Annotated in this window: 104 protein-coding genes and 4 tRNA genes (2 of these 108 cut by a window edge); 65 read left to right on the top strand and 43 right to left on the bottom strand. The window is 63.5% G+C overall.

Annotated elements, in window-relative coordinates:
- The 3 genes from FJ988_RS05855 to FJ988_RS05845 form a co-directional block, all read right to left on the bottom strand.
- Positions 1-118: the 5' portion of a hypothetical protein gene (locus FJ988_RS05855; RefSeq protein ID WP_140815805.1), read on the bottom strand. The gene continues 161 nt to the left of window position 1, outside the view; only the first 118 of its 279 coding nucleotides appear in the window; the start codon lies at positions 116-118; its stop codon lies beyond the left edge, outside the window.
- 928 nt (positions 119-1,046) lie between these two features.
- Positions 1,047-1,244: a hypothetical protein gene (locus tag FJ988_RS05850; RefSeq protein ID WP_140815804.1), complete on the bottom strand. Its 198-nt coding sequence runs from the start codon at positions 1,242-1,244 to the stop codon at positions 1,047-1,049.
- Positions 1,245-1,959: 715 nt separating this feature from the next.
- Positions 1,960-2,034: transfer RNA gene (locus tag FJ988_RS05845), tRNA-Asn, on the bottom strand.
- A gap of 220 nt (positions 2,035-2,254) precedes the next feature.
- Between FJ988_RS05845 and FJ988_RS05840 the strand changes: the two genes are divergently transcribed.
- The 9 genes from FJ988_RS05840 (at position 2,255) to FJ988_RS05800 (ending at position 13,710) form a co-directional block, all read left to right on the top strand.
- Entirely contained in the window at positions 2,255-2,515 is a 261-nt protein-coding gene (locus FJ988_RS05840; protein WP_140815803.1) for a hypothetical protein, read from the top strand.
- Between the two features lie 183 nt (positions 2,516-2,698).
- Positions 2,699-2,772 (top strand) — tRNA-Cys (locus tag FJ988_RS05835).
- Between the two features lie 107 nt (positions 2,773-2,879).
- Positions 2,880-3,554 carry a protein-L-isoaspartate O-methyltransferase gene (locus FJ988_RS05830; protein ID WP_140815802.1) on the top strand — a complete coding sequence of 225 codons (675 nt, stop codon included), beginning with the start codon at positions 2,880-2,882 and terminating at the stop codon, positions 3,552-3,554.
- Positions 3,555-3,742: 188 nt separating this feature from the next.
- Complete coding sequence (locus FJ988_RS05825) at positions 3,743-5,125, top strand: TolC family outer membrane protein (protein WP_140815801.1); 1,383 nt, start codon at positions 3,743-3,745, stop codon at positions 5,123-5,125.
- Positions 5,126-5,454: 329 nt separating this feature from the next.
- On the top strand, positions 5,455-6,261 hold the full coding sequence (locus tag FJ988_RS05820) for a PopZ family protein (protein ID WP_140815800.1): 807 nt from the start codon (positions 5,455-5,457) through the stop codon (positions 6,259-6,261).
- 258 nt (positions 6,262-6,519) lie between these two features.
- Positions 6,520-9,303: a valine--tRNA ligase gene (locus FJ988_RS05815; RefSeq protein ID WP_140815799.1), complete on the top strand. Its 2,784-nt coding sequence runs from the start codon at positions 6,520-6,522 to the stop codon at positions 9,301-9,303.
- A gap of 361 nt (positions 9,304-9,664) precedes the next feature.
- Positions 9,665-10,879 (top strand): OmpP1/FadL family transporter, encoded by a 1,215-nt coding sequence (locus FJ988_RS05810; protein ID WP_140815798.1) that lies wholly within the window; start codon positions 9,665-9,667, stop codon positions 10,877-10,879.
- Positions 10,880-11,168: 289 nt separating this feature from the next.
- Positions 11,169-12,893: a dihydroxy-acid dehydratase gene (gene ilvD / locus FJ988_RS05805; RefSeq protein WP_140815864.1), complete on the top strand. Its 1,725-nt coding sequence runs from the start codon at positions 11,169-11,171 to the stop codon at positions 12,891-12,893.
- Positions 12,880-13,710 carry a tetratricopeptide repeat protein gene (locus FJ988_RS05800; protein ID WP_140815797.1) on the top strand — a complete coding sequence of 277 codons (831 nt, stop codon included), beginning with the start codon at positions 12,880-12,882 and terminating at the stop codon, positions 13,708-13,710. The genes ilvD and FJ988_RS05800 overlap by 14 nt, the downstream gene beginning before the upstream one ends.
- A 391-nt stretch (positions 13,711-14,101) precedes the next feature.
- Here the strand turns inward: FJ988_RS05800 and xth are convergent, their stop codons facing one another.
- Genes xth through erpA form a run of 3 tightly spaced genes read right to left on the bottom strand, consistent with a single transcriptional unit; the run spans position 14,102 to position 15,652 of the window.
- Positions 14,102-14,899 (bottom strand): exodeoxyribonuclease III, encoded by a 798-nt coding sequence (xth, locus tag FJ988_RS05790; RefSeq protein ID WP_140815795.1) that lies wholly within the window; start codon positions 14,897-14,899, stop codon positions 14,102-14,104.
- Between the two features lie 8 nt (positions 14,900-14,907).
- A complete protein-coding gene (locus FJ988_RS05785) occupies positions 14,908-15,300 on the bottom strand; it encodes a VOC family protein (protein ID WP_140815794.1) in 393 nt (130 codons plus the stop codon).
- Between the two features lie 4 nt (positions 15,301-15,304).
- Positions 15,305-15,652, bottom strand: a complete 348-nt coding sequence (gene erpA / locus FJ988_RS05780; RefSeq protein ID WP_140815793.1) for an iron-sulfur cluster insertion protein ErpA — start codon at positions 15,650-15,652, stop codon at positions 15,305-15,307.
- Between the two features lie 70 nt (positions 15,653-15,722).
- Between erpA and FJ988_RS05775 the strand changes: the two genes are divergently transcribed.
- From FJ988_RS05775 to FJ988_RS05715, 13 genes are all read left to right on the top strand, one after another.
- Positions 15,723-16,952 (top strand): deoxyguanosinetriphosphate triphosphohydrolase, encoded by a 1,230-nt coding sequence (locus FJ988_RS05775; RefSeq protein WP_140815792.1) that lies wholly within the window; start codon positions 15,723-15,725, stop codon positions 16,950-16,952.
- Positions 16,953-17,011: 59 nt separating this feature from the next.
- Positions 17,012-18,769: an arginine--tRNA ligase gene (argS, locus tag FJ988_RS05770; RefSeq protein ID WP_140815791.1), complete on the top strand. Its 1,758-nt coding sequence runs from the start codon at positions 17,012-17,014 to the stop codon at positions 18,767-18,769.
- A gap of 103 nt (positions 18,770-18,872) precedes the next feature.
- The gene (locus tag FJ988_RS05765; protein ID WP_140815790.1) at positions 18,873-22,283 is read left to right on the top strand and encodes an SPOR domain-containing protein; all 3,411 of its coding nucleotides are present in this window, start codon (positions 18,873-18,875) and stop codon (positions 22,281-22,283) included.
- Between the two features lie 132 nt (positions 22,284-22,415).
- Complete coding sequence (gene nagZ / locus FJ988_RS05760; RefSeq protein ID WP_140815789.1) at positions 22,416-23,435, top strand: beta-N-acetylhexosaminidase; 1,020 nt, start codon at positions 22,416-22,418, stop codon at positions 23,433-23,435.
- Positions 23,436-23,497: 62 nt separating this feature from the next.
- Positions 23,498-24,298, top strand: coding sequence for a ScpA family protein (locus FJ988_RS05755; protein ID WP_140815863.1), 801 nt, complete (start codon positions 23,498-23,500; stop codon positions 24,296-24,298).
- Positions 24,295-25,050 (top strand): SMC-Scp complex subunit ScpB, encoded by a 756-nt coding sequence (scpB, locus tag FJ988_RS05750; protein WP_140815788.1) that lies wholly within the window; start codon positions 24,295-24,297, stop codon positions 25,048-25,050. Before FJ988_RS05755 ends, scpB begins: the two co-directional genes overlap by 4 nt.
- Before the next feature lie 179 nt (positions 25,051-25,229).
- Positions 25,230-25,451 carry a twin-arginine translocase TatA/TatE family subunit gene (locus FJ988_RS05745; protein ID WP_140815787.1) on the top strand — a complete coding sequence of 74 codons (222 nt, stop codon included), beginning with the start codon at positions 25,230-25,232 and terminating at the stop codon, positions 25,449-25,451.
- Between the two features lie 44 nt (positions 25,452-25,495).
- Complete coding sequence (gene tatB / locus FJ988_RS05740; RefSeq protein WP_140815786.1) at positions 25,496-26,224, top strand: Sec-independent protein translocase protein TatB; 729 nt, start codon at positions 25,496-25,498, stop codon at positions 26,222-26,224.
- Positions 26,221-27,081 (top strand): twin-arginine translocase subunit TatC, encoded by an 861-nt coding sequence (tatC, locus tag FJ988_RS05735; protein ID WP_140815785.1) that lies wholly within the window; start codon positions 26,221-26,223, stop codon positions 27,079-27,081. The genes tatB and tatC overlap by 4 nt, the downstream gene beginning before the upstream one ends.
- Positions 27,082-27,183: 102 nt before the next feature.
- Positions 27,184-28,488, top strand: a complete 1,305-nt coding sequence (gene serS, locus FJ988_RS05730; RefSeq protein WP_140815784.1) for a serine--tRNA ligase — start codon at positions 27,184-27,186, stop codon at positions 28,486-28,488.
- The gene (gene surE, locus FJ988_RS05725; RefSeq protein WP_140815783.1) at positions 28,488-29,246 is read left to right on the top strand and encodes a 5'/3'-nucleotidase SurE; all 759 of its coding nucleotides are present in this window, start codon (positions 28,488-28,490) and stop codon (positions 29,244-29,246) included. Before serS ends, surE begins: the two co-directional genes overlap by 1 nt.
- A gap of 13 nt (positions 29,247-29,259) precedes the next feature.
- The gene (locus FJ988_RS05720; RefSeq protein ID WP_140815782.1) at positions 29,260-29,910 is read left to right on the top strand and encodes a protein-L-isoaspartate(D-aspartate) O-methyltransferase; all 651 of its coding nucleotides are present in this window, start codon (positions 29,260-29,262) and stop codon (positions 29,908-29,910) included.
- Positions 29,911-30,170: 260 nt separating this feature from the next.
- Positions 30,171-31,694 carry a peptidoglycan DD-metalloendopeptidase family protein gene (locus FJ988_RS05715; RefSeq protein WP_140815781.1) on the top strand — a complete coding sequence of 508 codons (1,524 nt, stop codon included), beginning with the start codon at positions 30,171-30,173 and terminating at the stop codon, positions 31,692-31,694.
- Between the two features lie 204 nt (positions 31,695-31,898).
- Here FJ988_RS05715 and FJ988_RS05710 read toward each other — a convergent pair whose 3' ends face one another.
- On the bottom strand, positions 31,899-32,774 hold the full coding sequence (locus FJ988_RS05710) for an ATP-binding protein (protein WP_140815780.1): 876 nt from the start codon (positions 32,772-32,774) through the stop codon (positions 31,899-31,901).
- A 266-nt stretch (positions 32,775-33,040) separates the two neighbouring features.
- On the opposite strand from FJ988_RS05710, the gene yajC reads away from it, so the two are divergent.
- The 7 genes from yajC (at position 33,041) to FJ988_RS05675 (ending at position 39,810) form a co-directional block, all read left to right on the top strand.
- Positions 33,041-33,382 carry a preprotein translocase subunit YajC gene (gene yajC / locus FJ988_RS05705; RefSeq protein ID WP_140815779.1) on the top strand — a complete coding sequence of 114 codons (342 nt, stop codon included), beginning with the start codon at positions 33,041-33,043 and terminating at the stop codon, positions 33,380-33,382.
- Positions 33,383-33,434: 52 nt separating this feature from the next.
- Positions 33,435-34,433, top strand: a complete 999-nt coding sequence (locus tag FJ988_RS05700; protein ID WP_140815778.1) for a SecDF P1 head subdomain-containing protein — start codon at positions 33,435-33,437, stop codon at positions 34,431-34,433.
- An 89-nt stretch (positions 34,434-34,522) separates the two neighbouring features.
- Positions 34,523-37,084, top strand: coding sequence for a protein translocase subunit SecDF (gene secDF / locus FJ988_RS05695; RefSeq protein WP_140815777.1), 2,562 nt, complete (start codon positions 34,523-34,525; stop codon positions 37,082-37,084).
- 13 nt (positions 37,085-37,097) lie between these two features.
- On the top strand, positions 37,098-37,487 hold the full coding sequence (locus FJ988_RS05690; RefSeq protein WP_140815776.1) for an Mth938-like domain-containing protein: 390 nt from the start codon (positions 37,098-37,100) through the stop codon (positions 37,485-37,487).
- A complete protein-coding gene (locus FJ988_RS05685; protein WP_246688439.1) occupies positions 37,488-38,354 on the top strand; it encodes a phytoene/squalene synthase family protein in 867 nt (288 codons plus the stop codon).
- An 80-nt stretch (positions 38,355-38,434) separates the two neighbouring features.
- Positions 38,435-38,860 carry a hypothetical protein gene (locus FJ988_RS05680; RefSeq protein ID WP_140815775.1) on the top strand — a complete coding sequence of 142 codons (426 nt, stop codon included), beginning with the start codon at positions 38,435-38,437 and terminating at the stop codon, positions 38,858-38,860.
- The gene (locus FJ988_RS05675) at positions 38,860-39,810 is read left to right on the top strand and encodes a sterol desaturase family protein (RefSeq protein WP_181183427.1); all 951 of its coding nucleotides are present in this window, start codon (positions 38,860-38,862) and stop codon (positions 39,808-39,810) included. Before FJ988_RS05680 ends, FJ988_RS05675 begins: the two co-directional genes overlap by 1 nt.
- 9 nt (positions 39,811-39,819) lie before the next feature.
- Here FJ988_RS05675 and FJ988_RS05670 read toward each other — a convergent pair whose 3' ends face one another.
- From FJ988_RS05670 to FJ988_RS05650, 5 genes are all read right to left on the bottom strand, one after another.
- Positions 39,820-40,131 (bottom strand): type II toxin-antitoxin system ParD family antitoxin, encoded by a 312-nt coding sequence (locus FJ988_RS05670; protein ID WP_140815773.1) that lies wholly within the window; start codon positions 40,129-40,131, stop codon positions 39,820-39,822.
- Between the two features lie 74 nt (positions 40,132-40,205).
- The gene (locus FJ988_RS05665) at positions 40,206-40,757 is read right to left on the bottom strand and encodes a hypothetical protein (protein ID WP_140815772.1); all 552 of its coding nucleotides are present in this window, start codon (positions 40,755-40,757) and stop codon (positions 40,206-40,208) included.
- A 3-nt stretch (positions 40,758-40,760) separates the two neighbouring features.
- Positions 40,761-42,170, bottom strand: coding sequence for a methylenetetrahydrofolate--tRNA-(uracil(54)-C(5))-methyltransferase (FADH(2)-oxidizing) TrmFO (gene trmFO / locus FJ988_RS05660; RefSeq protein WP_140815771.1), 1,410 nt, complete (start codon positions 42,168-42,170; stop codon positions 40,761-40,763).
- 475 nt (positions 42,171-42,645) lie between these two features.
- The gene (locus FJ988_RS05655; protein WP_084508100.1) at positions 42,646-42,786 is read right to left on the bottom strand and encodes a DUF1127 domain-containing protein; all 141 of its coding nucleotides are present in this window, start codon (positions 42,784-42,786) and stop codon (positions 42,646-42,648) included.
- 53 nt (positions 42,787-42,839) lie between these two features.
- Positions 42,840-42,980, bottom strand: a complete 141-nt coding sequence (locus tag FJ988_RS05650; RefSeq protein WP_140815770.1) for a DUF1127 domain-containing protein — start codon at positions 42,978-42,980, stop codon at positions 42,840-42,842.
- Positions 42,981-43,213: 233 nt separating this feature from the next.
- Between FJ988_RS05650 and FJ988_RS05645 the strand changes: the two genes are divergently transcribed.
- A complete protein-coding gene (locus FJ988_RS05645) occupies positions 43,214-44,332 on the top strand; it encodes a DUF2157 domain-containing protein (RefSeq protein WP_140815769.1) in 1,119 nt (372 codons plus the stop codon).
- Positions 44,329-44,910, top strand: a complete 582-nt coding sequence (locus FJ988_RS05640; protein WP_140815768.1) for a GDYXXLXY domain-containing protein — start codon at positions 44,329-44,331, stop codon at positions 44,908-44,910. The genes FJ988_RS05645 and FJ988_RS05640 overlap by 4 nt, the downstream gene beginning before the upstream one ends.
- An 87-nt stretch (positions 44,911-44,997) precedes the next feature.
- On the opposite strand, the gene FJ988_RS05635 is transcribed toward FJ988_RS05640, so the two are convergent.
- Positions 44,998-45,082 (bottom strand) — tRNA-Leu (locus FJ988_RS05635).
- Between the two features lie 343 nt (positions 45,083-45,425).
- Here FJ988_RS05635 and tig point away from each other — a divergent pair.
- Both tig and FJ988_RS05625 read left to right on the top strand, forming a co-directional pair.
- Positions 45,426-46,928: a trigger factor gene (gene tig / locus FJ988_RS05630; RefSeq protein WP_140815767.1), complete on the top strand. Its 1,503-nt coding sequence runs from the start codon at positions 45,426-45,428 to the stop codon at positions 46,926-46,928.
- 199 nt (positions 46,929-47,127) lie between these two features.
- Positions 47,128-47,637 carry a type VI secretion protein gene (locus FJ988_RS05625; RefSeq protein WP_246688438.1) on the top strand — a complete coding sequence of 170 codons (510 nt, stop codon included), beginning with the start codon at positions 47,128-47,130 and terminating at the stop codon, positions 47,635-47,637.
- 11 nt (positions 47,638-47,648) lie between these two features.
- Here the strand turns inward: FJ988_RS05625 and FJ988_RS05620 are convergent, their stop codons facing one another.
- Genes FJ988_RS05620 through FJ988_RS05610 form a run of 3 tightly spaced genes read right to left on the bottom strand, consistent with a single transcriptional unit; the run spans position 47,649 to position 50,177 of the window.
- Positions 47,649-48,263 (bottom strand): isochorismatase family protein, encoded by a 615-nt coding sequence (locus FJ988_RS05620; protein WP_140815765.1) that lies wholly within the window; start codon positions 48,261-48,263, stop codon positions 47,649-47,651.
- Positions 48,264-48,291: 28 nt separating this feature from the next.
- A complete protein-coding gene (gene radC, locus FJ988_RS05615) occupies positions 48,292-49,053 on the bottom strand; it encodes a DNA repair protein RadC (RefSeq protein WP_140815764.1) in 762 nt (253 codons plus the stop codon).
- Between the two features lie 59 nt (positions 49,054-49,112).
- Entirely contained in the window at positions 49,113-50,177 is a 1,065-nt protein-coding gene (locus FJ988_RS05610; protein ID WP_246688437.1) for a bile acid:sodium symporter family protein, read from the bottom strand.
- Between the two features lie 86 nt (positions 50,178-50,263).
- Here FJ988_RS05610 and FJ988_RS05605 point away from each other — a divergent pair, with 86 nt between their 5' ends.
- A complete protein-coding gene (locus tag FJ988_RS05605) occupies positions 50,264-51,112 on the top strand; it encodes a LysR family transcriptional regulator (protein WP_140815763.1) in 849 nt (282 codons plus the stop codon).
- Between the two features lie 36 nt (positions 51,113-51,148).
- On the opposite strand, the gene map is transcribed toward FJ988_RS05605, so the two are convergent.
- The gene (gene map / locus FJ988_RS05600; protein ID WP_140815762.1) at positions 51,149-51,976 is read right to left on the bottom strand and encodes a type I methionyl aminopeptidase; all 828 of its coding nucleotides are present in this window, start codon (positions 51,974-51,976) and stop codon (positions 51,149-51,151) included.
- 241 nt (positions 51,977-52,217) lie between these two features.
- Between map and FJ988_RS05595 the strand changes: the two genes are divergently transcribed.
- From FJ988_RS05595 to FJ988_RS05580, 4 genes are all read left to right on the top strand, one after another.
- Complete coding sequence (locus FJ988_RS05595; protein ID WP_246688436.1) at positions 52,218-52,580, top strand: hypothetical protein; 363 nt, start codon at positions 52,218-52,220, stop codon at positions 52,578-52,580.
- A gap of 111 nt (positions 52,581-52,691) precedes the next feature.
- On the top strand, positions 52,692-52,928 hold the full coding sequence (locus FJ988_RS05590) for a hypothetical protein (RefSeq protein WP_140815760.1): 237 nt from the start codon (positions 52,692-52,694) through the stop codon (positions 52,926-52,928).
- 142 nt (positions 52,929-53,070) lie between these two features.
- The gene (locus FJ988_RS05585) at positions 53,071-54,045 is read left to right on the top strand and encodes an ABC transporter substrate-binding protein (protein ID WP_140815759.1); all 975 of its coding nucleotides are present in this window, start codon (positions 53,071-53,073) and stop codon (positions 54,043-54,045) included.
- A gap of 86 nt (positions 54,046-54,131) precedes the next feature.
- Positions 54,132-55,799, top strand: coding sequence for an iron ABC transporter permease (locus FJ988_RS05580; protein WP_140815861.1), 1,668 nt, complete (start codon positions 54,132-54,134; stop codon positions 55,797-55,799).
- A 14-nt stretch (positions 55,800-55,813) separates the two neighbouring features.
- Here FJ988_RS05580 and FJ988_RS05575 read toward each other — a convergent pair whose 3' ends face one another.
- Positions 55,814-56,857, bottom strand: a complete 1,044-nt coding sequence (locus FJ988_RS05575) for an ABC transporter ATP-binding protein (protein WP_140815758.1) — start codon at positions 56,855-56,857, stop codon at positions 55,814-55,816.
- Between the two features lie 214 nt (positions 56,858-57,071).
- On the opposite strand from FJ988_RS05575, the gene FJ988_RS05570 reads away from it, so the two are divergent.
- Positions 57,072-57,377, top strand: coding sequence for a DUF982 domain-containing protein (locus FJ988_RS05570; RefSeq protein ID WP_140815757.1), 306 nt, complete (start codon positions 57,072-57,074; stop codon positions 57,375-57,377).
- Positions 57,378-57,395: 18 nt separating this feature from the next.
- Here the strand turns inward: FJ988_RS05570 and FJ988_RS05565 are convergent, their stop codons facing one another.
- From FJ988_RS05565 to FJ988_RS05530, 8 genes are all read right to left on the bottom strand, one after another.
- Positions 57,396-58,082, bottom strand: coding sequence for an aspartyl/asparaginyl beta-hydroxylase domain-containing protein (locus FJ988_RS05565; RefSeq protein ID WP_140815756.1), 687 nt, complete (start codon positions 58,080-58,082; stop codon positions 57,396-57,398).
- Between the two features lie 106 nt (positions 58,083-58,188).
- Entirely contained in the window at positions 58,189-59,682 is a 1,494-nt protein-coding gene (locus tag FJ988_RS05560; RefSeq protein ID WP_140815755.1) for an efflux transporter outer membrane subunit, read from the bottom strand.
- An 11-nt stretch (positions 59,683-59,693) separates the two neighbouring features.
- Positions 59,694-62,867, bottom strand: a complete 3,174-nt coding sequence (locus FJ988_RS05555; RefSeq protein WP_140815754.1) for an efflux RND transporter permease subunit — start codon at positions 62,865-62,867, stop codon at positions 59,694-59,696.
- Between the two features lie 3 nt (positions 62,868-62,870).
- Positions 62,871-64,148: an efflux RND transporter periplasmic adaptor subunit gene (locus FJ988_RS05550; RefSeq protein WP_140815753.1), complete on the bottom strand. Its 1,278-nt coding sequence runs from the start codon at positions 64,146-64,148 to the stop codon at positions 62,871-62,873.
- On the bottom strand, positions 64,132-67,275 hold the full coding sequence (locus FJ988_RS05545) for an efflux RND transporter permease subunit (protein ID WP_140815752.1): 3,144 nt from the start codon (positions 67,273-67,275) through the stop codon (positions 64,132-64,134). The genes FJ988_RS05550 and FJ988_RS05545 overlap by 17 nt, the downstream gene beginning before the upstream one ends.
- Positions 67,272-68,417, bottom strand: coding sequence for an efflux RND transporter periplasmic adaptor subunit (locus FJ988_RS05540; RefSeq protein WP_140815751.1), 1,146 nt, complete (start codon positions 68,415-68,417; stop codon positions 67,272-67,274). Before FJ988_RS05540 ends, FJ988_RS05545 begins: the two co-directional genes overlap by 4 nt.
- Entirely contained in the window at positions 68,398-68,577 is a 180-nt protein-coding gene (locus FJ988_RS05535) for a hypothetical protein (protein WP_246688435.1), read from the bottom strand. The genes FJ988_RS05540 and FJ988_RS05535 overlap by 20 nt, the downstream gene beginning before the upstream one ends.
- Positions 68,578-68,704: 127 nt before the next feature.
- Positions 68,705-69,379, bottom strand: coding sequence for a hypothetical protein (locus FJ988_RS05530; protein WP_140815749.1), 675 nt, complete (start codon positions 69,377-69,379; stop codon positions 68,705-68,707).
- A 215-nt stretch (positions 69,380-69,594) separates the two neighbouring features.
- On the opposite strand from FJ988_RS05530, the gene FJ988_RS05525 reads away from it, so the two are divergent.
- The 3 genes from FJ988_RS05525 to FJ988_RS05515 all read left to right on the top strand — a co-directional run bounded on the left by FJ988_RS05525 (position 69,595) and on the right by FJ988_RS05515 (position 71,946).
- Entirely contained in the window at positions 69,595-70,320 is a 726-nt protein-coding gene (locus tag FJ988_RS05525; protein WP_140815748.1) for a response regulator, read from the top strand.
- Positions 70,317-71,561, top strand: a complete 1,245-nt coding sequence (locus tag FJ988_RS05520; protein WP_140815747.1) for an ATP-binding protein — start codon at positions 70,317-70,319, stop codon at positions 71,559-71,561. The genes FJ988_RS05525 and FJ988_RS05520 overlap by 4 nt, the downstream gene beginning before the upstream one ends.
- Before the next feature lie 61 nt (positions 71,562-71,622).
- Positions 71,623-71,946 (top strand): antibiotic biosynthesis monooxygenase, encoded by a 324-nt coding sequence (locus tag FJ988_RS05515; protein ID WP_140815746.1) that lies wholly within the window; start codon positions 71,623-71,625, stop codon positions 71,944-71,946.
- Positions 71,947-72,012: 66 nt separating this feature from the next.
- Here FJ988_RS05515 and FJ988_RS05510 read toward each other — a convergent pair whose 3' ends face one another.
- The 4 genes from FJ988_RS05510 to FJ988_RS05495 all read right to left on the bottom strand — a co-directional run bounded on the left by FJ988_RS05510 (position 72,013) and on the right by FJ988_RS05495 (position 76,170).
- A complete protein-coding gene (locus tag FJ988_RS05510; protein ID WP_181183426.1) occupies positions 72,013-73,098 on the bottom strand; it encodes an extracellular solute-binding protein in 1,086 nt (361 codons plus the stop codon).
- Positions 73,099-73,140: 42 nt separating this feature from the next.
- Positions 73,141-74,031, bottom strand: a complete 891-nt coding sequence (gene aguB / locus FJ988_RS05505) for an N-carbamoylputrescine amidase (protein ID WP_140815744.1) — start codon at positions 74,029-74,031, stop codon at positions 73,141-73,143.
- A gap of 8 nt (positions 74,032-74,039) precedes the next feature.
- Positions 74,040-75,080 (bottom strand): agmatine/peptidylarginine deiminase, encoded by a 1,041-nt coding sequence (locus FJ988_RS05500; protein WP_140815743.1) that lies wholly within the window; start codon positions 75,078-75,080, stop codon positions 74,040-74,042.
- A gap of 67 nt (positions 75,081-75,147) precedes the next feature.
- Positions 75,148-76,170: an agmatine/peptidylarginine deiminase gene (locus tag FJ988_RS05495; protein ID WP_181183425.1), complete on the bottom strand. Its 1,023-nt coding sequence runs from the start codon at positions 76,168-76,170 to the stop codon at positions 75,148-75,150.
- 95 nt (positions 76,171-76,265) lie between these two features.
- Between FJ988_RS05495 and FJ988_RS05490 the strand changes: the two genes are divergently transcribed.
- Positions 76,266-77,153: a LysR substrate-binding domain-containing protein gene (locus FJ988_RS05490; protein ID WP_140815741.1), complete on the top strand. Its 888-nt coding sequence runs from the start codon at positions 76,266-76,268 to the stop codon at positions 77,151-77,153.
- A gap of 115 nt (positions 77,154-77,268) precedes the next feature.
- Positions 77,269-77,556, top strand: a complete 288-nt coding sequence (locus FJ988_RS05485) for a hypothetical protein (protein WP_140815740.1) — start codon at positions 77,269-77,271, stop codon at positions 77,554-77,556.
- A gap of 54 nt (positions 77,557-77,610) precedes the next feature.
- Here FJ988_RS05485 and FJ988_RS05480 read toward each other — a convergent pair whose 3' ends face one another.
- Positions 77,611-77,865, bottom strand: coding sequence for a hypothetical protein (locus FJ988_RS05480; RefSeq protein ID WP_140815739.1), 255 nt, complete (start codon positions 77,863-77,865; stop codon positions 77,611-77,613).
- Between the two features lie 528 nt (positions 77,866-78,393).
- Between FJ988_RS05480 and FJ988_RS05475 the strand changes: the two genes are divergently transcribed.
- Both FJ988_RS05475 and FJ988_RS05470 read left to right on the top strand, forming a co-directional pair.
- Positions 78,394-79,656 carry an FAD-dependent oxidoreductase gene (locus FJ988_RS05475; RefSeq protein ID WP_140815738.1) on the top strand — a complete coding sequence of 421 codons (1,263 nt, stop codon included), beginning with the start codon at positions 78,394-78,396 and terminating at the stop codon, positions 79,654-79,656.
- Entirely contained in the window at positions 79,653-81,494 is a 1,842-nt protein-coding gene (locus FJ988_RS05470) for a thioesterase domain-containing protein (RefSeq protein ID WP_140815737.1), read from the top strand. The genes FJ988_RS05475 and FJ988_RS05470 overlap by 4 nt, the downstream gene beginning before the upstream one ends.
- Positions 81,495-81,663: 169 nt before the next feature.
- Here FJ988_RS05470 and FJ988_RS05465 read toward each other — a convergent pair whose 3' ends face one another.
- Positions 81,664-82,488, bottom strand: coding sequence for a right-handed parallel beta-helix repeat-containing protein (locus tag FJ988_RS05465; protein ID WP_181183424.1), 825 nt, complete (start codon positions 82,486-82,488; stop codon positions 81,664-81,666).
- 593 nt (positions 82,489-83,081) lie between these two features.
- Here FJ988_RS05465 and FJ988_RS05460 point away from each other — a divergent pair.
- Complete coding sequence (locus tag FJ988_RS05460) at positions 83,082-84,626, top strand: hypothetical protein (RefSeq protein ID WP_140815735.1); 1,545 nt, start codon at positions 83,082-83,084, stop codon at positions 84,624-84,626.
- A gap of 233 nt (positions 84,627-84,859) precedes the next feature.
- On the opposite strand, the gene FJ988_RS05455 is transcribed toward FJ988_RS05460, so the two are convergent.
- The 3 genes from FJ988_RS05455 to phaC form a co-directional block, all read right to left on the bottom strand.
- Positions 84,860-84,934, bottom strand: a tRNA-Glu gene (locus tag FJ988_RS05455).
- Between the two features lie 466 nt (positions 84,935-85,400).
- On the bottom strand, positions 85,401-86,561 hold the full coding sequence (locus tag FJ988_RS05450; protein WP_181183437.1) for a YcbK family protein: 1,161 nt from the start codon (positions 86,559-86,561) through the stop codon (positions 85,401-85,403).
- Between the two features lie 326 nt (positions 86,562-86,887).
- Positions 86,888-88,723 (bottom strand): class I poly(R)-hydroxyalkanoic acid synthase, encoded by a 1,836-nt coding sequence (gene phaC / locus FJ988_RS05445; RefSeq protein WP_140815733.1) that lies wholly within the window; start codon positions 88,721-88,723, stop codon positions 86,888-86,890.
- A 151-nt stretch (positions 88,724-88,874) separates the two neighbouring features.
- On the opposite strand from phaC, the gene FJ988_RS05440 reads away from it, so the two are divergent.
- From FJ988_RS05440 to recJ, 6 genes are all read left to right on the top strand, one after another.
- Entirely contained in the window at positions 88,875-89,228 is a 354-nt protein-coding gene (locus tag FJ988_RS05440) for a hypothetical protein (RefSeq protein ID WP_246688434.1), read from the top strand.
- 50 nt (positions 89,229-89,278) lie between these two features.
- On the top strand, positions 89,279-90,496 hold the full coding sequence (locus FJ988_RS05435) for an LL-diaminopimelate aminotransferase (protein WP_140815732.1): 1,218 nt from the start codon (positions 89,279-89,281) through the stop codon (positions 90,494-90,496).
- Between the two features lie 49 nt (positions 90,497-90,545).
- Complete coding sequence (locus FJ988_RS05430; protein ID WP_140815731.1) at positions 90,546-91,859, top strand: homoserine dehydrogenase; 1,314 nt, start codon at positions 90,546-90,548, stop codon at positions 91,857-91,859.
- 209 nt (positions 91,860-92,068) lie between these two features.
- Positions 92,069-93,052, top strand: a complete 984-nt coding sequence (gene glpX, locus FJ988_RS05425) for a class II fructose-bisphosphatase (protein ID WP_140815730.1) — start codon at positions 92,069-92,071, stop codon at positions 93,050-93,052.
- Between the two features lie 70 nt (positions 93,053-93,122).
- Positions 93,123-93,347 (top strand): DUF6434 domain-containing protein, encoded by a 225-nt coding sequence (locus FJ988_RS05420; protein ID WP_140815729.1) that lies wholly within the window; start codon positions 93,123-93,125, stop codon positions 93,345-93,347.
- A complete protein-coding gene (gene recJ, locus FJ988_RS05415) occupies positions 93,348-95,132 on the top strand; it encodes a single-stranded-DNA-specific exonuclease RecJ (RefSeq protein WP_140815728.1) in 1,785 nt (594 codons plus the stop codon). It begins immediately after the preceding gene.
- Between the two features lie 17 nt (positions 95,133-95,149).
- Here recJ and FJ988_RS05410 read toward each other — a convergent pair whose 3' ends face one another.
- Positions 95,150-95,449, bottom strand: coding sequence for a hypothetical protein (locus tag FJ988_RS05410; protein WP_140815727.1), 300 nt, complete (start codon positions 95,447-95,449; stop codon positions 95,150-95,152).
- Between FJ988_RS05410 and FJ988_RS05405 the strand changes: the two genes are divergently transcribed.
- Together FJ988_RS05405 and FJ988_RS05400 are read left to right on the top strand one after the other, a co-directional pair.
- Positions 95,342-97,090 (top strand): S53 family peptidase, encoded by a 1,749-nt coding sequence (locus tag FJ988_RS05405; protein ID WP_348644473.1) that lies wholly within the window; start codon positions 95,342-95,344, stop codon positions 97,088-97,090. The two genes, FJ988_RS05410 and FJ988_RS05405, sit on opposite strands and share 108 nt — an antisense overlap.
- A gap of 393 nt (positions 97,091-97,483) precedes the next feature.
- Entirely contained in the window at positions 97,484-98,290 is an 807-nt protein-coding gene (locus tag FJ988_RS05400) for a hypothetical protein (RefSeq protein WP_140825017.1), read from the top strand.
- A gap of 255 nt (positions 98,291-98,545) precedes the next feature.
- Here FJ988_RS05400 and FJ988_RS05395 read toward each other — a convergent pair whose 3' ends face one another.
- The 3 genes from FJ988_RS05395 to folE form a co-directional block, all read right to left on the bottom strand.
- Positions 98,546-99,511, bottom strand: coding sequence for a patatin family protein (locus FJ988_RS05395; RefSeq protein WP_140815724.1), 966 nt, complete (start codon positions 99,509-99,511; stop codon positions 98,546-98,548).
- Between the two features lie 84 nt (positions 99,512-99,595).
- Positions 99,596-100,054, bottom strand: coding sequence for a phosphoribosyl-AMP cyclohydrolase (gene hisI / locus FJ988_RS05390; RefSeq protein ID WP_140815723.1), 459 nt, complete (start codon positions 100,052-100,054; stop codon positions 99,596-99,598).
- A gap of 37 nt (positions 100,055-100,091) precedes the next feature.
- Positions 100,092-100,724, bottom strand: a complete 633-nt coding sequence (gene folE / locus FJ988_RS05385) for a GTP cyclohydrolase I FolE (protein WP_140815722.1) — start codon at positions 100,722-100,724, stop codon at positions 100,092-100,094.
- A gap of 236 nt (positions 100,725-100,960) precedes the next feature.
- On the opposite strand from folE, the gene FJ988_RS05380 reads away from it, so the two are divergent.
- The gene (locus FJ988_RS05380; RefSeq protein WP_140815721.1) at positions 100,961-101,407 is read left to right on the top strand and encodes an iron-sulfur cluster assembly scaffold protein; all 447 of its coding nucleotides are present in this window, start codon (positions 100,961-100,963) and stop codon (positions 101,405-101,407) included.
- On the opposite strand, the gene FJ988_RS05375 is transcribed toward FJ988_RS05380, so the two are convergent.
- A complete protein-coding gene (locus FJ988_RS05375; RefSeq protein ID WP_140815720.1) occupies positions 101,404-102,318 on the bottom strand; it encodes a LysR substrate-binding domain-containing protein in 915 nt (304 codons plus the stop codon). The two genes, FJ988_RS05380 and FJ988_RS05375, sit on opposite strands and share 4 nt — an antisense overlap.
- Positions 102,319-102,411: 93 nt before the next feature.
- Between FJ988_RS05375 and FJ988_RS30750 the strand changes: the two genes are divergently transcribed.
- From FJ988_RS30750 to FJ988_RS05355, 5 genes are all read left to right on the top strand, one after another.
- Positions 102,412-102,573: a hypothetical protein gene (locus FJ988_RS30750; protein WP_181183421.1), complete on the top strand. Its 162-nt coding sequence runs from the start codon at positions 102,412-102,414 to the stop codon at positions 102,571-102,573.
- A 74-nt stretch (positions 102,574-102,647) separates the two neighbouring features.
- On the top strand, positions 102,648-103,022 hold the full coding sequence (gene yidD, locus FJ988_RS05370) for a membrane protein insertion efficiency factor YidD (RefSeq protein WP_246688447.1): 375 nt from the start codon (positions 102,648-102,650) through the stop codon (positions 103,020-103,022).
- Between the two features lie 135 nt (positions 103,023-103,157).
- Positions 103,158-103,970, top strand: a complete 813-nt coding sequence (gene blaOXA, locus FJ988_RS05365; RefSeq protein ID WP_140815718.1) for a class D beta-lactamase — start codon at positions 103,158-103,160, stop codon at positions 103,968-103,970.
- Positions 103,971-104,162: 192 nt separating this feature from the next.
- Positions 104,163-106,136 carry a threonine--tRNA ligase gene (gene thrS / locus FJ988_RS05360; protein ID WP_140815717.1) on the top strand — a complete coding sequence of 658 codons (1,974 nt, stop codon included), beginning with the start codon at positions 104,163-104,165 and terminating at the stop codon, positions 106,134-106,136.
- Between the two features lie 84 nt (positions 106,137-106,220).
- A complete protein-coding gene (locus tag FJ988_RS05355) occupies positions 106,221-107,162 on the top strand; it encodes a lysophospholipid acyltransferase family protein (protein ID WP_140815716.1) in 942 nt (313 codons plus the stop codon).
- A gap of 14 nt (positions 107,163-107,176) precedes the next feature.
- Here FJ988_RS05355 and FJ988_RS05350 read toward each other — a convergent pair whose 3' ends face one another.
- Positions 107,177-108,142, bottom strand: a complete 966-nt coding sequence (locus FJ988_RS05350; protein WP_140815715.1) for a hypothetical protein — start codon at positions 108,140-108,142, stop codon at positions 107,177-107,179.
- Between the two features lie 227 nt (positions 108,143-108,369).
- On the opposite strand from FJ988_RS05350, the gene FJ988_RS05345 reads away from it, so the two are divergent.
- The 3 genes from FJ988_RS05345 to FJ988_RS05335 are packed head-to-tail and all read left to right on the top strand — an operon-like array spanning position 108,370 to position 110,263.
- Positions 108,370-108,954 (top strand): nitroreductase, encoded by a 585-nt coding sequence (locus tag FJ988_RS05345; RefSeq protein WP_140815714.1) that lies wholly within the window; start codon positions 108,370-108,372, stop codon positions 108,952-108,954.
- Positions 108,955-108,958: 4 nt separating this feature from the next.
- The gene (locus tag FJ988_RS05340) at positions 108,959-109,567 is read left to right on the top strand and encodes a flavin reductase family protein (protein WP_140815713.1); all 609 of its coding nucleotides are present in this window, start codon (positions 108,959-108,961) and stop codon (positions 109,565-109,567) included.
- A gap of 21 nt (positions 109,568-109,588) precedes the next feature.
- Positions 109,589-110,263 (top strand): isoprenylcysteine carboxylmethyltransferase family protein, encoded by a 675-nt coding sequence (locus FJ988_RS05335; protein WP_140815712.1) that lies wholly within the window; start codon positions 109,589-109,591, stop codon positions 110,261-110,263.
- Positions 110,264-110,275: 12 nt separating this feature from the next.
- Here FJ988_RS05335 and FJ988_RS05330 read toward each other — a convergent pair whose 3' ends face one another.
- Together FJ988_RS05330 and FJ988_RS05325 are read right to left on the bottom strand one after the other, a co-directional pair.
- Positions 110,276-111,157: a CoA ester lyase gene (locus tag FJ988_RS05330; protein ID WP_140815711.1), complete on the bottom strand. Its 882-nt coding sequence runs from the start codon at positions 111,155-111,157 to the stop codon at positions 110,276-110,278.
- On the bottom strand, positions 111,157-111,609 hold the full coding sequence (locus tag FJ988_RS05325) for a MaoC family dehydratase (protein ID WP_140815710.1): 453 nt from the start codon (positions 111,607-111,609) through the stop codon (positions 111,157-111,159). Before FJ988_RS05325 ends, FJ988_RS05330 begins: the two co-directional genes overlap by 1 nt.
- A 149-nt stretch (positions 111,610-111,758) precedes the next feature.
- On the opposite strand from FJ988_RS05325, the gene FJ988_RS05320 reads away from it, so the two are divergent.
- Positions 111,759-112,031: the beginning of a DUF2336 domain-containing protein gene (locus FJ988_RS05320; protein WP_140815709.1), read on the top strand. It continues 849 nt past the right edge of the window; the window shows 273 of its 1,122 coding nt (coding positions 1-273); its start codon is at positions 111,759-111,761; the stop codon falls past the right edge of the window.

Raw genomic sequence — 112,031 nt, 5'->3', positions numbered from 1 at the left:
CCGTCGTTGTCGTGGAGGCAGCGGGCGTGGTCGTCGTGGTCGCCGTTGCTGCGAGAGCCCCGGTGGTGACAAATCCGACGATAGCGAAAGAGGCAAGAAGGCGTGCTGCGGCTTTCATTGCGAACTCCGTTGTTTCGAGTTTCCCCCGAGCCGGAAGCTAGCATCGGACTGGAGTTCCACCACGGTGAGCGGCATCGCCGCCGGACACATTGTCGTGACCGCAGGAATTCGACGCATGGTCAAGGCCAGAAACGACTTCGAGGCCTTGATCCCGTCCTTGAAGTGAGAGGTGCCCGACGGACCGTCCGGGAGCATTGCAGAGCCGGTGCCAATCGGCCGCTCTATCTGTTTTCTACGCAATTCGGGATCGAAAGCCACGGCGAAGTCGCCGAGCCTAACCGCTCACACTTTTCCTGGAATGCTCCAGGCCTTGGTAAGCTGTGATTGAAAGAACTCGCCGGGCGAAGATCATCCCCAATCCTCAAGCCCGGCGAAAGTTCTGCCTGATCCCCGCGATCAGGACCAGTGGGAGGAACACCGGCAATCCCTTCGGTGCAAAACAGATGCCAGCCTCTTAGTCCCGAAACGGGACAGGCTATCGTGAGCGCATAGGCTTCGTCCCGGCAGGCCGGCGACGTTTGCGGACAAACTCCGCCCGCATCGGCGTTCACGGTAATGGCGATGTCGCCCCGTAGCGTCAGCCGGCCGTTTTCGTCATCGACGCCTGATTGCCACCACCTCGCCGATCCTGCAGCGAATGCCGTGGCGCTGCACCGTGACGGCAGCTTCATCGGCCACGCGGTGAGCCTGGGCGCACGCGGTGAGCCTGGGCGGAGGAGGCCTTGTCCGAATTGCAGCGGCCCGGCTGGCGGGCGGGGGAAGCTCACTAGCCGGGCCTGACCGGCGAGGGCACGGACAAGATACAGGGCGCCGGCTAACCGCGGTCATACGCCAAGTCCGCCATCCGAGGCGCTTGTTTAAGGAGGTATGCCGGACAAGCAATGCGTGTATCGGTACGCCCTAGTGAGTACCCTGGGATGAGCCTCCTAGTCGCCCAAATACGCTTTCACCTCAGCGCTTCTGAGGTCGTTCGGCTGCCATCCGACCGACCAAAGGCCGCTGTCGTCAAGCATCTCCAAAATCCGCAATCGCTCGGCGTCGTTGGGATATTGTCTCTTCAAAAGATCGTTGACCGCATCCACGTTGCCGCTTCGAAAGGCCTGAATGTAGATATCGTTACTCATTTTCACGTCCCCCGTTTCCCTTCCCCGCGAGCTAAATACTGTGCTCTACCCAAGCGAACGCGAACTGCTCCTTTCGGCGGAGCCGGCTATGCGAAAGAAGAATGGCCTATTCGTTCCGAGCACCCAGGCGAGCAGGCTGGACGCCTTACGATAGCGGCCCGACAGTCTCGCCATGTTTGGGATGTGCGTGTAACTGCCGGGCCTTAGCCGAGCGTTGTGAGCCAGTCGGCCGGGCCGGATATATCAGTGACCGCTAAATCGCAAAAATAGCCCATATGATTAGGGGGGACTACTCCTTGTGTGATAGCAAACCCACCGAACGATCCGGCAATCGCCCGACCTGCCTGGCGCATGCAAGCAGGTCGGGTGGGCGCTCTTGGCGATATCTGCCGTTGCATCAAATCGGGAATTTTTCGATGGCACACGAATTGCAACTTCACCGGAATAGCCAGGGGCGGCCGCACCTCCCCCGGCTATGTCCCTACACCAGGGGCGCCCGCCGCTGCCGTGAATGGGGCGGCGGGCACCCGGTATCACCTTGGGCGCGACACGCCGCGGGCCACTGGCGAATGCAAGAAAACACCAGGGGCGCGCATCGGCGGTGTAGGCGACCGGAGAGATGGCGAGCCGATCCGCAAGCCCGCGCCAGTACCATTCCTGCTGGCTGCGCCTGAAAACTCAGCATGCCTTGAAAACTTTGATGCCTTGGAAAACTTGGCTCCCCGGGCCGGATTCGAACCAGCGACCAACCGGTTAACAGCCGGTTGCTCTACCACTGAGCTACCGGGGAACAGGTGCTCTCATGTGAGTGGCGGTGGCTATAGCAAACCCGTTTCGGCTTTGTAAACGAAGCATTTCACATTCCATGGAGTTTTTTCGGTCGGCGATTTGTAGCAATCTGCGGCGGGCATTCTCATATCAGCCCTTTCTCATCCGATCGGGAACAAGGGGCATGATGCCGCTTTCCCTTCAAGACGGCGATGCGCGGGGAACAGGGACAAGGTTTCAGGATGACGGCAGCGGACGACGATAGCGCCCCGGCTCGGAAAATTTCGATCTTCGGCCGCGAGTTCAGCATGCCGCGCTCGCGCGGTTTGCGAATCGTCATCGGCGTGCTTCTCACCATCGGCGGCATCCTCGGCTTTCTGCCAATTCTCGGTTTCTGGATGATTCCGCTCGGCCTCCTGGTGCTGTCATACGAGTTCGCGCTGGTGCGCCGGCACCGGCGGCGCTTCGTCATCTGGTGGGAGCGCCGGCGCCGGCCGGACTGAGACGCCCGTGGCCGCGAGCCCGATAAGCCCGCGCCTCATCAAAACCTCCAAAGCGTTTGGAAACCAATCTGGAACGGACGTTCTAAACGGAGCACAGGAAAGCGTTCAGAATGGCTCTCATCCGGCTTGACGGCTTTTGGCTGCCAACCTAATGAGTTGCCTCGGAACGCCGGGAGCATACGAGGCCTCGTGGCGGAGTGGTTACGCAGAGGACTGCAAATCCTTGCACCCCGGTTCGATTCCGGGCGAGGCCTCCAGATGCCCGGGCTCCGGCGCCGACGCGCCGGGGCGGAAGTTCCAGTCGAATTGAACCGCGCACCGATTTGGTCGGCAGATAGGGCGCGGCAAGCGGATTGGTTGGGACATGAGCGCTGATTTCTCCGAACGCCGCCTGAAAATGGTCGATGGCCAGGTCCGCACCACGGACGTCACCAATGCGCCGCTCATCGAAGCCATGCTGGAAGTGCCGCGTGAGGTGTTCGTCGACGCCGGCCAGCGCGATCTCGCCTATATCGACGAGGACATCCGCATTTCCGGCGGCGGCAATGGTGGCGGCGCGCGCTATCTGATGGAGCCGTCGCCGCTGGCCAAACTTTTGCAACTGGCCGAGATCGATGCCGGCGATTCGGTTCTCGATGTCGGCTGCGGCACCGGCTATTCGGCAGCGCTTCTTTCGCGACTGGCGCGTTCCGTGGTGGCGCTGGAAAGCGATGCGGCGCTGGCCGATGCCGCAAAATCAACGCTTTCCGGCCTAGGCTGCCAGAATGTCACGGTGGTCACCGGGCCGTTGAGCCAGGGGCAGGCGGCCAAAGGCCCTTACAACGTCATCTTCATTGGCGGCAGCGTCGAGGAGGTGCCGGCGGCGCTGCTCGATCAATTGGCCGAGGAGGGACGCCTGGTCGCAGTCGAAGGCCAGGGCAACTCCGGCGTGGCCCGTCTGTTTTTCAAGGCAGGAGGGGTTGTAACCGGTAGACGCGCCTTTAATGCGGCAATTAAGCCACTACCGGGCTTCGAACGCACCCACGCGTTTGAATTCTGAGCGTTTTTGCCTTGCAGCGAAGGCGTTGTCGTGTTCGCTTGCGTCTCAACAGTCGTTGCTGATGACGCGATCGGGCATTTTCCGGAGCGGCGTCAGCGGGGGAACGATCAAACAACGCGGCGCCGGTCGATCCCTCGGGGTGGGCTTGCGTGGCGTGGTTCCCATGCAAAACGAATGAGGGATACAACGTGCCGTCTGTATACAAGAGTATTCTAGCAGCTACGCTGGTTTCAGCGACCGCGCTTTCGCCGCTGGCCGCCTCCGCCGAAACCATCACCGGCGCGCTTGCCAAGGCCTACCAGTATAATTCGCAACTGAATGCCGCCCGCGCCGGCGTGCGCGTCACAGACGAGGGCGTGGCCATCGCCAAGTCGGGCTGGCGCCCGACGATCGCCGGTTCAGGCACCATCGACTACACGAACACGCATGCGGCCGGCGCCACCAGGCGTATCACGACGGGCAGCTTCGGCGTGCAGATCAACCAGACGCTTTTCGACGGCTTTCAGACCAAGAACAACGTGGCTGCGGCCGAAGCGCAGGTGAAGGCTTCGGTGGAAAGCCTGCGTAACACCGAAGAGAACATCCTGTTCAACGCGGCAAGCGCCTATATGGACGTGATTCGCGATCGGCAAATCGCTGTGCTGACCCAGCAGAACCTGCAGTTCCTGACCGAGCAGGCGCGCGCCGCAAGGTCGCGCTTCGAAGTCGGCGAAGGCACCCGCACCGATGTCGCCCAGGCAGACGCTTCGCGCGCCACCGCAGTAGCGCAACTCGCCGCAGCCCGTGCGACCGCGCTGGCAAGTGCCGCGACCTATCACCAGATCGTCGGCGATGAGCCGGGCAAGCTGAAAGCGGCATCGCCGGTGGCCAAGCTGCTGCCGTCGAGCGTGGATTCAGCTCTGACGATCGCTTCAGCCGAGCATCCGGCCATCCTCGCTACCCAGCATCTCGTCGATGCCGCGGCGTTCACCGTGAAGTCGGCGGAGGGCGCGTTGCTGCCGCAGCTTACGGCTTCCGCCGGCGTTTCGGACAATTACAGCAACACCGTTCCCGGCGCGGCAACCACCTTCAACGGCAATTCGACGTCGGCCGATATCGGTGCAACGCTCACCATCCCGATCTATTCGGGCGGCCGCACCGACGCGCTGGTGCGGCAGAGCAAGGAATCGCTCGGCCAGGCCCGCATCCAGATCGATGTCAGCCGCGACCAGGTGCGCCAGGCCCTGGTTACGGCCTGGACGCAATACACCTCCGCGCGTGAAAGCGTGGATGCCAACGCCCAGGTGATCGCGGCGGCGCAATTGGCGCTGAACGGTGTCATCGAGGAGCGCAATGTCGGCCAGCGCACCACGCTCGACGTGTTGAACGCGCAGAACGCCGTGATCACGGCCAAGATCAACCAGGCCGGTTCCGAGCATGACGTGGTGGTGGCGAGTTACGCCATCCTCTCGGCCATGGGGCGGCTTTCGGTCGATCGTCTCGGCTTGGCGGTCACGAAATACAAGCCGGAAGAGCATTACAACGCCGTCAAGGACAAGTGGATCGGGTTGCGCACGCCGGACGGCCGCTGATTACCGATTTCGGTCTTCCCGCCGACGCCGCGCCTCCGATGGATGCGCGGCGTTTGTCTTTTCAAGCAGGATTGCTCGTCGGCTGCCTGGCTGGTTTTGATGCGGGTCCGGGCGCAGGGCAGGGCGAAGTCGCTGCCCCCAACCGTCGCACGCTTTTCGCGAAACTGCTCTAATCTGTTGAAATCCAACACGTCTCCATATTGGGGATTCTCGGATCGCGATCGGTCGGCTACGCTGACTGCATTGATTCGAATTCCGGTCCTGGTTGGAACGGAATTCTGGTAAGGGGTCAATTTCTTGACCTGGTCACAAAGGCGGCGGATGTGACGATGGCGACGGCAAACAGCGCGCAGCGCGAACCTTCAATGGAAGAGATACTGGCTTCCATCCGGAGGATTATCGAAGACAGCGACACCGGTCGCAAGCCGACCGATGGCGGCGAGTTGCGTCAGGACTTGGAGCCGAGCCCTGCGCCCGCGCTCGAGGTCGATGCCTTCCGCTCCGAACTGCAGGTCGAGACACGCAAGCCGGTGACGCTGGCTGACGTCCAGGCCCAGCTTGCTGCGACCGATCCGGCGCCGATGCGTGCCGAGATTCGCCCCGAGCCGGTTAAGCCTGCGCCGGCGCCGGCGGCGGAAGTTTCCGTCAGAAGCGTCGCTGCGCCGAGCGTGACCATAGACGCCGGCAAGCCTGCCTCGGCCCCGCAAAACGCCGAGACCATCGTCGCCGACTGGCGGCGCGAAATCGCTGCCGCCGGCGGCAACACCGTTACGGCGAAGCCGGCCGTCCAGGCGGCGGTAGCCGCGCCGCCTGCCGAGATGCACAAAGAAGCAGAGATCCACAAAGAGGAAGCGGAGCCGGCGGCCAAGGTCACGACGCTTGCGTCCGTTCGCGCATCCGCGTCCGAAGCGACCGCCCGACCGGCGATCGTGTCGGAACATACCGGTCGCCAGGTCGCCGCGGCCTTTGGCGAGTTGTCCGATGTCTTTGCCAGCCGCAGCAAGAAGACATTCGACGAGATGGCCGAGGAGATGCTGCGGCCGATGCTGCAGGACTGGCTGGACAACAATCTGCCGACGCTCGTCGAGCGGTTGGTGCGCGAAGAGATCGAGCGCGTCGCGCGCGGCGCGCAGTAAGGTATCCGAACAATCGGATCGTGGCGCCGCCTTCAGGGCGGCGCTTTTGTTTTGAGACCGGCGAAGCCCGCACCACCGGCATTGTCGCCGGCCGTGGCACGCCTATCTGTGAGGCTCTCAAGTTTGCTGCGTGTCGTCCCAGAACAGCCGCGCACTTCTGACCGACATGCATGGGCCGCAGCCGCTCGTGGTTGACTTGGCCAAGACCTTCCGATTTACACCGAACCAGCAAAAATCCCGACAGTCCGGACTTCCTCCATGCTTGAAAAAAACTACGACGCCAAAGCCGTCGAGCCGAAGATCGCCAAAATCTGGGAAGAGGCGGATGCTTTTCGCGCCGGCGCAGGCGCCGAGGAAGGGGCCGAGGCCTTCACGGTCGTGATCCCGCCGCCGAACGTCACCGGCTCGCTGCATATGGGCCATGCGCTCAACAACACGCTGCAGGACATTCTCGTGCGCTTCGAGCGCATGCGCGGCAAGAACGTGCTGTGGCAGCCCGGCATGGACCATGCAGGCATCGCCACGCAGATGGTGGTTGAGCGCCAACTGATGGAGCGGCAGATTCACCGCCGCGACCTGACGCGCGAAGAGTTCGTCGAGAAGGTGTGGCAATGGAAAGCCGAATCCGGCGGCTCGATCCTCAATCAGCTGAAGCGCCTGGGCGCATCGGCCGACTGGTCGCGCGAGCGCTTCACCATGGACGAGGGGCTGTCCAAGGCGGTGCTGGAAGTCTTCGTCACGCTCTACAAGGAGGGCCTGATCTACAAGGACAAGCGCCTTGTGAACTGGGATCCGAAGCTGCTTACCGCCATCTCCGACCTCGAGGTCGAGCAGCACGAGGTCAACGGCAATCTCTGGCATTTTCGCTACCCGATCGAGGGCGCGGCGTTCGATCCGGAAAACCCGAAGACTTTTATCGCCGTCGCAACGACGCGTCCCGAGACGATGCTGGGCGACACTGCGGTGGCCGTGCACCCCGACGATGAGCGCTACCGGCATCTGGTCGGGAAAAATGTTTTGCTGCCCATCGTCGGCCGCAAAATCCCAATCGTCGCCGACGAATATTCCGATCCGGAAAAAGGGTCGGGCGCGGTCAAGATCACGCCGGCGCACGACTTCAATGATTTCGAAGTCGGCAAGCGGCACAAGCTGCCGGCGATCAACATCCTGACGATCGAGGCGGCGATAAAGCTGAGAGACAACGAGGACTTCCTCGCCGGCCTTGATGTCACGCCGCAGCGCCAGGCGGTGTGGGACGAGCTTGACGGGCTCGACCGTTTCGAAGCGCGCAAGAAGATCGTCGAACTGATGGAGACCGGCGGCTTCCTCGACAAGATCGAGCCGCATCGCCATGCCGTCCCGCATGGCGACCGAGGCGGCGTGCCGATCGAGCCGTTCCTGACCGACCAGTGGTATGTCAACGCTGCCGAGCTCGCCAAGCCGGCGATCGCCTCGGTGCGCGAAGGCCGCACCAACTTTGTGCCCAAGAACTGGGAAAAGACCTATTTCGACTGGATGGAGAACATCCAGCCCTGGTGCATTTCGCGCCAGCTGTGGTGGGGTCACCAAATCCCGGCCTGGTATGGCCCGGATGGCCGCGTGTTCGTCGAGAAGACCGAGGAAGAGGCGCTGAGCGCGGCAATCGAATACTATCTGGCGCTGGAAGGGCCGTGGAAGGCCTGGGTCGAGGACAAGCTCGAGAATTTCAAGCCCGGCGAGATACTGACGCGCGACGAGGACGTGCTCGACACCTGGTTCTCGTCGGCGCTGTGGCCGTTCTCGACGCTCGGCTGGCCGGATCAGACGCCGGAGCTCAAGACCTATTACCCGACCGACGTGCTGGTGACCGGCTTCGACATCATCTTCTTCTGGGTCGCCCGCATGATGATGATGGGCCTGCATTTCATGCCGCAGGAGCCGTTCCACACCGTCTATGTGCATGCGCTGGTGCGCGACAAGAACGGGCAGAAGATGTCGAAGTCGAAAGGCAACGTCATCGATCCGCTCGACCTGATCGACGAATATGGCGCGGACGCGCTGCGCTTCACCTTGACGGTGATGGCGGCGCAGGGGCGCGACGTGAAGCTCGACCCGGCGCGCATCGCCGGCTACCGCAATTTCGGCACCAAGCTGTGGAACGCGACCCGCTTCGCGGAAATGAACGAGGTCGCCAGGAACGACGATTTCTGGCTGAACGACGCCAAGCTCGCCGTCAACCGCTGGATCCTGACCGAGCTGACCCGCGCGGCGCGTGCGATCACCGAGGGCATCACCACCTACCGTTTCAACGAGGCGGCGGGCGCGGCCTATCGTTTCGTCTGGAACCTGGTCTGCGACTGGTATCTGGAGCTGTTGAAGCCGGTGTTCATGGGCACGGACGAGGCCGCCAAGGCCGAGAGCCGGGCCTGCGTCGCCTTCGTGCTCGACGAGATCTACAAGCTGCTGCATCCGATGATGCCGTTCATGACCGAGGAGTTGTGGGCCGAGACCGCGGGCGAGGGCAGGCAGCGCGAAACGCTGCTTTGCCATGCCGCCTGGCCGTCGCCGGACTTCGAGGACGACGAGGCCGCCGCCGACATCAACTGGCTGGTCGAACTTGTCTCGGGCATCAGGTCGGTGCGCTCGGAGATGAACGTGCCGCCGGCGGCGATCGCGCCGCTGATGGTGATCGGCGCCAACACGCTCACGCATGAGCGGCTGGAGCGCCACGCTCAGGCCATCAAGCGACTGGCGCGCGTCGGCGACATCGCGCTGGTCGACGCGCCGCCGAAAGGCTCGGCCCAGATCGTCGTCAACGAAGCGACGGTGAGCCTGCCGCTCGGCGACCTGATCGACCTCAAGGCCGAGGCGGCGCGGCTGCAGAAGGAACTGGCCAAGGTCACCGAGGAAATCGCCCGCCTGCACAAGAAGCTCTCGAACGAGAAGTTCGTCGCCAACGCGCCCGAAGAGGTGGTCGAGGCCGAACGCGAAAAGTTAGCCGAATACCGCGAGGCGCAGGAGAAGCTTTCGGTGGCTTTGACCAGGGTTCGCGACGCCGGGTGAAGGGCTAAGATTCGCCCCGTCCGGGAGGTGCTTTCCTTAGCGTTAACGGCCTCTAAAACAGGCATGCCGTTGCGTTAATTTTGACGTAAACGGAAACTTTGCGCCCCATTGTTGCCGTAATGTAACAATGGGGCGTTCAGGCCCCAAAAGCGGCTGTTTCTGGGCTGTTTTGGCCGCCTTTTCCGATTTTTTTGGCCACGCGATGCCCGATTGGGGAGATTTGGACGCGATTGCAGCGTCGGTCACCGTGGCGAAAATGCGCGCTGTCAAGGTGTACGCGTACGACTTTTGAAATCGTTGTTGCGTCGTTAACCCGAATTGGTTCTAGCTTGATCCACGTGTACTTCGGGGAGGAAATTCCATGAATATTCTGCGTCTCAAAGCACTGCTGGGGGCGGGGTGCTTTTCGATGGCCCTCGTCGGCGCCGCGATGCATCCGGCGCATGCCGGCGGTCTCGAGCGCGGCGGCTACGACATTGACCTGCTTTTCGATCCGGCGCCGTTCGCGACGGAAGCCGAGGCAACCTATGTGATGCCGGATCGCAAGCTCAAGAACGCTGTCGACACCAGCGGCGGCGGCCTCACGGTTAGCAGCACGGCGAAAGATAGCGAGAGCTATTGGGTGCCGCGTATCGGCGCCAAAGCTCAAGTCGTTCCGGGCGTTGATTGTATGGTCGACTATTCGCAGCCTTGGGGTGCGCACACCGCGCCTGGCATCTGGAACGGCTCCTATTCGAACATAGAAACCGACATCAAGAGCAACAACTACGCCGCGACCTGCTCTTATAAGTTCGATGCAGGCAAGGGTCAGCTTCGCTTCATTGGCGGTGTCTTCTATCAAGAGGTGTATGGCTTCAAGGAAAGCTATGCCAATCCGTTCTTGGGTACGACACTTGGCCGGGTGGATTTGGATAGTAGCGGATGGGGATGGCGCGCGGGCGTCGCATACGAGATCCCGGACATCGCATTGCGCGCCAGCCTCGTTTACAATTCTCAGGTGAAGCTTGACAACATTTCCGGCACATTGACCATCGGTGGGTTTCCACAACCGATCTATGCTCCGACGCAAAGCATGCCTGACTCGCTGGAATTGAAGTTGCAGTCCGGTATCGCGCCAGGCTGGCTTGCTTTCGGTTCAATCAAGTGGGTGAACTGGAGTGTACTGCAGAGCGTGCCGATTTGCCCGACGATTGCTCCGGCGGCGGCATGCTTCACGAACGGACCCGGTCAGGTGACTTCACTTGATCTGATGTATCGTGACGGTTGGACCGTTTCCGGCGGCATCGGCCACAAGTTCAACGATCAGTGGAGCGCTGCCGGCCAGCTTAGCTGGGACCGTGGCACGTCGCACGGTTACGGTTCGCAGACCGATACTTGGACGCTGGGTGGCGGTGTGGCCTACACCCCGAGCCCCAATGTTGAAATTCGGTTGGCTGGCGCGATTGGTGTCATGACCAGCGGCCATTCGGGGGTAGTGAACGGTGAAAATGGTTATCAGGCCGGCACTGACGTCAGCTACGACTTCGGCAACGATCTGGTCACCGCGATCTCGGGCGGAATCAAGATCAAGTTCTAAGTTTCTGAAAATTCGAGAAAAAGGCCGGGCATTGCCCGGCCTTTTTTGTTGTCAGGCCGGTGGTTGAAAGGATCCGAAGGCGCGAGGTTGCGGATTCACTGCACGGCCGGCGCCTCGTACGATTGTGACGTTTCGGCAACAGTTTATGAACAACCCCCGCGCTAAAAGACTTGCCGAGGGAACTGCCCATTTCCCGCCATAAACCCGGAGCACCCGAGTTATGTCTCGGGACACGTGCCAGGTTGGCGCGGCGATGGGACCGGCCGCGGGGTGTGCGGCAAGGACGATGATGGACGCCAAGGCAATTTCCAAGGCCAAGCTTCCCAGCCGCTACGTGACCGTCGGTCCGGCGCGCGCGCCGCATCGTTCCTACCTATACGCCATGGGACTTTCGGCGGCCGAGATCGCGCAGCCGCTGGTCGGCGTCGCCAGTTGCTGGAACGAGGCCGCGCCCTGCAACATCTCGCTGATGCGCCAGGCGCAGGTGGTGAAGAAGGGCGTCGCCGCCGCCAACGGCACGCCGCGCGAATTCTGCACCATTACGGTCACCGACGGCATCGCCATGGGCCACCAGGGCATGAAGTCGTCGCTGGTTTCGCGCGAGGTGATTGCCGACTCCGTCGAACTCACCATGCGCGGCCATTGTTATGACGCGCTGGTCGGGCTTGCCGGCTGCGACAAGTCGCTTCCCGGCATGATGATGGCGATGGTGCGGCTCAACGTGCCGTCGATCTTCATCTATGGCGGTTCGATCCTGCCCGGCTCCTATCGCGGCCGGCAGATCACCGTGCAGGACGTTTTCGAGGCGGTCGGCCAGCATTCGGTCGGCACCATAACCGACGCCGACCTGCTTGAGATCGAGCAGGCGGCCTGTCCGTCGGCCGGCTCTTGCGGCGCCCAGTTCACCGCCAACACCATGGCGACGGTTGCCGAGGCGATTGGTCTCGCGCTGCCCTATTCCTGCGGCGCGCCGGCGCCCTACGAGATGCGCGACCGTTTCAATTTCGCCTCCGGCGAAAAGGTCATGGAGCTGATCGCAAAAAACATCCGCCCGCGCGACATCGTCACGTTGAAGGCGCTGGAGAATGCGGCAACCGTCGTCTCCGCCACCGGCGGCTCGACCAACGCGGCGCTGCATCTGCCGGCGATCGCGCATGAGGCGGGCATCAAGTTCGACCTCTTCGACGTCGCAGCGATCTTCGAGAAGACGCCCTACATCGCCGATCTCAAGCCCGGCGGCAAATATGTCGCCAAGGACATGTTCGAGGCCGGCGGCATTCCGCTGTTGATGAAGACGCTGCTCGACCACGGCTATCTGCATGGCGATTGCTTGACGGTTACTGGCCGTACTTTGGCCGAAAACATGGAACATGTTGCCTGGAATGACAGCCAGGATGTTGTGCGTCCCGCCAATCGGCCAATCACCAAGACAGGCGGCGTTGTGGGCTTGAGGGGGAACCTTGCCCCCGAAGGCGCGATCGTGAAGGTCGCAGGCATGTCGGACCTTCAATTCTCAGGCCCGGCGCGCTGCTTCGATTCGGAAGAGGAGTGCTTCGAAGCGGTCACGCAGCGCAACTACCAGGAGGGCGAGGTTCTCGTCATCCGGTATGAGGGCCCCCGCGGCGGCCCCGGCATGCGCGAGATGCTGTCGACGACGGCCGCACTTTACGGCCAGGGCATGGGTGGCAAGGTGGCGCTGATCACGGACGGGCGTTTTTCCGGTGCTACACGTGGCTTCTGCATCGGCCATGTCGGGCCGGAAGCGGCAGTCGGCGGGCCGATCGGGCTGCTCACGAATGGCGATTTGATTTCGATCGACGCGGTGAACGGCACGATCGAGGTGGCGCTGTCGGATGCCGAGCTGGAGGCCCGGGCCAAGAGTTGGAAGGCGCGCAAGACCGACTATCGGTCCGGCGCGATCTGGAAATATGCGCAAACGGTAGGGTCGGCCCGCGACGGCGCGGTGACTCATCCGGGCGCGGCCAAAGAAACGCACTGCTATGCGGACATCTGAGGTGTTGAGGTCAACTGTCTTTTCGGCACTGGTCGTGTTCGCGACCTTGGGCGCCGTCGGGCAGGCCATGGCCTTCGACGACAAGGTGTTCGACGACAAGACCGGCGTGAAGCCGAAGTCGAGCCCGTGGGCGGTGTTCCAGTTCGGCTTCTCCGCCTATAAGAACGGCCACAAGGACCAGGCGGTCGAAGCCTATAAATACGCCGCCGAGAACGGCCAGATCGGCGCCACCTGGAAGCTTGCGCGCATGTATGCCGAAGGCGACGGCGTGGCGCGCGACGACTATGCGGCCTTCAAGTTCTTCTCCGAGATCGTCGACCAGGATGTCGAGCCGGGCTCGCCGGAAGAGAGCTATGTTTCGGACGCGCTGGTGGCGCTCGGCGACTATCTGCGCAAGGGCATTCCCGGCAGCCCAGTCGAGGAAAACGAGGTCGCCGCGCAGGAATATTACATGCGCGCGGCCGCCAACTACCGCAATCCGAACGCCCAGTTCGAGATCGGCCGCATGTTCCTCAAGGGCGAGGGCGGCGTGAAGGCCAGTGTCAAGCAGGCCGGGCGCTGGCTGCAACTGGCCGCCGAAAAGGGCCATGCCGGCGCCCAGGCGACGCTCGGCAACCTGCTGTTTCAGAGCGGCAAGGTGGTGCGCGGCCTGGCGATGATGACCGCAGCGCTCGAGCGGGCTCCGCCGGCCGACCAGCCCTGGATCCGCAACATGCAGGAAGAGGCATTCGCCGCCGCCGGCGAGGCAGATCGCCGGACCGCGATCTCGCTTGCCGACGATATCCTGACCAAGGGCAACAACGGCGACGATCAGTAGCGCCGTCGATCAGCCCCGCAAAGGTACGACCAGCACCGCCGGTATCAGTTCTCGTTCGGTTCCGTAGGCGCCGGACTGGGCGCCGGGGTCGTAGAAGTCGGATGCTGCTTTGGCGCCTCTCCCGGGCACTCGTCCTTGACCTTTGTCCAGGACGTGTTGTTGAGCACCATTTCGCAGCGGGCGAAGTGGCTCTCTTCGGCAACTGTCAGACAGGCCGTGTCCCCGACATTGAAGGATTTGCCATTGGCAAGGCAGGTCGGCGCCGCAAGCGCCGTTAGGGGAGCTGCAAACGCCAACAGAACGCCGATTGGCCAGATAGATCGGTTCGCCATGAAATCCCCCACCATGCGCATGGAACGCGTGATTTGTGGCGATATCAGGTCCGAGAAGGCTATCCGGCCGGTTGCAGGTTGAGCTCGATCGCCACCGGCACATGGTCGGAAGGCTTTTCCCAGGCGCGCACGTGCTTTTCGACCGACGCCGAGGAGAAGCGGTTCGCCGCTTCCGGCGACAAAAGCAGATGGTCTATGCGGATGCCGTTGTTCTTCTGCCAGGCGCCGGCCTGGTAGTCCCAGAAAGTGTAGACATCGGGCGAATCGGTCACGGCGCGCACCGCTTCGGTGAAGCCGAGGTTCTTCAGCCGGCGGAAGGCCTGCCTTGTCTGCGGCTGGAACAATGCGTCGCCCAGCCAATTATCGGGGAAGCGCGCATCGGCGCGTTCGGGGATGACATTGTAGTCGCCGGCCAGCACCAGCGCCTCCTCCAGGCGCAACCGCTGCTCAGCCCAGCGCTCCAGCCGCGCCATCCATGACAGCTTGTAGGCGAACTTCCTCTCATCATCGACCGGATTGCCGTTGGGCAGATAGAGCGAGACCACGCGCAGCGCGCCCTTGTCGGTCGAAAAGACGCCTTCGATGAAGCGGGCGTGGTCGTCCTCGTCATCGCCGGGCAGGCCGCGATTGACCTCGTCGAAAGGCAGCTTCGACAGGATGGCGACGCCGTTGAAGCTCTTCTGGCCGTTGGTCTCGACATTGTAGCCCAGCGCCTCGATCTCGGCGCGCGGGAACAACTCGTCGACCGACTTGATCTCCTGCAGGCAAACGATGTCCGGCGCGCTTTCGGTCAGCCAGTGGGTGAGATTGCCGATGCGGGCGCGAACGCCGTTGATGTTCCAGGTGACGATCTTCATGGGCAGCCTCAATGCGGTTCGGACGGAAGGCGTTCGACGAGGCCGATCGTATTGCCTGCCGGGTCCTTTAGAAAGGCCATCCATTCGCTTTCCCCCGCAGGACCGAACGTGCCCTCGATGTCGCGATGGACGAGCGTCGGCGGGGCGGTGAAGGGAATGCCTGATGCCTTGGCCGCGGCGTGGAAGGCTTCGAGGCCGGCAATGTCGAGATAGACGGTGCCGGCCGGCACGCCGTCGGTGAAGAGCAGCCGCACGTCGCCGGCCATGATGAAGGCCATGCCCGGCGGATCGTATCGGGCGTGCACATTCAGACCGAGCACGTCGCGCCAGAAGGCGAGCGTCGCGTCAAGATCGCGGCCGGCCGATAGCGCGACCTGACGGACCGCGCCGATGGCAGGCATCGAGCTAAATGGAGAAACTGGTGCCGCAGCCGCAGGAGGCGACGGCGTTCGGGTTTTTGATCTGGAAGGATTGGCCCATCAGATCGTCGACGAAGTCGATCACCGAGCCGCCCATATAGACCAGCGACAGATCGTCGATCAGGACGGTCGCGCCATCCTTCTCGATGGCGACATCGTCGTCGTTGCGCGCCTCGACCAGATCGAATTTATAGGAGAAGCCGGAGCAGCCGCCGCCCTCGACGGAAACGCGCAACGCCGTCTTGCCCGGTTCGCCGGCGACGATCCTGGCGATCCGCTTGGCAGCGGCGTCGGTCATCTCGACCTTCATGGCAGTCTTGGCATCCGCGCCCATCGGCGTCACCTTGCTTTCGGTTTCACATGATAGGTATGAAGCGGGCGGGCTTGAGTCAACCGGTGGAACAATGGACGAGCGGCAGGGCAAAGAGGCTCTCGGCGACATCGGATTCGGCTATCGGCCACGCGCGGCCTATGCCAGCGATCCGGCGCAGTCGCGCGGCCGGCTTTTTCCCGAGGCCGAAAGCCCGACGCGCACGCCCTTTCAGCGCGATCGTGACCGCATCATCCACTCCACCGCCTTTCGCCGGCTGAAGCACAAGACGCAGGTGTTCGTCGCGCATGAGGGCGACCATTACCGCACGCGGCTGACGCATTCGATCGAGGTGGCGCAGATCGCCCGCGCTTTGGCGCGAGCCTTGCGCGGCGACGAGGACCTCGCCGAGGCCGTGGCGCTCGTCCACGATTTCGGTCACACACCGTTCGGCCATACCGGCGAGGACGCGCTCAACGACAAGATGGCGGCCTGGGGCGGCTTCGACCACAACGCGCAGTCGCTGCGTGTGGTCACCCGGCTGGAGCGGCGCTATGCCGAATTCGACGGGCTGAACCTCACCTGGGAGACGCTGGAAGGGCTGGTCAAGCATAACGGCCCGCTGATCGATGCGACCGGCAAGGGGCTCAAGGGCCCGGTGCCGCAGGCGATCCGCGACTATTCCGAGCTGCACGACCTCGAGCTCGACCGCTTCGCCGGCATCGAGGCGCAGTGTGCTGCGATCGCCGATGACATCGCCTACAACACCCACGACATCGACGACGGCCTGCGCGCCGGCCTGCTGACGCTGGAGATGCTGGAAGGCGTCAGCCTGCCGGGCTCGATCCTGAAAGGCGTGCGCGAGCGCTACCCGCAGCTTGACGACGTCCGCACCGGCCACGAACTGATGCGCCGGCAGATCACGCTGATGGTAGAGGATGTCATTGCCTCAACCACCGCCAATATCGAGCGCCTGAAGCCGGACAGCGCCGATGCGGTGCGGATGTCAGGCGAAACCCTGGTGACGTTCTCGGCCGGCATGGCCGCGGCCGAGAAACAGCTGAAGGCGTTTCTCTACAAGCATCTTTATCGGCACGCCGAGGTAATGCGGGTGCGCGCCGAGGCCGAACAGATCGTGCGCGACCTGTTCGATGTCTATTTCGCCGATCCGCGCGCCATGCCGGATGGTTGGCGCGAAGGTCTCGATCGCGCCGAGGATCGCATCAAGGCGCGCAGCGTGGCCGACTTCCTGGCCGGCATGACCGATACCTACGCGCTCAAGGAACACCGGCGTCTGTTTGACCATACGCCCGATTTGAGCTAGGGCGGGCCACGATTTGCCGGCCAAACGGCCGGTCGCCCTTAAAGCCCAGAGCATATCCCATGAATATCTTCGCCGATTTCAACGCGCGGATCGTAAAGGCTGTCGAGGCCCTCGATCTCAAGGACAAGGATGGAGCCGCGCTTGACCTGTCGCGCATCACCGTCGAGCCGCCGCGCGACGCCAGCCATGGCGATCTCGCCACCAACGCCGCCATGGTGCTGGCCAAGCCGACCGGGCAGAACCCGCGCGCTCTCGCGGAAAAGCTTGTCGAGGTGCTGCGCGCCGATGCCGATATCGCCGCCGCCGATGTCGCCGGGCCGGGCTTCGTCAATCTCAGGCTGAAGGACGGTTTCTGGCACGCGCATTTGACGGCACTTCTTCGCGAGGGGCGGGACTATGGCCGTACCAAGATTGGCGGCGGCCGCAAGGCGAACGTCGAATATGTTTCGGCCAATCCGACCGGACCGATGCATGTCGGCCATTGCCGCGGCGCCGTGGTCGGCGACACGCTGGCCAATCTGATGGCCTTCGCCGGTTACGACGTCACCAAGGAATATGTCATCAACGACGCCGGCTCGCAGATCGACGTGCTCGGCCGCTCGGCCTTCCTGCGCTATCGCGAGGCGTTGGGCGATGACGTCGGCGAGATCCCGTCCGGGCTCTATCCGGGCGACTATCTGGTTCCGGTCGGAAAGGCGCTGGCCAAGGAGTTCGGCCGCGGCCTGCTGCAGATGCCTGAGGACGAGGCGCTGGCGATCGTCAAGGACCGCACGGTCGATGCGATGATGGCGATGATCCGCGAGGATCTGGCATTGCTCAACGTGCATCACGACGTGTTCTTCTCCGAGCGAACGCTGCATGCCGACAACGCCAAGAAGATCCGCGCTGCCATCGCCGACCTGACGCTGAAGGGCCATATCTACAAGGGCAAGCTGCCGCCGCCCAAGGGCGAGAAGCCGGACGACTGGGAAGACCGCGAGCAGACGCTGTTCCGCTCGACCGCGGTCGGCGACGACATGGACCGGGCGCTGGTCAAGTCGGACGGCTCCTTCACCTATTTCGCCGCCGACGTCGCCTATCTAAAGGACAAGGTCGAGCGCGGCTTCGTCGACCTGATCTATGTGCTCGGCGCCGACCATGGCGGCTACGTCAAGCGGCTGGAGGCGCTGGCGCGCGCGGTTGCCGGCGACAAGGTCGTGCTGACGGTTCTGCTTTGCAATCTGGTCAAGCTGTTCCGCGACGGCGAGCCGGCGCGGATGTCGAAGCGTTCCGGCGATTTCGTCACCTTGCGCGAGGTGGTGGAAGAGGTCGGCCGCGATCCGGTCCGCTTCATGATGCTCTACCGCAAGAGCGATGCGCCGCTCGATTTCGACTTCGCCAAGGTGACCGAACAGTCGAAGGACAATCCGGTGTTCTACGTGCAGTACGCTTCGGCGCGCTGCCATTCGGTGTTCCGTCAGGCGAGCGAGCAGCTCGGCGAGGCGAATTTCGACCGAAGCCGGCTCACGGCTTCGGTAGCGGCGCTCAGCGACGAGGGCGAAATCGCGCTGATCCGGAAGCTCGCCGAGTATCCCAGATTGATCGAATCCGCCGCGCTGGCGCAGGAGCCGCACCGGCTCGCTTTCTACCTCTACGACCTCGCTTCCAGCTTCCATGCGCAGTGGAATCGGGGGAACGACAATCCGGACTTACGTTTTGTTAAGGTTAACGAACGAGAATCAACCTATGCCAGACTAGGGCTGGTGCAGGCTGTTTCGGATGTTTTGACGTCCGGCCTGACGCTGATCGGGGCAGACGCGCCGACCGAAATGCGTTAGGTTTAACTAAAAAACCTGTCACCTTTTGCCCACATTGCGCTGGTAAGGGCCAACCCTGCGCGACGTCCATGGCGTCCGACTGTGTGCGAGTTCGGGAACAATAATGGCAGACAGAACCCCGCTGAAAGTAGCCGACCGTAACGACATCGCCGCCGACGATCCGTTTGCGGAACTGACCCGGATCATGGGCTTCGACCCGCGCCAGCCGGTGAGGCAGCCGACTGCCGAAAGAGGCGCGCCGGCAAATCAGCCCGCGGACGAGGGCGATTTCGACATCGACCTCGAAAAAGAGTTGATGGGCGAGTTCGACGCGGTCGAGGAGTATGCGTCTCCCGCACAGCAGTCCAACCTCTATCAGATCGCGCGGGAGCCGGCTTATGAGCCTGCCGGCGCGCCCGTGGAGCCGGCCAGTCCGTCCGCCAATGACGACGAACTGATGGCGTCCTTCGAGCAGGATTTCGTCTTCGACGATGCGGCCGACCATGCCCACTTTGTCGCGACTCCGGAACCGGGGCTTGCTCCGGAGGTAGAAGTCGCACCTGAGCCTGAAGTCGCTTTCGACGATGATTTCGAAAAGGCGGTCACCGGCTCTTTCGATGCGCTTCGGTTCGAGGACGAGCCCGCAATCGACCAGGAGATGGCCGCTTCGCTGGATCAGGATTTCCAGGTCGAACATCACGAGGCCGCCGACGTTCACCAGGATGCCGTCGAGGCCGTGCAATCGGCTGCTGAAACGGCGTTCGATGCCGATTTCGACAATGCGGTGCAGATGTCGCTCGAAGACGAGATGGCTTTCGACAGCCGCGAGCCCGAGCAGTATTCTGAGCCTGAGCAGCACCCCTTGCTTGCGCATCAGCCTGTGGCTGCGGAGCCGGCCGAGGCTTACGCGGCCGGTCCGACGATTTCAGAGGACGACTTCACCGGTCATTTCGACCAGGCGATCGCCGATGTCGATCTCGACCTCGGCGATCACGAGGATTTCCAAGAGCCGGAACTGCTGGCCGCCGACGAGCCGGAACCGACCGTTGCCGATGAGCCGGCGCCGGTTGTCGAGGCGCCGACCGAGGCGGCGCATTTTGCAGCAGAACCCGACCATGTCGCTGCCGAGCCTCTCTATGCCCAGTCCCTCCACGACGATTTCGAACTGAGCTTCCGCGACGCACTGGACGAACACGACGCTCCGGCCGTCGAACCGGTTGCCGTCGCGCCGCAGCCCGTTGCCCAGCCGGCTTCGGCTGTCGCCGCTCCGATTGCGCCGGTCGAGGCTGTCGAGCCGCCCAAGCCGGCCGCCGGCGAACGCAGCCTCGAAGACGAACTCAACGCGCTGCTCGGCGCCATGACCGCGCGGCCGATGCCAGCGCTCAAGGACATTGCCCCGACGCCGTCGCCTGTTGTCCAGGCGGTCAGCCATGCCAGCCCGAAAGCGGCCGAAGATCTCCGTTGGGACGCGGACAGGCGCCAGGCCGCGCAGAGTCCTGCGGCAGAGCCAGTCGTCGACGATCTCGACGATCTGCTGGCCAGCGAGCTCGATCGCGAAGACATTGCCGCTGCCAAGGCCGAGCCGAGCATCGATTTCGATGACGACGCCTTCGATGCGGCTTTCGCCAAGGGCATCGAGGCCGATCAGGCGGCGACCGTGAGCGCTCAGCCTTCAGCCAAAAACGCTGGCGCCCCGTTCGGCTGGTCGGCGTCGGCCGAGCCGGCCAAGTGGAGCCGTTCAACCCCGACCACCGCTTACGCGACGCAGGCTTCCTTCGCCGCGCAGCCGGCGCCCGTCGCGCCTGCGATGGCGGCGCCAGTGGCGGCCCCGCAGGCGGCAGCGCCTGCCTATCGCAACGAGCCGACGCCGGATTACGTCGCGCCGGATTTCGCCGTCCAGGCCACGCCAGCCGCGGCGCCGCAGGCCCGCCAGCATGACGAGATGCCTGATGTCGAGACAGTCGATGTGCCGGAACGCGTGGTCGCGCTCGCGGACGACCTCGACATTCCGGAGCTGAGCTTCGAGGAAGACCAGCCGGCATCGCCCGCCTATGACGATCTCGACGCCGAGTTCGCCAGCCTGCTCACCGACATGAACTCGACCGAGATCGCGGCTGCGCCTGCGCCGAAGCGCGGTTATGAGGACGATTCCTACAATGCCGGATTCAAAGGCTACGACCGTCGCGATCTGCGCGACGAGACGCCGGCCGCGCCCGCGGCCCAGGCTTCGTTTGCTGCCACGAACGACTACGACGATGCCGACCTGCCGGGCAGCCGGCCGGTTTCGCAGGCCGACGATCTCGCCGCCAACGAGCTCGACTACGATCCCGAACTCGAGGAAGCAATGGCGATCCCGGGTCTTGCCGAACGTCAGGCAGCCAGGCCGCGCCGTCGCGGCATGATGATCGCAGGTCTGGTCGGCGCGGTGGTGATCGCCGGCGGCCTCGGCGCGCTTGCCTTCTCCTTCGGAGGCAAGGGTGGCAGCGAAGCGCCCGTGATCGTCAAGGCCGACAATGCGCCGATCAAGGTCAAGCCGGAGAATCCGGGCGGCACGGTGGTGCCGAACCAGGACAACAAGGTCTATGACGCCGTCGTCAAGGGCGGCACGGCCAAGCCGGCCGAGCCGGTGCAGCAGAAGCTGGTGAATACCACCGAGCAGCCGGTCGATCTGGCATCCAAGGAGCCGGCGCCAAGCCGCGTCGTCGATCTTACACCCAACGATACGGACGCTTCGGCCGGCACTGACGCCAGCAATGCCGACACGGCTTTGCCCGGCGTCGCGCCCGCTGCGATCCCTGAAAACGCGCAAGCTGCAGCGCCGCAGAGCGCCCAGCCGGCCGCGCCGATGCCGAAGTCGGAAGACCGTATCGCCCAGGTGCTGCAGCAAGACGCGAACAGCGACGCCAGCAACAATGGTGTCGTCGCCGTCGCGCCGCGCAAGGTGAAGACGATGATGGTGAAGCCTGACGGCTCGCTGGTTCCGCGCGAGGATCCAGCGCCGGCGGCTCCGAAGGTCGCGGCCGCCGAGCCGACCGATCCGGCGCCGCAGCATGTCGCCCCGGCGGCGGACGCTCAAGCGACCGGCACCGTCGACAGCGATCAGGCCGCCGTCGACCAGTCCGAGACCAAGCCGCTGAAGCCGGCAAAGCCGGCGGCCAAGGCCCAGTCGAGCAACACGCCGGCGGTTGTGCCGGTGGCGCCGCCGCGCCCGTCCGACCAGCCGGTCGATATCGTCGGCGAGGTCAAGCCCGACCAGGTCGCCTCCATCGATCCGGCTTCGTCTGCCGGCGGCGGCTCGTGGTCGATGCAGATCGCCTCGCAGCCGACGGTGGAAAGCGCGCAGTCGACCTATCAGGACCTGCAGCGCCGCTATGGCAGCGTGCTGTCCGGCCGCACGGCCAGCATCGTCAAGGCGGAAGTCGCGGGCAAGGGCACGTTCTACCGTGTTCGCGTCCCGGCCAAGTCGCGCAACGACGCGATCGCGCTCTGCACCAGCTACAAGGCGGCCGGCGGCAACTGCTTCGTGTCGCGCTGATCCGTTTCAACCATTCAAGCCGGCGCCGCCGCAAGGCTGCGCCGGCTTTTCGTTGTGGACGGTTGCGGGCTTTGGCGGCTCGCAGGGCAGGGGTGATTCCCTTTGCCCGGCCAAAGCCTTAAGCTTGCGTACATGAGCGAATCAAAATCCATGATCCTCGGCTGCGCCGGGAAATCCCTCAGCGATGACGAAATCCGGTTCTATCGCGACGAACGTCCGTGGGGCTTCATCCTGTTTGCCCGCAACATCGGCGAGGCCGGGCAGATCCGCGACTTGGTTGCTTCGATGCGCGACAGCGTCGGGCGGCCGGACGCGCCTGTCTTCATCGACCAGGAAGGCGGCCGGGTGCAGCGCCTGCGACCGCCGCTGGCGCCGAACTATCCGGCGGGCGGCGCGCTCGGCGCTTTGTGGCGTGAGGACAAGGATGCCGGCAGCCGCGCCGCCTGGCTCATGGCGCGGCTGCATGCCTTCGATCTTTCGCGGTACGGAATTACCGCAGACTGTCTGCCGGTGCTGGACGTTCCGGTCGAGGGCGCCAGCGACGTCATCGGCGCTCGAGCCTATGGCAAGGAGCCCAATGCCGTGATCGAGCTTGGCAAGGCTTCGGCCGAGGGGCTGATGGCGGGCGGCGTGCTGCCGGTGATGAAGCATATTCCGGGTCATGGTCGGGCATCCGCCGACACGCATTTCGCGCTGCCGACGGTCGATACGCCGCTAGCCGAGCTGCGCAAACATGATTTCGCCCCGTTCAAGGCACTCAACCACCTGCCGATGGCGATGACGGCTCATGTGGTCTACAGCGCCGTCGATCCCGACAATCCGGCAACCACTTCGGCCAAGGTCGTCAACGAAATCATCCGCGGCGAGATCGACTTCGACGGCTTGCTGATGAGCGACGACACCTCGATGAAGGCACTTTCTGGGGATTTCCCGACAAAGGCGGCCGCAATCCTTGCGGCCGGCTGCGATCTCGTCCTTCACTGCAACGGCGTTTTCGAGGAAATGTCCGGCATCGCGTCGCGCACGACGGCGCTCACCGGCAAGTCCTTGCAACGCGCGGAGCGGGCGTTGACCTATATAAAGAACCGCGACGTCGCCGACGAAACCGCGATACGTGCTGAATTTGCCACCTATTTCGAAGCGGTGGCCTGAACCGAAGGGACGAAAGGCAAGTGGCGGAGACATTGGAAGTGAAGGCCGCGAAGGCCGCGCCGATGGACCGTCTGTGGGCCGAGAACGACGATGCACGCCTGACCGGCGACCCGTCGCTGGTCGTCGACGTCGCCGGTTTCGAAGGCCCGCTCGACCTTTTGCTGCATCTTGCCCGCAACCAGAAGGTCGATCTGGCCCGCATTTCGATCCTGGCGCTGGCCGAGCAATATCTCGCCTTCATCGAGCGGGTGAGGGCGCTGAGGCTCGAGCTTGCCGCCGACTATCTGGTGATGGCGGCGTGGCTCGCCTTCCTGAAATCCAAGCTCTTGATCCCGAAACAGCCGGGCGAAGAAGGCGAGAGCGGCGAAGAATTGGCGGCGGTGCTGCAGTTCCGGCTGAAGCGCCTGGAGGCGATGCGCGATGCTTCGGCAAGGCTGGTCAACCGCAACCGCCTCGGCCGTGACGTCTTCGCGCGCGGCATGCCGGAAATGGTCATCGTCGAGAAACGCAACAGCTTTTCGGCCTCGCTTTATGATCTTCTGACCGCCTATGCGCAGCAGCGTCAGAAGCAGGCGATCAACAATGTGACGATCGCCCGGCGCGCCGTCTGGTCGCTGAAGGACGCGCGCGAAGTGCTGGCAAGGCTGATCGGTGAGATCGGCGATTGGACCGCGCTCGACAGTTTCCTCATCGAATATCTGGCGGCGCCGGAAGAAAAGCGCACCGCGATGGCCAGTTCCTTCGCGGCAACGCTCGAAATGGTGCGCGAAGGCAAGCTGGACATGCGGCAGGAGCAGGTGTTCGCGCCGATCTATCTGCGCGGCCGCACGCAAGGGGTAAGGGCAGTCGAGGTGGCATCATGAGCGAACGCGCCAACGCTTCGGTCATTCCGTTCAAGGTCGATAACGAACCGGACGATGAAATGGCCGAGGAGGGCTCTCTGGAAAACCCTGCCGAGCGGCTGCAACTGTCGGAAGCCGTGCGCATGGCCGAGGCGATCGTCTTCGCCAGCGCCGAGCCGGTGAGCGAGAAGCAACTGGCCGCGCGCCTGCCGGAAGGCGTCAACATCGCAGCCGCGATGGCCGATCTGCAGGAAATCTATGCCAAGCGCGGCGTCAACCTGGTGCGGGTCGGCGACGCCTGGGCGTTCCGCACCGCGGGCGACCTGGCCTTCCTGATGAGCCGGGACTCCGTCCAGCAGCGGAAACTTTCCCGCGCGGCGCTCGAAGTGCTGGCGATCATCGCCTATCACCAGCCGGTGACGCGGGCCGAGATCGAGGACATCAGGGGCGTCGAGACCTCGAAGGGCACGCTCGACACGCTTTTGGAGACCGAATGGGTGCGCATGCGCGGCCGCCGGCGCACGCCCGGGCGCCCCGTAACCTATGGCACGACGGACGCCTTCCTCGACCATTTCGCGCTGGAGGAGATCCGCGACCTGCCGGGCATGGAAGAGCTGAAGGGCGCCGGTTTGCTGTCGACCCGCATGCCGTCGAACTTCTCGATGCCGGTGCCGCCGGCCGATCCCGACGCGCTGGCCGAGGACGAGGATGCGCTGACCGATATCGACCTCGAGGAGCTCGGATTGCTCACGCCGCGCGTCACGGAAGAGTGACGGCGGGCATCGCTCTAATGGTCTATTAGCAGGCCCTGCGCGGATTCGTAGCAAGCGGCTCGCACCGAAAGTGCGTGACATCCGCCAGCCATTTTATCAACTTCGTTGCGGTTGTGTTTGAATCCCCGAGCGAAAACGCATAGATCATCGCCGAGGGAAAACATTCGAGAGAGATTGTTATGGGTTCATTTTCGATTTGGCACTGGATGATCGTGCTGGTCATCGTGCTCCTGGTGTTCGGCCGCGGCAAGATCCCCGAACTGATGGGCGACATGGCCAAGGGCATCAAGAGCTTCAAGAAGGGCATGGCTGACGACGACACCGCCGACGACAAGCGCACCGTCGAGCACCGTGCCGACGAAACCGTTTCGTCGGTCAAGGAAAAGGCCAGCAAGAGCTGAGCCGAGCGCTCTGCTTGGAACAGCTCTCGTTGGAATAGATTGCCATGTTCGAAGTCGGTTGGAGCGAACTGCTGGTGATTGCGGTCGTCATGATCGTGGTCGTCGGGCCGAAGGATTTGCCCAACATGCTGCGCACTTTCGGCCGCACCGCGGCGAAGCTGCGGGCGATGGCCGGCGACTTCCAGAAGCAGTTCAACGAAGCCTTGAAGGAAGCCGAGCTCGACGACGTGAAGAACTCGATCGACAGCCTGCGCGGCCTCAACCCGATGAACGAGGTGCGCAAGCAGCTCAATCCGTTCGAGCAGGCGGCGGCCGATGTGCGCTCCGGCGTCGATACGATGATGAAGCCGAAGCCGGCCGCCGACCCGGCGACGCCTCCGGCATCTACGCCGCAGCCCGCCGAGCCGCTCAAGAACGGCGCAACCGATATGCCCGGCGTCAGCGCGACTGAGACGAGTCCGGCCGCGCCGATCTTCCCGGCCATGACCGACGCCTCGGTGACCGCACCGGCCGCGGAAAGCGCCGCGCCGGCCCAGCCGGCGAAGAAGTTAGCGACTTCGAGGACGAAGGCTACTGGGGCCTCGAAAACGGCTGCTGCGTCGAAGGCACCGGCCGCAAAGGCGCCGAGCAAATCCGCGGCCACTGCGGCCAAGGCAGTTGCCCCCGCTAAAAAAGCAGCGCCCACTGCCGAGGCGAAGCCTGTCGCGGCGAAGAAGCCGGCCGCCAAGAAGGCAGCCGCTGACACCAAGAAGACGGCTGGAGCCGCCAAGTGAGCGTTTCGGACAAGGACAAGGAAGACATCGAGAAATCGTCCGCGCCGCTGATCGAGCATCTCATCGAACTGCGCCGCCGCCTGATCTGGTCGCTGGGCGGCTTCTTCGTCGCCTTCCTCGTCTGCTTCTTCTTCGCCAAGCGCCTGTTCAATCTGCTCGTCATCCCGTTCAAATGGGCGACGCAATGGGCGGGCCTCGATCCGCACAAGGTCGAGCTGATCTACACCGCGCCGCAGGAGTTCTTCTTCACCCAGGTGAAGCTCGCCATGTTCGGCGGCATGGTGATCGCCTTCCCGCTGATCGCCACGCAGATCTACAAATTCATCGCGCCCGGCCTCTACAAGAACGAGCGCAACGCCTTCCTGCCGTTCCTGATCGCCTCGCCCATCCTGTTCCTGATGGGCGCCTCGCTGGTCTATTTCTTCTTCACCCCGATGGTGATGTGGTTCTTCCTGGCCATGCAGCAGACCGGTACCAACGACCAGGTGCAGATCTCGCTGCTGCCGAAGGTGTCGGAATATCTTAGCCTGATCATGACGCTGATCTTCTCCTTCGGCCTGGTGTTCCAGTTGCCGGTGGTGACCAGCCTGTTGACGCGCGTCGGCATGCTGTCGTCGCAGGCGCTGGCGGACAAGCGCAAATGGGCGATCGTGCTGTCCTTCGTCGTCGCCGCGGTGCTGACGCCGCCCGATCCGATGAGCCAGTGCGGCCTCGCCATCCCGACCATCATCCTCTACGAGGTCGCCATCTGGTCGGCGCGCATGATCGAGCGCAGCCAGGCGCGCGAACGCCTGGCGCGGGAGCAGGCGGAAGCGGGCAGCTCGGTCGCCGACGACAAAACTCCCGACGCCACCTAAGGGTCGCGTCAGGCTGGAAATCGCGGCGGCCCTGATATCGGCCGTCTTGCATCCACGGCAGATGCGGTTTACGCCCTCGATCCTTACTTTTGAGGATCGACCATGCTTGACATCAAATGGATTCGCGAAAACCCGAAGGCCCTTGTCGAGGCGCTGGTGAAGCGCTCGTGGGCGGCGGGCGAGGCGCAGTCCACGGTCGACGATTTGATCGCCGGCGATGAGGCGCGGCGTACGCATCTGAGCGAATTGCAGGTCAAGCAGGAGCGGCGCAACGCCGCCTCGAAGGAGATCGGCAACGCCATGCGCACGGGCGATGCGGCGCTTGCCGAGAAGCTCAAGGCCGAAGTCAGCGATATCAAGGCGTTCATCCAGAATGGCGAGGCACGCGAGCGCGAGCTCGACAGGGCGCTGAACGACGCGCTTGCCGTGCTGCCCAACGTGCCGCTGGAAGACGTTCCGGTCGGCAAGGACGAACACGACAATGTCTTGAAGCGCATGGTTGGCGAGGTGCCGACGCGGCCGAACTGGGTCAAGGAGCATTTCGAGATCGGCGAAGCGCTCGGCATGATGGATTTCGAGCGCGCGGCAAAGCTTTCCGGCGCGCGCTTCACAGTGCTGAAGAGCCAGCTGGCGCGGTTGGATCGCGCGCTCGGCCAGTTCATGCTCGACCTGCACACCACCGAGCACGGCTATGAGGAGGTCCAGCCGCCGCTGATGGTACGTGACGAGGTCCTGTTCGGCACCAACCAGCTGCCGAAATTCGAGGAGGACCTGTTCTTCACGCCGCATGGCGACGGGCGGCTCGGCCTGATCCCGACCGCTGAAGTGCCGCTCACCAATCTCGTGCGCGAAGAAATCACCGCCTACGATAAGCTGCCGTTGCGCTATACGGCGCTGACGCCGTGCTTCCGGTCCGAAGCGGGCTCGGCCGGCCGCGACACGCGCGGCATGCTGCGCCAGCATCAGTTCTACAAGGTCGAGCTGGTCTCGATCACCGACCAGGAAAGCTCGATCGCCGAGCATGAGCGCATGACGCAATGCGCCGAGGAAGTGCTGAAGCGGCTCGGCCTGCCGTTCCGCACCGTGACGCTGTGCACCGGCGACATGGGTTTTGGCGCGCGCAAGACCTATGACATCGAGGTCTGGCTGCCGGGACAGAACGCCTATCGCGAAATCTCGTCCTGCTCGGTCTGCGGCGATTTCCAGGCGCGGCGCATGGATGCCCGCTACAAGGACAAGGACGGCAAGGGCAACCGCTTCGTCCACACGCTGAACGGTTCGGGCACCGCTGTCGGCCGCGCGCTCATTGCTGTCATGGAAAACTACCAGAATGAGGATGGCAGCGTAACCATTCCTGAAGTGCTGCGGCCTTACATGGGTGGTCTGGCGAAGATCGAATCGAAATAATGCGCATTCTTCTGACCAATGATGACGGCATCCATGCCGAAGGCCTCGCTTCGCTGGAGCGCATCGCCCGCACGCTGTCGGACGACGTCTGGGTGGTGGCGCCGGAGCAGGACCAGTCCGGCTACGCGCATTCGTTGTCGATCTCGGAGCCGCTTAGGCTGCGCAAGATCGGTGAGAAGCATTATGCCGTGCGCGGCACGCCGACCGACTGCGTCATCATGGGCGCGAAGAAAATACTGCCTGGGCCGCCGGACCTGATCCTGTCGGGTGTCAATTCCGGCGCCAACATCGCCGACGATGTCACCTATTCGGGCACTGTCGCCGGCGCCATGGAAGGCGCGCTGCTCGGCGTGCGCTCGATCGCGGTCAGCCAGGCCTATTCCTATGTCGGCGAGGATCGCGTCGTGCCTTACGAGACGACCGAGGCGCTGGCACCGGCGCTCTTGAAGAAACTGGTGGAAACGCCGCTGCCGGACGGCGTGCTGCTCAACGTGAATTTCCCGAATTGCGCGCCGGACGAGGTCGAAGGCACGGTCGTCACCTCGCAAGGCAAGCTGGTGCACAGCCTGTGGGTCGACGAGCGTCGCGACGGGCGCGGCCTGCCTTATTACTGGCTGCGCTTCGGCCGCGAACCTGTCGAAGGCAAGAAGGGCACCGACCTCCATGCGATGCGCAACCGGCTGGTGTCGGTGACGCCGCTGCAGCTCGACCTCACAGCCCATGAACTGCTCGACCAACTGACCAAGGCGTTGTCATGAACAAGGTTCTGGCATGAACACCATCGACGAACGCGAAGGATTTGCCGCTTTCCTGCTTCGCCTGCGGGGCAGGGGCACGGCGCCGAAGGCGCTGATCGCAGCGTTCGAGGCGACGCCGCGGCGCGGGTTCCTGGCGGCGCAGTTCCACTCGATCGCCTGGTCAGAAGGTATGCTGCCGATCGAATGCGGTGAGGCGATCGAGGGCGCCGACCTGCAGGCTGCGGTGCTCGCGGCACTTCACATCGAGCCGGGCAACCGCGTGCTCGAGATCGGCACCGGCTCGGGCTACACCGCCGCGGTCATGTCGCGGCTTGCCGGGCGCGTCGTCACCATCGACCGTTACAAGACGCTCACCGAACAGGCGAAGCAGCGCTTCGAAGCGCTCGGCATCTCGAACGCCATCGCGCGCCAGGCCGACGGCTCCAACGGCCTGCCCAATGAAGGCCCGTTCGACCGCATCGTCGCCTGGGCGGCCTTCGACAGCCTGCCGCGCTTCCTGCTCGATCAGCTGTCGAGCGGCGGCATCGTCATCGCGCCGATCGGCCCGGAAGAGAGCGAGCAGGTGCTGGCCAAGCTCACCAAGGTCGGCAGCCGCTTCGAGCGCGAGGACATCGGCATGGTCCGGCTGCAGCCGATCCTGCGCAGTGTCGCCGCGGTAATCTAGGTGCATTGATATTCAGGTGAGGCCGGCCTGCAAATGGCGGTTTCCTGCGCTTCCGGTGCTCACGTACTTTAAGTACGCTCCGCTCCGGTTCTCGGAAAATCGCCATTTTCGTCTCGGCCTGACCTGAATCTCAATGCACCTCGGGCGCCTACGAAATGTTTTAAGAAAATTTTCGTCGGATTCTAATGGGTTAACCGCCCAGTAACATTAACGCGCTTTAATCAGGGCCAGTTTGTACCGGGTCTGTGCGGGTTAATGCGATGCAATTCAACGTTTTGAAGGCAAACAGTCGCAATCTGGCGCGTGGCTGCGCCGTCCTGATGATCGCCGGCGCTGCGGCCGGCTGCAGTTCCCAGGCAATGCGATTCAACGGTGTCGACGATGTTTTCACATCATCCACCAACAACCAGCGCGCCATCATCGACAAGCAAAGTGTCGACCAGCCCTATCCGGGCGATACCTCGGTCGCGCCGGCGCCGGTCGACGGCAGCCACACCCAATCGGTGACCCGCTCCAGCCTGGAGCCGGTCACTGCTCAGCAATTGCCGCCTCCGGCCGCACCCGCTGCCGCCAAGCCGATGCGCACTGCGTCTGCCCCGGCGCTTGCGCCGGCTCCCGCCGCGCCGCGTCTCGACAAGACGGCGACCGGCACCGTCGCGCCGGCCAAGCCGTTCAAGACTGCCGAGCCGGATGCCGTGCGTAGCGCAAGCGGCACGCCGCATGCGACAGAGATCGTGGTCCGCGAGGGCGAGACGCTGTCAGGCCTGGCGCAGCACTATCACGTGCCGGCAGACGCCATCGCCAAAGTCAACGGCATCGACCCGAAGAAGGGTCTCCGCAGCGGCCAGAAGATCGTCATCCCGGCCTACGCCTATTCGAGCAAGGCCGAGCCCAAGGTCGCCGACGCCAAGCCGGTGAATGCTCCCAAGGAACCGGCCAAGGGGCCGGAAAAGGTCGCGGTGCTGCCGCAGCAGCCGAAGGTCAAGGACGGCAAGTCGGCCGCGCAGGTCGATGCGTCGGCTGCGGCGGCCGGTTCGAAGACGCCTAAGCCCGCGCCGCAGGTGGCCGAGGCCAAGCCGGCAGGCGCCGGCGGCACCTACACCGTCCAGCAGGGCGACACGCTGTCGTCGATCGCCAGGAAGACCGGCGTCGGCACCACGGCGCTGAAGCAGGCCAACGGCATGAAGGACGGCCTGCTCAAGATCGGCCAGACGCTCAAGGTTCCGGCCGGCGGCACCGTCCAGGTCGCGGCCGCCAAGCCTGCGGCGCCTGCCAAGCCGGCGATCGATCCGGTGACGACGGCAACGACGCCGCCGGCGGCCAAGACCACCGAGACGCTCGCTTCCTACACGCCGCCGAAGAAGGACGCCAAGGTCATCCAGCAGGCCGAGGACGACGATGCGGTGGCGCCGGACGCAACCGGCATCGGCAAGATGCGCTGGCCGGTGCGCGGCCGCGTCATCTCCAGCTTCGGCTCGGGCAAGGACGGCGTCGACATCGCGGTGCCGGAAGGCACGCCGATCAAGGCGGCCGAAAACGGCGTCGTCATCTATGCCGGCGACGGCCTCAAGGAGTTCGGCAACACGGTGCTGGTGCGCCATGAGAACGGCCTGGTCACCGTCTATGGCCATGCCAGCTCGATCGAGGTGCAGCGCGGCCAGAAGGTCAAGCGCGGCCAGGAGATTGCGCTCTCCGGCATGAGCGGCACGACGGACTCGCCCAAGCTGCATTTCGAAGTGCGCAAGAACTCGGCGCCGGTCGATCCTTCCAGCTATCTCGAATAGAACAAGAACCGTTTGCGGGCCGCCTGACCTCCAGTCCGGCCCGCCTTCTTCGGCCCGTTCCGCAAGGAGCGGGCCTTTTCAGTTGCGATAGAGCGCCTCACCGTTTCACGGAAACGGCGAACCGCTCTATCTCTTTGTTTTTACGCAATTCCGGACGGAAAACCGCAAACACTTTTCCTGGAATTGCTTTTAGCGTTGGACGCTTCAGTCCTTCAGCGGCTTGCCGAGGCGGCCGGCGAGGTCCTGTGTGAACTGCCAGGCGACGCGGCCGGAGCGGCTGCCGCGCGTCGTCGCCCATTCCAGCGCCTCGGCACGCAACTGCTCGGGATCGACGGCCAGGCCGTGATAGCGGACATAGCCGTCGATCATGTCGAGATATTCGTCCTGCGAGCATTTGTGGAAGCCGAGCCAGAGGCCGAAGCGGTCGGAGAGCGAGACCTTTTCCTCGACCGCTTCCGACGGGTTGATTGCCGTCGAGCGCTCATTGTCGATCATGTCGCGCGGCAAGAGATGTCGGCGGTTCGACGTGGCGTAGAAGATGACGTTCCCCGGCCGGCCCTCGACGCCGCCCTCGAGCGCCGCTTTCAGCGACTTGTAGGAGGTGTCGTCGTGATCGAAGGACAGGTCGTCGCAAAACAGGATGAAGCGATAGGGGGCGGCCTTCAACAGGCTCATCAGCTTGGGCAGCGTGTCGATGTCCTCGCGATGGATCTCGATCAGCTTGAGCGGCCTGTCGAGCTTTTCCGAGGCGTTGACGCTGGCGTGCACGGCCTTGACCAGCGACGACTTGCCCATGCCGCGCGCGCCCCACAAAAGCACGTTGTTGGCGGCATAGCCGGCGGCGAAGCGCTCGGTGTTGTCGAGCAGGATGTCGCGCACCCGGTCGACGCCGCGGATCAGGCCGATGTCGACGCGGTTGACCTTGCGCACGGGCTCCAGAAAGCCGGGATCGGCCTGCCAGACGAAGCAGTCGGCGACCGACAGGTCGGTCCGAGGAACGGGCGGCGCGGCAAGGCGGGAAACCGCTTCGATCAGGCGGTCCAGCTTCTCGTTCAGGGCATCCAGGCTGGTGTCGGTCATATCGGGTCTTTTCGTTCGGGCATTTCGCAATGCGGAAACAGCTCCCAGGCCGCACTGCAAGAACCAGCCCCAAGCTTTTGTTGGAACATGATCTTTTCGGCGAAGCCCCAGACGCTTCCGGCTGCGACGCTCTAGCACGCGCCAAACGGCTGGAAAAGCAATGGATTTGGCCAGTAGCGGAGTTGCATTGGCAAGTTTAGCGACTATATTCCGGCCAATTTCGCGGGGCCGCCCCGACGGTAATTTCACCATCCAGGAGTTTCTTGATGTTCGTCACCCCGGCTTACGCCCAAACCGCATCAACGCCGTTCGGTGCCATGGACTTGGGCATGATCCTGCCATTTGTCCTGATTTTCGTGATCATGTATTTTATGATAATCCGGCCGCAGCGCGCGCAGCTGAAGAAGCGCCAGGAGATGCTGGCGGCGGTGCGCCGCGGCGACACGGTGGTGACCGGCGGCGGCTTTGTCGGCAAAGTGACCAAGGTGATCGACGACAACGAGCTGGAGATCGACCTTGGCGGCACCAAGGTGACGGCGCTGCGCTCGACGATCGCCGATGTGCGGGTCAAGGGCGAGCCGGTGGCGAACCAGAACGCCAAGAAGTAACCGAGATGCCCTGCGGCATGGGTCGCGGGGAAGGTTCGATGAACGGCAGCATATGGTCTATCTGTTGCGCCTGAAGGTCATTGCGATCGGGCTTGCCCTGGTCTCGGTGATCTTCGGCACGTCGACTGTTCTTGCCGCCGACCCCCACATTCTGCTTCGTGTCGATATGACTGACCTGGTCGGCAGCCGCATGGCCGAGGCACGCGACGAGATCAGGACGCTGCTGCGCGACGCAAAGCCGACGATCCGCTACAGCGGACTTGCCGTGTCGGACAGTGCGGTTCAGGTGCATATCGACGATGCCAGCCAGGTCGAGGCCGCCAAGGCCGCGCTTAAGAGCTTGACCGATCTTGTCGCCGGCATGGAGGAGCTGGCCCTGGACGACGGCCAGCCCGGCCTGCTGAAGTTCACGATGACGGACGCAGGCGTGAAATCCCGAACCACCGCCGCGCTCAAGCAATCGATCGAGGTCGTCAAAAATCGCCTGCAGGATTTTGGCATTGCCGGTGCCGGAATCCGCCAGGCGGACCAGGACGGCATATTGGTTCGGGCGCCGGGCGTCGAGGATTTGCAGAGCCTGGGAAAAACGCTTACCCGGCCCGGCCGGCTGAGTTTTCAACTGGTCGACACATCGATGCCGGTGAACGATGCGCTCAATGGCCGGCCGCCTGTGGGCTCGTCGGTTTTGTATACGATGGACGATCCGCCGATTCCCTACCTTATCGAAAACAGAATACTCGTTTCCGGTAAGAATGTGATTGACGCCAACGCGACGCCCAATGCTCTGACTGGTGAGCCTGTTGTCGCATTCCGGCTCGATTCCAGGGGTACTGAGCGTTTCGAATGGGCGACGAGACAGTATGTCGGCAGGCCATTTGCGGTGATTTTGGACGACAAGGTGATTTCCGCCCCCATCATTCGCGAACCGATCAAGGGCGGTACCGGCCAGATATCGGGGAATTTTACCAGCTCGGAAGCCAAGGCCATTGCCTCGCTGATGCGCACCGGCGCGCTGCCGGTGAGATTGACAATCGTCGAGGAAGCGCGATAGGGCCGGCCGTGGCTGAAATGACGATGATAGACAACAACCCAGCCGACGGCGGAACGCTGCCGCTTGTACGCCTGAACGGATAAGAACGAATGCTCTATTTCTCGCGCCTGAAGATGATCCTGATCTGGCTGGCGGTTGCCGTCACAGTGGTCCTCGCCGCGCCCAATCTTTTCCCGGCGAGCATGCTGGCCGAACTGCCGAGCTGGGTGCCGAAGCGGCAGATGACGCTCGGCCTCGACCTGCAAGGCGGCTCGCACATCCTGCTCGAAATGAATCAGAACGATCTGATCAAGGACAGGATGGAGACGACGCGCGACGAGATCAGGACGCTGCTGCGCGACGCCAATCCGAAGATCAACTACACGGGCCTGTCCGGCTCCGGCCGCACGGTGCAGGTGCGCATCTCGGACCCGACGCAGATCGATCAGGCCAAGAAGGTGTTGAAGCCGCTGACCGATCCGGTGGCGGCCGGCCTGTTCAGCGGTGGCTCCATCCAGGAAATGGCGCTGGATGATTCCGAGCCCGGCCTGCTCAAATTCACGGTTACCGACGCCGGTCTGAAATACCGCACCTCGACGGCGCTGACGCAATCGATCGAAGTGGTCGAGCGGCGCGTCAACGAGCTTGGCACCACCGAGCCGATCGTGCAGCGCCAGGGCGACGACCGTATCCTGGTCCAGGTGCCGGGCCTGCAGGACCCGCAGCGGCTGAAGGAAATCCTCGGCCAGACCGCCAAGCTGACCTTCCAGATGGTCGACCAGTCGATGCCGGTGCAGGACGCGCTGAAGGGCCGGCCTCCGGCAGGCTCCACCGTCCTCTATTCGCAGGACGATCCGCCGGTTCCCTATCTGATCGAGAACCGCGTCATCGTTTCCGGCGAAAACTTGGTCGACGCACAGGCGACCTATAACTCGCAGAACAACGAGCCGGTCGTCTCCTTCCGATTCGATTCCAAGGGCGCGACGCGCTTCGGCCAGGCGACATCGCAGAATGTCGGCAAGCTGTTCGCCATTATCCTCGACAACCAGGTGATCTCGGCGCCGCAGATCCGCGAGCCGATCCTCGGCGGCACCGGCCAGATTTCCGGCAACTTCACCGCGCAGAGCGCCAACGATCTCGCCGTGCTGCTGCGCGCCGGCGCGTTGCCGGCGACGCTGACGGTGATCGAGGAACGCACGGTCGGTCCGGGCCTCGGGCAGGACTCCATCCATGCCGGCAAGGTGGCGGGCGTGATCGGCTCGATCCTCGTCGTCGCCTTCATGTTCGTGGCCTACGGCTTCCTCGGCTTCCTCGCCAACATCGCGCTGGCCGTGCACGTCGCGATGATCGTGGCCGTGTTGTCGCTGCTCGGCGCCACGCTGACCTTACCTGGCATCGCCGGTATCGTGCTCACCATCGGCATGGCCGTGGACTCCAACGTGCTGATCTATGAACGCATACGCGAGGAGCGACGACTTGGGCGATCGGTGATCCAGTCGATCGACACCGGTTTCACCAAGGCGCTGGCGACGATCGTGGACTCCAACGTCACCTCGCTGATCGCGACCGTTGTGCTGTTCTGGCTGGGCACCGGCCCGGTCAAGGGATTTGCCATCACCTATGCGATCGGCATCCTGACCACGGTCTTCACTGCCTTCACCTTCACCCGCATGCTTGTGTCGATCTGGCTGCGCCGCGCCCGCCCGAAGGAATTGCCGCGCGCGCCGGTAACCTTCATCCCGCCGGGCACCAAGATCCCGTTCATGGGCATCCGCCGCTGGACCTTCGCTTTGTCCAGCCTGTTGTCGATCCTGTCGGTCGTCGGCTTCCTGACCATCGACATCAATTACGGCATCGACTTCAAGGGCGGCTCGATGATCGAGGTGCAGTCGAAGCAAGGCGATGCCAATCTCGGCGACATCCGCAACCGGCTGTCAGAGCTCAACATCGGCGAAATCCAGGTGCAGCAGTTCGGCGCGCCGAACGACGTCTTGATCCGCGTCGGCACGCAGGACGCCGGCGAGAATGCCGAGCAGACCGTCATCGACAAGGTCAGGGGCGAACTGCAGGACCAGTATGACTTCCGCCGCGTCGAAGTCGTCGGCCCGACGGTGTCGGGCGAACTCGCCAAGCAGGGCACGATCGCCATGCTGATCGCGCTGGTCGGCATCCTGCTCTATGTCTGGTTCCGCTTCGAATGGCAGTTCGCGGTCGGCGCCATCATCGCCACGGTGCACGATGTGGTGATGACGATCGGCTTCTTCGTCATAACCGGGCTGGAGTTCAACCAGTCTTCGCTGGCGGCGATCCTGACCATCATCGGCTATTCGCTCAACGACACCATCGTCGTCTATGACCGCGTCCGCGAGGATTTACGAAAATACAAGAAGATGCCGCTGCCGCAGCTGTTGAACAACGCCATCAACGAGACGCTGTCGAGAACGACGCTGACCTCGGTGACGACGATCCTGGCGCTGCTGGCGCTGGTGCTGTTCGGCGGCGAGGTGATCCGCTCCTTCACGCTGGCCATGCTGTTTGGCGTCGTGTTCGGCACCTATTCGTCGATCTTCATCGCCGCGCCGCTGCTGATCCTGTTCAAGCTGAGGCCGCAGGCCACGGCGACCGAAGAGGAGAAGAAGCCGGTGAACGGCGGTAAGGCCGTGGCGACCTGAAATCGCGCGGCTTATGGCCAAAGGCATCATCATCCGCGAGGCGCATTTCCCGGGCAGGGCGCCGATCGAGGCCTATGGCAATGGCGGTTTCCGCTTCGCCGACATGTCGCATCGCGGCTCGCTGCTCGTCCTGCCGTCGGGCATCCATGGCTGGGAGCCGGCCGATCCATTGGCGCTGAAGGTCTCGGATTTCGAAAAACTGTTCGGCGAGGCCGGCAAGGTCGAGATCCTGCTGGTCGGCATGGGCAAGGAGTTGCGGCCGCTGCCGGCCGCCTTGCGCGCCGCGTTCAGGGAAGCCGGCATCTCGGCCGACCCGATGTCGACCGGGGCGGCGGTGCGCACCTACAACGTGCTCCTGGCCGAAGACCGCGCCGTGGCGGCGGCGCTGATCGCCGTCGATTGAATGGCCGGCACGCCCAAAATCGTAGCGAATGGCGGCATCGTCATGGATGCGGTGCGCGCCGCCGACCATGACCGGTATCTGTCGGCGCTCTACGCGCCGGCTGACAAGCGCGACGCGCTGTTTTCGCTCTATGCCTTCAATGCCGAGATCGCCGGCGTGCGCGACCGCATCCACGAGCCGCTGCCCGGCGAGGTCAGGCTGCAATGGTGGCGCGACGTCATCGCGGCCGAGGACGATGCCGAAACCGGCAACCCGATCGCCGATGCGCTGCGGGCGACGATTGCTGCAAACCGGCTGCCCAAGACTGCTTTCGACAACATGCTCGAGGCGCGCATCTTCGACCTCTATGACGATCCGATGCCGTCGCGGACCGACCTCGAAGGCTATTGCGGCGAGACGGCCGCGGCATTGATCCAGCTTGCGGCGATGGCGCTCGATCCGATTGCGGCGCCGGGCTTTGCCGAACTGGCGGGCAGGGCGGGTTGCGCGCAGGCGATCACCGGGCTTCTGCTTTTGCTGCCGCTGCACCGCCGTCGCGGCCAGTGTTTCGTTCCGGCCGACATACTGGCGGCGGCCGGCACGTCGCCGGAGGCATTCGTCAAAGGCGAGGATGCGCAGGCTGCCGAGCGCGCCGTGGCGGCGATGATCGCGCTGGCGCGGGAACACCTCAACGCCTTTCAGAAAGGCGCGTCGGCGCTTCCCGTTGCGCTGCGGCCTGCCTTCCTGCCGCTGGCGCTGACGCGAGCCTATCTCGACAAGATGGAGAAGGCAGGGCCGTCACCACTCGTAGCGACGGCAAAGCTCCTGAACATCCGCCGGCACTGGTTGCTCCTGCGTCATGCGATGCGGGGCTGGACAGCCCTTTGACGTAAACGTCAACCATGCTAGGGGTTCTGTCAGGCGGACTCGCGTCACAGAAATGCGGTCGCCGGAGGAGCCGCCTTTCCATGAGCCTGCCAGTCCTGGTCGTCCTAGTCGTGTTCGGCATCGCGCTCTCTGTCGCGGCTGTGCACTTCACCGGTGGTACGACAACCGCGACACTTGCCGGCGCCGAGCAAGCGCTTGCCCGCTTTGCCGAAGACTTTCCCGACGAAAAGCCCGGGAACGTGTGGCTGACCGCGGACCGCCACAGTGCCTTTCTCGATCTTGGCCCACGGCGCTGCGCCATCGTGCACAGCATCGGCGACTGTTTCCTGACGCGCATCGTCACACCGCACGACATCTTGGCGATGGCGAGGGAAGGCAATGTTTTGTCGCTCAGGCTGAACGACTTCACCTGGAAGGGCGGCCGCTTCACTTTTGCAGACGAGGCCGGCGCGCGCGCCATGGCGGCGGCGCTGCAGAACCACGATCAGATCCGAGAGGCGGCGTGATGGACCAGTATGATTTCCCGCAGGTCACCCAGCTTGCCATTCCCTTCTTCGTCGCCGCGATTCTGATCGAGCTCTGGCTGGTGCGCACCGGCCGCGCCAAGGGATCGTTCGAGACGCGCGACACGCTGACCAGCCTGATGATGGGCACCGGCAATGTCGTCGCCGGCATCCTGCTCGGCGTCGTGTCCTACTGGGCGCTGCTGTGGCTCTGGCAGTTCCGCTTCTTCAATCTCGGCCTGTCGGTCTGGGTGTTTGTGACCGCCTTCCTGCTCGACGATTTGCGCTACTATATCTACCACCGCATCGCGCATCGGGTGCGCTGGGTGTGGGCCGAGCACGTCAACCACCATTCCAGCCAGCACTACAATTTGTCGACGGCGCTGCGGCAAAGCTGGACCGGGCTGTTCACCTTCATGTTCGTGCTGCAGGCGCCGCTGGTGCTGCTCGGCTTCCATCCGGCGGTGATTGCCTTCGTCTTCGGCTTCAACCTCGTCTGGCAGTTCTGGATCCACACCGAGGCGATCGGCAAGATGTGGGGCTGGTTCGAATTCATCTTCAACACACCCTCGCATCACCGCGTCCACCACGCCACCAATCCGCGCTATCTCGACGCCAATTATGCCGGCACGCTGATCATCTGGGACCGCATGTTCGGCACCTTCGTCGAGGAACTGGAGGAAGACCGGCCGCGCTACGGCATCGTCAAGAACATCGGCACCTTCAACCCGCTGAAGGTCGCGTTCCACGAGTGGATCGGCATGTTCAAGGACGCGTTTGCGCCGGGCCTGACGCTCGGCCAGCGGATCAATTATCTCATTCAGCCGCCTGGATGGAGCCATGACGGTTCGCGCGACACATCGGAGACGCTGAAGGCGGCCTACGTCAGGCGAAATCCGTCGGAGGCAGGCAAGCCGGGATTGCCGGCGGCGAGTGCTGAGCCTGCGGAGTAGCTCCCGCCTTTAGGATGGGTCGTTCGAATCATCGGTTGGAGACCCGCCTGCGCCTTTTGTTCGTTGGGCGAAGAGCTCTCGCAGTCGAGCATCAACTTCTTCCACCGGGACGCTTGGCCTCGGGTCCTCGAGCGAAGCTTTCACCCGCGCGCGGATCGATGCCATGCGCTCGGCATGCTCTTCCTCCTCGCGCTGGAAGGCGCGGAGCGCTGCGTGAATGACTTCACTGGCCGAGCCGAAGGAGCCGTCCTCTACCTTTTCGCGAATCATGCGCGCCATGGCTGGCGTGACAGTGACGGACAGCTTTTCGGCGGCTTCCATTAAACGGCTCCGTTAGGCAGCAAGTAGGGTTCTACTCTATCCTCGGGACCAGCCAAAGGTGCCCGGATTCGAATCTACCCTGCGGCTGGGCTGTCACCAGGCACGGCAGCGCTGATACGCCGTGTTTTACCGAAACTCCGCCCGAAGGTATGGCCCTGCGCGTCCGTGAAATTTGCTTCCAACTCGACCAGCGCGTCAACGACCGCAGGCGCTTCCGAGCCGGGGTTTTCTCTCTGGAACCGGGCGCTGACGTACACGCCTTGAGGATGTGACGGATTGAGACGGGCCTGGATGGTCCAGAACGATGAGAGCGAGTACAGCGTCTTCATGAAAGCGAGCAGCAGCTGGTCGGTGTAGGGCCCTTTGACACTCTGCACGGCGATTATTCGCTTCAGGCTTCGATCGCGGCTCTCATTGTAATTTTCGTTCTCGTACAACCAGCCTTTGCCGCCATGAGGCTGGCCGATCAACGCTTCGAGCGCCGGTATGTGAACCTCGCGCAGCTTCCGCAGGTTCGTGCATTGGACGTAGATGCTCCAGCAAATCTCGTAGTCGCCAGTGAAAGGCTTGGCACTCGTCGGCAAACCCGGCGGTAAAACCTGGGGCAGCCTGGAGACGTCAGCCATGAACTACTCCGCCGCCTCGGCCCGCGCCGGCAGCCCCAGCCATCCACGGCAATCCGTCAGCGCACGCGAGGTGATCGCGTGCCTTTTGGCGACGGTCTTGTCCTTGCCGCGCAGGCGTTTTCCCTCGGTCTTCGGCGCTTCCACCGGCGGGAACAGGCCGAAATTGACGTTCATCGGCTGGAAGGAGCGCTTGCCCGGCTCGTCGTCGGAAACGATGTGGCCGCCGGTGATGTGGTTGAGCAGCGCGCCGAAGGCGGTCGTCGCTGGCGGCAGCGACGGCGCGTGGCCGAGGCGCTCGGCGGCGGCGAAGCGGCCGGCGAGCAGGCCTATTGCCGCGCTCTCGACATAGCCCTCGCAGCCGGTGATCTGGCCGGCAAAGCGCAGGCCGGGCCGCGATTTCAGCTGCAGCGATTGATCGAGCAGCGTCGGCGAATTGATGTAGGTGTTGCGGTGCAGGCCGCCAAGCCGGGCGAAGTCGGCGTTTTCCAGCCCCGGAATGGTGCGGAAAATGCGCACCTGCTCGGCATGCTTCAGCTTGGTCTGGAAACCGACCATGTTGTAGAGCGTGCCCAGCGCATTGTCCTGGCGCAGTTGCACCACCGCATAGGCCTTGACCGTCGGATTGTGGGCATTGGTCAGCCCCATCGGCTTCATCGGCCCGTAGCGCAAAGTCTCGACGCCGCGCTCGGCCATCACCTCGATCGGCAGGCAGCCGTCGAAATAGGGCGTGCCTTCCCACTGCTTGAATTCCGTCTTCTGGCCGTCGAGCAATGCCTGGATGAAGGCGAAATACTGCTCCTTGTCCATCGGGCAGTTGATGTAGTCCTTTCCGGTGCCGCCCGGCCCGACCTTGTCGTAGCGCGATTGGAACCAGGCGGTGTTCATGTCGATCGTGTCGAAATGCACGATCGGCGCGATCGCATCGAAGAAGGCAAGCGCATCGGCGCCGGTGGCTTCCGCGATCGACTGCGCCAGCGAGGGCGCCGTCAGCGGGCCGGTGGCAACGATCGCCTGGTCCCAGTCCTCGGGCGGCAGCCCAGGCACTTCCTCACGCTCGATAGCGATCAGCGGGTGCGCCTCGATCTTCGCTGTGACAGCATTGGAAAAGCCGTCGCGGTCGACGGCCAGCGCGCCGCCGGCCGGCACCTGGTTGGCATCGCCGGCGCTCATGATGAGCGAACCGGCCAGCCGCATCTCGGCATGCAGCAGGCCGACGGCGTTGTTCTCGGCATCGTCGGAGCGGAAGGAGTTCGAGCAGACGAGCTCGGCCAGCCCATCGGTCTTGTGCGCGTCGGTGCCGCGCACCGGGCGCATCTCATGCAGCACGACGGGGACGCCAGCTTGCGCGATCTGCCATGCGGCTTCCGAACCGGCGAGGCCGCCGCCGATGACGTGTACGGGATTTTTGCTCATGAGCGCCGGAATAATCGCTTGGCGAAGCGATTGCAATTGCCGGCGGCCGAGGGAGGGGGGCACTGATTCCTGCTGGAGCATGATCTTTTCCGAAAACCAGTTCCCACTTTTCGGGATCATGCTCTGAGAACAACAACACCCGCCGGGGGAGGAGGTCCGGCGGGTGTCGTTTTGGGGGTCGATCCTCGGGAGGAGGTGAAGATCGACCGTATTCGCCATCGCCGGGGAGGAGGTCGGCTTTGACGAAATTCCTTTCGCTTTTTAGAGGGGGCGAAACCCCTTGAAGACGAACTTCGTTCGCTTCTGGAAGACGAACTGCGTTTGCTTCTGGAAGACGAACTGCGTTTGCTTCTAAACAACGCCCGCCGGGGGAGGAGGTCCGGCGGGCGCCGTTTCGGTGGTCAACCCTCGGGAGGAGGTGAAGGTTGGCCGTATTCGTCAGGATCGGGGAGGAGGTCGATCCTGGCGAAATTCCTTAGATCGCCTTGCGGGCGACCATCTTGATCTCGTCGCGAACGATACCGAGATCATGGAGCTGGCGGTTCGAAAGCCGACCCAGCTCGGTAACGGTGTCGCGGTAGACGCGCCAGTTACGATAGCTGCGGATCAGGTTCATTGTCGTATACTCTCTTCAAAAACTGGTTCGGACCATTTGCGGTCCGAAGCGAATTAGGCCGCCTTGCGGGCGACGTAGTGGATGTCGCTGCGGCTGATGCCGAGGTCGGTCAGTTCACGGTTCGACAGGCGGCTCAGCTCGGAGACGGTGTCCCGGTAGCGGCGCCAGTTGCGATAGTTGCGGATCAGGTTCATGGTAGTTCTCGTTTCGTCTTTGGTTCGGATCATTCCGTTTGTGTACGAACAGAAAGTAGGCGGGGTCGTATCGATTTAAAAGTGCCGTTGGCGCATGGCAGCAATGCAAATTGTGCAATGCAACATTAACGGCCGTTCACGCCTGCGACACAAAGAAGGCCGAATCGGAAAATGCCACTGCGTCAACGGCTTGGCAGTTCCGGCTAAAGATGTGACCGGGCTGGGGGACTTGCATGGCGGGCTATTCGACACGGGTAAGGGCGGATATCGCGCACTGGCGCGAGGCAGGGCTGGTCGATCCCGCCACGGCGGACGCATTGCTACGCGATGTCGCCGCCAACGAGCGCGCATCGCTGAGTTTCGGCTCGATCCTGGCGATGATGGCGGCACTCCTGTTCGGCGCCGCAATCCTGATCTTCGTTGCCGCCAACTGGGAAGCCATCCCGCGCGTCGTGCGCGTGGCCGCGCTCTTCGCCGTCATCCTGGGCGGCTATGTCGGCGGCGCTTTTTTGAAGACGCGCGACCACGCGGCGATCGGCGAGGCGCTGTGGATCGTCGCCGCGGCAGCCTTCGGCGGTTCGATCGCGTTGATCGGCCAGATGTACCATCTGTCGGGCGACGAGGCCTCGGCGCTGGTGACCTGGTGCGCCGGCACGGCGCTGGCCGCGGTTGCGCTGCGCTCCAACCCGCTGACGGTTGCGGCGGTCGGCATTGCGGACGCCTGGCTGTTCCTCAGGGGCTTCGACTTTTACGGCCGTGGCGAGTTTCCGCATTTCTTCCTGGTCATGGCGGTCGTGCTGTTTGCCATTTCCTTCTGGACGCGCAGCCAGGCCGCCCGTCACCTGATCATCCTGTCCATCCTCTTCTATCTCGTGCTCCTGCTCGGCAATCACGACTCGCTGCGGATCGGCATCCCGTTGGCCGTCGCCTCGGCATTGCTGTTTGCCGCGGCGGTTTTTGGCGGCGATCCGATCGACAAGGTTGTTCAACTTGGCGGCCGGCTGCCGCTGCATGCCCTGCTCGGCTTCCTCACCGGCATTGCGATGGTCCAGTTCGAACTGGCGGATGAGAGCAGCTACAACAGCGGTTTTGCGCTTGCCTCGGTCGTGGCGCTGGCAGGCATCGTCGCGGCGATCATGCTGGCGGGCCGCGAGAGTCGCGGACTGCGCTGGCTGGCCTATGCCGGCTTCGCCTTCGAGCTTGCCATCATCTACGTCGTCACCTTGCAATCGATGCTCGACACAGCCGGCTTCTTCCTGGCGGCGGCGGTGCTGCTCGGCGTTCTGGCGCTGGTCATCATCCGTGTCGAAAAGCGCATGAAAGCGCCAGCCGGGAAGGGAGCAACGGCATGAGCGGGAGAAAACTCATCGTCGCGGCGCTGGTGCTGGCGCTTGTCCAGATCGGCTTCCTCAGCTGGATCATCGCCAGTCGCGCGGCGATCCTGCGCAACGGCAAGGAAGTGCTCGTCAAAGTCCAGCCGGTCGACCCGCGCGACCTTCTGCGCGGCGACTACATCTTCCTCAACAACAGCATTTCGCGGATCCCCGTGAAGCTGATCGCCAATGTCCCGCAAGGGGCGTCTTCCAGCGACGACGGCCCGATCGTGGTGCGGCTGAAGAAGGGCGCCGACGGCTATTGGCAGCCGATGGCCGCCTGGTTCGGCCGGGCGCCGACGCCGCCCGGCGCGGACGAGGCGGATATCGCAGGGCATGTCAACGCTGGCTGGGGGCTGCAAGAGCCCGACGCGACGATCGAGCCGGACTATGGCATCGGACGCTTCTACGTGCCGGAGGGCGAGGGGATGGCGATCCAGAACGACATGCGGGTGCGGCCGTTCAGCATCAAGCTTGCGCTTGCGGCCGACGGCACCGCGCAGATCAAGGCGTTGATGGACGGTGACAAGACGCTGTTCGAGGAGCCGCTTTACTAGTCCTCCCTGGCCAAATCCTCGGAGGACACGTTCGGCTCTTCGAGCCTCAGGTGGGGCTCGCCACCCTAAGCTCGTCAGAGCGAAGAGTGGTGCGGATGAAGGGACTCGAACCCCCACGCCTTTCGGCACTGGAACCTAAATCCAGGGCGTCTACCAATTCCGCCACATCCGCGTTCCCCGGCAATCCCATGTAGCCATCATTCTGTCAATGTCGGGGCTCAGATCGCGTCCATACGGCTAAACGCGAAGATGGTTGAAAATTAGCCTCGCCTGTGACAAAAGGCGTGTCGAATGTGACGGAACGTGAATATCCGCTTCTGCAACATGTGAAAAGTTTTAGGAAAAACAAAGACTTACTCACGGTTCAGAAAGCGCAGTTCAGGAGAGTTTGAACCGCATCAGCGGTCAAATCATCAGGTTCCGTACCAAGAGCCATTTCCGGCAAGATCATACCGGCAGGCTGTGAACGGCTGAAACCGTTTGGCAGTCCCATTGATGAAGACAAAGGTTTTAGGATGCAGGTCACCGAAACGCTCAATTCCGGTCTCAAGCGCGAGATCAAGGTCACCGTGCCGGCGGGTGACATGGAAGCCAAGCTGATGGCGCGGCTGACGGACGCCCGCGACAAAGTCCGGATCAACGGCTTCCGTCCGGGCAAGGTGCCGGTGCAGCACCTGCGCAAGATGTACGGCAAGTCGTTCATGGCCGAGGTGGTCAACGAGATCCTCAACGACTCGACCCGTTCGATCATCACCGGCCGCGGTGAAAAGGCCGCCATGCAGCCCGAAGTGATCATGACCGAAGACGAGAAAGAGGCCGAGAAGATCCTGGCCGGCGGCACCGACTTCGAGTTCAGCCTCAATTACGAGGTCATCCCGGCGATCGAGATCAAGGATTTCTCCGACATCAAGGTGACGCGTCAGGTCTATGACGTGCCGGACACGGAGGTCGAGGATCAGGTCAAGCGCGTTGCCGAATCGGCGCGCAGCTATGAGCCGAAGACCGGCAAGGCCGCCGAGGGCGACCGCGTGAGCATCGACTATGTCGGCAAGATCGGCGGCGAGGCTTTCGCCGGCGGCGCCGGTACCGACCAGCCGCTGGTGCTTGGCTCCAAGGAGTTCATCCCGGGCTTCGAGGACCAGCTGATCGGCACCAAGGCAGGCGACGAGAAGCAGATCACCGTCACCTTCCCGGAAAACTACCAGGCCGCGCATTTGGCCGGCAAGGAAGCCACCTTCGACGTCACCGTCAAGGAAGTGTCGGCCCCTGGCGAGCTCGAGGTCAATGACGAGACTGCCAAGAATCTCGGCCTGGAATCGCTCGATCGCCTGCGCGAGATCGTGCGCGGCCAGATCGAGAACCAGTTCGGCTCGATGACCCGCCAGAAGGTGAAGCGGCAGCTGCTCGACCAGCTCGACGCCGCCTATTCCTTCGAGGCGCCCTCGAAGCTCGTCGAGGCCGAGTTCAACAACATCTGGGCGCAGGTCAACCGCGACCTGGAGGCCGCCGGCCGCACCTTCGCCGATGAAGAGACGACGGAAGAAGAAGCGCGCGCCGAATATATGCGGCTTGCCGAGCGCCGCGTGCGCCTTGGCCTGGTGCTGGCCGAAATCGGCGAGAAGGCCGGTGTCGCCGTGTCGGACGAGGAACTGCAGCGCGGCCTGTTCGAGCAGGTGCGCCGCTTCCCGGCCAACCAGCAGCAGGAAGCCTTCGAGTTCTACCGCAGCAATCCGGAAGCCGTGAACGCGCTGCGCGCTCCGATGTTCGAGGAGAAGGTGGTCGACTATCTGCTCGGCCAGATCTCGGTCAACGACGTCAAGGTCGGCAAGGAAGAGCTGATGGCCGACGACGAGGAGGCCGAGACCACGACCAAGGCGAAGCCGGCGAAGAAGGCTGCCTCGAAGAAGGCTGAGGCCAAGGCAAGTGAATCGAAGGCGGCTGAGGCCGGCGACGAGGCCGAAGAGCCGAAGAAGAAGGCCGCGCCAAAGAAGAAGGCCGTGGCCAAGGAAGCCGAGTAACACGGCGCATCACTACGATTTCGAAAGGCCGCCTCCGGGCGGCCTTTTTAGTTAGGGGCTATCTCATTGTGGCGGCGCAGCAACACACGCAGCTTGTCTTGACGGCCTGCCGCTGGCGATACCAACCGTTGAACATTATCTGCTTTTCATCGCATGCGCAGGGCGTGCTTGGAGGCATTTTGTGAGGCTGGGGTTGATGATGAGAGACGTGGCATTCGCCGCAGCGCTCTTGTTGGCCGCGGCCGGCAGCGCCGCCCGGGCCGAGCCGGCTCTCGGCAACTGGCGCGTCGACACCGGCAGCGACGGCCAGGTCACGGCATCGCTGCATGCCAGCAACAAGCTCATCACCGGTGGCGGGGCCCTGGGCTACAGTCCGGTGCTGACATTGGCGTGCCGGCCGGACGGCGATCCACGCTGGAGCGAATGGCTGCAACTCAACGATGCCGTTTCGGCGAGCCGCAAGATCACCATCTCGGTCGTCGTCGACGGCGGCAGTAAATTCGACGAAAGCTGGTCGGTCGGGTCGCGCGGCAGAATGCTGGTCCGCGACGGAGACGACGGCATCAAGCGGCTGGTTTCGGCCAACCGGCTCACCCTGTCATGGCGCTTCGGCCTGTTGTCCGGGCGCGGCGAGGCCGATTTCGAGCTCGCCGGCCTGTCCGAGGCGATCGGCCAGATCGCTGCAAGCTGTAAGATCGATCCGCCTTGAGCGCTTATCGCTCAAAATAGCCTGGCGAGTTCATCCACCGTCATCACGCGTCCGAACACCTTACCGATGATGCTGAGCGTTGCCCGATGCGAGGCCTCGTCCAGACCGCCATTGGCGTCGCCGACGAAGACGACCTTGTAGTCGCGCATGAAGGCGCTGCGGGCTGTGGATTCGCAGCAGATGCTGGTGACGGTGCCGATGATAATTACCGTATCGACCCGACCGGCGCCGCGAATGTTACGCAGCACCGTCTCCAGCTGCGTGTTGTGGAAGGCGTCATAGCGATGCTTCTTGATGACGACGTCACCCGGCAGTGGCGCCAACTCGGCGACGATCTCCGCGCCGGCGCTGCCTTCGCGCATGCCGGTGGTTTTTAGCCTGGGCTGGTAGGCGGTTTCGAGCGGAGAGATGTCGAAGCGGTCGCTCAGCACATGCTGCGTGTAGATTACGGGGATGTCGGCGCCTCGGCAGAGCTCGACCACCCGCCGCATCACCGGAACGCGCAGCCGCGCCATGGCGACTTCCATGACGGCGCCTTCGTCGACGAAGTCGCTCTGCATGTCGATGACCAGCAGGGCGGCACGCTCCTTGTCGAACGACCATGGCGCGTCGGCTTGTTCAAGCATGTCGGTTTTTGTCCCCTGTTCGTGGAGGCTAGATCAGCAGCAGCCCCTTCATCGACGCATTGCCCTTGCGGCCGATGATGATGTGGTCGTGCACGGCGATGCCGAGCGGCTTAGCCGTTTCGATGACCTGCTTGGTCATCTCGATGTCCGCGCGGGATGGCGTGGGATCGCCTGACGGGTGGTTGTGCACCAGGATGACGGCGCTGGCGGAGAGCTCGAGCGCGCGCTTGACCACTTCGCGCGGATAAACAGGCGTGTGGTCGACGGTGCCGGTCTGCTGCACCTCGTCGGCGATCAGCCCGTTCTTCTTGTCGAGGAAGAGGATGCGGAACTGCTCGCGGGCCTCGAAGGCCATGGCCGAGCGGCAATAGTCGAGCAGTTGCGTCCAGTTCCCCAGCACCTCGCGGCCGCGCACCTCGCCGCGCGCCATGCGCTGGGCGGTGGCGGCGACGATCTTGATATCAATGGCCACCGTGGGTCCGATGCCCTTAACCTCTTCAAGCAACGACGTCGGCGCGCCGAGCACTTCGGCCAGCGAACCGAACCGGGCGATCAGCGCCTTGGCGATTGGCTTGGTGTCGACGCGCGGGATCAGCCGGAAGAGCAGCAATTCGAGCAGTTCGTAGTCGGGCAGGGCGTCCGGTCCGCCCGCCACGAAGCGCTCGCGCAGGCGGTCGCGGTGGCCGTGGTAATGCGGCTTTTCCGCTGCCACGGTCTTTTCCCGAGGCTTTTGCGGCGGCTCGACCCAGGCTTCGGAAAAGAACGCCCGTTCGTCTTCGACTTTTCCCATGGCCCGCCAACTCCCCCTCAGGCTTCGAGGCGAAGACTAAAGCAATCCAAGGCAAAGTGTTAAGCGGTTTCCGCTGGCAGGGGTTCGCCTTTACGTGCAGCGCCGACTTGATCCGCGTCAGCGGGGACGGCCGCGGTGGCGGCCGCGGCCTGCGGCGCAACACGCGAACGCGCTGCCCTGGCATATCTCTGGGCGATCATGGCGCAGACCATGAGCTGCATCTGATGAAACAGCATCAGCGGCAGGACGATCGCGCCGACGCCCTGGCCGGCAAAGATGACATTGGCCATCGGCACGCCGCTCGCCAGGCTCTTCTTCGAGCCGCAGAAGGTTACGGTGATCTGGTCCGCCTTGTCGAATCCAAGCAGCGGGCTGCCAAAGGCCGTGGTCACGAGCACCAGGCCAAGCAGTATCATCTCGGCGACGGCGACCACGGCAATGTCGCGCAGCGAGAACTGGTGCCACAGCCCCTCGACGACGGCGGTGCTGAAAGCGAGATAGACGACCATCAGGATCGAGCCGCGATCGACCGGCATCAGCAGCGTCTTGCGGGCGCGGATCCAGTTGCCGATGCGGGGCTCAAGGAGCTGCCCCAGCGCAAAGGGCAGCAGCAGCTGCACCAGGATCTGGCTCACCGCGTCCCAGGAGAACCCGCCATGTCCGCCGGCCGAAAAGAGCACGCCAACAAGCAGGGGGGTCAGCACCATGCCGAAGATGTTGGAAGCCGATGCCGAACATATGGCCGCGGGAACATTGCCGCCGGCCATCGAAGTGAACGCGATCGACGACTGCACCGTGGACGGCAGGACACAGAGGAACAAGATGCCGAGATAGAGCGGCTTGGGCAGGATGGAGGCAGGCAGAAAGCCGAACGCCAGACCCAGCAGCGGGAACAGGCCGAAGGTCGTCAGCAGGATGACGAGATGCAGGCGCCAGTGCGTCAGGCCGGCGATGACCACGTCGCGCGACAGCCTGGCGCCATGAAGGAAGAACAGAAGCGCGATCGCGAAATCGGTCGCGACCGCGAACCATTTGGCGAAGACGCCGCTTGCCGGCAAGACCGATGCGAGAGCGACGGTGCACAGCAGCAGGATCAGAAAGGTGTCAGGCAGAAAGCGGCGCATGGCGTGTTCCCAAGTCGAATCGCTGCCTTTTCCTGCATTGCGAAACAGGATACAAGCAATAACAGTTATCGTGATTCAGGATATCGATGCTCGATCTCGTCCAATTGCGCAGCTTCGTCACCGTCGAGCAGATGGGAAGTTTCACGCTTGCCGCCGACAGGCTGGGTTTGGGGCAATCAACGGTCAGCCAGCACATCCGCAAGCTGGAGACGGCGGTCGGCAGGCAGTTGCTGGCGCGGGACACGCATAAGGTGGTGCTGACCAGGGACGGCGAGGCCTTGCTCGGCCATGCCCGCACCATTCTGTCGATCGAGGGGCAGGTGAATGCGCTGTTCGCCGTGCAGAGGCTGCGGGGCACGTTGCGGCTCGGCGTCTCCGAGGACTTCGTGACCAGCCGGCTGCCATCGGTGCTGGAGGATTTCGGCCGCTCCCATCCTTCTGTCGATCTTGAGCTGACCGTGGCGCTCAGCGGCACCCTCTACGAGATGCAGGACAAGGGCGAACTCGACCTCGTGCTGGGAAAGCGCCGGCTGGGCGACACACGCGGGCGGCTGGTCTATCGCGAGCCTCTCGTCTGGCTCGCCCGCGATCCCGACCATGTGCTTTCGCTCTCGGCGCTGCCGTTGATTGCCTTTCCGCCGCCGAGCGTCACGCGCAGCATCGCGCTCGAAGTGCTCGAACGGCACCGGATGCCCTGGCGCATCGTATGCACCTGCGGCAGCCTGAGCGGGCTGACCGCAGCCGCTCGCGCCGGCATGGGGGTTCTCGTGCAGCCGCAAAGCATGTCCCCGTCCGGTCTGAAAGAAATCCCGTCCGGACGCCTGCCGCAGTTGGAGGACGTGGAGTTCGTCCTTATCCCCAGCAAAGGCGCCGACAAGGCACTGGTTTCGGCGCTGTCGGAGGACATCCTGGCCAAGGTGAGGGGGCTGCTCTAAGCGCTTCGCCTTGGCGTGGGCCGAATTGCGACAGGCCTAAACAGGCAAACCAGGCCGGTCGAGCTTCTTCGGTGAGAGGGTGAAGATCTCGCAGCCGGTGTCGGTGACGCCGATCGTGTGCTCGTATTGCGCCGAGAGCGACCGGTCGCGGGTCACCGCCGTCCAGCCGTCCGACAGCACCTTCACATGCGGGCGGCCCAGATTGATCATCGGCTCGACGGTAAAAATCATGCCGGGCCGCATTTCGACGCCCTCGTTGGCGGTGCCGTAGTGCAGGATGTTCGGCGCGTCGTGGAAGAGCTGGCCGACGCCGTGGCCGCAGAAGTCGCGCACCACAGAGCAGCGCTCGGCTTCGGCATAGGTCTGGATCGCGGCGCCGATGGCCCCGGTGCGGGCGCCGGGCCTGATCGCGGCGATGCCGCGCATCAGGCATTCATAGGTCACTTCGAGCAGGCGCTCGGCGGCGCGCTTGATGGTGCCGACCGGATACATGCGCGAGGAATCGCCGTGCCAACCGTCGAGGATATAGGTGACGTCGATGTTGACGATGTCGCCATCCTTCAGCGGCTTGTTGTCCGGAATGCCATGGCAGACAACGTGGTTGATCGAGGTGCAGGACGATTTGGTGTAGCCGCGATAGTTGAGCGTCGCCGGCAGCGCGCCATGGTCCATGCCGAATTCGAAGACGAAGCGGTCGATGGCCTCGGTCGTCACGCCGGGCTCAACCATCGGGACGAGCTGGTCGAGGCAGCGCGCGGTGAGATCACAGGCCTTGCGCATGCCGGCAAAGCCTTCCTCGCCATAGAGCCTTATCTGGCCAGTGTTGCGTAACGGGGCTGTCGAGGCGTCGAGATAGGTAACCATTTTGTCCGTTCAGGGTGCCGGCCCATCGTGGGAGCCGATGCAAGGAAAGTTTCCTCAGATTTGGCACTGGAAGCCGCAAGGTTCAAGAACGAACTGCGTTTGCGCGCCTTACCGGGCATGTTTCACCGGAACTGTGAGCGGAGGCGAAGCTTTCCTTTTGCGGCTTCGTGGGGTAGGGCGGATTGGGTATCCGGAGAAAATCTTGCCTCTGATGGCGTCTGAACGCGTGAGATCAAAGCTGTTGGCAGTCAGGACCGCGGGAGCGGGCCTGGTCGCGCTGCTGATGCTTGCGCTGCTTGCTTTGGCCCAGGCGGACATCTCGGCGTCGCAGATCGGCGCGGCGGGCAGCCCCAGCATCAGCAGTGCCCGGCAGGGCGATACGATTGCGCTACCGCGGGGTGCCGGCAAGGCGCAGGGCCTTGAAGTCCGCGTCGGCCGGCCACTGCCCGTCAAGCTGGTCAGCGGCAACCCCGGCGCGCTGCTGCCCGCATCCGAATTCCTAATCCTCTGCAAGGCGTCGCCGGTCAAAACGGCCGTCGTCCTCGCTTTTGCGGCGGCGCCGCAAGCGCGCACCAACCAGCCACGCGCGCCACCCGCAGCATAGGCCTGAGCCGCAAGCGCGGCACCCAAACCAAAGACATTCCTTCGCGTCGCGACCCGGCGACGGCTTGCAGCCGTCCGCCGGTCGCGTGCGCGTCAGTTCGGATATCATTCAATGCAACGCATCAAGACATTCAAGACACTCACCCGGGCGGTATCGGCCGCGTCCTTTCTCACTGTGCAGGCGGTCATCTGCATCGGCACGGTCTATTGGGCCGTTGCGGCGACGCTTCGCATGGAAGGAACATCCGCGATGGTGCTCGGCGCTATCTTCGCCGTGCCTTCGGCCTATTTTCTGATGGTGGTTTGCCGCATGGCCTATGAGGCGGAGACGGATCCCGCGAACCAGTAGGCGCACAAGTGAAGCGACATTGGACAGGGCGATGCCGGTTGCATCGCCCTGTCACATAATGGTTATCCTGCGGCCTTAGTCAGGTTTTCAGCCCCGGCGGTTTGCCGGACTTCCCTCAGCTGTGATCAAGACAGGTATTTCCATGCGCCAGATCGTTTTCGCCGCCCTATTGCTGGCTTCCACCGTGGCCGGCGCCTCCGCCGCCGACGGCACGCTGGTGCTCTACACCAGCCAGCCCAACACCGACGCGCAGCAGACCGTCGATGCCTTCATGGCGAAGAATCCCGTCATCAAGGTCGACTGGGTGCGCGATGGCACGCCGAAGATCCTGGCGAAGCTCCATGCTGAGATCGAGGCCGGCCAGCCGCAGGCCGACGTGCTTCTGATCGCCGATGTGGTGACCATGGAAGGCCTCAAGAAGGAAGGCCGGCTGCTTGCCTATCCTGAGGCGAAGGTCGACGGCTTCGACGCCGCGCTCTACGACAAGGACAAGACCTATTTCTCGACCAAGCTGATCACCACCGGCATCGTCTACAACACCAAGGCGCCTTTCGTGCCGACGAGCTGGGAAGATTTGAAGAAGCCGGAAGCCAAGGGCCTGATCGCGATGCCGAGCCCGCTGACCTCGGGCGCGGCGATGATCCATGCCGTGACGCTTACCGGCAACCTGCCGGAGGGCTGGGACTATTACGGCGCGCTGGCCAAGAACGGTGCGCAGGCGAGCGGCGGCAATGGCGATGTGCTGAAAGCCGTCAGCGGCGGCGACAAGCTGTTCGGCATGATCGTCGACTACATGCCGATCCGCGAGAAGGCCAAGGGCGCGCCGGTCGAATTCGTGTTCCCGAAGGAAGGCGTGTCGGCCGTCACCGAGCCGGTCGCGATCCTGTCCACCGCCAAAAACCAGGAAGCGGCAAAGGCCTTTGTTGATTTCCTGCTGTCGAAGGATGGGCAGGAAGTGGCCGCCAAGATGGGCTATATCCCGGCCCGCGCCGATGTCGCGCTGCCGGCCGGCTATCCGGACCGCTCCGCCATCAAGGTGCTGGACTATGACGCCGCGGCAGCGCTCGCCAACGACGCGCAGAACAAGGAAAAGTTCAGCGAGACGATGAGCCAGTAAGCGGCCAGGAAGCAATTTTGACCACTGCGGAAAATCGGATCGTTGGGCCGGCCTCGCCGCCCGGCGATCTGGCATCCCGGAACGCGATGGTCGGCCAGCGTCTGTCGGCGCTTGCCGTGCTTCTGGTCATCGCCGTGCTCAGCCTGCTGCCGATGGCGCGCCTCGTCCTCGCGGCGATCGCGCCCGGCGGCGCGGTCGATTTCGGCGCCTTTGCCGAGAGGCTGATGAAGCCGGCTGCCTTGCGGGCGATGTGGCACACGCTCGATACCTCCGTCTTCGGCGCGGCGTTGGCGCTGTGCATCGGCATCCCATTCGCCATCGCGGTGACGACGACCGATCTGCCGGGACGCAAGCCACTCGGCTTCCTTTTGCTGTTGCCGCTGATGATCGCGCCGCAGGTCACGGCGCTGGCCTGGCTGCATCTTTTCGGCCCATCGAGCACGCTGCTCGGCATGCTTGGCCTCGCGCCGCCGCCGGGCACCGGCAATCCGATGCTCGGCCGCGGCGGCATCATCCTGCTCTTCGGTGTCCAGCATGCGCCGATCGTCTTCATCACCATGCGGGCAGGGCTGTCGCGGGTGCCGCGCGACCTGGTCGAGGCGGCGCGCGCCTGCGGGGCGCGGCCGCTCGGCGTGTTGCGCACCATCGTGCTGCCGGTGGCGCGGCCCTATGTCGTGGCGGCAGCGGCGCTCGCCTTCGTCTCCGGCGTCGGCAATTTCGGCATCCCTGCGCTGCTCGGCATGCCGCTCAACTACCTGACGCTGCCGACCTTGATCTATCAGGATCTGTCGAGCTTCGGACCGAGCGTGCTGCCGCAGATCGCAGCACTTTCGGTATTGGTCGGCGCGCTGGCGTTGGTAGGCATGGCGTTCCAATCAATGGCGTTGCGCGGCTCGGGCCATCGCATCGCCGCCGGCAAGCCGGCGCAATTCGAGCTCGGACGCTACCGCCTGCCGCTTGCCTGTCTCGGCTGGCTGGTGATCGGCTTGACGCTGGTGCTCCCCGCCTGCGCGCTGCTGGCGACGTCGCTGGTGCCGTCCTTCGGCGTGCCGCTCGGTCCGCAGACGGCGACCATCGCGAATTATACGGAAGTGCTGGTACGGCAAGCGTCGACCGTGCGCGCCTTCCGCAACTCGCTGCTCTTCGCCGGCGGTGCCTCGCTGATCCTCGCCTTGGCGGTCATTCCGATGGCGGCGCGGCTGGAACGCTTCGACCGGCGCTGGCGGCGCATCCTCGGCGGCATCGTGGACCTGCCTTACTCGATCCCCGGCGTGGTGCTGGCGATCGCCTGCATCCTGCTGTTCCTGCGGCCGCTGCCGTTGATCGGCAGCCTTTACGCGACGGCCTCGATCATCCTGATCGCCTATGCGATGCGCTTCCTGACGCTGGCGCTGAAGCCGGTGACGACGGCGGTCGGGCAGATCCCGCGCGATCTCGAAGAGGCCGCGGCCGTTTCCGGCGCCGGTCCCTTCCGGCGGCTGTGGACGATCACCGCGCCGCTTGCCGCGCCTGCGGCGGTGGCGGGCGGACTGCTTGTCTTCATGAGCGCCTTCAACGAATTGACGGTGTCGGCGCTGCTGTGGTCGAGCGGCAAGGAGACGCTGGGTGTGGTGCTGTTCAGCCTGGAAGAGGCGGGGCTCGGCACGCAAGCCGCGGCGATCGCGGTGTCCACAATCGTCGTGGTGGTCGTGCTCCTTTTGACCCTCGATCGATTGGGCAGGCGCCTGCCTGCTGGCGTTCTACCCTGGCGGTAGGCCGATAGCAGCGCTCAGGCGCCCGGCACCACCCAGGCATCGGACACCGCGACATGTACAAGCTGGCCCGCCGTTAGCGGTTCGGTGCTGTCGACCATCAACTGCTGGCCGGGATCTGCAAGCGCCAGCCGCACCTCGTGCACCGGACCGCGATAGACGCTGTTCAGCACCGTGGCGGGCAGCCCTTCCGAGGCGATGCGCAAGGCTTCCGGCCGCAACAGCACCTTGACCGCGCCTTGCGGCTGGCCGTGGCTGCGCGCCGCAAGACGATGGCCGGCGATGTCGATCGTCGCGGTTTGGCCGGAATGGTCGACTGCGTCGCCCGACAGCAGGCTGCCACGGCCGACGAAGCCGGCGACCGCGGCATCGGCCGGCGAGCGATAGATGTCCTGCGGCGTCGCCGCCTGCAGAAGTTTCCCCTTGCTCATCACAGCGACGCGGTCGGCAAGCGCCAGCGCTTCGGCCTGGTCATGCGTGACATAGACGATGGTGGCGCCGGCGCGGCGATGGATCTCGCGAAAGGCGTCGACCATGGCGGAGCGCAGATGCATGTCGAGATTGGCGAGCGGCTCGTCGAACAGGATGATCCTGGCCTCGGCGACCAGGCAGCGGGCCAGCGCCACGCGCTGCCGCTGGCCGCCCGACAATTCGTCGATGCGGCGCTTGGCGAAGCCGCCGAGGCCGACAATGTCGAGCACCGAAGCGACGCGGCCAGGGATGTCGGCGGCAGCGACGTGCCTGGCCTTGAGCGGGTAGGCGACGTTCTCGGCGACATCCATATGCGGCCACAGCGCATAGGACTGGAAGACCACGCCGACATTGCGCGCCTCGGGCGGCAATTGCCGTTTCGGATCGGCGACAAGCGCATCGCCGAAGAACACGCTGCCCTCGCTCGGCGCCTCGAAGCCGGCAATCAGCCTGAGCATCGTCGTCTTGCCGCAGCCGGAAGGGCCGAGCAGCGCCGTGAAGGAGCCTTCCGGAAAGGCCAGCGAGACGCCATCGAGCGCGGCGGTGTCGCCGTAACGCTTGACCAGAGATTCGACCCGGATTTCGCTCATCTTTTTGCGCCCACGGCAGCTGCGACGGCCCGGCAATACGGTGGAAACCCGGCATTGGCAATGCGGCCGGCGCCGATCCACCTGGACGCCGATCTGATGCAACGGTGACGGATTGTTGACCGCACTGAGGTCACATTTGCGAGTCAGAAGGCCGAAAAGCAACTTTTCGGAACGAGCGGCGTTGCTCCGGCTACACCAGTTCGGGAGACAGGGAATGGACAGACTGCAATTCGAGGTGCCGGTGCGCATTACGCCCGCGCCCGGCCTGCCGGTCGAGGAAATCTACAGCGTCGAGCAGGCGCTCGACTTCCTGCAAGACTGGCCGAAGCGCCGCCAGGGCAAGATCTACGAAGCGGCCTTCAATGCCTGCTTCGGCGCCACGGTCGACGTGGCGAGCACCGAGGAAGCCTGCCGCGCCTTCGCAGCCTTCTGCCGCGTCAGCGGATTGCTGGCGCGCGACGCGATGTTTCCCGGCAAGCGCGGCAGCGGGGCAGGGACATATCGCGAGGCGCGAGCCTAACCGTCGGTCGCCCTGCGATCAGCCGCCGAACGACACGCCCCTGTAGCGCATTCCCACCTGCACGCCGCGCACGATGACGCGCGACAGGATTTCCATGTCGAGCGGCATCTTCGGACGCCAGACGTCGAGCAGAAGAGCGACGCGCGGCTGGTCCGAATTGTTCATCACCTCGTGCTCGAACGTGTCGTCCCACAGCATGCATTCGCCGTCGGCGATGCGCCGTTCCTCGTGATTGATCATCATGATGGTCGCCGGCCGTCCGTCCTCCTGCTTCGGGATCATGAGGCCGAGGTGGAAGCGCATGATGCCGCGAAACGGGCCGCGGTGGGCAGGGATGTGCTTGTGAGGGGCGAGGAATGAGACGGCCGCCGATTTGACCTCGGGGCACTCGTTCAGCAGACGGCTCAGCACCGGCATCCGCGCCAGGTTCTCCGGCACCGTCATGTCATAGGCCTTGAGCACGAACATGCGCCAATCGAGGCCGTCATTGGCCGAGATATCGGCCTGCTCCGGCATGATGTCGTGGAAGCGCGGCGCCTTGTTCAGCTTTGCGGCAAGCGCCTCGTCGCGGATCGCCTGCCAGGCGGCGGCGAACTTCGCGGCGTTGGGGAAATGCGTGCCGGCATCGAGAATGGCCGGTGCATCTATGCGCTTTTCGTAGATACGGCGAACCAGATTGGTTCCAAGATCGTAAGCGTTCTGCATGTGATTACCTCGACGACGCAGTTATATAGTGGGCTATTGCTTCCGGCCATGCCTCACGGAGATTTGTATGTGCCGTTAGCAGTGGATGGACATCGCGGTCCGTGCCTCACTCAGTCTTCGACGCCAGCCGTGGGCCGGTGGCGACATCGACGATCTCGGGTTTCGAGCTGTCGATAGTGCCGTCCCAGCCGCCGCCAAGCGCCTTGTTGAGCGCGATGTAATCGGTGGCGACCGACACCCGGCTCTGCAAGAGGGAATCCTCGGCCGAATAGGCCGAGCGCTCGGCGTCGAGCACGTCGAGAAGGCTCGATTCGCCGGCCTTGTAGAGCGTTCTTTCGAGCCGCGCGGCGTCGCCATAGGATTTCGCCGAGGAGGCGAGCTTGCCGGTTCTGATGCGCTCCTGCGACAGCGACACGGAAGCGTTCTCCACATCTTCCAGCGCCGTCAGCACGGCGGCCTTATAGGCGATGAAATACTGATCGCGCTGCGCTCTGGCGACGTCGACGGCAGCCTCGAGCTGGCCGGCATTGAACAGCGGCACGCTGAGCGTCGGGCCGAAGGACCAGCCGATGGTGGAGTTCTTGCCGAGATCGCCGAGTTTCAGCGCCGTGGTGCTGATGTCGCCGGTCAGGCTGACGCTCGGATAGCGCGCCGCCTCGGCCTGGCCGATCTTGGCGGTGTATTGAGCGTACTGCCGCTCGGCCATGCGCACGTCCGGGCGGGTGAGCAGGATATCGGCCGGCACGCCGGTCGGGATCGGCAGGCGCGGCGCCGGGATCGGCGCGACCCGCTTCAGCCGCTCGTTCAACGAAGCCGGCGGCCGCCCGGTTAGCACGGAAAGGCGATGCACCGTCTCGGCATAGGCCGCTTCCAGGCTCGGAACGCTGGCTTCCGTGCTGCTCGCCTGTCCCTCGGCCTTCGCCACATCGGCGGCGGTCGACGTACCGGCCTGCGCCATGGTGCGGGTGAGCTGAGCGGTCTCCCTTTGCGAGGCGGCTGACCGCCTGGCGAGCGCGATGCGCGCCTGGTAGCCGCGCGCCTGAATGTAGTTCGAGGTGACATCGCCGACCAGTGTCAAAAGGGTCGAACGCAATTCCTCCTCGGATGCATCCAGCCCGTAGCGCGCCGCCTCGACGCCCCTGCGGTTGGCGCCGAACAGGTCGATCTCCCAGCTGGCGTCGAGGCCCGCCTGGTATTGGTCGTATGTTTCGCTGGCCACGGTGCCGGCAGAGGTGGCGGAAACCCGGTTGCGGGTGGCCGACCCCGAGCCGTCGGCCGAGGGAAAAAATGTCCCAACGGACTGGCGGTAGCTGGCGCGCGCTTCGCGGATCTTGGCCCTGGCGGTGGCGACATCGAGATTGCCGGCGACCGCCTCCTCGACGAGCGCGTTCAACTCGGGATCGCGCAGCCGCTGCCACCATTTGGACAGTTGCGCCGGCTTTGCCGGTTTTCCCGCCTTCAGCCCGCTCCAGCTCGCCGGCATCGCCAGCAGCGGCTTCTGGTAGTCTGGACCGACGACGCAGCCGGAGAGCAGGGCAGCCGTAAACGCGGGCAAAAAGAGCCCGTTCGCGGTCGCGAGACCGCGTGAAAAACCCGTCATGTGAAAGAACCTTATTCTTGAGTGGCTGTGGCTTGTGTTCCGCCCGAGTTCTGCCCACCCGTATCCTGCCCGCCTGTATTCTGCTTGGCCGCCTTGCCCTTGAAGATGCGCCGCACCGTGACGAACAATAGCGGCACCAGGAAGACACCGATCACCGTCGCCGCGATCATGCCGCCCATCACGCCGATGCCGACCGAGTTCTGCGCGCCCGAGCCGGCGCCGCTGGCGATCGCCAGCGGCGTGACGCCGAGGATGAAAGCGAGCGACGTCATCAGGATCGGTCGCAGGCGTTGTCGCGCCGCTTCAAGCGTCGCCTCGACCAGGCCCATGCCCGCCGCTTGCCGTTCGATGGCGAACTCGACGATCAGGATGGCGTTCTTGGCCGCGAGGCCGATCGTGGTGAGCAGGCCGACCTTGAAATAGACGTCGTTGGTCTGGCCGAACAGCGTTGCGGCCGCCAGCGCGCCGAAGATGCCGATCGGTACCGACAGCATGACGGCGAACGGGATCGACCAGCTCTCGTAGAGCGCCGCCAGGCAGAGGAACACGACAAGCGCCGAGATCGCGTAGAGCGACATCGCCTGGTTGCCGGAGAGCTTTTCCTGATGCGACAGTCCGGTCCATTCATGCGAGTAGCCGGCGGGCAGCTGCGCGACCAGCCGGTCGATCTCGTCCATGGCGGCGCCCGAACTCTGGCCTGCGGCCGCCGCGCCCTGTATCTCGACCGCGGCCGAGCCGTTGTAGCGCTCGAGCCGCGGCGAACCATAGGTCCAGTGGCTGGAGGCGAAGGCCGAGAACGGCACCATCGACCCGCCTGAATTGCGGACCTGCCATTTGTCCAGATCCTCCGGCTGCATGCGGAAATTCGGATCCGACTGCAGATAGACCGGCTTCACCCGGCCGCGGTCGATGAAGTCGTTGACATAGTCGCTGCCCCAGGCTGTCGACAGCGTGTTGTTGATATCGGCCAGGCTGATGCCCAGCGCGCTCGCCTTTTCCTGGTCGATGTCGACCGAGAATTGCGGCTGGTCCTCCTGGCCGTTGGGACGGGTGTTGGCGAGCAACGGGCTCTTGGCAGCGAGACCCAGAAGCTGGTTGCGCGTCTGGATCAGCGCCTGATGCCCGGCGCCGTTGACGTCCTGCAGGTAGAAGTCGAAACCGTTGGTGTTGCCGAAGCCCTGGATGGCCGGAGGTGCGAGCGCGAAGACCTGCGCATCCCTGATCGCCCGGAAGGCGCCCATGGCGCGGCCGGCAACCGCGGGCGCCGCCAGGGCCGGCGACTTGCGCAGGTCGAAATCCTTCAGCCGCACGAAGGCGATGCCGACATTCTGGCCGGCGCCGCCGAAGCCGAAGCCAGAGGCGGTGAACACGCCTTCGACGGCGTCCTTCTCCTGGTTGAGATAATGGTCGGTCACCTGGGCGAGCACGCGCTCGGTGCGGTCCTGCGTCGCGCCGACCGGCAGCGAGGCGCTGGTGATCAGGATGCCCTGGTCCTCATCCGGCAGGAACGAGCTCGGGAGGCGAGCGAACATCCAGCCCATGCCGATGACGATGGCGAGGAACACGGCAAGGAAGCGCCACGACCGGTTGATGATGCCATGCGAGCCGTCGCGATAGGCGGTCGTGCCGCGATCGAAGGCGCGGTTGAACCAGCCGAACGGACCTTTTTGCGTCGCATGGTTCTTGGGCGGCCGCAGGATGGTGGCGCAGAGCGCCGGCGTCAGCACCAACGCCACCAGCACCGAAAGCACCATGGCCGAGACGATGGTGACGGAGAACTGCCGGTAGATGATGCCCGTCGAGCCGCCGAAGAAAGCCATCGGCACGAAGACGGCCGACAACACGGTGGCGATGCCGATCAGCGCGCCGGTGATCTCGTTCATCGATTTTCGCGTCGCCTCTTTCGGCGGCAAGCCTTCCTCTGCCATGACGCGCTCGACATTCTCGACCACGACGATGGCGTCGTCGACGAGCAGGCCGATGGCCAGCACCATGGCGAACATAGTCAGCGTGTTGATGGAATAGCCGAAGAAGGAGAGCACGCCGAAGGTGCCAAGCAGCACGACCGGAACGGCAATGGTCGGGATGATGGTGGCGCGAAGGTTCTGCAGGAACAGGAACATCACCAGGAACACCAGCACGATCGCTTCGGCCAGCGTCTTCACCACTTCCTCGATCGACAGTCGCACGAAGGGCGAGGTGTCGTAAGGATAGACGACCTCGACGCCTTGCGGGAAGGTCGAGCTCAGCCGGTTGATCGTCGCGCGCACCGCTTCCGCCGTGCTGATGGCGTTGGCGCCGGTCGCCAGGTTGACCGCGAGACCGGCCGCCGGCTTGCCGTTGTAGTGAGCCTGCGTGGTGTAGCTCTCAGCGCCGATCTCGACACTGGCGACATCGTTCAGCCGCACCAGCGAGCCGTCGGTGTTGCTCTTCAGGATGATGTTGCGGAACTGCTCGGCGGTCTGCAGCCGGCTCTTGGCCGTCACCGTGGCGTTGAGCTGCTGGCCCTTGCGCGCCGGCAGGCCGCCGAGCTGGCCGGCTGAAACCTGTGTGTTCTGCGCCTCGATGGCGGTCGCGACATCGCTCGGCATCAGCGCGTATTGCGCCAGTTTGTCGGGATCGAGCCAGATGCGCATGGCGTAGCCGGAGCCGAAGAGCTGCGTCGAGCCGACGCCTTCGACGCGCTTCAGCGTGTCGTTGATGGTTGAATCGACATAGTCGGCGAGGTCGGTCGAATTCATCTTGCCATCGCTGGAGACGAAGCCGATGACCATCAGGAAGCCGGTCGAGGATTTGGACACGGTGATGCCGTTGCTCTGCACCACCTGCGGCAGCTGCGACTGCACCAGCTGCAACTTGTTCTGGGTCTGCACCTGGGCGGTGTCGGCGTTGGCGGCGCTGGTGAAGGTCAGCGTGATCGAAGCCTGGCCGGTCGAGGTCGACGTCGCCGTCATATAGTCGAGATTGTCGATGCCGGTCATGCCTTGCTCGATGACCTTGGTCACCGAGTTCTCGACCGTCTGGGCGTCGGCGCCCGGATAGCTGGCGCTGATGTTGACCGTTGTCGGCGCAATCTGCGGATATTGCGAGATCGGCAGCGATTGCAGGGCGAGCAGGCCGCCCAGCATGATCACGATGGCGATCACCCAGGCGAAGATCGGCCGGTTGATGAAGAAACCCGACATCGCTCAGTTCCCGGTTGCGCCAGAGGCGGGCTGTTTTGCGGCACCGCCCGCAGGCGCGGCCGAGGCTGAGCTTTGCTCGCGATCCTTGATCTCGCCGGTCGTCTCGTCGACCGTCACCTCGACCGCCGTCGCGTCGCCGCCGGCGCGCACCAACTGCAGGCCCTCGACGATCACGCGATCGCCGTCGCTGACGCCGGAATCGACCAACCAGTTGTTGCCGACGCTGTTGCGGACGCTCAGCGTCCGCTGCTCGACCTTGCCCTGGGCGTTGACCACCATCGCGGTCGCCTGGCCCTTCGGGTCGCGGGTGACGCCGCGCTGCGGCACCAGAAAACTGTTCTGCGCGACGCCTTCCTCGACGATGGCGCGCACATACATGCCGGGCAGGAGCAGGCGGTCGGGATTGGGGAACTGGGCCCTTAGCGCAAAGGTGCCGGTGGACTGATCGACATTGGCGCCGGCGAATTCCAGCTTGCCGCTCTGCGCATAGATGGTGCCGTTGTCGAGCTTCAGCTTGACGCTGACATTGGGGCCGCTGAACTTGATCCGGCCTTCGTTGATCGCCTGGCGCAAATTGAGCAGGTTGGTGCTGGATTGCGTGACGTCGACATTGATCGGGTCAAGCGCGCGGATGGTGGTCAGCAGCGTATCCTGGTTGGCGGTGACCAGCGCGCCGGGCGTCAGCGACGATTTGTCGATGCGTCCGGCAATCGGCGATGTGATCGAGGTGCGGTCGAGGCTGATCTCCGCCGTCTCGACGCTGGCCTTGGCCGATGCGACATCGGCCTGTGCCTGCGCCAGCGTCGCGGCGGCGTCGTCAAAGTCCTGCTTGGAGACGACTTTCTGCTGCAGCAGGCCGGAATAGCGGTCGAACTTGGCCTGCGCCGTGGGCACCGCCGCTTCCGCCTTCTGCTGCGCGGCGACCGCGCTGTCATAGGCTGCCTTGTAGCTCGCGGGATCGATCAAATAGAGCGGCTGCCCTGCCACCACTTCGGCGCCTTCCAGGAACAGGCGCTGCTGGATGATGCCGTTGACCTGCGGGCGCACTTCGGCGGTGAGCGAAGCCGCCGTGCGTCCAGGCAATTCCGCGGTGATCGCGACCGATTGCGGGTGCAGCGTGACGACGCCGACCTCGGGTCGCCCGGCGCCGCCCATGCCGGCCGGAACCTGGCTCTTCTCCTGCGAGCAGGCCGCCAGAAGAAGCGTGGCGCACAGGATTCCGGCGAAGGGCGCCAGGCGGCGTGAACTCGTCGAAGGAGATTGGCTAGACGGGATAGGCATCTGGATCTTTCCCCGGAATTGCGGTTGCGGGCCGGCCTTCGGCGCCGGACTGTTCGACCAAAAGCTTGCCGAGATGGTGGGCAAGGAAGCGCTGGATGTCGTCCATGAAGGTGTAGACGACCGGCACGTAGACGAGGCTGAGCACGGTGGAGGAGAGCAGCCCGCCGATCACCGCGATCGCCATCGGCGCACGGGTCTCGGCATCGGCGCCGATGCCGAGCGCGATCGGCAGCATGCCGGCGCCCATGGCGATCGAGGTCATGACGATGGGCCGGGCGCGCTTGCGGGCAGCGTCGAGCAGTGCGTCGAAGCGGCTCATGCCATGCTCCTTTTCGGCGACCAGAGCGTACTCGACAAGCAGGATTGAGTTCTTGGCCGCAATGCCCATCAGCATCAATATGCCAATCAGGGGCGTCACGCCAAGCGCCTTGCCGGTGGCGAGCAGCAGGCCGAGCGCGCCGCCGACCGAGAGCGGCAGCGCGACCAGGATGGTCACCGGCTGCACGAAGCTGCGGAAAAGCAGCACCAGCGTCAGATACATCAGGATGATGCCGGCGGCGATCGCGGTGGCGAAGCCCGAGAATAGTTCCTCCATGCGCTGGGCGTCGCCGCGCGCCAGCTCATGCACGCCGGCCGGCAGGTTCCTCATGACCGGCAAAGCGCGGATGGCCTCTGTCGCCTGGCCCAGCGTCAGGCCCGAGAGATCGGCTTCTATTGTCGCGCTGCGGCTTCTGTCGACACGCGTGATGCTGTTCGGGCCGGCGTTGAAGCCGATATCGGCGACGGCGCCGAGCGGAACGATGCCCTTGGAGCCGGTCAGCGGCAGCATGGCGAGCTTGGCCGGATCGTCGATGGCGCCATCCGGCAAGGTCACGACGATCGAGACCTGGCGGTCGCCGAGATTGAACTTCGCCAGGCTGGTGTCGGTGTCGCCGATGGTTGCGATCTTGACCGTCGCGGCGATCTCGGTCGGGGTGACGCCGAGCTCGGCCGCCTTGGCGCTGTCTGGGCGCACGATCAGCTCCGGCTTGGTCGTGGCGGCGGTCGAGGTGGGGTTGATCAATCCGGGAACCGATTTCATCTGGTCGATCAGCGCGTCGCTTGCCTTTTCGAGCGCCGCGCCGTCGTCGCCGACCAGCGTGATCGAGACTTTTGCGCCGGAGAACCCGTCGGCGCCGAATTGTATGCGGGCGCCCGGAATGTCGTTGAGCCTGGGCGAAGCCTCGGCCTCGAACTGCTGCTGGCTCATCGTGCGCTCGGCGCGCGGCTTAAGATTGACCGTGACGGTGGCCGTCCGAACCTCGGCCGAGGACGCGCTTTGGTTCGGTCCTCCACCCGAAGAGGCCGCTGTGCCGATCGTGGCGAAGATGCTGTCGACGGCCGGCTCCTGCTTGAGACGTTTGGTGATGTCCTGCACCACGGCCGCCGTCTGTTCGATCGTCGAGCCCGGCTGCAGCTCAACTGAGATCATCGAGCGGCCGCGATCGGCGGCGGCCATGAATTCGGTCGGCAACTGCGTCGCCAAGAGCATCGAGCCGGCGAAGAAGGCGATGCCGGCGACGAGCGTGATCCAGCGATGGCCGAGCGCCTTGCGCAGCAGCCAGAGATAGGCCGGCACCCAGGCCGGCATATCATCTTCGTCATGGCCGCCGGCGCGCACCAGATAGGCGCCCATCAGCGGGGTCAGCATCCGCGCCACCAAGAGCGAGAACAGCACCGACACGCAGACGACGACGGCAAAGCTCAGGAAGAATTTGCCGGGGATGCCGGACATGAAAGCGACCGGCAGGAAGACCGCGACGATGGTGCCGGTGGTCGCCACCACGGCGAGCCCGATCTCATCGGCAGCCTCGATCGCAGCCTGATAGGCGCTGACGCCGGTCTGGCGCATGTGGCGCACGATGTTCTCGATCTCGACGATGGCGTCGTCGACGAGGATGCCGACCACCAAGGACAGCGCCAGCAAGGTGATGTTGCTCAGGGAAATGTCGAAGGTCGCCATCACCGCGAAGGTCGGGATCAGCGACAGCGGCATGGCGACGGCCGAGACAAGTGTGGCCCTGATATCGCGCAGGAACAGCCAGACCACGCCGACGGCAAGCAGGGCGCCGAGCCACAGCGCTTCGAGCGCGGCGTCATAGCTCTCCTGGACGAAGCCGGACGAGGAGGTGACCTCGGTGAACTTCGCCGCGGTGGTCTTGGCGCCCATGTCGGTAATCGCGGCGCGCGCGGCCTTGACGACGTCGATCTCGCTCGAGCCGACCGAACGGTAGACATTGAAGGCGACGACCTCGCGGCCATCGAGGTAAGCGGCCTGGCGCGGCTTCTCCCAGGAGTCGACCACCTTGCCGAGGTCGGAGAGTTTCACGTCGCCGGCGCCGCTTAGCGCGATGCGGGTGTCGGCCAGCGCCTCGACCGTGGTGGCGCTGGCCAGCGTGCGCACCGACTGCTCCTGGCCGCCGATGGTGGCGCGCCCGCCCGGCTGGTTGACGTTGTTGGAGGCAAGCGTCTGGCTGACGTCGCTGGCGCTGATGCCGAGCGCTGCAAGGCGGTCGGGATCGAGTTCGACGCGGATAACGCGGTCGACGCCGCCGGAGCGCGTGATCTTGGAGACGCCGTCGACGCCAAGCAGGACCTTGGCGACGTCGTTGTCGATGTACCAGCTCAACCGATCGGGCGACATTGCCGGCGCTTCGACGACATAAGTCAGCACCGCATTGCCTGTTGCGTTGACCTTGGCCACCACCGGCGTCTGGGCAGCGGCCGGAAGATTGGCCTGCACGCCCGACACCGCGTTGCGGACATCGTTGGTGGCGGTCTCGGGATCGGTGCCCAGCGTGAATTCGACCGTGGTGACGGACGAGCCTTCGCTGATCGAGGTGGAGACGTCGTCGACGCCTTCGAGCGTCGCCACGGCGTTCTCGATGACCCGCGCGACCTGGACCTCCATCTCGCTCGGCGCCGAGCCCGGCTGCGACACCGTGACGGTCACCGTCGGCAGGTCGATGTCCGGCATGTTGTTGGTGCGCAGATGCGCGAAGCCATAGATGCCGGCGATCGTCAGCGACAGGAAGAGCACGATGGTCGGAACCGGATTGCGGATCGACCAGGAAGAGATGGCGTTCATGGCGTCGCCTCCGCCGAGGCGGACGGTTCGGCCTCAGCCGCCACGACGCGCACGAGATTGCCGTCGCTTAGGAAGCCGGCCCCGGCAACAACGACGCTGTCGCCTTCGGAAAGCCCGCTTTGGATGGCGACGCGGCCATCTTGGCGGGTGCCGGTCACGACCGGCCGCGCATTGGCCTTGCCGGCGCCATCGACGACGAAGACCGCTGGCTTGCCGTCGTGCCAGACGAGGGCGGCTTCGGCGACGCTCAGCAGGCTGGAACTGGCCGTCGCGATCGAGACGCGGGCGAACATGCCGGGCTTCAGGCCCGAGCCTTCGCCGACGCTGACATAGACGGTGGCGAGACGGGTGGTGGAATTGACGGTCTCGGCGATCGAGGAGACGCTGCCTGAGAAATCTCGGCCGGCGGCGTCGGTAATGGTTGCCTGCTGGCCGACCGAGATCGCGGCGAGATCCTTCTCTGGGATGAGCACGCCGACCTCCAGCCTGCCGTCGCGCACGATCTTCATCAATTCAGTGCCGGCCTGGACGATGGAGCCGGCAACGGCCGGCCTAGTGGAAACGATACCGTCGAAAGGCGCGTGGATCGTGGTTCGGTCGAGCTGTGCCTGCAGCATGTCGGCTGCCGCCTCGGCCTGGTCGAGCGCGGCTCTGCCGGTCTTGACGGCGGTGGTCTTATCCTCGGCGGTCTCGGTGCTGATGGCGTTGCTCGCGAGCAGCTTTTGCGCGCGGGCGGCGGCCGATTGCGCGGATTCTAGCGTCGCCTGCGCCTGGGCGACGGCGGCCTTCTGCTCGGCGAGCTGCGCCTTGAGCAGCGTGTCCTCGAGCCGGGCGACGACATCGCCTAGTTTCACATGATCTCCCTCCTGTACCAGGACCTCGGTCAGGCGCAGGCCGTTCTCCTCGGCGCCGATCGTCGCTTCCTGCCAGGCCGCGACTGTGCCGGTCGCGCTGATCGAGGCCGTGACGGTTTGGGGGACGACCTTCTCCACCGCAACGGTGAGCGTCGCCGCCCGCACCGGCGTGGCGGCCGGCGCCGGTTCGGGCGTGGCGCGGCCATAGGCGTTGAGCGCGACGACGACGGCGGCCACGACCAGCAGGGCAAGCAGGAGAAGGTGTTTCTTACGCAATTTTACGGTCATCGGTTTTGATCTTCGGCGAAGCGATCGGAAGCGACAGCCGATATCCTTCGAAGTTCAAGCGGATCGCGTCCTTGATCATGTCGGCCGGAAGGGTCGGTTGCGGAGCGCGGCGGCCGATCGCCAGGCCGGGCGCGACGGATGCGATCTGGCGCAGCAGCATGAACGCTTCCCACATGGTGCTCTCCGTTTCGCGCCGCTCGGGCGGCGGCGCGATGCGATTTCGTTGGAGGTGAAGAACCGGCCGGCCCTAGAACGGGTGGGTCATCGGGCCGGCCGGCGCCACCGGGTCAGAGTTGCTCGCCATTCCGGGGTAGGGGTGGCGGGAGCTGTCCGCCCTCGGCGGGCGGACCTCCGGGTCCGGCTGCATCCGGCGGACCGCCCCAGGGACCGGGGGGCGGGCCGTGCGGTCGATCCGCCGAAGCAAGGATTTGCAGCTGATCGGGCGTCAGCTTGGTGCGGAGCGCGGCGATCGCGTCCTTCAGCTTGGCCGCCGATTGGGCGCGCGCCGTGACATCGTCGGCCAGCTTTTCCTGGAAGGCGAAGGGATCGCGAGCCTTTGGTCCGTCTGCCGGCGGGGGGCCATCGGCGCCCGGAGCCCCGGTGCCGCCCGGGCCGAAATCGGGCCGCGGCGGCGGCGCCAGCACCGCCTGCAGCGCGCTGGTGTAGTCGCGCCAGGCGTCGAGCTGCTCGGAGCGGATGCCGATGCGGGTCTCCAGCAACGACAGATGAGCCGCGAGCATTTCGGGCGGCGGCGGGCCCATATGACGAGGGCCGAAATCCTCCGGTCCGTGCCGCATTGCCCAGCGCGGGCCGTGCCAGGGTGCCCGTCCGGGCCCCGCATCGTCCTGCCTGTCAATGGCGGGCGGCTGGTCGCCTGGCGCGCCGGGCTCCGGCTGCGCGGCGAGCACCGGGTGGATGGCCGTGACCGAGAAGAGGCCGAGCGCCAAAAGTCTGCTTCGCATGACGTTGTTCCTTTCCTGCGTGCTTCGGATGCATGGAGGATAGGAAGCCTCTTTTGCCGCTTTGCGGCTCAGCGTTGCCGAAGGTTTCCGCAAAATGGAGATTTGTTTCCGAATGTTTCCGCATGCCCGGCAGAAACACTCGGTTGCAATTTTCCATGCCGCTGATGCGCGGCTCTTCCTATAATCAGAGACGAACAATACGAGGCGGGCCGGTAATGCAGGCGCAACCCCATATCCTCGTCGTCGACGACGACCGCGAAATCCGCACGCTGCTCGGGCGCTATCTCGACGGCCAAGGGTTTCGCGTCTCGGTGGCGGCGGACCGGCGCGAGTGCGAGCAGAAGCTTGGCGCAGGCCAGTTCGACCTCATCGTGCTCGACGTCATGCTGCCGGACGGCTCGGGGCTCGACATCTGCCGGTCCTTGCGCGACCGCAAGCCGCATATACCGGTGATCCTGTTGACGGCGCTAAAAGAGGATGTCGACCGCATCATCGGGCTGGAGCTTGGCGCCGACGACTATCTCGGCAAGCCGTTCAACCCGCGCGAGCTTTCGGCCCGCATCCGCGCCGTGCTTAGGCGCGCCGCGCCGGAAGAGACGGCACCGCCCAAGGTGCGCGTCTATCATTTCGCCGGCTACCGGCTGGAGCCGGACACGCGCAAGGTGATCGATGCCGAGGGCGCGGCTGTCGACCTGACCGGCGCCGAGTTCGATCTGCTGCAGGTCTTCCTCGACCGTCCCGGCAGGCTGCTCTCGCGAGACCAGCTGCTCGACCTGACGCAAGGGCGCGAGCGCGATCCGCTGGAGCGCTCCGTCGACGTGCTGGTCAGCCGGCTGCGCAAGAAGTTCGCCGAAGCGGGCGAGGCGGCGCTGTTCAAGACGGTGCGCAATGGCGGCTACCAGCTCACCGCGCGCGTCGAGACCGCTGAGGCCGAGACATGACCTCACTGCGCCGCCGGTTGATCATCCTTCTCGTCGTCTCGATCCTCGGCGTGGTTGGGCTTGCGACCTTCGTTGCGGTGAAGGTGCTCGGCGGCCCTTCGCCCGAACTGGTCATGGGGCCGCTGGCGCATCAGATACAATACATGGTGCAACTCGTTCCCGGCCACGCGCAGAGTGCAGGCGATGCGCCGGTGACCGTCAGCGACCGTCCGGCAGCCGGCATCGCAGACCGCAAGCATACGCGGGTGCTGAACGAAATCCTTCGCCATGACGGCCTCGATGTGTCGGCCGTCGTCACCCGCAACGAGGGCAGGCCCGGCATGGTCGCCTCGGTCGCGCTGCCCGACAATCGCTGGATGATCGTCGACGTTCCCGATTTCGGCCCGCCGCGCGATGTCTGGTACGGGTTGGCGGGCTGGATGGCGCTGATCGTGCTCGGCGCAACGCCGGTATCGATCTACTTCACCGGCGTGCTGGTGCGGCCGCTGGAAATGCTTGAAGCCACCGTCAGCAAGATCGGATCGGACGGTGTTTTGGCGGCCGTGCCGGAAAAAGGACCGGCCGAAGTGCGGGCGACAGCGCGCGCGCTGAACGAGCTGTCGGAGCGGTTGAAGACGGCGATGGAAAGCCGCATGCGCCTGGTCGCAGCCGCCGGTCATGACCTCAGGACGCCGATGACTAGAATGCGGCTCAGAGCCGAGTTCCTCGACGAGGACCGCGAAAAATGGCTGAGCGACCTCGACGAGCTCGACCGCATCGCCGACAGCGCCATCCGCCTGGTGCGCGAGGAGGTCAATCAGGACGCGGTCGAGCCGCTGGAACTCGACCGGCTGGTCCGCGACATCGAGGCGGAAATGGTCACGCTCGGCCACGCCGTCTCGGTCGACCATCTCGACAAGGTCTCGGTGAAGGCCGGCGCGCTCGGCCTGCGGCGCGCGCTCCGCAACCTGATCGTCAACGCGGCGACGCATGGCAAGAACTGCACCGTCTCGCTTTCCGCCCAGCGCGGCCAGGCCGTTCTCGCCATCGCCGATCGCGGACCGGGCATCCCGCCGGATCTTTTGAACAAGGCCTTCGAACCTTTCTTCCGCGTCGATCCGGCGCGCACGCAATTCATTCCCGGCGCCGGCCTCGGACTGGCAATCGCCAAGGAAATCATCGAGCGCTACGGTGGAACGATCCGGCTGGAGAACCGGCCGAGCGGCGGGCTGCTGCAGACGGTGGTGTTCGCGACGGTTTAGCTTGGTGTTTCGATCAGCCCGGAAATCATCCGGCGATCAATCGCAACCCGGAGGGGAAAGCATGATCATTCGTTTCTGGCGGGCCTTCGCCGGCTCCGACGAGGTGCTGGACACCTATGCGGATCACTTGCGGCGGACAACTTTCGTCGAGATGGCCGAACTTCCCGGTCATCTCGGCGCGACACTGGCGCGCAAGGTCAACGGAACCGACAACGAACTCGTGGTCATGAGCTTCTGGGAAAACATGGATGCGGCTGCGCATTTCATCAAAGGCGATTTCGATGACGCCGTCGTCAAGCCAAGTACCCAGAAGCTGCTCAAATCGTTTGACCTCAAGGTCGAGTATTTCGAAACCCTGGTGTCGACAGGCGTCGTTGGGGATTAACAGTGCGGCGGCTCAGATGGTCAGGCCCCAGCTCGAACCTGACCCGGCATGCTCGCTTGATCTGCGCTACTCCAGCCCCTTGGCGTGATCCCAGGCTCTTGACCACATCTTGAGCGCCTTCTGGTCGAGCGCCTTCGGCAGATGGAAGCGCTTTTGCGCTTCTTGCGACGGATAGAGATCAGGATTGGAGCGCAGTTTTTCGTCGAGCAGCGCTAGAGCCGCCTTGTTGGCCGTCGAGAAGCCGGTGTCGGAGGCGGCGGACGCCGCGATTTCGGGGCGCAGCACGAAGTCGATGAAGGCGTGGGCGGCTTCCGGATGCGGAGCGTCGGCGGGGATCGCCAATATGTCGGCCCACACCAGATTGCCTTCCTTCGACAGGCGATAGGCGATGGAATAGGGGCGCTTGGCTTCCTTGGCCCTTATGTCGGCGATGTGCATGTCGCCGGAGAAGCCGAGCGAGACGCAGGCGTCGCCTTCAGCAAGATCGTTGATGTAGCTGGACGAGTGGAATTTGCGCACGTAAGGGCGCACCTTGGCGACCACATCCACTGCCTTCTGCAACACCTGCGGATCGGTGGTGTCCGGATCGAGACCAAGATAGATCAGCGCCAAGCCCAGCACCTGTTCGGCGTCGTCGAGCATGGTGACGCCGCAGGGCGCGAAATTCTTGACGATCTCCGGATCGAAGAGCATGCGCAGCGAGTCGACCGGCGCGTTGGGCATGATCGCGCGCACCTTGTCGACATTGTAGCCGACGCCGGTCGTGCCCCACATCCACGGCACGCCATGGGCTCCGCCCTTGTCGACCTCGTCGAGGCGGGCTTCAAGGGCGGGGTCGAGATTGCCGAGGTTCGACAGGCGGCTCTTGTCGAGCTCCGCCCAGACGCCGGTCGGCAATTCGCGCCGCAGATGCGGCGACAGGTTGATGGTGATCAGGTCATAGCCGGAACCGCCGGTCAGGATCTTGGTCTCGACCATGTCGTTGGAATCGAATATGTCGTAGGTGACCTTGATGCCGGTTTCGGCCTCGAATTTCTCGATCGTGCCCGGTCCGAAATAGGACTCCCAGGAATAGAGATGCAGGACCTTTTCCTCGGCCTTAACCGAGGTCGCGAAAAGGCATGCCGCGGCGAGCGCGAGCCAGCGTTTCATCATTTCCTCCGTTGGTTGGCCCGGGTGTGCCGGGCCGTTCGATCAAGCCGCTTTCTTGGCCAGCAGGCGGCCCGGCGTCGGCTCCAGCAAAACGCCGTAGAGATCGGGACGCCGATCGCGGAAAACGCCCCAACTGCTGCGGGCCGCGGCGATCGCGTCGAGGTCGAGCGCCGCGGTGATCACGCTGTCCGAGACGCGGTCGGCTTCTGCGAGCTTGGCGCCGGTGTGGTCGGCGATGAAGGACGAGCCGTAGAAGGTGATCTCGTTGGCCGCGCCGCTCTCGGTGCCGATGCGGTTGGCGGCGATGACCGGCGTCAGATTGGCGCCGGCATGGCCTTGCATGACGCGCTGCCAATGGTCGCGTGAATCCCAGCCCTTGTAGGAGGGCTCGGAACCTATCGCCGTCGGATAGACCAGCAGCTCGGCGCCCATCAGCACCATGGCGCGGGCGGCTTCGGGGAACCACTGATCCCAGCAGACACCGGCGCCGACCTTGCCGACTGCGGTTTCGAAAACGCGAAACCCGGTGTCGCCGTCGGCGAAATAGAGCTTTTCGCTATAACCCGGGCTGTTCGGGATGTGGCTCTTGCGGTAGCGGCCCAGCACCTTGCCGTCGGCGTCGATCATCACCAGCGTGTTGTAGAGGCGCGAGCCGTCGCGTTCGAACAGCGATACCGGCAGGACGGCGCCAGTCTCATGCGCCAGCGCCGACATCCGAGCGATCGTCGGATGGCCGTCGAGGGGGAGGGCGCGGGCATTGTGGCGCCGGTCCTCGTCCATGCAGAAATAGACGCCTTCGAACAGCTCCTGCAGCACGACCAGCCCGGCGCCGCGGCTGGCGGCTTCGCGGACATGGCCTTCGATCTTGTCGAGGTTTTCCTCGACCTGATCCGTGCAGGAGATCTGGACGGCGGCGGCAATCAATTGGCGCATGGCTCACCTCATCGCGGTTGCTGTTGCGTGACGCAGTGGATGCCGCCGCCATTTTCGTAGATGCGGTCGACCTCGAGCTGGACGATGCGGCGTTGCGGATGCAGCCGGCCAAGCGTCTCCTGAGCAAAGGCGTCGGCTTTCCTGTCGCCGAACTGCGGCGTATAGAGCGCGCCGTTGCCGATGTAGTAGTTGTCATAGCTGGTCAGGAAATCGTCGCTGGTCGAGCGCACATCGGTGGCCGCCGGAATGGAAACCACCTCGAAGCCGCGCCCGCGCGCGTCCTTCGACCTTGCCAGGATGGCAAGCGCTTCGGCATGGGCGCGTCCCCATTCGGAAGTGTCGCCGGTCACGCTGCTGGCGACGAGCAGGCCGGGTTTGACGAAGCGAAACGAGCCGTCGATATGGCCATCGGTGATGTCGAGGCCGCGCACGCCGGGAAGCCAGATCACCGTCTCGACGCCGAGGATCGCCTTGAGCTGCCCTTCGATGTCGGCGCGGCTCAGCCCGGGATTGCGGTTGTCGTTGACCCAGCAGCTCTCGGTCAGAAGCAGCGTGCCGTCGCCGTCATACTCGATGCCGCCGCCTTCGCCGCGGATATCGGCGACGTGATGGGCTGCGCCGACATGCAGGGAGACCTTGGCGGCGATTTCGGCGTCGCGGGCATGCGCCTGCTTGTTGCCCCAGCCGCTGAAGTTGAAGTCGACTCCGGCGACGGCGCCGTCGCCGCCGCGCACGAACACCGGACCGGAATCGCGCATCCACATGTCGTCGGTAGCTATGTCGACGAGCTCGACCTTGGGGCCGCAAAGTTTTGCCGCCAATTCATGCTCGGCCTTGGCGGCAGCCATCGCCACCGGCTCGTTCTCGGCGATCGCCGCCGCCAATCGTCCCAACGTTTCCTGTACGCTCTCGTAATAGGCACCCGGTCCGCCATAGACCGCCGGCGTGCTTGGCCAGGCCATCCAGGTCCTGGCATGCGGCTCGGTTTCGGAAGGGACTGTGACCTTCCAGTCTTCGGCCCAGGCCGCCTTGATCGCGATCTCAGGCATGAATGTCCAACCTGCTGCTGCCATGATGGCCTGACGTCTTGTCCATGATGTCCTCATTGCCGACCCGCTACAGGGGCTGTTCCTGTGTGATGCAATGGATCGCGCCGCCCGCCGGCACGACGGCGCCGACATCGACGGTGACGATGCGGCGGTCGGGGAAGGCGCGGGCGACGGCGGCCTTGGCTTCGGCGCTTGAGGGGCGCCCGAAATCCGGCATGACGACGCCGCCATTGGCCAAAGCGAAATTGATGTAGGAGCGGGCAAACACCGCGCTGGTTGCTTCGACATCATAAGCTTCCGGTATCGGAATGACCTCGAAGCTGCGGCCGCGCGCGTCGGTCTGGCCGGCGAGGGCGGCGAGGTTATCTGACAGGATGCGGCCATGCAGGTCGCACGGATCGGGATTGTATTCGAACATCACCACACCGGGGCGCACGAAGCAGCACATGCCGTCGATATGGCCGTCGGTTTCCAGATCCAGCGGATCGCCGGGCAGCCAGACCACCTTTTCGAGACCAAGCATACGGATCAACTCCTTCTCCACCCAGGCCTTGGATAGGCCGGGATTGCGGTTGGAGTGCAGCAGGCTGGTCTCGGTCGCGATCAGTGTGCCTTCGCCGTCGGTGGTCAGCGAGCCGCCTTCGCAATGCAGAAAGGAGCGCAGGACCAATGCGTTCTCGCGCGTTAGCAGCCGCTCGGCCAGCGCGTTGTCCTGGTCGTAGGGTTCGTGCTTGCGGCCCCAGGCATTGAAGCGCCAGGACACACCGGCAAGGCCGCCATCGGCGCGCTTCAGGAAGGTCGGGCCGGAATCGCGGATCCAGCAATCGTCGATCGGGATTTCAATCACCTCGATGTGGCTGCCGAGCTGGCTGCGGGCGTCTTGGGCATTATCCGGATGCGCGACCATGACGATGGGCTCGAACTGAGCGATGGCGTGGGCGACATCGGCATAGGCCTTCTGCATGGCGGGAAGGGTGGCGCCATACATGTCGCGCCGATGAGGCCAGGCCATCCATGTCCTCAGATGCGGCTCGAACTCCGCGGGACGGCGGATCTTCAACTGCTGCGCCGGCAACTCGATGGCGTTCATCGAAAACTCCATTCATGTATCGAACTCATTGTTAATCGGCTTCTCTGCCCATACAACTGAGAAAGTTTCCTCTTTCCGATGAATGGAATTCATGCATGGCGAAGTTCCGGCATATCCCGCCGACGCAGTTCCTGAAGGGGTTCGAGGCGGCATCGCGCCTGGAAAGTTTCAGCCGCGCTGCCGAGGAACTCGGCCTCACCCAATCGGCGATCAGCCATCAGATGCGCTTGCTCGAAGGCCATATCGGTCAGCCGTTGTTCATGCGCTTCGGCCGCGAGGTGCGGCTGACGGATGCCGGCCGCGACTACCAGCGCACCGTGCGCCGCTGCCTGGAATTGATGGAGGAGGGGTATCGGCGGCTGGAGCCCTACCGAAAACCCGGCAGCGTGGTGATCTACGCGCCGCGCGATTTCAGCCGGCGCTGGCTGCTGCATCGCCTGCCGGCACTGCGCAGGGCGGTGCCGACCTGCGAGCCGTGGCTCGACACCAGCGGCGCCCCGGTCGATTTCGAGACGATGGAGCTCGACCTCGCCGTCGTCTATGCGGATGCGCCGCCGGAAGGCTGCGAGAGCCTGCTGATCGCCAGGGACTTTTTGTCGCCGGTCGCGACGAAGGAACTGGCCGGCACGCTGCGCAACCCGGTCGACCTGCTCGGCGCTTCGCTGATCCATGACGAGCGCCCGACCGGCTGGGCGGACTGGATGCGAAGCGCCGGCGTCGAGCCGAACGGCACCTGGCACGGCACCAATTTCAGCGACAGCGATCTGGCGCTCGCCGCCGCCGAGCTCGGCCAGGGTGTGGCGCTGGGCAGCTTGAGCTTGGCCGCAGAGGCGCTCGCTTCAGGAGATCTCGTGCAGCTGTTCGATCATAGCCTCGACGCCGGGCGCGGGTGGTACGCAATCTCCACCGAGAGCCGGCTGCGGGACGTCGATGTGCTGGGCACATGGCACTGGCTGTGTGGGCAGGGGCTGCCGGCAGGCTGAGTCGAGGGCGGCCGTCCTTGCTCGCTCGCTCAATTGTGACAGCGCGATCGTTGCGCGGCTGCGTCACGGGGTGCGAAATTCGGCGATGCGATGTTTTTTGCGAGGATGCCCTCCCATGTACAGGATCATGTTTTGCGCGGCAGCGATGGTGATTGCCGCCGGCAATTTCGCCGACGCCCGGCCCGACACGCGCAAGATGACCTGCGCTGAGACCCAGGCGCTGATCAAGAACCAGCACGCTGCAGTGCTGAGCACCGGGCCGAACACCTATGATCGCTATGTCCGGCAATTCGGCCATGAGTGCGATGCTCCTTCCGTGCCGATGGTCGACTATGTCCCGGCCAGCGACGGTCAGTGCATGGTCTATCGCTGCGAGGAGCCGTCGCCGATGGTTCCGGAGTGACAGGCAGTCGGTTCGCTTTCGGCTTTCGCGGTCGCTCCGACGCCTTGCTGACGCCTACTTGACCTTCTGGATCTCCGGGGAAGGCGTCTGATCCGTCGGCGGAGCGGGCGTGCAATCCGCGCCCTTGCAGTCTAGGACCGGGTCTTCCGCGGGCGGCAAGCAGTTTTCACCTTCGCAATGAATTGCCGGCGATGGTTGCTTCGTCGCCTGACCATTCTGCTGGGCCGGCTGATCGTCGGCGCGCACGGCCGAGGCGCCGGCCAGACCGATGAGCGCCGCGCATAGAAACGCACTCCGCAGCAAGTTCATGCCTGCCTCCACGGATGAGAACCGGGAGGAACCTACACCTTCGGGTTGGCACCGGCACGCAGTAGAGCGTAAACGGCGTTAACGGCGGGTCTCTGCCTCCAAGGATGAAGCGCCGACCGAATTTGGCGACGAAGGTCTCTCGGCCGCGGGCATCGTCAGCCGACGTCTTTAACGACCAGGGTCCAGGCATCGACCTAGTGGCCCATTCAGGCTGCGCTCAATGTCGATCCTTATAGAATTGCCAAGTCCACGTCGCCGCCAGTCTTTGACGCCTACAATCCAGAGCTGTGGATCACTGAGCAGTTCGAAATTTTCGCTGCCGAAGTGGCAGAACAACCTCAACACTTCAGGCCTCGACAGAGCGCTTATAGCCATCGGTGGTACATCACACAAACTAACGATGTAGCACTCGCTCACTGTTTCGGACGCCAACTTGCAGCGATGATGTCGGAACATGACATGATCCGTTGAGGGCGGAATCGACCGGTGCGTCGCGTTCACCAGGGTCTTCACGGGCGGGGGTGAGAAATGACGGTAGTCGGCCAGTCGAGCATAGATGTCGCCGTTATAGGGGCAGGCCCGTATGGTCTGTCCGCCGCCGCAAATATTGGCGCGAGCGATCGCAGTGTTCGGATCTTCGGACGGCCGCTTCAGACTTGGACCGATACCATGCCGGCCGGCATGAAGCTTAAATCCGACGGCTTTGCGTCCAACCTGTCGGCGCCGGCTCCCGGCGCGAGCTTGGCCGAGTTTTGCCGGGATAGAGGCATTCCCTACCACGATACCGACCACCCGGTATCACTTCAGACTTTCGTTGCTTATGGGCAGGAATTTCAGCGACGGTTTGTGCCCTATCTCGAGACCGCGGACGTCCAGCATGTCGAGCAATGGGGCGACGGGTTCAAACTGACGGTTGGAGAAGGCCAAACTTTCCTCGCCCGACGCGTCGTCTTGGCGGTGGGCGTAACGCACTTCAAAGTGATGCCGAAACAATTGATGGACCTGCCTGCTTCGTTGGTCAGTCATAGCGCCGACTGCAGCCGTGTGGACCGGTTCGCTGGGCGCAGCGTCGCCATCTTGGGAGCGGGCGCATCCGCGATCGATTTGGCCGCGGCCTTGATTGACGTGGGGGCTACCACGACGATCGTCGCGCGTGCGGGCAGCATTCGTTTCAATTCGGAGCCAAGCGGACGCCGGCCGACACTGCTGAGCCAGTTGGCGAACCCCAAGTCCCCGCTGGGTCCGGGTTGGCGATCGCGTTTTGCATCCAGTATGCCGCAGGCATACCGTCATTTGCCGGACCGCTTGCGGCTCGCCATCCTGCATCGCCACCTGGGCCCCCGATCAGCATGGTATCTTCGCGACAAGGTGCTCGGTGGAGCCAACATCTTCGTCGCACAACAGCTTGAAGAAGCTGGAGTAGCCGGCGATCGTATCCGTCTAAAGCTGCGTGACGAATCCGGATCGTCGAAGAGCCTCGAGGTCGAGCATGTGATCGCCGCGACAGGCTATTGGCCTCAAGTCGAGCGCCTGCATTTTCTCGACCAGAAATTACGACAAGCCATCCGGCATTCGGAAGGCGTGCCGATCCTGTCGCGGTATTTCGAGACATCGGTTGTCGGCCTCTATGCGACGGGATTGACCGCTGCCGGGAGTTTCGGCCCCTTGATGCGTTTTGTTGCAGGCGCGGACTATGCGGCTCGACGGATTAGCAGGCATTTGGAGAAGACCCGGGGGAGCCGGCATACGCTCGTAGCAGGCGCCACGGTGCCACAAGCAATCCGATCATGAATGACACCGCCACTCTCGAATTTGAAGATGGCCCAACGTCGACAGCCGACAGAGCCCGAACGGCAGTGTTGCCGTTAGAACTCTTGCGCGATGGCGCAGGCGACAAGTTCGTGTTCCTCTTTCCAGGTGCGGGGGGCGAGGCGAGCGAACTCGCACCTTTGGCTGAACGGCTCACCACACCCGGACGTATTTTCGGCCTTTCCTACTTGCCCGAGGGCCAAAGCGCAGAAGCTGTTGATCGCCAGGCAAGTTATGCTGTCGCTGCCTTGCGCAGCATCCAGCCGCATGGCCCGTATCGGCTGGTCGGTTATTCATTCGGGGCTATCGTTGCCGTGGAAGTGGCACGGCAGTTGAGGCGGGCGGGTGAGTGCTTGGAACCGCCGATCCTGATCGATGCATTTTACGATCAGAAGTTCTGGCCTGCTAAGGCGTGGTGGATCGGGCAAGCACGCAGGACCGGAGCCCACATCGCTCAAATCCGCCGGCAGCCGCCGGCCATGGCCCTGAGAGAATTTGCTTTCCGAGCCGGGCGGCTAGCGCAACGGTTCTTGTCGAGATGGCAGGCATTGCCACCAGTACTTGGCACGCCCGCCGAATCGACAATTGCTGCTGCCAACTCCGCCGCGTTGCGCGCCTACGCTCCTTCGCTCTATCCGAGCTCGCTCGCACTCGTCGAGGCTGCCGACACGACGATGTTTGGCTGCCGACCGTCAGATCTCTGGCGGCCGATAAGCATGAAACTCGTCGTCGAAGATATCGCCGGCGATCACCTCGACCTCGTGCGCGATCCAAAATCGCTCACACTCCTGGGACGCGCGGTCGACAGGCACTTGGCGCAAGGAGAAGGCGGGCAGCCGCCGCTTGCTCTCATCATCACTACTTTTCGATGGCCGGCAACCGCAGGTCTTGCCGCATCGCTCACTCGTGCCGGCTTTCGGGTAGCTGCGCTCTGTCCGCGGCGGCATCCCATGCGTCGCCAGTCAAATCCGGTATTGCATCACCTGCCATGGCTGCACCCTGAGCGAACGCTGAAGTCTCTGGTCGAGCGCAGCGATCCGGATCTGGTCCTTCCCTGTGATGAGCCGGCCTTGGACATGGTTCGGAGCATCGGCGGCGCAGGATCTGACATCTCTCGCTCGGAAATGATCGATATCGCGCGCGCGGCTGGAGTCGATGCACCGCCGATGCGACGTGTCGACACCCTTGCCGAGCTCGACAAATGGATCGAAGAACACGGATTTCCGGTCGTGCTAAAAACGGACGGAAGTTGGGGCGGCAGAGGAGTGGCTATCGTCAACGACCGCCCCGGAGCCGTCCGTGCATGGCGGCGCCTCGCGCGTGGTCCGAGCCCGCTCGGCATCATAAAACGCGCCATCGTCAATGGGAATCCCAACGGCCTGCGGAACCTGTGGAATCGCCACAGGCCCTGCATAAATGCCCAGGCCTACGTGGCGGGGCGAGATGCCAACGTTGCCCTCGCGGTCAAGGACGGAAGAGTGTTGGCGGCAGTGGCCGTGGAGGTTTTGGAGACCCGGTACAAAAACGGCCCGGCCAGGATCGTACGCGTGATCGACCATCCTGGAATTGTTGCCGCCTCGACCAAGATCATGGAACAGCTGCATTTGACGGGACTCGTCGGGATAGACTTCATTCTCGATGTCGAGGGTGCCGCGCATCTGATCGAAGTCAATGCCCGCGTGACCCCGACCTGCCGGTTGGCGTTTGGTTCCGGCAGCGACCCGGTCGGAGCGTTGCGCAGTTTGTTCCCGGGCGGGACAACGACTGCTCCTGTTCCGAACTCCGTTGGCAGTATCATCGACCTCGCGGCACTCGACTGAGTGCGAGGGGGCATACTACTGACGCCGCGATCTGGGGCGGCCGTTAAGGCGCGTCGCGCTGAACCGCGATCAGGCGATGCGCTTTAAGTCTTTGTTTTGATGTTGTCCCAGAACCGCGACACACTTCTGGGCGACGCGCATTAGGTGGTCTCGCGAACCTCTTGATACCCTATGTCAAGCCGACCGGCGCGCCGGTATCGTCATTGACGTTGCCGGTGAATGTCGCTTTCCGGCTGTCGTCATTGCTCGTTGCGAGTCCGTAGTGACCGCCCGCGAGCCGATTGTTTGTGTAAGAGTTGGAACGGTCACTCCAAGTATAGAGCGTATAGGAACCGCCGCGCAGACGGTTGTTGTCTACCTTGATGTTCGTTCCTGCCCCCATGATGATTGCGGACGTCGATATCGCTGGAGATATGATGTTGTTGTGCCGGATGACGGTGCCGTCGCATTCTCCGCCGCACAACTGGCATCCATCCGTATGCGGAGCATTCTCGGCGTCCGGGTCCCCGAAGACATCTTCGGACACAAGGTCGTGGATGTAGTTGTCCTCGATGACGGCGTTCAGCCCACTCAGGAACAGCCCATTCGTCACACCACTGACCTCGCAGCGGCGGACGGTGAAGCCGTTCGCGTTCGAGCTGACGATGCCGCTCATGGCTGCGCCGGCGGCACCGCCGGGACCAACCACCTGGCAGTTGACAACGGTTGTGTCGTTCGCCTGAGAATAGATGCCGTACATGTCGGCACAGGTTACGCGGCAGTTCGATATATTCACTTTGTCAGCCAAGACCCAAATTGAGCCGCTGCTGTCGAGATTGCTGAGGGTAACGCCAGCGCCCGTGACTTTGATGTAATGGTCGACGCTGTCCCATACCCAACCCGGACCTGATGTTGCCGCTCCGGGAACGGCGATCAGTGCCCCGTTGGTGCCAGTGCTCGAAGAGTCCGGCCATGAGGCCGCGGCAGCGCCGCTGCTTTGGCGGGTATCCAGCATGACAAACGGAATTCCCACGACAACCGGAATTCCCTGAATGACCGTTCGCCTTGTTACAACCATTTGCTCCACCAGATCTGAGCGCTTCCTTACCTCGCTCGCCTCACCATCGTCTGATCGCCGGTCTCCTCGCGAAGGATGACGAGCCGTGACTGTTTCCGTGCAGGACAATCGATGAAGCGAAAGGCTACGATGCGCATGTTTGTGGCTGCTATCAACATAGCAAGAGTTAGCCGGTCGGACGCTAGTACGATACGTTTTGCGCTACCTCTTCCGCTGTAAGCTTACACGAGATCTATCCCTGTCAATTTCTCAACAAGTTGGGAAACGTCGACAGATCTGCCTGCAGGCAAGGCCGTAGAGCGGCCGTCGTGGTACTGACGCTGGAGCTCCTAGGCCCGGTGGCGAATCCGGAAGCTGGGCTGGCGCTGCCGGTCTTTGAGCTGTGTCGATATGGTTCCTACCCTACCCAATAAGGAGCGGTCTTTTCAGTCGAGGGAATATCTCCCCAACAGGGTCGAGATTTGAAAAGCTGCGCATGATCTGCCCTGAGGTTTGTCCGCGGGCGGAGTTCTTCTGACGAGGCGGCTTGGATGAGAAATAGCCAGTGGGATCGGCGGGGGCGCTTCGCGGGACGGTCGGGCGAACTTTTTGCGTTCGAGAACGGGATGACGGGCCAAGGCTTCAGCCGTTCCGCTCCGGGGCTTCTTTCGCGGCCGTTCTCAACTGAGGTTGAGAATGTCAATGCGGGCGCTTCGCTCCGGGACGCGGCCGGATCGGTTCAGGCCAAGCGGAAGCAGAGTTCCTGGCCAGTGTTCTTGTTTATCGCTGCGCTTGTCGTGCCTTGGATAATCTCCGTGGGGCCGCTCCGCTTGTCGCTCTACCGCTTCGTGCTACTGGCGATGCTGGTGCCCTGTGTGGTCGCATGGATCACAGGCAAGGCTGGGCGGATAAGACTTGCGGACATCTCATTGCTTCTGTGTGCGTTGTGGCCGACGCTCAGTCTGGTCGTCAATCACGGCTGGGCAATCGCGGTCCAAACTGGCGGAATCGGATTCCTCGAGGCCTTCGGCGCTTACCTGCTGGCGCGTTGCTACATTCGGGACGCGGACGATTTCCATAACGCTGTCAAACTGCTGTTTGGGACCGTCCTATTCCTGATGCCATTCGCCTTCGTCGAGTGCGTCAGCGGCCAGAACGTCTTGCGCGAAATGTTTGGGATGATCGTGTCGACGGGGCCTAGCTACTCTCACGAATACCGGTCAGGGTTTGCACGAGTACAGTCTGTCTTCGAACACTCAATCCTATTCGGGGTATATGTCGGCAGTAGTCTTGCACTGGTTCATCTGGTTCTGGGTTACCAGAAAAGCCTATTTCAGCGCTTCCTCAAAGACGGGATAGTCACGTCGGTAGCGTTAACGTCGTTGTCCGCAGGGCCTATAGGCGGCGTTGTCGCCATGACCGCTCTGCTCTCGTGGAACGGACTGCTGCGAAGCCTCGGAAGTCGATGGAAGATATTGATCGGTTTGCTGGTATGTCTGTTCGTCGCGCTGCAAAGCTTCGCTAACCGATCGGCGCTGACCATTTTAACATCCTTCTTTATTTTTGACCCAGCATCGTATTGGTATCGAAGGCTGATATGGCAGTACGGCACGGAAAATGTTGCGAACCACCCGATATTTGGCTTGGGGATGAACGACTGGGAGCGTCCGGCTTGGATGCCCGCGGCGAGCATAGACAATTTTTTCCTTGTCCAGGCGGTTCACTGGGGTCTTCCGGCACCCATTTTTTTGATGTTGGCCTTCTTTCTGATTGTCGTTGCAGTGGCTCTAAAGAAAGATCTTGATGAGAAACTCGTTGACTATCGGACAGGATTTATTCTTGCGATGGTCTTCTTTTTCTTAGTTGGATGGTCGGTTGCATTTTGGGGTTCTACCTATGTCGTGTTCCTCTTTCTGTTGGGAAGCGGCGTGTGGATCCTTGAAGCGCGAGCCACTCCAATCACACGCGAAGAATCAGCCAAGTGGATTGATGGAAGCATCCAGGGTTCAACGACTGAACTGGCGACCGGTGTCCCCGGGATACCCGCGATAGCCTCGCGCGGAAGCATTCGAGGGGTGGCGGGTGGTCGTTGCTGATGAAGAAGGGGGTTGCCAACTGATTGCTGGGGAACTCGGAACAACCGGCGTGGCAAGCCACAGGGCAAGGCATTTCTATCGGTCATCACCACGACTTATAACGGTGCGCGGGTTCTGCCAAATCTCCCCGATTCGCTTGCGGGCGGGCTCAAAAAGGGGTTGGGAGACGCTTGATCGGAATTCGTGCTGTGAAACTTGGCCCGGTGCTCCTTCGGGGAGGTCCGAAAAGCCGGTGGTACGCCCAAGGGGAATCGAACCCCTGTTACCGCCGTGAAAGGGCGGTGTCCTAACCGCTAGACGATGGGCGCGCTCAGACGAAGCGGCTTATAATTGCGTTGTTGCCAACCGGCAACCCATCTGCCGCAACAAGCGACAACTTTTTTCAAGAGCGGGAAAGGGCGCCTCCTCGGCGGTCCGACGCACGGTGGGTGCCGTCACCTGGTGAATGCATCCTTGGAGATTGGCTGGAACGCCTCTCGCGGTCGTCATTCCAGGGCGGAGCAAGGAGCGAAGCGACGCGGCGCAGACCCTGGAATCCATTCCGTTACCTATGAGCGTTGCAACGGTGCAGAATCTGCGCCGCTGCATCCTACGGTCGAAGTCACGGAATGGATCCTCGGGTCTGCGCATCCGCTTCGCTCCCGCTCCGCCCGTGGATGACGAAGTTCGGAGGGGTTCGGCTCATCGCGAACGTCCTGACGGCTTGTTGAAGCAACGTGGGTTGATCGGCTTTCAGCCAATCAACCCGGTCATGCACGGACCAAGCCGAGAAGATCAGCCGTCGCCGCCGACATTGCGTCCGCGGCAGCGCCAGTTCCAGTCGCGCTCGGGGCCGACGTCGACATGGACGGATTCGGTGTGACAGTAGGTGCCGACTCCGCCGCGGCCGGGCATCGAGCGGACATAGTTCGCCAGATCCCATTTGGAGACGCCGGGCACCTGGATGTCGGCGGCGGCGCAATACATGTGCAGCGAGTTCTTGGCGCCGTTGGCGCGGCGGTTGCGTGACGGGTCGCGGTAGCCGGAGGTGACGATCATCTTGCGGCCGAAATGGCCCTCGATCGTCTTGAGCACGCGCACCAGCGACGGCTTCAGGCAGGCGACGTCGACGCTTTCGTTCTGCCTCAGCAGGCCGTTGGGGGCGAGCCGCGCCATGCCGGCGGCGGACGCCACCTGGTAGGAGCCGCCGCCTTCGTCCTCGTTGAGGTCGACGTCGCTCTCGTCGTCGATGCCGGACTTTCGCTTGATCTCGAACAGCGCCGTCTGGCGCACGCCGGGCAGGGCGTCGGCGCCGGTTATGTGGGTGCCGCCGTCGTCGCCCAGCGAGGCGAGCTGCACCGGCTTTGCCGACGGCGTCGCCGAGGCCAGCTCGACGATCGGCTTGGCCGGCGCCGGTGCTGCGGCGGTTTTGGCCGGCTGGGCACTTGTGCGGGAATTGATCAGCGGCGCGGGGGCGGCCGAGGCCGGCGTGGTGCTGAACAGCGAGGCAAACAGGCCCTTCTTCGGCGCGGCGATCTGCGGCTGCGCCGGGTCGCCGGCCGTCACATAGACGCCGTTGTTCAAGACGGGCGCGGCCTGGGCCTGTGCTTTCGCCGTGACAGCGGCGGCATCGCCGGCGGCGACCTGCTTGGCAACCGCCTGCGTTTCATCCACCGTCTGCGTCTGCTGAACCAGCGGTTGCGGCGTGTTGCCGGCGATCGTGTCGGCGCCCGCCGGCACGGCGACGGCGGGGAAGGCGGCTTGCGGCCGCGTCTCCGGCACATAGGCGACCTTTTCGGGCAGCGGCTTGTCGCCTTCGCTCATCACGGTCGTGGCCGCTTCCGGGGTGGCCGATGCCGCCGGCACTGCCGAATCGGCCGCGGTTGCGGTCTTGGCGCCGGCAGTCGCGCTCATCTCGGTGGCGGTCGAATTGTAGGCTGGCGAGACGACCGCCATGGTGGGGTCGCCGGTCGAGGTGCAGGAGGCCAAAAGCACGGAGAAAAGCGCTGCAGCAATGCTGCGACTTTGCCCTCGTGTCGGACGCCAACCCTCTGATTTCAAAACAAATTCCCCCTCGGTATCCGGTCGGTTCGTTATCGTTTCGCCACTCCAGCGCCGCGCCGCGATAACCCTCCTGTTCCCAACCGGAAACGGGATATGTGTCTAATCTGCAAGCCTCGGAATTATTCTGCTTCGAACGCCGATTTGAGGCCGCCAAACGATTGACGTCACCATTTCGCCCTGTTTTGGCGGGTCGTCAACTCACCAGACATTACAGTCTGTTACACGCGCACCTTGACATAGGTGCCCGGCGCATCCCCCAAGGTTTTCATACGCTTGCCGGGTTTTCGGGCCGGCACATGCATGTTGTCCTGGCTCTCGATCCAGTGCTGCCAGTGCGTCCACCAGGAGCCCTGGTGCTCATGCGCCGCAGCAAGCCAGGCGTTGAAATCGCCGACCGGCTTGCCGCCGGTCCAGTACTGGTACTTCTTCGCCGCCGGCGGATTGACGACGCCGGCGATGTGGCCGGATCCCGCCATCACATATTCGACGTCGCCGCCGAAATATTGCGAGCCGACGAACACCGAAAGCGCCGGCGCGATGTGGTCTTCCTTCGTGGCCAGGTTGTAGACCGGGATGGTGATGTCGGCCAACGATACGGTCCGCCCGGCGAGCTCCATCACGCCGCGCGAGAGATTATTCTCCAGATAGCAGTTGCGCAGGTAGAAGGAGTGGTTGGCCGCCGCCATGCGAGTGGAATCGGAATTCCAGTAGAGCAGGTCGAAGGGCAGGGGCTCCTTGCCGCGCATATAATTGTTGATGACGTAAGGCCAGATCAGGTCGCCCGAGCGCAGCATGTTGAAGGCGGTCGCCATCTTGGTGCCGTCGAGATAGCCCTTCTCGCTCATCGAGCGCTCGACGGCCGCGACCTGGTCTTCGTCGACGAAGACCTTCAGGTCGCCGGCATAGGTGAAATCGACCTGCGTGGTGAAGAAGGTCGCCGATTTGATGCGGTGGTCGCCCTCCTGCGCCAGAAGCGCGAGTGCGGCGCCCAGCAGCGTGCCGCCGACGCAGTATCCGATGGCGTTGACCTCCTTCTCGCCGGTCGCCTTCTCGACCATGTCGAGGCCGAATTGCAGGCCCTCGCGTATATAAGCCTCCCAGCCCTTCGCACCGTGGCGCTCGTCGGGGTTGATCCAGGAGATGACGAAGACGCTGTGGCCCTGCTCGATAGCCCAGCGGATGAAGGATTTCTGCGGGTTGAGGTCGAGGATGTAGAATTTGTTGATCCATGGCGGGCAGATGAGCAGCGGCCGCTTCAGCACCGTTTCCGTCATCGGATCGTACTGGATGATCTCGGCGACATCGCTGCGGCCGATGACCTTGCCGGGCGTGGTGGCGATGTTCTTGCCGATCTCGAAGGGCGAATAGTCGGCCTGGCGCAGCTTCAGGTCGCCGCGGCCGGCGGCGATGTCCTCGGCCAGCATCTTCATGCCGCGCACCAGGTTCTCGCCATTCGAGGCGACCGTCTCGCGGAACAATTCCGGATTGGTCAGGATGAAATTCGACGGCGCGATCGCGTTGGACACCTGCTTGACGTAGAAGCTCGCCTTGTGGCGGGTGTGCTCGTCCAGCCCCTCCGCATGCTCGACAAGTTCGCCCGCCCAGCGCGAGGTGACGAGATAGGCCTGCTTGAGGAAGTCGAAGAAGGCGTTGCGGCCCCATTCGGGATCCTGGAAGCGCTTGTCGCCGCGCTCGGGCTTGACCGCGTCGTCAGGCGCCTCGGCGTTCGGGTTGACCTTCTGGATGGCGTTTGCCCACACCGTCATATAGCCGGCGAACAGCCGCGTCTGCGCTTCCAGCGCGCGCTGCGGATCGCCCAGCCAGTATTCCGAGAGTTTCGAGAAGGTCTTGACCATGTCGACGACAGGCTCGGCGACATGGTCGCGCACCTCGCCCTTCTCGCGCGGCTCGCTCCAGGCGGACGCCGCCTTGCCGGCCTGCTCGATCATGCGCGCCATATTCAAGGCGAAGCGCTCAGGATCCTTCACCAGATATTGCTCGATGGCCGAAGGTCCGCCATTTTCCGCTTTGTCCGAATCGGCAGGTTTGGACATGGTTCGCGGGGTTCCTCCCGGGGCGTTTTCTTGACATATTACCATGGGACATCTGACCGGGTCCAATTCGCTGTAACCCGGCTGCCAGGAAAACAATATGACGATTAATGTTGGCGGGGCTTTTTTTCTCAAGCCGGGTTCGATTTGCCGCATGGCGTTGGTGGTTGGGCTGGCCGGTATTCTGCTGCCGGCCGCGGGCTGCACGAGCACCAGCCAGAGCAACACGACCCCGGTAGGCGTGACCGAGGGGCCGAAGGACACCGGGTCCTACCCCAATCTCAACGTTCCCCCGCCGGTGGCCGCCAAGCAGCTCACCAAGGAGGAGACCGCCGCCAATCTCGCCCAGCTCAAGGCCGAGGAGCAGGCGCAGGCTGCCAAGGGCGGCAAGGTGGCCGCGCCGTCCAATGCGACCGCGCTCAACACGCTGGCCAAGACGCATGGCTCCGACACGCTGAAGCAGATCGAAGGCAAATGCGACCCGACCCTCGACCCTAACTGCAATTAGGTTTATATCGCGCGCCGAAAGCGCCCCCTTTTTGATCGTCTGGAACTGAAATGGAAGAATTTCACAAGGTCCGCCGGCTTCCGCCCTATGTCTTCGAGCAGGTCAACCGGCTGAAGGCCAGCGCCCGCTCGCGCGGCGCCGACATCATCGACCTTGGCATGGGCAATCCGGACCTGCCGACGCCGAAGGCCATCGTCGACAAATTGTGCGAAGTGGTGCGCGACCCGCGCACGCATCGCTATTCCTCATCGCGCGGCATTCCGGGCTTGCGCCGCGCCCAGGCCGCCTATTACCAGCGCCGCTTCGGCGTGAAGCTCAATCCCGACACCCAGGTGGTGGCGACGCTCGGCTCGAAGGAAGGCTTCGCCAATATGGCGCAGGCGATCACCGCGCCCGGCGATGTCATCCTGTGCCCGAACCCGACCTATCCGATCCACGCCTTCGGCTTCATCATGTCGGGCGGCGTCATCCGTTCGCTGCAGGTCGAGCCCGATGACGGTTTCATTCCGGCGGTCGAGCGCGGCATTCGCCATTCGATCCCGAAGCCGCTGGCGCTGATCCTCAACTATCCGTCGAACCCGACGGCGCTGGTCGCCTCGCTCGACTTCTATAAGGACGTGGTCGCCTTCGCGAAGAAGAACGACATCATCATCCTGTCCGACCTTGCCTATTCGGAGATCTATTTCGACGGTAACCCGCCGCCTTCGGTGCTGCAGGTTCCAGGCGCGATCGACGTCTGCGTCGAATTCACCTCGATGTCGAAGACCTTCTCGATGCCGGGATGGCGCATGGGCTTCGCCGTCGGCAACGAGCGGCTGATCGCGGCGCTGACCAGGGTGAAATCCTACCTCGACTACGGCGCCTTCACGCCCATCCAGGTGGCGGCCGCGCATGCGCTGAACGGCGACGGCGCCGACATTGCCGAGGTGCGCGAGGTCTACCACAAGCGTCGCGACGTGATGGTCGATTCCTTCAGCCGCGCCGGCTGGCCCATTCCGGCGCCCGCGGCCTCGATGTTCGCCTGGGCGCCGATCCCGGAGCAGTTCCGTCATCTCGGCTCGCTGGAGTTCTCCAAGCTGCTCATCGAGCATGCCGATGTCGCGGTGGCGCCGGGCGTCGGCTTCGGTGAGCATGGCGACGACTATGTGCGCGTGGCGCTGGTCGAGAACGAGCATCGCATCCGCCAGGCGGCGCGCAACATCAAGAAGTTCCTGGCGTCGACCGCCAAGCAGCCGAACAACGTGGTGCCGCTCGCGTCTCGCCGCTGAGCTCGCCTGACATTTTCATCGACTTACGTTTTGAGGGGCGTCGCCGGACATGGCTGAAGCATTGCGTGTTGGAATTGCCGGCTTGGGCACCGTCGGGGCCTCGGTGGCGCGCGTGCTGCGCGACAAGGCGGCCGAGCTGACCCGGCAATGCGGCCGCGACATCGTCGTGGCGGCGGTTTCGGCCCGCGATGCCAAGCGCGACCGCGGCGTCGATCTCAGCGCCGCCAAATGGTTCGACGATCCGGTCAAGATGGCCGAAAAGGCCGACATCGATGTCTTCGTCGAGCTGATCGGCGGCGACGAGGGGCCGGCGCGGCAGTCGGTGAAGGCAGCGCTAGAGGCGGGCCGGCATGTCGTCACCGCCAACAAGGCGCTGCTCGCCAAACACGGCGTGGCGCTTGCCGAGATCGCCGAGAGGAAGGGCGTGCTGCTCAACTATGAAGCGGCGGTCGCCGGTGGCATCCCGGTCATCAAGACGATGCGCGAGGCTATGGCCGGCAACGCGGTGACCCGCGTCTTCGGCATCCTCAACGGCACCTGCAACTACATCCTGACCCGCATGGAGGCCGAAGGCATCTCCTTCGACGCCTGCCTCAAGGACGCGCAACGGCTGGGCTATGCCGAGGCCGATCCGACCTTCGACATCGAGGGCCACGACACGGCGCACAAGCTGTCGATCCTGACCAGCCTGGCCTTCGGCACCAAGATCGCCGCCAACGACATCTATATGGAAGGCATCTCCAACATCACCCAGGCCGATATCCGCGCCGCAGCCGATCTCGGCTATCGCATCAAGCTACTCGGCGTCGCGCAGCGCACCGAAAGCGGGATCGAGCAGCGCGTGCACCCGACCATGGTGCCGACGGCCTCGGTCATCGCGCAGGTGCATGGCGTCATCAACGCGGTGGCGATCGAGACCGACATCCTAGGCGAGTTGCTGCTTTCCGGCCCTGGCGCCGGCGGCAATGCCACGGCGTCGGCGGTGATCGGCGATATCGCCGACATCGCCAAGAGCCGCCCGGGCTTCCAGCATGGGCCGGTGTTCGGCTGGCCGGCGAAGGAGTTGAAGCCCTACAAGAAGGCGCAGATGCGCAGCCATGCCGGCGGCTATTTCATCCGGCTCACCGTGCATGACCGCATCGGCGTCTTCGCCGCGATCGCCAAGCGCATGGCCGACAACGACATCTCGCTGGAATCGATTGTCCAGCAGGCGGCAGGCCCCGAGACGCAAGCGCAGAAGACGGTCATCCTCGTCACCCACGAGACGACGGAAGCTGCGGTGCGCAAGGCCGTCGAAGGCATCACCAAGGACGGTCATCTGACCGACAAGGCGCAGGTGATCCGCATCGAACGGGCGGAGTAGCCGCCCGAACTTTTCCACCTTTAATCGATTGATTTTGCTTCGGTTTCAAAAATTGGCCGGGCAAGTCTTGCCGTTGTCATGGAGCTTTGCCAGAAGGGTTTCGCCTTTGGCGGAAGGCAGAAGCAACTCCGGTTCTCCCGGATTGCTCGAAGCAAAATAGAGCGGTTCGGACCTGACCCGCTCTCGTGACAACGAGGAATGCGTCATCCATGAACATCGCCCAAGACATCGCCCCCGGCCTCGACCGGATCCTGACCATGGAGGTCGTGCGCGTCACCGAGCGCGCGGCGGTCGCGGCCGCCAGGCTGCGCGGGCGCGGCGATGAGAAGGCGGCCGACCAAGTCGCGGTCGACGCCATGCGCCAGGAGCTCAACCGGCTCGCCATCAAGGGCACGGTGGTGATCGGCGAGGGCGAGCGCGACGAGGCGCCGATGCTCTATATCGGCGAGGAGGTCGGCACCGGCAAAGGCCCGGCGGTCGACATCGCGCTCGATCCGCTCGAAGGCACGACGATCTGCGCCAAGAACCTGCCCAACGCGCTTGCCGTCATCGCCATCGCCGAGAAGGGCAGCCTGCTGTTCGCGCCGGATGTCTACATGGACAAGATCGCCATCGGCCCGGGCTATCCGGAGGGCCTGATCGACATCGATGCCTCGCCGGCCGAGAACATCGCCAACCTGGCCAAGGCCAAGGGCGTGGCCGTCTCCGACATCACCGCCTGCATCCTCGACCGGCCGCGTCATGCCAGGCTCATCGACGCTGTGCGCGCCACAGGTGCTGCGATCCGGCTGATCGGTGACGGCGATGTCGCCGGCGTCATCCACACCACCGATCCGGACGAGACCGGCATCGACATCTATCTCGGCACCGGCGGTGCGCCGGAGGGAGTGCTGGCAGCGGCGGCGCTGCGCTGCACCGGTGGTCAGATGCAGGGACGGCTGATCCTCGACACGCCGGAAAAGGTGGCGCGGGCGGCCAAGATGGGCATTGCCGATCCGAAGCGCGTCTATCGCGTAGAGGATATGGCGCGCGGCGACGTGCTGTTCGCCGCGACCGGCGTCACTGACGGCAATTTGCTCGATGGCGTGAAGTTCGGCCGTACCTTCATAACCACCCACACCATAGTCCTACGCTCGTCCTCGCGCACGGTGCGCGAAATCAAGGCCAGGCACCAGGATCTGGAAAAGTTTTAGAGGCGCTTGCGAGGCCCGCCCGCAATTGTTAGCCATCCCTGTCGCCGATGCTGGCGGCAGGGATCTGACGATGAAGGCGTTCGACTGGCACGCGGATCCGATTTCGCGCGCGACTCCAATCACCAAAAGCTACCGCTACACTCAGAACGTGCGCCGCTTTCTGACGCGCGAATGTGGCAGTGCATTCCGGTTCGACCGCCCTTTCATGGCCTGGCTCAAGGATGGTACGGAAAAGACCATGGGCGATGCGGCGGACGAATGGCTCCGCCGCCAGGCTGAAAAGCGGAAAGCGTAGTTGAACGGCGAAAAGCGCCTCTTCCTCGATGTCAGGCAATCGGCGACCGGTGTTTCCTGGGAACACCGGCTGACCGAGCGGCAGGACATGGCGGCACTAGCCATCGCTCAGGGTCACGGCGTGCCGGATATCGTAGCGCGGGTGCTTGCCGGGCGTGGCGTCAGCGCGGATCAAGCCGAACGCTTCCTCGATCCGACGATCCGCGAGCTTTTGCCGAACCCGGCGTCGCTGACCGACATGGAGAAAGCCGCGGCAAGGCTGGCCGACGCGATCGTCGCCGGGGAGAAAGTGGCGATCTTCGGCGATTATGACGTCGACGGCGCTGCCTCGTCTGCGCTCATCAAGCGCTTTCTCGCGCATTTTTCGGTTCCGTCGGAAATCTACATCCCGGACCGCATCTTCGAGGGCTACGGACCCAATCCGGACGCGATGCGCGAGCTGATCTCGCGCGGCGCCAGGCTGATCGTCACCGTCGACTGCGGCACCAACAGCGCGGCCTCGGTCGACGCGGCCAGGGAAGCCGGCGCCGATGTCGTGGTGCTCGACCATCACCAGGTCGGCGGTCCGCTGCCGCTGGCGGACGCGGTGGTCAATCCCAACCGCGAGGACGATCTGTCGGGGCAGGGGCATCTTTGCGCCGCCGGCGTCGTGTTCCTGTGCCTGGTGCAGACGGCGAAGGTACTGCGCGAAAGGCTGCCCGATGCAGCACCCGTCGATCTGCTTTCGCTGCTCGACCTGGTGGCGCTGGCGACGGTCTGCGATGTGGTGCCGCTCACCGGCGTCAACCGCGCCTTCGTCGTCAAGGGCCTGCAGGTGCTACGCCAGCTCAAGAATGAGGGGCTGGCCGCATTGGCGCGGGTCTCGCGCATCGGCGAGCCGATCAACACCTTCCATCTCTCCTTCCTGATCGGGCCGCGCATCAATGCCGGCGGCCGCATCGGCGATGCAGCACTCGGCAGCCGGCTTTTGGCCACCGACGATCCGGTCGAGGCGGCAGGCATCGCCGAGACGCTCGACCGGCTCAACCAGGAGCGCCAGCAGATGGAGCAGGAGATGCTGGCGCAGGCGCGCGCCGAGGCCGACGCCGAGCTTGCCGGCGGCAGTGGCCCGGCCGTCATCGTCACCGCCAGCCACAACTGGCATCCGGGCATCGTCGGGCTGATCGCCTCACGGCTGAAGGACTATGCGCGCCGTCCGGCTTTTGCCATCGCCTTCAACTCGACCGGCCTCGGCACCGGTTCGGGGCGTTCGGTCACCGGCTTCGATCTCGGACGGCTGGTGCGCGAGGCGGCCTCGGCCGGGCTGATCGTCAAGGGTGGCGGTCATGCCATGGCCGCTGGCATCACCGTCGAGCGTGCCAAACTGGGCGAGTTGCGCGCCTTCTTCGAGGAGCGCGCCGCGGCGGACGTGTTCCGGCTGCAGAATGAAGAAAGCCTGGCGGTCGACGGCGCCCTAGCTGCCGAGGGCGCGACGCTTTCGCTGCTCGATTCGCTCGAGAAGGCCGGCCCTTTCGGCGCCGGGCATATCGCGCCGGTGTTCGTGCTGCCGCGCCACAGGCTCGCCGATGCGCGTGCCATCGGCACCAACCATATCCGCGTCGACCTGCAGTCGCAGAGCGGCGGCAAGATCCAGGCGATCGCCTTCCGCGCCGTCGACACGCCGCTCGGCGAGTTCCTGTTCAGGAACCGCGGCAAGACCGTGCATGTCGCCGGCTCGCTGTCGGGCAACTACTGGAACGGCAACCGTACAGTGCAGTTTCGCATCAGCGATGCGGCGTTGAGCTGAATTATTTGGTTCTAACGTCAACGGGATTTGGCGTGAACACGAACCAACAGCTCTTGAGCTGCAGCCCTCAAGTCGCACTTGATTCGGCCTAGTTCGCAGTTGATGCCAAACCTCACAGAAATTTGATTCGCAGCACGCTTCGCCAGATCGTTCATGAGTTGCAATATTTCTAATACATGAGAGAATAAAAATTCATCGTAAAACACTTTTTGCAAAATGTTAAGGACCATCTGAGCTCTCGCCCAGATGAATATAGCGGGCATTTTAAAAGGAAAATAAATCCAACGGTTAAGGAGGGGGCGTTGGTAGTAAGTCATATAGTTCTCCCAGGAAGTCGCAGGCCTGCCAGAAATGGCGCAATCAGGTTGCATGACGTCGACCCTCAAAGACTCATAACCCTTACCCTTAAACTGCGGGCGCCTAAGCTGCCTGGTGTAAACGAACTGCCAGCCAGGCCCCTATCCCCTGCGGAGTTTTCCGATCGATACGGGGCTTCTCCTTCCGATGTACAACTCGCTGAAAAGACATTGTCGTCCTTCGGCCTGAAAGTCGATGTCATCCTCAACGGTGGCCGAAGCATGCAGGTGAGTGGACCCGCATCGGCAGTCGAAGCCGCCTTTCGGCCGAACATTGGTATCTACCATACCGCCAGACAGGGAGAGTATTTGGGGCGCGAAGGAACGATCCAAGTCCCTTCGCAACTAAATGGAGTTGTGACAGCGGTACTCGGTCTCGACCAGCGGCAAATGGCAAATCGGAAATCAATCCAACGCAAAGCTGCGGCGAAGCAAGTCAAAACCATCGGTCCATTGACCGCGAGCGACCTGGAACAGCGATATAACTTCCCCCCTGGCAGCGCCTCCGGCCAGACGGTGGCCATCGCGGAATTTGCGGTACCCGACGAAAATAATCAAATGGTGCCGCCGACTTACTTTCCCGAGGAGGTCACCGCATTTTGCAGGCAGGAGGGGCGTGCTACCCCGAACATAAAGATCGTTCCAGTAAACGTAGCCCCACTGACGGAGGCGCAACTAAAAGCCCTAGATCCCAGCCAGCAGCAACTTTCCGCCGATCTCTCCGGCGAGGTTATGATGGACATAGAAATTGTGGCCGCGCTTTGTCCGGGTGCCGACGTCGTCGTCTACTTCGCCAGCTTCGATGAAAAGGGCTGGGTCGATCTCCTTGATCAAGTCGCCCAAGGAAGCCCTTCTGTTCCCGTAAGTCTTTCAATCAGCTGGGGGAGCCCAGAGGATTCGAGCGATTGGTCCGAAGGCGGAATTTCGGCCATCTCCGAGGGACTTCAGGCTGCAGCGATGTTGGGCATTACGATCTGTGTATCGTCGGGCGACGACGGCTCTGGAGATGGGTCATCCGCTCCTGGTGCACATGTAGACTTCCCCGCTGTTAGTCCGTTCGTACTCGCCGTCGGTGGCACGATGCTCAACGGCAAAGACGAAGTAGTTTGGTGGGAGGCACCGGGCCGCAGGACCGGGAAAGGTGGAGGAGCAGGAGGCGGAGGCGTGAGCACCAGATTTCCCAGGCCTTCTTGGCAAACTGTCAAAATCAACTCTTTGAACGCCGGGGGCATTGATGGGCGTGTAATACCCGACGTGTCAGCCCTAGCAGGACCTCCATTCTACTCGCTAATTCTCCCCGGAGGCATGCGTTGGAACGGGGGGACAAGCGCTTCAGCCCCGCTTTGGGCGGCGCTAATTGCCCGCATGGCGGGAGCCCTCCCGGCTTCAAAGCGGCAAAGGTTCCTTACCCCACTACTGTATGGCCCGGGAGCGAATGGGAATCCCCTTGGTCAAGGCGGCTGTCGAGACATCCTCGTCGGACAAAACGCTTCTCACCCCCTGCCGGGCAAGGGCTATGCCGCTATTGCAGGATTCGACGCTGCGTCGGGTTGGGGAGTTCCCGACGGTCAGAAACTCCTTCGATCTCTTTCTTCGATTTGAGATGGACTGAAACAAGGCCTCTTTTTTGACCAACACAGGTTGGCTCAAAGGATTACTGATGACGACCAAACGGCAAATTCAAATGACTCTCAAGAAAGCAAAGAGAATTGCACATGCGCAGCTTCTTGAGACTGCACTTAACAATGAACCCATTGGAGCTTGCTGGGTGAGTCCAGACAACGGCGATCCATACTGTGAACAGACCCATCAGAGCGTTTGCCTCCAGATGGATGCAATAATGCGGAACAATCCCGATCCAGATAAACGCGGCTTCGCGAATTTTACTGCCGGCGAGAGGTGTGTCTAATCTAATAATTGGGCAACAAAGACATACAAAAAGCAGCCCTGGGGCAATCGAACTGGGATGCATGCCACCTTTGGAGGAAAATGGCCGTGCGAAATTTCGGCGTTATAGCCACGCTCATAGCTGGCGCCCCACTAATGCTTCAGGCTTGCGCGGCGCCAGATTTCGATGTTCCCAAGAATTCGCACGGGCCTACTGCGTTCAGCATTGCCCAGAGAATTACATGCGAATTGATGAACCTCGTTAAAGATCACAGCGACCCGAAAGATAATTATATTCATAAAAAAGAGCTTTTATCCGGCAACTATAAAGTAGCCGTAACAATGACGCTCGATGTAGAAGATACCGGAGAGCTCGCGCCAACATTAGCCTATACGCAATCTGCATTATTTGGACTTGATGCCGGATTTAAAGCAAGTCAAACCAGAACCCAAGAATTTTCGGAAGACTTGCTATTTTCCTTCCAGCAGATGCACCAGCAGTGGAGAATCAACCCCAGATTTGGAGATTGCCCTGATCACAATACACTCCTGGCCGGAGACCTGGGCTTGAAAACCCTGGTCGATCTTGGCTTCTCAACGCCAAATCGAGATACCAGTGCTGGGCAGAAGGATGGAGAATTTGGAGGATATGTGAACTTTGAAGTTGTCCAGAATGTAAATGCCTTTGGACCAACCTGGACTTTGACTCATTTCAAGGGCCCCGGTGGGTTGGCCACGTTGGGGAGAACAAATACCGATAAGCTGACTTTTGGTTTCGCTCCGCAGCCCGACGAGAGCCACCCACCAAAAACGAGTGCTGGGAAAGCCACAAATGCCAAAAATCAACTTGAAAAAGTGAAACTTAATTCAATCGACCAGCTTCTTACCAAGTTGAATCTCGCAACTCAGAAATAGTTGATCTACTTAACCAAGCGGATCATTGCGTCGACGAAGCGACTTCAAGAGGGGCAATCGGAGCGTCATTGATGACAGCGGCGTGGCAGTTAAGGGCACGACCGGCGTAGGCAGGTGGTCTCATGTACTCTGAGTTAAGTGCGCTCCGCTCCGGTTTTCGGAAACCGCCCAGTTTGGTCGCTTCGCGCCCGTCTTCGACTCCGACTCGGCCTGACCTGAATCTCAACACACCTTGGCGCGGTGCCGTACCGGAATTCACACCAGCACGGACTGCAGCCGGGTCAGTTCGCTGATCTGCGCTTTGGTCGCCTGATAGCCGAGGCTGATGGCCTCGTCGGCGCGGTGGAATTCCGTCAGGCCGATATGGCTGAGCTTGGGCTGCAGCGACATATCCGGCGGATCGCCGGCCAGCCTGGCGCGCGAGATCCGGTCCTGGATGATGTTGAAGGCCTCGACCATCACGCCGGTGATGCCGAGGCGCGTCTGGTGCGATTGCGGATTGACTTGGCCGGGGCGTGGCGCGTCGTTCTCGATAACCAGCTCGCCGGCGCTGTGCTTGATGACGGCGGCGCGTCCGAACAGGTCGTAATGCAGGTTGACGGCTACGACCAGCGGCTGTTCGTAGGCGCGGCAGACCGAGACCGGCACCGGATTTACCAGCGCGCCGTCGACCAGCACGCGGCCGTTGCAGGCAACAGGTTCGAAGACGCCGGGCAGCGCATAGGAGGCGCGCATGGCGGTGACCAGCGAGCCGCTCGACAGCCAGATCTCATGGCCGGTGCGAATTTCGGAAGCGACCGCGACGAATGGTTTCGACAGATCCTCGAAGCGGGCGCCGTCGAGATGCTCGCGCAGACGCTGGTCGAGCTTCAGGCCGCCGAACAGGCCGCTGCCGCGCAGGTTGAGATCGAGCAGGCCGAAGATGCGGCGCTTGGTGAGGCTGCGGGCGAACTCCTCCAGCTCGTCGAGCTTGCCGGCCAGGTAACAACCGCCAACCAGCGCGCCGATCGAGGTTCCGGCGATCATCGATACTTCGATGCCGGCTTCGTCGAGCGCGCGCAGCACGCCGATATGGGCCCAGCCGCGGGCGCAGCCGCCGCCGAGCGCCAGCGAGATACCCGGCTTCCTTCCCGGCTTCTGATCGGGCACGCCGCCGGACGATGCGGGGCCATTGGCCTCCCGAACGTCAGCTCTGCTGCGCAATGACGCCCATTCGAGCATCACGATCTCCCTTGTCCCATATCCCTTGTACCCCAAGGTCGTTTGAGAATAGTGAATATGAGTGGCTTGTGAATATTGAACGGTTCACAGAGGCTTCCGATACGTTTGGTCCGCATCGAACAGCGGCTTGCTGCCATCGTCGGCAAGCGTCGCCTTGCCGTCGTTCAGCCCCACTGTCCGATAAAAGCAGGAACGCCGGCCGGTGTGACAAGTTGCGTCGTGGCCCAACACTTTGACTTGAAGCCAAAGCGCGTCCTGGTCGCAATCCGTGCGCATCTCGACGACGTGCTGAAAATTGCCGGAGGTCTCGCCCTTCTTCCAAAGCGCGTTGCGGGAGCGCGACCAGTAGTGGGCGATGCCAGTTTCGAGCGTTAGCGCCAGCGCCTCGGCGTTCATATGCGCAACCATCAAAAGCATGCCGTCGCCGGCATCGGTGACGACGACGGTGACGAGCCCGGCGGCGTCGAAGCGCGGAGAAAGGACAGTGCCTTCCTCCAGCGCTTTTTTGTCTGACGGGGCTTTTGGAAACTCAACTGCCGACATCGCCGGTCCTTATCTGTTTGACCGGCGACGGCCGGAATCAGCCGCCGGCGCGCACCATGGTGACGAAGCGGACCTGCTCTTCCGGGGTGTCCTTGAAGACGCCGGTGAAGGTCGACGTCAGCGTGGTCGAGCCTTGCTTACGGATGCCGCGCATGGCCATGCACATATGCTCGGCCTCAAGCATGACGGCGACGCCGCGCGGATTGAGCACGTCCTGGATGACGCCGGCGATCTGCGCCGTCATCGCTTCCTGCGTCTGCAGGCGATGCGCAAAGATGTCGACGACGCGGGCGATCTTGGACAGGCCGACGACCTTGCCGTCCGGCAGATAGCCGACATGCGCCTTGCCGATGATCGGCACCATGTGGTGCTCGCAATGCGAATGGAACTGGATATCCCTGACAATGACGAGGTCGTCATAGCCGGCGACTTCCTCGAAGGTGCGGCCAAGCTCGTCGGCGGGGCACATGTCGTAGCCGTTGAACATCTCGCGGAAGGCTTTGGTGACGCGCTTCGGCGTATCGATCAGGCCTTCGCGATCGGGATTGTCGCCGGTCCAGCGCAGCAGGACACGAACCGCGGCTTCGACCTCGGTCTCGCTTGGCCGGTCGGTGACCGGCTTATCCATGTAGTCGGACGGGGGCATGATTTTCTTGATGACGGCATCCATAAAGGCGTCTCCCGTAGTCCCGCTCAAAGGCGGAACGAGTTGAACGGACCACGACCTTTTGGGTGAAAATCGCCCATTTCCATCCCGCAAGCGGCGTGAACAATAGGCAAGGACAACAGCTTTGTCGTCGCCTTGTCGATGCCCGGCTGCCACCATTATATATGGTTCTGGCGGAGCGAAAGGAAGACGCGAGAGCGGCAAAGCCTGTTCGCTGGGCGGCGACGGATTGGAAAAATATGATCGACGACGTCTACAATGCGAAAATTCTCGGCTTCGCCGGAAATATCGGGCGGATCGGCCGCCTGGATCAGCCCGACGCGACGGCAAAAGCGCATTCCAAACTGTGCGGCTCGACCGTCACCGTCGACCTCAAGATGGATGGCGACGTGGTGACCGATTTCGCCCATGACGTCAAAGCCTGCGCGCTCGGCCAGGCTTCATCCTCGATCATGGCCAAGCATGTGGTCGGCGCCAGAGCCGACGAGTTGCGCGCGGTGCGCGAAACCATGCTCAAGATGCTCAAGGAAAACGGCGCGCCGCCGCAAGGCCGTTTCGACGATTTGAAATATCTGGCGCCGGTGCGCGACTACAAGGCTCGTCACGCCTCGACCATGCTGACCTTCGACGCCGTGGTCGACGCGATCGGCCAGATCGAGAAGAAGCGCGCCGGAGAGGCGGCTTAAACATCTACCGGCAAGCGCCGGCTGTCAGCAAATTCATCGCGGACCCAGTTAGCAAAGGCAGCAGCGGGCTCGGACAGGGAGCCGAGGCTTCTGCCGACAAGCCAGTAGGCGCCGCAGACGACATTGGTCTCGAATGGCTTGATCAAAGCGCCGGATGCCAATTCTTCGCTGACCAGCATCAGGTCGCCCAGGGCAACGCCATGGCCGAGCATAGCGGCCTGTTTCGATAGCGAGGTATCGGCGAGGATTGGTCCACGCTCTGACGGAGTATCGCCGGTGACCCCCGCCGCCTCGAACCAGCGTGTCCAGCCCTGGCGGTTCTCTTCGTGCAGCAAGGTATAGGCGCGCAGGTCGGTCGGCCTGCGCAGAGCCGGGCCGGATGCAAGTAGAGCGGGCGACAGGACTGGCGAAGCGATGACTGGTGCCAGATGTTCCGCCTCACTGCGAGGCCATGACTTGTGGTGAGCGCTAAAGCGCAAGGCAAGCTCGGCCTGGTCGCTACGGAATTCGATCAACCGCACGTCGACTTCGAGCGACACGTCGATGTCGGGCCGCAACTGGCGAAAGCGATTGAGCCGCGGCACCAGCCAGACAGCGGCCAGCGATGGTTCGACGCTGACGCGGACCACCGATTGCGCCGGCGATGCCGCCAGGTCCGAAAGCACCCGGTCGATGTCGTCGAAGCTTCTGACCAATTGGTCGAGCAGCCGCTGCCCCGCATCCGTCAGTTCGACCCGTCGATGCAGGCGGTGAAACAGCTGCTGGCGCAGGAACGCCTCGAGTTCACGGATCTGCCGGCTGATCGCGGCCTGTGACACGTAAAGCTCCTCGGCCGCGCGACTGAAGCTCAAATGCCGGCCGGCGGTTTCGAAGCTTCGCAATGCCGTCAGCGGCAGGCGGCCGCGCTTCATCTTGCATAACCTCAAGTTATCCGAAGCGGAAATTATACTCGTTTGAGGAGGAAGGCCAGCGGCAGTCTAATCGGTGCTCAAAGGAGCACTGCCATGAACGAGTTACTCGACATCCTGAGCGACGTCATGCTGATCGCGACGTTCCAGTGGCGCGACAAAAACCGGCAAGGCGAATGGCATGAAGGAAGGCCTGGGGCGTCCCCGCACCATAGGCTTGTGGCCGACAGGCATCCCATCCGCCGCGCCAGACCATGAGAGGCGAAAGACATTGCGTTCGAGGTCGGAAACCCACATCTATCGCGCAGCGAAACAGGCTGCGGAGCAAATTTCTGGCCGACCATCACGGACATGCGCACGGCGCGCGGCCGGCCAACCGCGGGCGCAACTGGCCGGGGCCCTGGCGCAAGACGCCGGGGCGTGTCCTCGGCACGTCGCTGGTGCGGCTCTACCAGCTGACGCTCTCCGGTTTCGTCGGCAACAGCTGCCGGCATTTGCCGACCTGTTCCGAATACGCGCATGAGGCGATCGCCCGCCATGGCCTGTGGGCCGGCGGCTGGATGGCGTTGTTTCGGGTTTCGCGCTGCGGTCCGTTCGGCACGCATGGTATAGACCGGGTGCCGGAAACGCTCGCCCCGCGCTATGTCTGGTTCATGCCCTGGCGCTACTGGCAGGTCGGTAGGAAACGCGGCCAACCTCAAACCTGATCGTTCGCAGGATCGGATTTTTACGATCCGGTAGGGTTAACGCCAAGCTGCACAAACACTGCGCATTTGAGACAAAATCGAGACAAGTCGCCTCGCTAAGCCGCTACTGCAATCTCATACCGGAGTGACTTCACCATGCGCCAGATGGACCGCTATCCCTTCATTTTTGCCGCCGTGCTGTTCGTGCTGGCCTGGATATTGGGCCTGCCGGTGCGGGCGCAATCGGCGCCGCTCCAGGAGATCCACTGCACGCTGATCCAGGACGCCGATAGCGGTGCTGCACTCTACCAGGACGGTGTCTGCGACCAGCGCGTCAGCCCGGCGTCGACCTTCAAGGTGCCGCTGGCGCTGATCGGGTACGATTCAGCAATCCTGAGCGACCCGCACACGCCGAGCTGGGACTACAAGCCCGAATTCAAGGCGGCCAAGCGTGACCAAAAAACCGTCGATCCGACGATCTGGGAGCGCGATTCCATCGTCTGGTACTCGCGCGAGATCACGCGGCGGCTCGGCGCCGATAAATTCGCCGGCTACGTGTCGAAGTTCGGCTACGGCAACATGGATGTCTCCGGCGATGCCGGCAAGGACAACGGGCTTACGCAAGCCTGGATCAATTCCTCGCTCGAAATATCGCCTGTCGAGCAGACAGCATTCCTGCGTAAGTTGCTCGCCGGCAAGATGCCGGTGTCGGTCAAGGCGCATGAGATGACGAAAGCGATCATCCCGAGCTTTGCGGCCGGTGACTGGACCGTGCAGGGCAAGACCGGCAGCACCAAGCTTGGCAAGGACGGCAAGCGTTCGCTCGGCTGGTTCGTCGGCTGGGCGGAGAAGGGCGGCCGCAAGATCGTCTTCGCCCGGCTGGTCGTCGACGCCAAGCGCAGCGATCAGCCGAAGGGGCTGGCCACACGGGCGGCTTTCCTGAAGGATCTGCCGCAACTGGTGAAGTGAGGCTGTTCAACATCGCTGGCGACATTTCCTGACGCGGCGCTCTTTACCTGGCGCGGCACTGCCTCTAAAACCGCGCCGCTGGCCATCATCCATTTGATTGGCGCCTCCGGCTAACCTCTGCACGCCGCAACGCATCCTGCGACATGCATTCACCACCCGCGCTCGTTTGCGGGACTGGATAGGAGAATCCTGATGCCGAATTCCGTTTCCCTGACATTTCCCGATGGCTCCGTGCGCGACTACGACGCGGCGACGACCGGTGCTGCGCTTGCCGAATCGATCTCGAAGTCGCTGGCCAAGAAGGCCGTTGCCTATGCGATCGACGGCACCGTGCGCGATCTTTCCGATCCGCTCGGCACGTCCGGCAAGGTCGAGATCATCACCCGCGAGGATCCGCGCGCGCTGGAACTCATCCGCCACGACACCGCGCATGTGCTGGCCGAAGCCGTGCAGGAATTGTGGCCGGGAACGCAGGTGACCATCGGGCCGGTGATCGAGAACGGATTCTACTACGACTTCGCCCGCAACGAGCCGTTCACGCCGGACGATTTCCCGGTGATCGAGAAGAAGATGCGCGAGATAATCCAGCGCAACAAGCCGTTCACCAAGGAAGTCTGGCCGCGCGAGAAGGCGAGGAAGGTCTTTTCCGACAAGGGCGAGCGCTACAAGGTCGAGCTGGTCGACGCCATCCCAGAGGATCAGGACCTCAAGATCTACGCGCAGGGCGACTGGTTCGACCTCTGCCGCGGTCCGCACATGGCCTCGACCGGACAGATCGGCAACGCCTTCAAGCTGATGAAGGTGGCGGGCGCCTATTGGCGCGGCGATAGCAACAATCCGATGCTGACGCGCATCTACGGCACCGCCTTTGCCGACCAGGCGCAACTCGAGGCTTACCAGACGTTGCTCGAGGAAGCCGAGAAGCGCGACCACCGCAAGCTCGGCCGCGAGATGGACCTGTTCCACTTCCAGGAGGAGGGGCCGGGTGTCGTCTTCTGGCACGCCAAGGGCTGGAAGATGGTGCAGAACCTGATCAACTACATGCGCCGCCGCCTCGACGAGCACGGCTATGAGGAGGTCAACGCGCCGCAGGTCCTGGACAAGAGCCTTTGGGAGACGTCGGGGCACTGGGGCTGGTATCGCGACGCAATGTTCAAGGTCACCGTCGCCGGCGACGACACCGACGACGATCGCGTCTTCGCGCTGAAGCCGATGAACTGTCCCGGCCATGTCCAGATCTTCAAGCATGGGTTGAAGTCTTATCGCGAACTGCCCGTAAAACTTGCGGAGTTCGGCAATGTGCATCGCTACGAGCCGTCCGGCGCGCTGCACGGACTGATGCGCGTGCGCGGCTTCACGCAGGACGACGCGCATATCTTCTGCACCGAAGAGCAGCTCGCGGCCGAGTGCCTGCGCATCAACGACCTGATCCTGTCGACCTATGCCGACTTCGGCTTCGACGAGGTCAGCGTGAAGCTGTCGACGCGGCCGGACAAGCGCGTCGGCACGGACGAGGCCTGGGATCATGCCGAGGCGATCATGAGCAACGTGCTGGAGACGATCCGCGCGCGCTCCGGCAACCGCATCAAGACCTCGATCAATCCGGGCGAGGGCGCGTTTTACGGGCCGAAATTCGAATATGTGCTGAAGGATGCCATCGGCCGCGAGTGGCAGTGTGGCACCACGCAGGTCGACTTCAACCTGCCGGAGCGTTTCGGCGCCTTCTATATCGGCTCGGATTCGGAAAAGAAGCAGCCGGTCATGGTGCATCGCGCCGTCTGCGGCTCGATGGAGCGCTTCCTCGGCATCCTGATCGAGAACTATTCGGGCCATTTCCCACTGTGGTTCGCGCCGCTGCAGGTGGTGGTGGCGACGATCACTTCTGACGCCGACGACTACGCGCTGAAGGTTGTCAAGGAACTGAAGGCGGCGGGTCTGCTGGCCGAGGCCGACCTGCGCAACGAGAAGATCAACTACAAGGTGCGCGAGCACTCGCTGGCCAAGGTTCCGGTCATCCTCGTCTGCGGCAAGCGCGAGGCGGAGGAGGAGACGGTCAACATCCGCCGGCTCGGCTCGCGCGACCAGGAATCGCTGAAGCTCGTCGACGCGGTGAAGTCGCTCGCCGACGAGGCGGTGACGCCGGACCGCAAGCGCCGCGCCGCCTGACCTTTGGATTTCCGATCGAATGGCGGTGGAGCGATCCACCGCCATTTTCACATGCCTGTCACGCCAGACTTGTAACGACCCGTCATGCTCAAGCTGAAACTGCGGGAAAGACGGTTTCCCGAGCTCTCCTACGCCAGTCCGCATCAGCCGGTGCTGACGCGCTGGTTCATCCATTCCGTCGAGGGTCTGTCGGGCCGCGATCGTTTTGCCGCGCTCTACGACTTCTGGCGCCGGCAGGTCGTGCCGACCGGCGACCGTGTGTTCAGCCGCATGCTGGAGTTGATCGACGTCAGAGTGCAAAACGCCGTCCAGTGGCCGCCGGCGGCACTGCCGGACACGCCGTTGGTCATCATTGCCAACCATCCCTTCGGCATCGGCGACGGCATCGCGGTGCTGTCGCTGGCAGAGCAGCTCGGCCGGCCGTTCCGGGTCATGATCCACAAGGATCTGTTGAGAATCCGCGAGATGGCGCCGTATTCGCTGCCGATCGACTTTTCCGAGACCAAGGAAGCGCTGAAGAACAATATGGCGGTGCGCCATGAGGCCGTGCGGCTATTGAAGGAAGGTGTCACCATCGTGATCTTCCCCGCTGGCGGTGTCGCCACCGCGCCCAAGGTGTTCGGCCGCGCCATCGACCTGCCATGGAAGATGTTTCCGGCCAAGCTCGTGCAGGAGACCAAGGCCTCGGTCATCCCGATGCATTTTTCCGGCCAGAACGGCCGTCTGTTCCATCTCGTCAGCGGTCCGATGAACATGGCCGAGCGCGACAACCGCGTGGCGAAGTTCATCGGCAAGGCGTCGCTGACGCTGCGCCTTTCCTTGCTGATCCGCGAGTTCGCAAGGCTGTCGGGCAAGGCGATCGAGGTGCGCATCGGCGATGTGCTGAGCTGGAGCGAGCTCGAGCCGCTGCGCGACCGCAAGGCGCTGCTCGACCGACTTTATCGTGCGGTCTTCGACCTGGCCGCTCCCGCCGCGCGGCGCGGCCGCGTGCCGTTCCTGCCGAAGCGGATGCGCAAGGCGGCCTGACGGCGCCGGACGATTTAGTCCGCGCCCTCCTCCGGATCGATCGCCGACGATTCGTTGGCCAGAACCTCGATCTCCTGGTTCTGGCCGGCGACGACGGTGAAATCCTTCTGGTAGATGCGGTCGCGGTTCTTGGCGATGATGGTGTATTGCCCCTCGGCCAGCACCATCGAGGCGAAGGCGCCGACCGCTTCCTTGATCGGGTCGCCGCTCTCGTTGAGCAGCGACCAGGACGTGTCGGCGATGGCCTCACCGCCCTGTTCGCGCACCAGCTTCATCGTCATCTCGGCGGCGCGGTGCTCGACGGTCGCTTCCGTCAGCTTGCCCGCCTCGACGCGGATGTCGGAGCGGATCACCGCGTTGACCGCGCCATAGGTCGAGACCACGTGATAGGTGCCGGCGTTGAGCCGCACCACCGTGTTCGGCGCGACATCGGGCGCGATCAGCGCGCGGTCGCCATTAGCGGCTGCCTCGCCCTCATAGATCGAGAAGCGCAGCTTCTTCGGCGGAATGGGTGCGCCGCCGGACGTCACCGCATCGAGCTTCAGCCCGCCGGCGTCGAGAACCAGATTCTCGCGGCGCGCTTCCTTGCCGACGGTGATGCGCTTGGTGGCGCCGGCGCGGCCGTAGGAGGCGTGGACCAGATAGCTGCCTGGGTCGAGCTGGAACACCGCCGTGCCGCCATGCGCGGAGGCAACCATCGGCAGCTTGCCGTCGCTGGCGGGCTCAGGCTTGAAGACCCGCCAGACGATGCCGCGGCTGATGTCGGCCCCCTTGTCGGTGAGTTGCGCCGACAGCGTGATGGCGCCGCCACTGCCGATCGCCAACGTGCCCTCGGTCTTCGGCGTCGCATAGTTCGAAATGCCCGGAAGCTTGATGTTGCCGACGTCGTTGGCGTTCTGGGCCAGCGCGAAAGAGATCGGCACCGCGAACAGCGCGGCGACCAGTGCGATCACAAAAAGGCGCAGGCTCCCCTCAAACATGCCTTGCGTTGAAGCCCAAGGCAGTGGCAATTTCAAGGCTTAATGCATGTCGCCCAAAAGTGCCTCGCGGTTTTGAGAGAACGACATGCATCCACACAACGACTTAAAGCCGCCTCCCGCCAGGGCTCATTATCCGGCGCAAAACGCCACCCGCCCGAGCCGCCCGAACTCCCGATGGCGCGTTTCAGCTCAAAATTGAATTTCTATGCTTAGGAGACTTGGCCCCCATGGCGTCGCCGATCATCGACTTCCTGCTCACCCGCAATTCCGCGCCGATCCCCGATCTCAAGGAGCCGGCGCCAAGCGATGCCGATATCGCCACGATGATCGCGGCCGCCTCGCGCGTTCCTGACCATGGCCGGCTCGAGCCCTGGCGCTTCATCCTCTATCGCGGCGAGGCGCGGATCGAGATCGGCAAGAAGCTGGCGGCGCTCGCCGAACAGCGCGAGGGGCCGCTGCCGGAAGGCCGGCGCAACCAGGAGCTCGCGCGCTTCTCGCGCGCGCCGCTGGTGATCGGCGTGGTGTCGGTGCCTAAGGAGAATCCGAAAATCCCGCAATGGGAGATGTTCCTGTCCGGCGGAATGGCGGCTATGAACCTGATGATCGCGGCCAATGCGCTGGGCTATGGCACCAACATGATCAGCAACTGGTATTCCGACGTTGCGGAGGGCAGGGCGATCCTCGGGCTCTCGCCGCAGGAGCGCGTCATCGGTTTCGTCCATATCGGCTCCTATCAGGGACCGGCGCCGGAGCGGCCGCGGCCTGATCCGGCGACGCTCTATGCCGATTACACCGGGCCCTGGGCCGGATAGCGCGATGTTCTACGAGCCCTCGAAGGGACATGGCCTGCCGCATGATCCCTCCAAAGCGATCGTGGCGCCGCGTCCGATCGGATGGATATCGACATTGAACAGGGCCGGTGAGATCAACCTCGCGCCCTATTCCTTCTTCAACGCCTTTTCGACGCGGCCATTCATCGTCTGGTTCTCGTCCGAAGGCGCCAAGGACAGCGCCACCTTCGCCGAAGAGACGGGCGAGTTCGTCGCCAATCTGGTCAGCCGCGAACTGGCGCAAAAGATGAACCGCACCGCGGTCGACGCGCCGCGCGGCGTCAGCGAATTCGGCTATGCCGGCCTCGCCATAGCGCCGTCACGCCTTGTCGCGCCGCCGCGCGTGGCCGAGGCGCCCGCGGCGCTGGAGTGCAAGGTGACGGAAATCCTGCGGCCAAAGGCGCTGGACGGGTCTGAGACCGGCGCGATCGTCGTTGCCGGCGAGGTTGTTGGCGTTCACATCGACGATGCCTATCTCAAGGACGGCCAGTTCGACATTGTCAGGGCCGGAAATGTCGGCCGTCTCGGCTATATGGACTACGCCAGCGTCAATGAGATTTTCTCGATGCGCCGGCCGCGCTGGGGCAAGGACTAGCCGCCTGAAAAGGAGGTCCCCATGATAGCGAGATTGATCCTTCAGACATTCGTGTGGTTCGGCATCATGGCGGCGGTGCTGTTCTTGTCGGCAGGCACGCTGCATTGGGCCGGAGCCTGGGTGTACACAGTCGTAATGGTCGCGCTAAGCCTTACCATGGGCGTGGCGCTCGCCCGACGCGATCCCGGTCTCATGAATGAGCGGCTGAGCCCGCCGATCCAGAAAAATCAGCCGCCGGCGGACAAGATCCTGCTCAGTATCTTGCTGTTGGCCATTTTCGGCTGGCTGGCTCTGATGGGGCTCGACATCCGCTACGGCTGGTCGACGGTTCCATCGTGGGTGCAAGCGGTCGGCGCGCTCGTGCTGCTGCTCAGCATCTGGATCTGCTACTTGACGATGCTGGAGAACAGTTTTGCCGCGCCGGTGGTCAAGATCCAGGATGAGCGCGGCCAGCAGGTGATCACGACCGGCCCGTACAGCTATGTCCGCCATCCGATGTATGCCGGCGCCATTCTGTTCTTCGCCGGCACGGCGCTGCTGCTCGGCTCCTGGTGGGGCGTGGTGTCGGTGCTGTTCTTCGCCGTGCTGCTCGCCATCCGCACTTTCATCGAGGAGGGCGCGTTGCGGACCGGATTGCGCGGCTATGACGACTATGCCGCAAAGGTCCGCTACCGGCTGATTCCGATGGTCTGGTAGCCGCTCGCGGACTCAGACCGAAATCCCAGCTGCCTTGGCCCGCGCCAACATCCGTTCGGCCAGGCGCAGATGCGGCCGGTCATACATCTTGCCGCCGATGCCGACGACGCCGGGATTTCCGGCAGCCGCGAAGGCGTCGACGATCGCCTGCGACCGCTCGACCGCCTCGGCAGATGGCGTGAAAGCGGCGTTGATGACCGGCACCTGCGCCGGATGGATTGCCATCTTGCCGGTAAAGCCGTCGCGCTCGGCCTCGCGGCATTCCTTCTCGAACGCTTCCATGTCGCGGAAGTCCGGGAAGACGGTGTCGATGGCGGCTACCTCGGCCGCGCCGGCGGCCAGGATGGTCATGGTGCGGGCGAGGCGGAAGACGTCGGTGTAGCGGCCGCTCTCGTCGCGCGCCGATCGCGCGCCGATCGCCGCCGACAGGTCCTCGGCGCCCCAGGTCAGGCCGGCAAGCCGCGCGCTCGCCCCGGCATAGCTCGCTGCCGCCAGCACCCCGGCCGCGGTTTCGGTGATGATCGGCAGGATTCTCATGGCGCCGTCCGGCAGGCCGCTTTCGGCTTCGCGGACGCGAAGCTTCGCCGCCAGATGCTGGACGTCCTGGCCGCTGTTCGACTTCGGCAGCATGATGCCGTCAGGTTTCACTGGAACCAGCGCCGCAAGGTCGTCGTCGGTCAGGCCCGTCGAAAGATCGTTGACCCGCACATAGACGGCGGGGCCTGTCTTTTGCCTCTGACTCGCGATGAAGCCCGCCGCGATCGCGCGTGCCGCCGCCTTGTTGGCGGCAGCCACGGAATCCTCCAGATCGACGATGATCACGTCGGCGTCGGCGCCGAAGCCTTTCTCCAGCTTGCGCTCGGAATCGCCTGGAACGAAGAGCAGCGAGCGCATCAGGCGGGCTTCTTCAGCATCATCGCCTGCCTGGTGCATTTGGCGACAAGCACGTCGCTCTGGTTGTAGGCGCGATGCTCGAACTCGACGATGCCGCGATCGGGCTTCGATTTGGATTCGCGCAGCGAAACCACCGTGGTCTCGACCCGGATGGTGTCGCCATGGAAGACCGGATGCGGAAAGATGGTCTCCTTCATGCCGAGATTGGCGACGGTCGTGCCGACGGTGATGTCGTTCACTGAAATGCCGATCATCAGGCCGAGCGTGAACAGCGAGTTGACCAGCGGCTTGCCCCATTCGGTCTTCGCGGCGAAGTCGAAATCGATATGCAAGGGCTGCGGGTTCAGCGTCATCACCGAAAACAGCATGTTGTCGCTTTCGGTGACGGTCTTGCGCAGCGTGTGCTGGAAGACATGGCCGACGACGAACTCTTCGAGATAAAGTCCGGCCATGATCATCTCCTCCGCTTGGAGCGGTGATAGGCGCTGCCCGCCGCGCTCGCAAGCCAGTTAATAAACATGGTGAACCGTTCGTAAACCATTTCCAGATTACCGTTTCCAGCGGGGCCGGAACATTCCGGCAAGGGGCGTGGCTGGTCGGCATGGTTGTTTCGCATTTTCTGAAGTGGATCGACACGGCAAGGGTTTCCGAGCGCGCGGCCGCAGCCAGCGCACTGGCGCGGGCTTACGTCAATTCCGACTTGCCGTTCGAGGATCGCTGCGCCGCCGAAGCCGCGCTGACGTTTTTGCTGGACGATGCTTCCTCGAAAGTCCGTCTGGCGCTCGCCGAGGCGCTGTCGATGAGCCATCATGCGCCGCCGCAGGTGATCAGCGCCTTGGCCTCGGATCAGCCGGAAGTCGCGGCGCTCGTGCTG

The sequence above is a fragment of the Mesorhizobium sp. CU3 genome, from assembly GCF_006442965.1.
Taxonomy (GTDB): domain Bacteria; phylum Pseudomonadota; class Alphaproteobacteria; order Rhizobiales; family Rhizobiaceae; genus Mesorhizobium.
The sequence above is the reverse complement of the archived record's forward strand: the minus strand, read 5'-3'. Positions and strand labels throughout refer to the sequence as shown.

What these genes read in the sequence shown, in the direction of transcription:
- FJ988_RS05850 (WP_140815804.1), bottom strand. Translation starts at nt 1,244, where the DNA reads ATGAGTAACGATATCTACATTCAGGCCTTTCGAAGCGGCAACGTGGAT.
- FJ988_RS05840 (WP_140815803.1), top strand. Translation starts at nt 2,255, where the DNA reads ATGACGGCAGCGGACGACGATAGCGCCCCGGCTCGGAAAATTTCGATC.
- FJ988_RS05830 (WP_140815802.1), top strand. Translation starts at nt 2,880, where the DNA reads ATGAGCGCTGATTTCTCCGAACGCCGCCTGAAAATGGTCGATGGCCAG.
- FJ988_RS05820 (WP_140815800.1), top strand. Translation starts at nt 5,455, where the DNA reads ATGGCGACGGCAAACAGCGCGCAGCGCGAACCTTCAATGGAAGAGATA.
- FJ988_RS05815 (WP_140815799.1), top strand. Translation starts at nt 6,520, where the DNA reads ATGCTTGAAAAAAACTACGACGCCAAAGCCGTCGAGCCGAAGATCGCC.
- FJ988_RS05810 (WP_140815798.1), top strand. Translation starts at nt 9,665, where the DNA reads ATGAATATTCTGCGTCTCAAAGCACTGCTGGGGGCGGGGTGCTTTTCG.
- ilvD (WP_140815864.1), top strand. Translation starts at nt 11,169, where the DNA reads ATGGACGCCAAGGCAATTTCCAAGGCCAAGCTTCCCAGCCGCTACGTG.
- FJ988_RS05800 (WP_140815797.1), top strand. Translation starts at nt 12,880, where the DNA reads ATGCGGACATCTGAGGTGTTGAGGTCAACTGTCTTTTCGGCACTGGTC.
- xth (WP_140815795.1), bottom strand. Translation starts at nt 14,899, where the DNA reads ATGAAGATCGTCACCTGGAACATCAACGGCGTTCGCGCCCGCATCGGC.
- FJ988_RS05785 (WP_140815794.1), bottom strand. Translation starts at nt 15,300, where the DNA reads ATGCCTGCCATCGGCGCGGTCCGTCAGGTCGCGCTATCGGCCGGCCGC.
- erpA (WP_140815793.1), bottom strand. Translation starts at nt 15,652, where the DNA reads ATGGGCGCGGATGCCAAGACTGCCATGAAGGTCGAGATGACCGACGCC.
- FJ988_RS05775 (WP_140815792.1), top strand. Translation starts at nt 15,723, where the DNA reads ATGGACGAGCGGCAGGGCAAAGAGGCTCTCGGCGACATCGGATTCGGC.
- argS (WP_140815791.1), top strand. Translation starts at nt 17,012, where the DNA reads ATGAATATCTTCGCCGATTTCAACGCGCGGATCGTAAAGGCTGTCGAG.
- FJ988_RS05765 (WP_140815790.1), top strand. Translation starts at nt 18,873, where the DNA reads ATGGCAGACAGAACCCCGCTGAAAGTAGCCGACCGTAACGACATCGCC.
- nagZ (WP_140815789.1), top strand. Translation starts at nt 22,416, where the DNA reads ATGAGCGAATCAAAATCCATGATCCTCGGCTGCGCCGGGAAATCCCTC.
- FJ988_RS05755 (WP_140815863.1), top strand. Translation starts at nt 23,498, where the DNA reads ATGGACCGTCTGTGGGCCGAGAACGACGATGCACGCCTGACCGGCGAC.
- scpB (WP_140815788.1), top strand. Translation starts at nt 24,295, where the DNA reads ATGAGCGAACGCGCCAACGCTTCGGTCATTCCGTTCAAGGTCGATAAC.
- FJ988_RS05745 (WP_140815787.1), top strand. Translation starts at nt 25,230, where the DNA reads ATGGGTTCATTTTCGATTTGGCACTGGATGATCGTGCTGGTCATCGTG.
- tatB (WP_140815786.1), top strand. Translation starts at nt 25,496, where the DNA reads ATGTTCGAAGTCGGTTGGAGCGAACTGCTGGTGATTGCGGTCGTCATG.
- serS (WP_140815784.1), top strand. Translation starts at nt 27,184, where the DNA reads ATGCTTGACATCAAATGGATTCGCGAAAACCCGAAGGCCCTTGTCGAG.
- surE (WP_140815783.1), top strand. Translation starts at nt 28,488, where the DNA reads ATGCGCATTCTTCTGACCAATGATGACGGCATCCATGCCGAAGGCCTC.
- FJ988_RS05720 (WP_140815782.1), top strand. Translation starts at nt 29,260, where the DNA reads ATGAACACCATCGACGAACGCGAAGGATTTGCCGCTTTCCTGCTTCGC.
- FJ988_RS05715 (WP_140815781.1), top strand. Translation starts at nt 30,171, where the DNA reads ATGCAATTCAACGTTTTGAAGGCAAACAGTCGCAATCTGGCGCGTGGC.
- FJ988_RS05710 (WP_140815780.1), bottom strand. Translation starts at nt 32,774, where the DNA reads ATGACCGACACCAGCCTGGATGCCCTGAACGAGAAGCTGGACCGCCTG.
- yajC (WP_140815779.1), top strand. Translation starts at nt 33,041, where the DNA reads ATGTTCGTCACCCCGGCTTACGCCCAAACCGCATCAACGCCGTTCGGT.
- FJ988_RS05700 (WP_140815778.1), top strand. Translation starts at nt 33,435, where the DNA reads ATGGTCTATCTGTTGCGCCTGAAGGTCATTGCGATCGGGCTTGCCCTG.
- secDF (WP_140815777.1), top strand. Translation starts at nt 34,523, where the DNA reads ATGCTCTATTTCTCGCGCCTGAAGATGATCCTGATCTGGCTGGCGGTT.
- FJ988_RS05690 (WP_140815776.1), top strand. Translation starts at nt 37,098, where the DNA reads ATGGCCAAAGGCATCATCATCCGCGAGGCGCATTTCCCGGGCAGGGCG.
- FJ988_RS05685 (WP_246688439.1), top strand. Translation starts at nt 37,488, where the DNA reads ATGGCCGGCACGCCCAAAATCGTAGCGAATGGCGGCATCGTCATGGAT.
- FJ988_RS05680 (WP_140815775.1), top strand. Translation starts at nt 38,435, where the DNA reads ATGAGCCTGCCAGTCCTGGTCGTCCTAGTCGTGTTCGGCATCGCGCTC.
- FJ988_RS05675 (WP_181183427.1), top strand. Translation starts at nt 38,860, where the DNA reads ATGGACCAGTATGATTTCCCGCAGGTCACCCAGCTTGCCATTCCCTTC.
- FJ988_RS05670 (WP_140815773.1), bottom strand. Translation starts at nt 40,131, where the DNA reads ATGGAAGCCGCCGAAAAGCTGTCCGTCACTGTCACGCCAGCCATGGCG.
- FJ988_RS05665 (WP_140815772.1), bottom strand. Translation starts at nt 40,757, where the DNA reads ATGGCTGACGTCTCCAGGCTGCCCCAGGTTTTACCGCCGGGTTTGCCG.
- trmFO (WP_140815771.1), bottom strand. Translation starts at nt 42,170, where the DNA reads ATGAGCAAAAATCCCGTACACGTCATCGGCGGCGGCCTCGCCGGTTCG.
- FJ988_RS05655 (WP_084508100.1), bottom strand. Translation starts at nt 42,786, where the DNA reads ATGAACCTGATCCGCAGCTATCGTAACTGGCGCGTCTACCGCGACACC.
- FJ988_RS05650 (WP_140815770.1), bottom strand. Translation starts at nt 42,980, where the DNA reads ATGAACCTGATCCGCAACTATCGCAACTGGCGCCGCTACCGGGACACC.
- FJ988_RS05645 (WP_140815769.1), top strand. Translation starts at nt 43,214, where the DNA reads ATGGCGGGCTATTCGACACGGGTAAGGGCGGATATCGCGCACTGGCGC.
- FJ988_RS05640 (WP_140815768.1), top strand. Translation starts at nt 44,329, where the DNA reads ATGAGCGGGAGAAAACTCATCGTCGCGGCGCTGGTGCTGGCGCTTGTC.
- tig (WP_140815767.1), top strand. Translation starts at nt 45,426, where the DNA reads ATGCAGGTCACCGAAACGCTCAATTCCGGTCTCAAGCGCGAGATCAAG.
- FJ988_RS05625 (WP_246688438.1), top strand. Translation starts at nt 47,128, where the DNA reads ATGAGAGACGTGGCATTCGCCGCAGCGCTCTTGTTGGCCGCGGCCGGC.
- FJ988_RS05620 (WP_140815765.1), bottom strand. Translation starts at nt 48,263, where the DNA reads ATGCTTGAACAAGCCGACGCGCCATGGTCGTTCGACAAGGAGCGTGCC.
- radC (WP_140815764.1), bottom strand. Translation starts at nt 49,053, where the DNA reads ATGGGAAAAGTCGAAGACGAACGGGCGTTCTTTTCCGAAGCCTGGGTC.
- FJ988_RS05610 (WP_246688437.1), bottom strand. Translation starts at nt 50,177, where the DNA reads ATGCGCCGCTTTCTGCCTGACACCTTTCTGATCCTGCTGCTGTGCACC.
- FJ988_RS05605 (WP_140815763.1), top strand. Translation starts at nt 50,264, where the DNA reads ATGCTCGATCTCGTCCAATTGCGCAGCTTCGTCACCGTCGAGCAGATG.
- map (WP_140815762.1), bottom strand. Translation starts at nt 51,976, where the DNA reads ATGGTTACCTATCTCGACGCCTCGACAGCCCCGTTACGCAACACTGGC.
- FJ988_RS05590 (WP_140815760.1), top strand. Translation starts at nt 52,692, where the DNA reads ATGCAACGCATCAAGACATTCAAGACACTCACCCGGGCGGTATCGGCC.
- FJ988_RS05585 (WP_140815759.1), top strand. Translation starts at nt 53,071, where the DNA reads ATGCGCCAGATCGTTTTCGCCGCCCTATTGCTGGCTTCCACCGTGGCC.
- FJ988_RS05580 (WP_140815861.1), top strand. Translation starts at nt 54,132, where the DNA reads ATGGTCGGCCAGCGTCTGTCGGCGCTTGCCGTGCTTCTGGTCATCGCC.
- FJ988_RS05575 (WP_140815758.1), bottom strand. Translation starts at nt 56,857, where the DNA reads ATGAGCGAAATCCGGGTCGAATCTCTGGTCAAGCGTTACGGCGACACC.
- FJ988_RS05570 (WP_140815757.1), top strand. Translation starts at nt 57,072, where the DNA reads ATGGACAGACTGCAATTCGAGGTGCCGGTGCGCATTACGCCCGCGCCC.
- FJ988_RS05565 (WP_140815756.1), bottom strand. Translation starts at nt 58,082, where the DNA reads ATGCAGAACGCTTACGATCTTGGAACCAATCTGGTTCGCCGTATCTAC.
- FJ988_RS05560 (WP_140815755.1), bottom strand. Translation starts at nt 59,682, where the DNA reads ATGACGGGTTTTTCACGCGGTCTCGCGACCGCGAACGGGCTCTTTTTG.
- FJ988_RS05555 (WP_140815754.1), bottom strand. Translation starts at nt 62,867, where the DNA reads ATGTCGGGTTTCTTCATCAACCGGCCGATCTTCGCCTGGGTGATCGCC.
- FJ988_RS05550 (WP_140815753.1), bottom strand. Translation starts at nt 64,148, where the DNA reads ATGCCTATCCCGTCTAGCCAATCTCCTTCGACGAGTTCACGCCGCCTG.
- FJ988_RS05545 (WP_140815752.1), bottom strand. Translation starts at nt 67,275, where the DNA reads ATGAACGCCATCTCTTCCTGGTCGATCCGCAATCCGGTTCCGACCATC.
- FJ988_RS05540 (WP_140815751.1), bottom strand. Translation starts at nt 68,417, where the DNA reads ATGACCGTAAAATTGCGTAAGAAACACCTTCTCCTGCTTGCCCTGCTG.
- FJ988_RS05535 (WP_246688435.1), bottom strand. Translation starts at nt 68,577, where the DNA reads ATGCTGCTGCGCCAGATCGCATCCGTCGCGCCCGGCCTGGCGATCGGC.
- FJ988_RS05530 (WP_140815749.1), bottom strand. Translation starts at nt 69,379, where the DNA reads ATGCGAAGCAGACTTTTGGCGCTCGGCCTCTTCTCGGTCACGGCCATC.
- FJ988_RS05525 (WP_140815748.1), top strand. Translation starts at nt 69,595, where the DNA reads ATGCAGGCGCAACCCCATATCCTCGTCGTCGACGACGACCGCGAAATC.
- FJ988_RS05520 (WP_140815747.1), top strand. Translation starts at nt 70,317, where the DNA reads ATGACCTCACTGCGCCGCCGGTTGATCATCCTTCTCGTCGTCTCGATC.
- FJ988_RS05515 (WP_140815746.1), top strand. Translation starts at nt 71,623, where the DNA reads ATGATCATTCGTTTCTGGCGGGCCTTCGCCGGCTCCGACGAGGTGCTG.
- FJ988_RS05510 (WP_181183426.1), bottom strand. Translation starts at nt 73,098, where the DNA reads ATGAAACGCTGGCTCGCGCTCGCCGCGGCATGCCTTTTCGCGACCTCG.
- aguB (WP_140815744.1), bottom strand. Translation starts at nt 74,031, where the DNA reads ATGCGCCAATTGATTGCCGCCGCCGTCCAGATCTCCTGCACGGATCAG.
- FJ988_RS05500 (WP_140815743.1), bottom strand. Translation starts at nt 75,080, where the DNA reads ATGCCTGAGATCGCGATCAAGGCGGCCTGGGCCGAAGACTGGAAGGTC.
- FJ988_RS05495 (WP_181183425.1), bottom strand. Translation starts at nt 76,170, where the DNA reads ATGAACGCCATCGAGTTGCCGGCGCAGCAGTTGAAGATCCGCCGTCCC.
- FJ988_RS05490 (WP_140815741.1), top strand. Translation starts at nt 76,266, where the DNA reads ATGGCGAAGTTCCGGCATATCCCGCCGACGCAGTTCCTGAAGGGGTTC.
- FJ988_RS05485 (WP_140815740.1), top strand. Translation starts at nt 77,269, where the DNA reads ATGTACAGGATCATGTTTTGCGCGGCAGCGATGGTGATTGCCGCCGGC.
- FJ988_RS05480 (WP_140815739.1), bottom strand. Translation starts at nt 77,865, where the DNA reads ATGAACTTGCTGCGGAGTGCGTTTCTATGCGCGGCGCTCATCGGTCTG.
- FJ988_RS05475 (WP_140815738.1), top strand. Translation starts at nt 78,394, where the DNA reads ATGACGGTAGTCGGCCAGTCGAGCATAGATGTCGCCGTTATAGGGGCA.
- FJ988_RS05470 (WP_140815737.1), top strand. Translation starts at nt 79,653, where the DNA reads ATGAATGACACCGCCACTCTCGAATTTGAAGATGGCCCAACGTCGACA.
- FJ988_RS05465 (WP_181183424.1), bottom strand. Translation starts at nt 82,488, where the DNA reads ATGCTGGATACCCGCCAAAGCAGCGGCGCTGCCGCGGCCTCATGGCCG.
- FJ988_RS05460 (WP_140815735.1), top strand. Translation starts at nt 83,082, where the DNA reads ATGAGAAATAGCCAGTGGGATCGGCGGGGGCGCTTCGCGGGACGGTCG.
- FJ988_RS05450 (WP_181183437.1), bottom strand. Translation starts at nt 86,561, where the DNA reads ATGGCGGTCGTCTCGCCAGCCTACAATTCGACCGCCACCGAGATGAGC.
- phaC (WP_140815733.1), bottom strand. Translation starts at nt 88,723, where the DNA reads ATGTCCAAACCTGCCGATTCGGACAAAGCGGAAAATGGCGGACCTTCG.
- FJ988_RS05440 (WP_246688434.1), top strand. Translation starts at nt 88,875, where the DNA reads ATGGCGTTGGTGGTTGGGCTGGCCGGTATTCTGCTGCCGGCCGCGGGC.
- FJ988_RS05435 (WP_140815732.1), top strand. Translation starts at nt 89,279, where the DNA reads ATGGAAGAATTTCACAAGGTCCGCCGGCTTCCGCCCTATGTCTTCGAG.
- FJ988_RS05430 (WP_140815731.1), top strand. Translation starts at nt 90,546, where the DNA reads ATGGCTGAAGCATTGCGTGTTGGAATTGCCGGCTTGGGCACCGTCGGG.
- glpX (WP_140815730.1), top strand. Translation starts at nt 92,069, where the DNA reads ATGAACATCGCCCAAGACATCGCCCCCGGCCTCGACCGGATCCTGACC.
- FJ988_RS05420 (WP_140815729.1), top strand. Translation starts at nt 93,123, where the DNA reads ATGAAGGCGTTCGACTGGCACGCGGATCCGATTTCGCGCGCGACTCCA.
- FJ988_RS05410 (WP_140815727.1), bottom strand. Translation starts at nt 95,449, where the DNA reads ATGACTTACTACCAACGCCCCCTCCTTAACCGTTGGATTTATTTTCCT.
- FJ988_RS05395 (WP_140815724.1), bottom strand. Translation starts at nt 99,511, where the DNA reads ATGCTCGAATGGGCGTCATTGCGCAGCAGAGCTGACGTTCGGGAGGCC.
- hisI (WP_140815723.1), bottom strand. Translation starts at nt 100,054, where the DNA reads ATGTCGGCAGTTGAGTTTCCAAAAGCCCCGTCAGACAAAAAAGCGCTG.
- folE (WP_140815722.1), bottom strand. Translation starts at nt 100,724, where the DNA reads ATGGATGCCGTCATCAAGAAAATCATGCCCCCGTCCGACTACATGGAT.
- FJ988_RS05380 (WP_140815721.1), top strand. Translation starts at nt 100,961, where the DNA reads ATGATCGACGACGTCTACAATGCGAAAATTCTCGGCTTCGCCGGAAAT.
- FJ988_RS05375 (WP_140815720.1), bottom strand. Translation starts at nt 102,318, where the DNA reads ATGAAGCGCGGCCGCCTGCCGCTGACGGCATTGCGAAGCTTCGAAACC.
- FJ988_RS30750 (WP_181183421.1), top strand. Translation starts at nt 102,412, where the DNA reads ATGAACGAGTTACTCGACATCCTGAGCGACGTCATGCTGATCGCGACG.
- blaOXA (WP_140815718.1), top strand. Translation starts at nt 103,158, where the DNA reads ATGCGCCAGATGGACCGCTATCCCTTCATTTTTGCCGCCGTGCTGTTC.
- thrS (WP_140815717.1), top strand. Translation starts at nt 104,163, where the DNA reads ATGCCGAATTCCGTTTCCCTGACATTTCCCGATGGCTCCGTGCGCGAC.
- FJ988_RS05355 (WP_140815716.1), top strand. Translation starts at nt 106,221, where the DNA reads ATGCTCAAGCTGAAACTGCGGGAAAGACGGTTTCCCGAGCTCTCCTAC.
- FJ988_RS05350 (WP_140815715.1), bottom strand. Translation starts at nt 108,142, where the DNA reads ATGTTTGAGGGGAGCCTGCGCCTTTTTGTGATCGCACTGGTCGCCGCG.
- FJ988_RS05345 (WP_140815714.1), top strand. Translation starts at nt 108,370, where the DNA reads ATGGCGTCGCCGATCATCGACTTCCTGCTCACCCGCAATTCCGCGCCG.
- FJ988_RS05340 (WP_140815713.1), top strand. Translation starts at nt 108,959, where the DNA reads ATGTTCTACGAGCCCTCGAAGGGACATGGCCTGCCGCATGATCCCTCC.
- FJ988_RS05335 (WP_140815712.1), top strand. Translation starts at nt 109,589, where the DNA reads ATGATAGCGAGATTGATCCTTCAGACATTCGTGTGGTTCGGCATCATG.
- FJ988_RS05330 (WP_140815711.1), bottom strand. Translation starts at nt 111,157, where the DNA reads ATGCGCTCGCTGCTCTTCGTTCCAGGCGATTCCGAGCGCAAGCTGGAG.
- FJ988_RS05325 (WP_140815710.1), bottom strand. Translation starts at nt 111,609, where the DNA reads ATGGCCGGACTTTATCTCGAAGAGTTCGTCGTCGGCCATGTCTTCCAG.